110 protein-coding genes and 1 tRNA gene (2 of these 111 running past the window's edge) are annotated in these 114,099 nt (G+C 59.2%); 57 read left to right on the forward strand and 54 right to left on the reverse strand.

The annotated features are described in order from the left end of the window. The 4 genes from ISN74_RS18895 to thrC all read left to right on the forward strand — a co-directional run. Positions 1–918, forward strand: the 3' end of a protein-coding gene (locus tag ISN74_RS18895; protein WP_188795352.1) for a bifunctional 2',3'-cyclic-nucleotide 2'-phosphodiesterase/3'-nucleotidase. 1,110 nt of this gene lie to the left of the window's left edge; 918 of the gene's 2,028 nt are visible here — the last part of the coding sequence; its start codon lies off the left edge, out of view; its stop codon occupies positions 916–918. A gap of 453 nt (positions 919–1,371) precedes the next feature. Next, on the forward strand, positions 1,372–2,514 hold the full coding sequence (locus tag ISN74_RS18900; RefSeq protein WP_188795354.1) for a homoserine dehydrogenase family protein: 1,143 nt from the start codon (positions 1,372–1,374) through the stop codon (positions 2,512–2,514). Beyond that, the gene (locus tag ISN74_RS18905) at positions 2,511–3,500 is read left to right on the forward strand and encodes a homoserine kinase (protein ID WP_188795356.1); all 990 of its coding nucleotides are present in this window, start codon (positions 2,511–2,513) and stop codon (positions 3,498–3,500) included. Before ISN74_RS18900 ends, ISN74_RS18905 begins: the two co-directional genes overlap by 4 nt. Next, on the forward strand, positions 3,497–4,840 hold the full coding sequence (thrC, locus tag ISN74_RS18910) for a threonine synthase (protein WP_188795358.1): 1,344 nt from the start codon (positions 3,497–3,499) through the stop codon (positions 4,838–4,840). The genes ISN74_RS18905 and thrC overlap by 4 nt, the downstream gene beginning before the upstream one ends. Before the next feature lie 192 nt (positions 4,841–5,032). Here the strand turns inward: thrC and ISN74_RS18915 are convergent, their stop codons facing one another. Then, positions 5,033–5,602 (reverse strand): hydrolase, encoded by a 570-nt coding sequence (locus ISN74_RS18915; RefSeq protein WP_188795360.1) that lies wholly within the window; start codon positions 5,600–5,602, stop codon positions 5,033–5,035. Positions 5,603–5,655: 53 nt separating this feature from the next. Between ISN74_RS18915 and ISN74_RS18920 the strand changes: the two genes are divergently transcribed. Beyond that, positions 5,656–6,270 (forward strand): TetR/AcrR family transcriptional regulator, encoded by a 615-nt coding sequence (locus ISN74_RS18920; RefSeq protein ID WP_203546652.1) that lies wholly within the window; start codon positions 5,656–5,658, stop codon positions 6,268–6,270. A 7-nt stretch (positions 6,271–6,277) separates the two neighbouring features. Here the strand turns inward: ISN74_RS18920 and ISN74_RS18925 are convergent, their stop codons facing one another. Further along, positions 6,278–6,724 carry a DUF4156 domain-containing protein gene (locus ISN74_RS18925; RefSeq protein ID WP_188795364.1) on the reverse strand — a complete coding sequence of 149 codons (447 nt, stop codon included), beginning with the start codon at positions 6,722–6,724 and terminating at the stop codon, positions 6,278–6,280. Positions 6,725–7,037: 313 nt separating this feature from the next. On the opposite strand from ISN74_RS18925, the gene ISN74_RS18930 reads away from it, so the two are divergent. The 9 genes from ISN74_RS18930 (at position 7,038) to ISN74_RS18970 (ending at position 12,858) form a co-directional block, all read left to right on the forward strand. Continuing rightward, positions 7,038–7,259, forward strand: a complete 222-nt coding sequence (locus ISN74_RS18930) for a hypothetical protein (protein WP_188795367.1) — start codon at positions 7,038–7,040, stop codon at positions 7,257–7,259. Between the two features lie 47 nt (positions 7,260–7,306). Beyond that, on the forward strand, positions 7,307–7,453 hold the full coding sequence (locus ISN74_RS18935) for a hypothetical protein (RefSeq protein WP_188795369.1): 147 nt from the start codon (positions 7,307–7,309) through the stop codon (positions 7,451–7,453). A 40-nt stretch (positions 7,454–7,493) separates the two neighbouring features. Then, positions 7,494–7,964 carry a tRNA (uridine(34)/cytosine(34)/5-carboxymethylaminomethyluridine(34)-2'-O)-methyltransferase TrmL gene (trmL, locus tag ISN74_RS18940; RefSeq protein WP_188795371.1) on the forward strand — a complete coding sequence of 157 codons (471 nt, stop codon included), beginning with the start codon at positions 7,494–7,496 and terminating at the stop codon, positions 7,962–7,964. A gap of 49 nt (positions 7,965–8,013) precedes the next feature. After that, positions 8,014–8,661, forward strand: coding sequence for a ubiquinone biosynthesis accessory factor UbiJ (locus tag ISN74_RS18945; RefSeq protein WP_188795373.1), 648 nt, complete (start codon positions 8,014–8,016; stop codon positions 8,659–8,661). A 5-nt stretch (positions 8,662–8,666) separates the two neighbouring features. Then, entirely contained in the window at positions 8,667–10,304 is a 1,638-nt protein-coding gene (ubiB, locus tag ISN74_RS18950) for a ubiquinone biosynthesis regulatory protein kinase UbiB (protein WP_425488841.1), read from the forward strand. 143 nt (positions 10,305–10,447) lie between these two features. Beyond that, entirely contained in the window at positions 10,448–11,176 is a 729-nt protein-coding gene (locus ISN74_RS18955; protein WP_188795377.1) for a pseudouridine synthase, read from the forward strand. A 10-nt stretch (positions 11,177–11,186) separates the two neighbouring features. After that, positions 11,187–11,609 (forward strand): alternative ribosome rescue aminoacyl-tRNA hydrolase ArfB, encoded by a 423-nt coding sequence (arfB, locus tag ISN74_RS18960; RefSeq protein WP_188795379.1) that lies wholly within the window; start codon positions 11,187–11,189, stop codon positions 11,607–11,609. Next, on the forward strand, positions 11,606–12,199 hold the full coding sequence (locus ISN74_RS18965) for a 1-acyl-sn-glycerol-3-phosphate acyltransferase (RefSeq protein ID WP_188795381.1): 594 nt from the start codon (positions 11,606–11,608) through the stop codon (positions 12,197–12,199). Before arfB ends, ISN74_RS18965 begins: the two co-directional genes overlap by 4 nt. 23 nt (positions 12,200–12,222) lie before the next feature. After that, complete coding sequence (locus ISN74_RS18970; protein WP_188795383.1) at positions 12,223–12,858, forward strand: LysE family translocator; 636 nt, start codon at positions 12,223–12,225, stop codon at positions 12,856–12,858. A 92-nt stretch (positions 12,859–12,950) separates the two neighbouring features. On the opposite strand, the gene ISN74_RS18975 is transcribed toward ISN74_RS18970, so the two are convergent. Then, positions 12,951–13,394, reverse strand: a complete 444-nt coding sequence (locus ISN74_RS18975; RefSeq protein ID WP_188795385.1) for a nuclear transport factor 2 family protein — start codon at positions 13,392–13,394, stop codon at positions 12,951–12,953. 111 nt (positions 13,395–13,505) lie between these two features. Then, the gene (locus ISN74_RS18980; protein WP_425488821.1) at positions 13,506–14,516 is read right to left on the reverse strand and encodes a LysR family transcriptional regulator; all 1,011 of its coding nucleotides are present in this window, start codon (positions 14,514–14,516) and stop codon (positions 13,506–13,508) included. 150 nt (positions 14,517–14,666) lie between these two features. On the opposite strand from ISN74_RS18980, the gene aceB reads away from it, so the two are divergent. Beyond that, a complete protein-coding gene (aceB, locus tag ISN74_RS18985) occupies positions 14,667–16,262 on the forward strand; it encodes a malate synthase A (protein WP_188795389.1) in 1,596 nt (531 codons plus the stop codon). Between the two features lie 32 nt (positions 16,263–16,294). After that, positions 16,295–17,596, forward strand: a complete 1,302-nt coding sequence (gene aceA, locus ISN74_RS18990) for an isocitrate lyase (protein WP_188795391.1) — start codon at positions 16,295–16,297, stop codon at positions 17,594–17,596. A 126-nt stretch (positions 17,597–17,722) separates the two neighbouring features. On the opposite strand, the gene ISN74_RS18995 is transcribed toward aceA, so the two are convergent. From ISN74_RS18995 to ISN74_RS19005, 3 genes are all read right to left on the reverse strand, one after another. Beyond that, a complete protein-coding gene (locus tag ISN74_RS18995; RefSeq protein WP_188795392.1) occupies positions 17,723–19,519 on the reverse strand; it encodes a cation:proton antiporter in 1,797 nt (598 codons plus the stop codon). Between the two features lie 66 nt (positions 19,520–19,585). After that, positions 19,586–21,100: a YifB family Mg chelatase-like AAA ATPase gene (locus ISN74_RS19000; RefSeq protein WP_188799383.1), complete on the reverse strand. Its 1,515-nt coding sequence runs from the start codon at positions 21,098–21,100 to the stop codon at positions 19,586–19,588. Between the two features lie 143 nt (positions 21,101–21,243). Continuing rightward, entirely contained in the window at positions 21,244–21,501 is a 258-nt protein-coding gene (locus tag ISN74_RS19005; protein ID WP_188795394.1) for an accessory factor UbiK family protein, read from the reverse strand. A 181-nt stretch (positions 21,502–21,682) separates the two neighbouring features. On the opposite strand from ISN74_RS19005, the gene glnK reads away from it, so the two are divergent. Beyond that, positions 21,683–22,021: a P-II family nitrogen regulator gene (gene glnK / locus ISN74_RS19010; RefSeq protein ID WP_188795397.1), complete on the forward strand. Its 339-nt coding sequence runs from the start codon at positions 21,683–21,685 to the stop codon at positions 22,019–22,021. 4 nt (positions 22,022–22,025) lie between these two features. Here the strand turns inward: glnK and ISN74_RS19015 are convergent, their stop codons facing one another. Next, positions 22,026–22,565, reverse strand: a complete 540-nt coding sequence (locus ISN74_RS19015) for a CcdC protein domain-containing protein (RefSeq protein WP_188795399.1) — start codon at positions 22,563–22,565, stop codon at positions 22,026–22,028. Between the two features lie 165 nt (positions 22,566–22,730). After that, positions 22,731–23,474: a 2,3-diphosphoglycerate-dependent phosphoglycerate mutase gene (gene gpmA, locus ISN74_RS19020; RefSeq protein ID WP_188795401.1), complete on the reverse strand. Its 744-nt coding sequence runs from the start codon at positions 23,472–23,474 to the stop codon at positions 22,731–22,733. A gap of 147 nt (positions 23,475–23,621) precedes the next feature. Here gpmA and ISN74_RS19025 point away from each other — a divergent pair, with 147 nt between their 5' ends. Beyond that, positions 23,622–24,272, forward strand: a complete 651-nt coding sequence (locus ISN74_RS19025) for a DUF4097 family beta strand repeat-containing protein (RefSeq protein WP_188795403.1) — start codon at positions 23,622–23,624, stop codon at positions 24,270–24,272. 21 nt (positions 24,273–24,293) lie between these two features. On the opposite strand, the gene hemF is transcribed toward ISN74_RS19025, so the two are convergent. Further along, positions 24,294–25,199: an oxygen-dependent coproporphyrinogen oxidase gene (gene hemF, locus ISN74_RS19030; protein ID WP_188795404.1), complete on the reverse strand. Its 906-nt coding sequence runs from the start codon at positions 25,197–25,199 to the stop codon at positions 24,294–24,296. A 157-nt stretch (positions 25,200–25,356) separates the two neighbouring features. On the opposite strand from hemF, the gene ISN74_RS19035 reads away from it, so the two are divergent. From ISN74_RS19035 to ISN74_RS19045, 3 genes are read left to right on the forward strand one after another with little or no spacing between them, the layout of a single operon-like run. Next, positions 25,357–26,568 (forward strand): beta-ketoacyl-[acyl-carrier-protein] synthase family protein, encoded by a 1,212-nt coding sequence (locus ISN74_RS19035; protein ID WP_188795406.1) that lies wholly within the window; start codon positions 25,357–25,359, stop codon positions 26,566–26,568. Beyond that, a complete protein-coding gene (locus tag ISN74_RS19040) occupies positions 26,565–27,356 on the forward strand; it encodes a beta-ketoacyl synthase chain length factor (protein ID WP_188795408.1) in 792 nt (263 codons plus the stop codon). The genes ISN74_RS19035 and ISN74_RS19040 overlap by 4 nt, the downstream gene beginning before the upstream one ends. Next, a complete protein-coding gene (locus tag ISN74_RS19045; protein WP_188795410.1) occupies positions 27,353–28,117 on the forward strand; it encodes a glycosyltransferase family 2 protein in 765 nt (254 codons plus the stop codon). Before ISN74_RS19040 ends, ISN74_RS19045 begins: the two co-directional genes overlap by 4 nt. A gap of 5 nt (positions 28,118–28,122) precedes the next feature. Here ISN74_RS19045 and ISN74_RS19050 read toward each other — a convergent pair whose 3' ends face one another. The 4 genes from ISN74_RS19050 to ISN74_RS19065 form a co-directional block, all read right to left on the reverse strand. Then, complete coding sequence (locus tag ISN74_RS19050) at positions 28,123–28,557, reverse strand: hotdog family protein (RefSeq protein ID WP_188795412.1); 435 nt, start codon at positions 28,555–28,557, stop codon at positions 28,123–28,125. A 2-nt stretch (positions 28,558–28,559) separates the two neighbouring features. Continuing rightward, positions 28,560–29,507 carry a lysophospholipid acyltransferase family protein gene (locus tag ISN74_RS19055; protein WP_188795414.1) on the reverse strand — a complete coding sequence of 316 codons (948 nt, stop codon included), beginning with the start codon at positions 29,505–29,507 and terminating at the stop codon, positions 28,560–28,562. After that, positions 29,504–29,818, reverse strand: coding sequence for an ApeI family dehydratase (locus ISN74_RS19060; RefSeq protein ID WP_188795416.1), 315 nt, complete (start codon positions 29,816–29,818; stop codon positions 29,504–29,506). The genes ISN74_RS19055 and ISN74_RS19060 overlap by 4 nt, the downstream gene beginning before the upstream one ends. A gap of 104 nt (positions 29,819–29,922) precedes the next feature. Further along, the gene (locus tag ISN74_RS19065; RefSeq protein WP_188795418.1) at positions 29,923–30,192 is read right to left on the reverse strand and encodes a phosphopantetheine-binding protein; all 270 of its coding nucleotides are present in this window, start codon (positions 30,190–30,192) and stop codon (positions 29,923–29,925) included. A gap of 94 nt (positions 30,193–30,286) precedes the next feature. Between ISN74_RS19065 and ISN74_RS19070 the strand changes: the two genes are divergently transcribed. Then, the gene (locus ISN74_RS19070; RefSeq protein WP_188795420.1) at positions 30,287–31,279 is read left to right on the forward strand and encodes a chorismate transformation FkbO/Hyg5 family protein; all 993 of its coding nucleotides are present in this window, start codon (positions 30,287–30,289) and stop codon (positions 31,277–31,279) included. 38 nt (positions 31,280–31,317) lie between these two features. Here ISN74_RS19070 and glmU read toward each other — a convergent pair whose 3' ends face one another. The 18 genes from glmU to ISN74_RS19160 all read right to left on the reverse strand — a co-directional run bounded on the left by glmU (position 31,318) and on the right by ISN74_RS19160 (position 48,237). Beyond that, positions 31,318–32,691 carry a bifunctional UDP-N-acetylglucosamine diphosphorylase/glucosamine-1-phosphate N-acetyltransferase GlmU gene (gene glmU, locus ISN74_RS19075; protein WP_188795422.1) on the reverse strand — a complete coding sequence of 458 codons (1,374 nt, stop codon included), beginning with the start codon at positions 32,689–32,691 and terminating at the stop codon, positions 31,318–31,320. Between the two features lie 69 nt (positions 32,692–32,760). Then, complete coding sequence (locus ISN74_RS19080; RefSeq protein ID WP_188795423.1) at positions 32,761–33,219, reverse strand: hypothetical protein; 459 nt, start codon at positions 33,217–33,219, stop codon at positions 32,761–32,763. A gap of 135 nt (positions 33,220–33,354) precedes the next feature. Then, positions 33,355–33,777: a F0F1 ATP synthase subunit epsilon gene (locus ISN74_RS19085; protein ID WP_188795425.1), complete on the reverse strand. Its 423-nt coding sequence runs from the start codon at positions 33,775–33,777 to the stop codon at positions 33,355–33,357. Positions 33,778–33,886: 109 nt separating this feature from the next. Then, the gene (atpD, locus tag ISN74_RS19090) at positions 33,887–35,320 is read right to left on the reverse strand and encodes a F0F1 ATP synthase subunit beta (RefSeq protein WP_188795426.1); all 1,434 of its coding nucleotides are present in this window, start codon (positions 35,318–35,320) and stop codon (positions 33,887–33,889) included. 71 nt (positions 35,321–35,391) lie between these two features. Then, on the reverse strand, positions 35,392–36,291 hold the full coding sequence (gene atpG, locus ISN74_RS19095; RefSeq protein WP_188795428.1) for a F0F1 ATP synthase subunit gamma: 900 nt from the start codon (positions 36,289–36,291) through the stop codon (positions 35,392–35,394). Positions 36,292–36,408: 117 nt separating this feature from the next. Then, on the reverse strand, positions 36,409–37,959 hold the full coding sequence (atpA, locus tag ISN74_RS19100) for a F0F1 ATP synthase subunit alpha (RefSeq protein ID WP_188795430.1): 1,551 nt from the start codon (positions 37,957–37,959) through the stop codon (positions 36,409–36,411). A 90-nt stretch (positions 37,960–38,049) separates the two neighbouring features. Further along, a complete protein-coding gene (locus ISN74_RS19105; RefSeq protein WP_188795432.1) occupies positions 38,050–38,586 on the reverse strand; it encodes a F0F1 ATP synthase subunit delta in 537 nt (178 codons plus the stop codon). A 3-nt stretch (positions 38,587–38,589) separates the two neighbouring features. After that, the gene (locus ISN74_RS19110) at positions 38,590–39,060 is read right to left on the reverse strand and encodes a F0F1 ATP synthase subunit B (protein ID WP_188795434.1); all 471 of its coding nucleotides are present in this window, start codon (positions 39,058–39,060) and stop codon (positions 38,590–38,592) included. 98 nt (positions 39,061–39,158) lie between these two features. Further along, positions 39,159–39,449 (reverse strand): F0F1 ATP synthase subunit C, encoded by a 291-nt coding sequence (gene atpE, locus ISN74_RS19115; protein WP_188795436.1) that lies wholly within the window; start codon positions 39,447–39,449, stop codon positions 39,159–39,161. A 52-nt stretch (positions 39,450–39,501) separates the two neighbouring features. Beyond that, the gene (atpB, locus tag ISN74_RS19120) at positions 39,502–40,311 is read right to left on the reverse strand and encodes a F0F1 ATP synthase subunit A (protein ID WP_188795438.1); all 810 of its coding nucleotides are present in this window, start codon (positions 40,309–40,311) and stop codon (positions 39,502–39,504) included. Positions 40,312–40,314: 3 nt separating this feature from the next. Then, complete coding sequence (locus ISN74_RS19125) at positions 40,315–40,680, reverse strand: hypothetical protein (RefSeq protein ID WP_188795440.1); 366 nt, start codon at positions 40,678–40,680, stop codon at positions 40,315–40,317. A gap of 213 nt (positions 40,681–40,893) precedes the next feature. Further along, a complete protein-coding gene (locus tag ISN74_RS19130; protein ID WP_188795442.1) occupies positions 40,894–41,292 on the reverse strand; it encodes a phasin family protein in 399 nt (132 codons plus the stop codon). A gap of 152 nt (positions 41,293–41,444) precedes the next feature. Then, complete coding sequence (gene queD / locus ISN74_RS19135) at positions 41,445–41,807, reverse strand: 6-carboxytetrahydropterin synthase QueD (protein ID WP_188795444.1); 363 nt, start codon at positions 41,805–41,807, stop codon at positions 41,445–41,447. Between the two features lie 66 nt (positions 41,808–41,873). Next, positions 41,874–43,313 carry a glucose-6-phosphate dehydrogenase gene (zwf, locus tag ISN74_RS19140; protein WP_188795446.1) on the reverse strand — a complete coding sequence of 480 codons (1,440 nt, stop codon included), beginning with the start codon at positions 43,311–43,313 and terminating at the stop codon, positions 41,874–41,876. 3 nt (positions 43,314–43,316) lie between these two features. Next, on the reverse strand, positions 43,317–44,366 hold the full coding sequence (gene gnd / locus ISN74_RS19145; protein ID WP_229678858.1) for a phosphogluconate dehydrogenase (NAD(+)-dependent, decarboxylating): 1,050 nt from the start codon (positions 44,364–44,366) through the stop codon (positions 43,317–43,319). Continuing rightward, a complete protein-coding gene (gene pgi, locus ISN74_RS19150; protein WP_188795448.1) occupies positions 44,363–46,684 on the reverse strand; it encodes a glucose-6-phosphate isomerase in 2,322 nt (773 codons plus the stop codon). Before pgi ends, gnd begins: the two co-directional genes overlap by 4 nt. Next, complete coding sequence (gene tal / locus ISN74_RS19155; RefSeq protein WP_188795450.1) at positions 46,681–47,754, reverse strand: transaldolase; 1,074 nt, start codon at positions 47,752–47,754, stop codon at positions 46,681–46,683. The genes pgi and tal overlap by 4 nt, the downstream gene beginning before the upstream one ends. Before the next feature lie 321 nt (positions 47,755–48,075). Beyond that, positions 48,076–48,237, reverse strand: a complete 162-nt coding sequence (locus ISN74_RS19160) for a hypothetical protein (RefSeq protein WP_188795451.1) — start codon at positions 48,235–48,237, stop codon at positions 48,076–48,078. A gap of 287 nt (positions 48,238–48,524) precedes the next feature. Here ISN74_RS19160 and rhtA point away from each other — a divergent pair, with 287 nt between their 5' ends. After that, positions 48,525–49,406, forward strand: coding sequence for a threonine/homoserine exporter RhtA (gene rhtA / locus ISN74_RS19165; RefSeq protein ID WP_188795453.1), 882 nt, complete (start codon positions 48,525–48,527; stop codon positions 49,404–49,406). Between the two features lie 116 nt (positions 49,407–49,522). Here the strand turns inward: rhtA and ISN74_RS19170 are convergent. Continuing rightward, a tRNA-Met gene (locus ISN74_RS19170) sits at positions 49,523–49,599 on the reverse strand. Between the two features lie 190 nt (positions 49,600–49,789). Between ISN74_RS19170 and ISN74_RS19175 the strand changes: the two genes are divergently transcribed. The 8 genes from ISN74_RS19175 (at position 49,790) to ampE (ending at position 54,958) form a co-directional block, all read left to right on the forward strand. Next, complete coding sequence (locus ISN74_RS19175; RefSeq protein ID WP_188795455.1) at positions 49,790–50,326, forward strand: RNA pyrophosphohydrolase; 537 nt, start codon at positions 49,790–49,792, stop codon at positions 50,324–50,326. Between the two features lie 68 nt (positions 50,327–50,394). Next, positions 50,395–50,595 carry a (2Fe-2S)-binding protein gene (locus ISN74_RS19180; protein WP_188795457.1) on the forward strand — a complete coding sequence of 67 codons (201 nt, stop codon included), beginning with the start codon at positions 50,395–50,397 and terminating at the stop codon, positions 50,593–50,595. A 138-nt stretch (positions 50,596–50,733) separates the two neighbouring features. Next, positions 50,734–51,204 (forward strand): bacterioferritin, encoded by a 471-nt coding sequence (gene bfr / locus ISN74_RS19185; protein ID WP_188795459.1) that lies wholly within the window; start codon positions 50,734–50,736, stop codon positions 51,202–51,204. Between the two features lie 126 nt (positions 51,205–51,330). After that, entirely contained in the window at positions 51,331–52,092 is a 762-nt protein-coding gene (locus ISN74_RS19190; protein ID WP_188795461.1) for a DUF6776 family protein, read from the forward strand. Continuing rightward, positions 52,079–52,501 (forward strand): bactofilin family protein, encoded by a 423-nt coding sequence (locus tag ISN74_RS19195; RefSeq protein WP_188795463.1) that lies wholly within the window; start codon positions 52,079–52,081, stop codon positions 52,499–52,501. Before ISN74_RS19190 ends, ISN74_RS19195 begins: the two co-directional genes overlap by 14 nt. A gap of 82 nt (positions 52,502–52,583) precedes the next feature. Continuing rightward, positions 52,584–52,952, forward strand: coding sequence for an iron-sulfur cluster insertion protein ErpA (gene erpA, locus ISN74_RS19200; RefSeq protein ID WP_188799385.1), 369 nt, complete (start codon positions 52,584–52,586; stop codon positions 52,950–52,952). Between the two features lie 16 nt (positions 52,953–52,968). Further along, positions 52,969–53,928 carry an NAD(+) diphosphatase gene (gene nudC / locus ISN74_RS19205; protein WP_188795466.1) on the forward strand — a complete coding sequence of 320 codons (960 nt, stop codon included), beginning with the start codon at positions 52,969–52,971 and terminating at the stop codon, positions 53,926–53,928. A 160-nt stretch (positions 53,929–54,088) separates the two neighbouring features. Then, complete coding sequence (gene ampE / locus ISN74_RS19210) at positions 54,089–54,958, forward strand: regulatory signaling modulator protein AmpE (RefSeq protein ID WP_188795468.1); 870 nt, start codon at positions 54,089–54,091, stop codon at positions 54,956–54,958. Between the two features lie 33 nt (positions 54,959–54,991). Here the strand turns inward: ampE and ISN74_RS19215 are convergent, their stop codons facing one another. Beyond that, positions 54,992–56,869 (reverse strand): MFS transporter, encoded by a 1,878-nt coding sequence (locus tag ISN74_RS19215; protein WP_188795470.1) that lies wholly within the window; start codon positions 56,867–56,869, stop codon positions 54,992–54,994. A 178-nt stretch (positions 56,870–57,047) separates the two neighbouring features. Here ISN74_RS19215 and ISN74_RS19220 point away from each other — a divergent pair, with 178 nt between their 5' ends. The 4 genes from ISN74_RS19220 (at position 57,048) to ISN74_RS21375 (ending at position 59,574) form a co-directional block, all read left to right on the forward strand. Further along, a complete protein-coding gene (locus tag ISN74_RS19220) occupies positions 57,048–57,494 on the forward strand; it encodes a PaaI family thioesterase (RefSeq protein WP_203546653.1) in 447 nt (148 codons plus the stop codon). Positions 57,495–57,732: 238 nt separating this feature from the next. Then, on the forward strand, positions 57,733–58,548 hold the full coding sequence (locus tag ISN74_RS19225) for a hypothetical protein (RefSeq protein WP_188795472.1): 816 nt from the start codon (positions 57,733–57,735) through the stop codon (positions 58,546–58,548). 143 nt (positions 58,549–58,691) lie between these two features. Beyond that, positions 58,692–59,075: a DUF2784 domain-containing protein gene (locus ISN74_RS19230; RefSeq protein WP_188795473.1), complete on the forward strand. Its 384-nt coding sequence runs from the start codon at positions 58,692–58,694 to the stop codon at positions 59,073–59,075. A 67-nt stretch (positions 59,076–59,142) separates the two neighbouring features. Further along, positions 59,143–59,574, forward strand: coding sequence for a GFA family protein (locus ISN74_RS21375; RefSeq protein ID WP_188795475.1), 432 nt, complete (start codon positions 59,143–59,145; stop codon positions 59,572–59,574). A gap of 63 nt (positions 59,575–59,637) precedes the next feature. On the opposite strand, the gene purD is transcribed toward ISN74_RS21375, so the two are convergent. The 6 genes from purD to ISN74_RS19265 all read right to left on the reverse strand — a co-directional run bounded on the left by purD (position 59,638) and on the right by ISN74_RS19265 (position 68,404). Next, positions 59,638–60,921: a phosphoribosylamine--glycine ligase gene (gene purD / locus ISN74_RS19240; RefSeq protein ID WP_188795476.1), complete on the reverse strand. Its 1,284-nt coding sequence runs from the start codon at positions 60,919–60,921 to the stop codon at positions 59,638–59,640. A 166-nt stretch (positions 60,922–61,087) separates the two neighbouring features. Next, positions 61,088–62,470, reverse strand: coding sequence for an AMP-binding protein (locus tag ISN74_RS19245; protein WP_188795478.1), 1,383 nt, complete (start codon positions 62,468–62,470; stop codon positions 61,088–61,090). A gap of 318 nt (positions 62,471–62,788) precedes the next feature. Beyond that, entirely contained in the window at positions 62,789–63,361 is a 573-nt protein-coding gene (tsaC, locus tag ISN74_RS19250; RefSeq protein WP_188795480.1) for an L-threonylcarbamoyladenylate synthase type 1 TsaC, read from the reverse strand. A 52-nt stretch (positions 63,362–63,413) separates the two neighbouring features. Further along, a complete protein-coding gene (locus tag ISN74_RS19255) occupies positions 63,414–65,900 on the reverse strand; it encodes a DNA topoisomerase I (RefSeq protein ID WP_188795482.1) in 2,487 nt (828 codons plus the stop codon). Positions 65,901–66,035: 135 nt separating this feature from the next. Next, entirely contained in the window at positions 66,036–67,178 is a 1,143-nt protein-coding gene (dprA, locus tag ISN74_RS19260) for a DNA-processing protein DprA (RefSeq protein ID WP_188795484.1), read from the reverse strand. A 77-nt stretch (positions 67,179–67,255) separates the two neighbouring features. Then, the gene (locus ISN74_RS19265) at positions 67,256–68,404 is read right to left on the reverse strand and encodes a LysM peptidoglycan-binding domain-containing protein (RefSeq protein ID WP_188795486.1); all 1,149 of its coding nucleotides are present in this window, start codon (positions 68,402–68,404) and stop codon (positions 67,256–67,258) included. Positions 68,405–68,596: 192 nt separating this feature from the next. On the opposite strand from ISN74_RS19265, the gene def reads away from it, so the two are divergent. The 6 genes from def (at position 68,597) to ISN74_RS19295 (ending at position 75,441) form a co-directional block, all read left to right on the forward strand. Then, entirely contained in the window at positions 68,597–69,106 is a 510-nt protein-coding gene (gene def, locus ISN74_RS19270) for a peptide deformylase (protein ID WP_188795487.1), read from the forward strand. A 143-nt stretch (positions 69,107–69,249) separates the two neighbouring features. Then, positions 69,250–70,185, forward strand: a complete 936-nt coding sequence (gene fmt, locus ISN74_RS19275; RefSeq protein ID WP_188795489.1) for a methionyl-tRNA formyltransferase — start codon at positions 69,250–69,252, stop codon at positions 70,183–70,185. After that, the gene (gene rsmB, locus ISN74_RS19280; RefSeq protein WP_188795491.1) at positions 70,182–71,477 is read left to right on the forward strand and encodes a 16S rRNA (cytosine(967)-C(5))-methyltransferase RsmB; all 1,296 of its coding nucleotides are present in this window, start codon (positions 70,182–70,184) and stop codon (positions 71,475–71,477) included. The genes fmt and rsmB overlap by 4 nt, the downstream gene beginning before the upstream one ends. A gap of 143 nt (positions 71,478–71,620) precedes the next feature. Next, a complete protein-coding gene (locus ISN74_RS19285; protein WP_188795493.1) occupies positions 71,621–73,360 on the forward strand; it encodes an ArnT family glycosyltransferase in 1,740 nt (579 codons plus the stop codon). Between the two features lie 36 nt (positions 73,361–73,396). Further along, a complete protein-coding gene (locus ISN74_RS19290; protein ID WP_188795495.1) occupies positions 73,397–74,413 on the forward strand; it encodes a glycosyltransferase in 1,017 nt (338 codons plus the stop codon). After that, positions 74,410–75,441: a glycosyl transferase family 1 gene (locus tag ISN74_RS19295; protein ID WP_188795497.1), complete on the forward strand. Its 1,032-nt coding sequence runs from the start codon at positions 74,410–74,412 to the stop codon at positions 75,439–75,441. Before ISN74_RS19290 ends, ISN74_RS19295 begins: the two co-directional genes overlap by 4 nt. On the opposite strand, the gene ISN74_RS19300 is transcribed toward ISN74_RS19295, so the two are convergent. Next, positions 75,431–76,273, reverse strand: a complete 843-nt coding sequence (locus ISN74_RS19300; RefSeq protein ID WP_188795499.1) for a glycosyltransferase family 2 protein — start codon at positions 76,271–76,273, stop codon at positions 75,431–75,433. The two genes, ISN74_RS19295 and ISN74_RS19300, sit on opposite strands and share 11 nt — an antisense overlap. Further along, a complete protein-coding gene (locus tag ISN74_RS19305) occupies positions 76,270–77,526 on the reverse strand; it encodes an O-antigen ligase family protein (RefSeq protein ID WP_188795501.1) in 1,257 nt (418 codons plus the stop codon). The genes ISN74_RS19300 and ISN74_RS19305 overlap by 4 nt, the downstream gene beginning before the upstream one ends. A gap of 246 nt (positions 77,527–77,772) precedes the next feature. On the opposite strand from ISN74_RS19305, the gene ISN74_RS19310 reads away from it, so the two are divergent. The 4 genes from ISN74_RS19310 to ISN74_RS19325 all read left to right on the forward strand — a co-directional run bounded on the left by ISN74_RS19310 (position 77,773) and on the right by ISN74_RS19325 (position 81,796). Further along, complete coding sequence (locus ISN74_RS19310) at positions 77,773–78,591, forward strand: glycosyltransferase family 2 protein (protein WP_188795503.1); 819 nt, start codon at positions 77,773–77,775, stop codon at positions 78,589–78,591. Then, positions 78,591–79,646, forward strand: coding sequence for a CDP-glycerol glycerophosphotransferase family protein (locus ISN74_RS19315; protein ID WP_188795505.1), 1,056 nt, complete (start codon positions 78,591–78,593; stop codon positions 79,644–79,646). The genes ISN74_RS19310 and ISN74_RS19315 overlap by 1 nt, the downstream gene beginning before the upstream one ends. A gap of 96 nt (positions 79,647–79,742) precedes the next feature. After that, complete coding sequence (locus ISN74_RS19320; RefSeq protein ID WP_188799387.1) at positions 79,743–81,473, forward strand: ArnT family glycosyltransferase; 1,731 nt, start codon at positions 79,743–79,745, stop codon at positions 81,471–81,473. Next, the gene (locus ISN74_RS19325) at positions 81,470–81,796 is read left to right on the forward strand and encodes a tetratricopeptide repeat protein (protein WP_188795507.1); all 327 of its coding nucleotides are present in this window, start codon (positions 81,470–81,472) and stop codon (positions 81,794–81,796) included. The genes ISN74_RS19320 and ISN74_RS19325 overlap by 4 nt, the downstream gene beginning before the upstream one ends. A 41-nt stretch (positions 81,797–81,837) precedes the next feature. Here ISN74_RS19325 and ISN74_RS19330 read toward each other — a convergent pair whose 3' ends face one another. Beyond that, entirely contained in the window at positions 81,838–82,722 is an 885-nt protein-coding gene (locus ISN74_RS19330) for an LpxL/LpxP family acyltransferase (protein ID WP_188795509.1), read from the reverse strand. A 356-nt stretch (positions 82,723–83,078) separates the two neighbouring features. Between ISN74_RS19330 and dtd the strand changes: the two genes are divergently transcribed. After that, on the forward strand, positions 83,079–83,519 hold the full coding sequence (dtd, locus tag ISN74_RS19335; protein ID WP_188795511.1) for a D-aminoacyl-tRNA deacylase: 441 nt from the start codon (positions 83,079–83,081) through the stop codon (positions 83,517–83,519). Between the two features lie 165 nt (positions 83,520–83,684). After that, positions 83,685–85,544 (forward strand): RNA polymerase sigma factor RpoD, encoded by a 1,860-nt coding sequence (gene rpoD / locus ISN74_RS19340; protein ID WP_188795513.1) that lies wholly within the window; start codon positions 83,685–83,687, stop codon positions 85,542–85,544. Positions 85,545–85,933: 389 nt separating this feature from the next. Here rpoD and ISN74_RS19345 read toward each other — a convergent pair whose 3' ends face one another. Beyond that, positions 85,934–86,305, reverse strand: coding sequence for a nuclear transport factor 2 family protein (locus ISN74_RS19345; RefSeq protein ID WP_188795515.1), 372 nt, complete (start codon positions 86,303–86,305; stop codon positions 85,934–85,936). A gap of 650 nt (positions 86,306–86,955) precedes the next feature. On the opposite strand from ISN74_RS19345, the gene ISN74_RS19350 reads away from it, so the two are divergent. From ISN74_RS19350 to ISN74_RS19365, 4 genes are all read left to right on the forward strand, one after another. Further along, positions 86,956–88,170, forward strand: a complete 1,215-nt coding sequence (locus tag ISN74_RS19350; RefSeq protein WP_188795517.1) for a tyrosine-type recombinase/integrase — start codon at positions 86,956–86,958, stop codon at positions 88,168–88,170. Positions 88,171–88,213: 43 nt separating this feature from the next. After that, positions 88,214–90,406, forward strand: coding sequence for a GNAT family N-acetyltransferase (locus ISN74_RS19355; protein WP_188795519.1), 2,193 nt, complete (start codon positions 88,214–88,216; stop codon positions 90,404–90,406). Next, on the forward strand, positions 90,399–90,833 hold the full coding sequence (locus tag ISN74_RS19360) for an ASCH domain-containing protein (RefSeq protein WP_188795521.1): 435 nt from the start codon (positions 90,399–90,401) through the stop codon (positions 90,831–90,833). Before ISN74_RS19355 ends, ISN74_RS19360 begins: the two co-directional genes overlap by 8 nt. Positions 90,834–91,626: 793 nt before the next feature. Next, positions 91,627–92,619 carry a DUF932 domain-containing protein gene (locus ISN74_RS19365; RefSeq protein ID WP_188795523.1) on the forward strand — a complete coding sequence of 331 codons (993 nt, stop codon included), beginning with the start codon at positions 91,627–91,629 and terminating at the stop codon, positions 92,617–92,619. 51 nt (positions 92,620–92,670) lie between these two features. On the opposite strand, the gene ISN74_RS19370 is transcribed toward ISN74_RS19365, so the two are convergent. From ISN74_RS19370 to ISN74_RS19380, 3 genes are all read right to left on the reverse strand, one after another. Further along, a complete protein-coding gene (locus tag ISN74_RS19370; protein WP_188795525.1) occupies positions 92,671–95,286 on the reverse strand; it encodes a DEAD/DEAH box helicase in 2,616 nt (871 codons plus the stop codon). Between the two features lie 2 nt (positions 95,287–95,288). After that, positions 95,289–97,442, reverse strand: a complete 2,154-nt coding sequence (locus tag ISN74_RS19375; RefSeq protein ID WP_188795527.1) for a site-specific DNA-methyltransferase — start codon at positions 97,440–97,442, stop codon at positions 95,289–95,291. Positions 97,443–97,671: 229 nt separating this feature from the next. Then, positions 97,672–98,004: a helix-turn-helix domain-containing protein gene (locus ISN74_RS19380; protein WP_188795529.1), complete on the reverse strand. Its 333-nt coding sequence runs from the start codon at positions 98,002–98,004 to the stop codon at positions 97,672–97,674. 176 nt (positions 98,005–98,180) lie between these two features. Here ISN74_RS19380 and ISN74_RS19385 point away from each other — a divergent pair, with 176 nt between their 5' ends. Beyond that, positions 98,181–98,966 (forward strand): hypothetical protein, encoded by a 786-nt coding sequence (locus ISN74_RS19385; protein ID WP_188795531.1) that lies wholly within the window; start codon positions 98,181–98,183, stop codon positions 98,964–98,966. Between the two features lie 1,273 nt (positions 98,967–100,239). Further along, entirely contained in the window at positions 100,240–101,580 is a 1,341-nt protein-coding gene (locus tag ISN74_RS19390) for a YagK/YfjJ domain-containing protein (protein WP_188795533.1), read from the forward strand. Positions 101,581–101,589: 9 nt separating this feature from the next. Here the strand turns inward: ISN74_RS19390 and ISN74_RS19395 are convergent, their stop codons facing one another. From ISN74_RS19395 to ISN74_RS19405, 3 genes are all read right to left on the reverse strand, one after another. After that, positions 101,590–102,543 carry a transposase gene (locus tag ISN74_RS19395; RefSeq protein WP_188795535.1) on the reverse strand — a complete coding sequence of 318 codons (954 nt, stop codon included), beginning with the start codon at positions 102,541–102,543 and terminating at the stop codon, positions 101,590–101,592. Positions 102,544–103,117: 574 nt separating this feature from the next. After that, on the reverse strand, positions 103,118–104,356 hold the full coding sequence (locus ISN74_RS19400) for an ABC transporter permease (RefSeq protein ID WP_188795538.1): 1,239 nt from the start codon (positions 104,354–104,356) through the stop codon (positions 103,118–103,120). A 10-nt stretch (positions 104,357–104,366) separates the two neighbouring features. Further along, positions 104,367–105,677, reverse strand: a complete 1,311-nt coding sequence (locus ISN74_RS19405; RefSeq protein ID WP_188795540.1) for an ABC transporter permease — start codon at positions 105,675–105,677, stop codon at positions 104,367–104,369. Between the two features lie 1,335 nt (positions 105,678–107,012). Between ISN74_RS19405 and ISN74_RS19410 the strand changes: the two genes are divergently transcribed. From ISN74_RS19410 to ISN74_RS19425, 4 genes are all read left to right on the forward strand, one after another. Continuing rightward, a complete protein-coding gene (locus tag ISN74_RS19410; RefSeq protein WP_188795542.1) occupies positions 107,013–107,720 on the forward strand; it encodes an alpha/beta fold hydrolase in 708 nt (235 codons plus the stop codon). Between the two features lie 536 nt (positions 107,721–108,256). Then, entirely contained in the window at positions 108,257–108,619 is a 363-nt protein-coding gene (locus ISN74_RS19415; protein WP_188795543.1) for an ArsR/SmtB family transcription factor, read from the forward strand. Further along, positions 108,597–109,097: an SRPBCC family protein gene (locus tag ISN74_RS19420; RefSeq protein WP_188795545.1), complete on the forward strand. Its 501-nt coding sequence runs from the start codon at positions 108,597–108,599 to the stop codon at positions 109,095–109,097. The genes ISN74_RS19415 and ISN74_RS19420 overlap by 23 nt, the downstream gene beginning before the upstream one ends. 178 nt (positions 109,098–109,275) lie before the next feature. Beyond that, entirely contained in the window at positions 109,276–110,073 is a 798-nt protein-coding gene (locus ISN74_RS19425; protein WP_188795547.1) for an alpha/beta fold hydrolase, read from the forward strand. A 107-nt stretch (positions 110,074–110,180) separates the two neighbouring features. Here the strand turns inward: ISN74_RS19425 and ISN74_RS19430 are convergent, their stop codons facing one another. The 4 genes from ISN74_RS19430 to ISN74_RS19445 form a co-directional block, all read right to left on the reverse strand. Next, complete coding sequence (locus ISN74_RS19430; protein WP_188795549.1) at positions 110,181–110,765, reverse strand: hypothetical protein; 585 nt, start codon at positions 110,763–110,765, stop codon at positions 110,181–110,183. Between the two features lie 105 nt (positions 110,766–110,870). Next, positions 110,871–111,041, reverse strand: a complete 171-nt coding sequence (locus ISN74_RS19435; protein ID WP_188795550.1) for a hypothetical protein — start codon at positions 111,039–111,041, stop codon at positions 110,871–110,873. 171 nt (positions 111,042–111,212) lie between these two features. Continuing rightward, positions 111,213–112,316, reverse strand: coding sequence for an ATP-grasp domain-containing protein (locus ISN74_RS19440; protein ID WP_188795552.1), 1,104 nt, complete (start codon positions 112,314–112,316; stop codon positions 111,213–111,215). Positions 112,317–112,349: 33 nt separating this feature from the next. Continuing rightward, positions 112,350–114,099, reverse strand: the 3' portion of a protein-coding gene (locus ISN74_RS19445; RefSeq protein ID WP_188795555.1) for a peptidase domain-containing ABC transporter. The gene runs 386 nt beyond the window's last position; 1,750 of the gene's 2,136 nt are visible here — the last part of the coding sequence; its start codon lies beyond the right edge, outside the window — the gene reads right to left on this strand; the stop codon is at positions 112,350–112,352.

Consider the following 114,099-nt stretch of genomic DNA (forward strand, 5'->3'; position numbering starts at 1 on the left):
GTATCGCCATCCAACTGCGTGCCGGCTGATCCGCAGATCCCGCTGGTGGTCGGCAAAGTGCAGCAGGCGGCGATCGATTACGTGAACACCCCGATCGGGCAAAGCAATGTGCGCATGAGCAGCTACTTTGCCGACGAAGGCGACATGAGCGCACTGGCGCCGGTGAATGCCGCGCAGATTGATTACGCGCAGCAGGCGCTGCCTTCCGCGCATCCAGAACTGGCCAATACGCCGGTGCTGGGTTCGGCCGCTGCATTTCGCACTGGCTTCGGTGGTCCCGACGACTACACCGATGTCATGCCCGGCCCGCTCACGCTGCGCAGTGCGGCAGATCTGTACTTCTATCCGAACACGCTCAGCGCAGTGAAGATCGATGGCAAAGGTTTGAAAGCATGGCTGGAGCAATCCGCTCAGCGTTTCAACCGCATCAATCCGAATGCGACCGGCGAGCAACAGCTGATCAATGACAAGTACGTCGGCTACAACTTCGACCAGATCCAAGGCGGTATTGCGTACATCATCGATGTGTCCAAACCGGCCGGCGAACGCATCGTGAAGCTGACCTATCGCGGCAAACCCATTACAACGGCGCAGACTTTTGTGGTCGTGACCAACAACTACCGTGCCAGCGGCGGTGGTCATTTCCCTGGACTGGACGGCAACAATATCGTGCTGGCCGCACCGGATGGCACACGCGAGATTCTGGCGCGCTGGCTGCAGAAACATCCGTCGCTCGTTGCCAAGGATCTGCCGCGTGCTTCATGGCACTTCGCCAAGCTAAAGACGCATGGTCCCGTGGTATTCACCTCAGCCAGCGACAAGCAGGCCGTGGCCGAAACCGATGGACTTCACAACATCAAGCAAGTGCGCGACAACGGCGACGGCACCGCGGTATACGCGATCGACCTCTCACACTGAGCGATAGGCATGACGGCCAGCTTCCGGCATGAGCCGGAAGCGCGGTGTCATCGGATGACGGCACCGCCAGCCTTGATGACCGCTGCTGTTGCAACAGCGTTACATTCACCACGCGCATTCAGCCATCCAAATTCGCCGGCGGCACCTCATGCAATAGTTTCATTAGGCAACTGTTGACAGCCGCTGCAGTGCACAACTAATGTCGGGACCATGTCGACCGAATACGCACCAGCACGCATTGATTTCAGCCCGGCCATCGCCGGGTGCGTGCGTGTCTCGGCGACAACGATTATCGCCACAAGTATTACCACTACCACCGGAACCGGAACGACTGGTTACGGGGTGGTGTCTGTGCGCGAAGAGTAACTTCTCATACGCAACGGCCCCGCCCTCGAAGAGGCGGGCCGGCACTCCCGAACCGCCAGCGAGCAGGGGCCTCAACCGGAGGCCATCATGGATAGCTGTGCATCACTCATCGCCGAACATCCGCACCGACTTCCCCCTTTGCAGGCAGCCGGTTCGCGCCGTCGAACCCTGGCGATCGGTCTGATTGGCCCTGGACGGGTGGGCAGCGTGCTGCTGGCGCAGTTGCGCGCCGCCCAGGAGCGGCTGGCACGCGAAGCAGGCCTGGAGCTGATGCTCTGCGGTGTCGCCGCCAGCCGCCGCATGTGGCTGGATTGCGACGATCCCGAACTCAACGCGCAGCACGATGCACAAACCTGGCGGCCGACCGATCTGGATCAATTCGCCGCGCACATCCGTGGCGAGAGTCAGCGTCACGCGATGCTGATCGATTGCAGCGCCAGTGACGCGGTGGCTTCGCAATACCCCTACTGGCTTGCCTCCGGCCTGCACGTGGTGACGCCAAGCAAGCTGGCCAGCAGCGGCCCGCTGTCGCGCTGGCAGTCGATCCGCGCGGCGAGCCAGCATGGGGGGCGGTTTCGCTACGAAGCCACGGTCTGCGCCGGCTTACCGGTAGTACAGACGCTGCGTGACCTGCTCGATACCGGCGACCAGCTGCTTTCGGTGGAAGGCATGTTTTCTGGCACGTTGGCCTGGCTGTGTTGCCAATACGACGGCAAACGCCCCTTCTCCGCCCTGGTGCGCGAGGCGCATGCGCTGGGCTACACCGAGCCCGATCCGCGCGACGATCTTTCCGGCATGGACGTCGCGCGCAAGCTGGTGATCCTGGCGCGCGAAGCCGGCTGGCCGCTATCCCTGCACGATGTCGCGGTGGAAAGCCTGGTGCCCGCCGAGCTGTCCGACTTGCCGCTGGATGATTTCATGGCCCGGCTGGACGAACTGGACGCGCCGATGGCGCAGCGTCTGGCCGCCGCACAAGCCCATCACGGGGTATTGCGCCACGTCGCCAGCCTTGATCGCGACGGCCGCGCCCAGGTCGGCTTGCAGCCGCTGGCCGCGTCACATGCCTTCGCGCATACGCGGCTGACGGATAACATCGTGCAGTTCCGCACCCAACGCTACTGCGATAATCCATTGCTGGTGCAGGGTCCCGGCGCCGGTCCGGAAGTGACGGCCGCAGGGATCTTTGCCGATCTACTACGCATCGCCGAATCACTGGAGGTGCGCGCATGAATGCCTCTCTTGCCGTGAAGCCGCCCATGTCTCCGCAACGCCTGCAATCTGCATCCGCAACCGCTTTTGCCAGCGTGGGCAATGTGGGCGTGGGATTCGACATACTCGGCCACTGCATCGCCGGTGCGTCCGATAGCGTCGACGTGCGCCGCATCGACACGCCGACGGTGCGCATCGCAAGCATCGACGGCTGCGTGGACATGCTTCCCACCGACGCGGCGCAGAACACGGCCGGCGCGGCCTTGCTCGCCTTGCGCAAGGCACTGGGCCTGCAACATGGCTTCGAGCTTTCGCTGCACAAAGGCATCGCGCTGGGCTCAGGCATGGGCGGTTCGGCCGCCTCGTGTGTCGCAGCGCTGGTGGCGGCCAATGCCTTGCTGGAACGGCCGCTGTCGCGCGAGTCGCTGTATGGCTTCGCGATAGAAGGCGAAGCCGTTGCCAGTGGCGGACGCCACGGCGATAACGTCGGACCGATGCTGCTAGGTGGCCTGGCGCTTACCACTCGCGATCGCCTGATCCGCGTCCCCGTGCCGCCGGGCTGGCATTGCGCGCTGGTGCATCCGCATGTGGTGCTGGAAACACGCAAAGCACGCGCCGCGCTCGCGGGCGATTACGCGCTCAGCGAATTCGTTGCGCAATCGGCCAACCTCGCGCTGGTGCTGGCAGGTTGCTGGCGTGGCGAAGCGGAACTGGTGCGTGAAGGCTTGAAAGACGTGCTGATCGAACCGCGCCGGGCGCCACTCGTACCGAACTTTGCCCGCGTGAAACAGGCGGCACTGGATCATCACGCCATGGGCGCAAGCATTTCCGGCGGTGGTCCCAGTGTGTTTGGCTGGTTTGAGCATCGCGTCGAAGCGGAAGCCGCGGCAGCTGCAATGCGCAACGCGTTCGCCGAAGCAGGACTGGATAGCGACAGTTTCGTCGCCCCGGTGGAAGGACCTGCCGCCACGCTGCTGCCGGCTGTCGATGCAGGTGAACACGCATGACCCCAGCCTTGCGATATCCAAGCACCCGCGGCACCAGCCCTGCCGCCACGCTCAGCGAGGCGATTGCCGCCGGGCTCGCACCGGATGGCGGCCTGTATGTACCGGAACGTTTGCCAACACGCGATGTGAAGGACTTCAATCCTGATGGCACGCTGGCCGACACGGCCGCGACCTTGCTGGCGCCCTTCTTTGCGGGCGACTCGTTGGCGTCAGCGCTACCCGCCATCTGCGCAGAAGCCTTGACGTTTCCATCCCCTTTGCGTGCCTTGCCGCAGCATCCGAAGACCTCGGTGCTGGAGCTGTTTCACGGTCCCACTGCCGCGTTCAAGGATGTCGGCGCGCGCTTTCTCGCTGCCTGCCTGCGACGCTTGCGCGGAGACAGTGCCCAACACCTGACGATTCTGGTGGCAACGTCCGGCGATACCGGTGCGGCGGTGGGCGCAGCATTTCATCAACAGCCCGGCATCGAAGTCGTCATCCTGTATCCCGATGGCCGCGTGTCGCCACGCCAAGCCCATCAACTCGGCTGCTTTGGCGGCAACGTGCAGGCGCTGCGCGTGCAGGGCCGCTTCGACGATTGCCAACGCATGGTGAAAGCCGCGTTGAACGATACCGCCCTGCAGGCACAATCACCGCTCTCCTCCGCCAACAGCATCAGCCTCGGGCGCCTGCTGCCGCAAATGAGCTACTACGCGCATGCTGCTGTGGCATGGTGGCGCGGACATCGCGAAGCACTGAACCTGATCATTCCCACCGGCAATCTCGGCAATGCATTGGCCGCGGTGTGGGTACGCGAAATGGGCTTGCCGATCGGGCAAATCCGTCTGGCCTGCAATGCCAACGCCACCCTGCCCGACTTCTTCGGTGGCAGCGAATACACGCCGCGCCAAGCCGTCGCCACGCTGGCCAACGCCATGGACGTGGGTGCTCCCAGCAATTTCGAGCGCCTGCGCTGGACGTTTCCGCAAGCCGACGCGCTGCGTGCGCAACTGCAGGCACAGAGCGTAGACGACCGCACCATCAGCGCCACCATCGCCCTGCACGCACGTGAGCATGGCGAAGTATTTTGTCCCCACACCGCTACGGCGATGCATGTGCTGGACACGCTGCGCGCCGGCGGCGACACATTGCCGTGGGCGGTCGTTGCGACAGCGCATCCGGCGAAATTCGAAAGCGTGGTGGAGCCGTTGATCGGTCGTGCCGTGGAGGTTCCAGCGTCGCTGGCAGCGATGCTGCAGCGGTCTGCCTCGGCCGAACCGCTGGATGCGGAAGATGGCGCATTGCGCGGTTGGTTGCTGGCGCACGCGGATGAGAGTACTGCGGTGTTGCCTGCGGTCTAAATCAACTTCTGGTGTGTGGATGGCACCGTAAGCTGTGTCGCTCCCATATCACTCATCCCCGCCCCACCGTCATTCCGGCGAAGGCCGGAATCCATGGCCAGTACGAAGCATGGATTCCGGCCTTCGCCGGAATGACGGTGAGGTAGAGATGTAGTTACAGGTGACTTACGTGGCGTCAGGCCATGGATGCCATCACCCCAACATCTCCAAAACCTGCGCCGTCGAACGCACCCGACCAATCCGCGGGAAAATATGCTCCAGTGCAAACTTGTGCTGTTCACCGCTGGCCGCGCTCATCGCGTCCTCGGCAAAGATCAGGCTGAAACCGAGTTCCCAGGCATTGCGCGCTGTGGATTCCACGCCGATGTTGGTGGAGATACCGCCCAGCACGATGTTTTCGATGCCGCGCCGACGCAGCTGCAATTCCAGCTCGGTGCCATAGAACGCGCCCCACTGGCGCTTGGTGATGCGGATGTCGCTGTCGATGGCGCCGAGCTCTGCGGGAATCTCCCACCACTCCGGCGGGAACGTCATGGCCGGAAGGGGCTGATCCACCAGCTGGCGCGGCGCATCGCCGAAATCGGCCGACCAGCCCACGCGCACCAGTACCACCGGCACCTGCAGATCATGAAAGCGCTTGATCAACGCGCTCGCCTTGTGGAGCACGTCCGAAGCATTATGCGGACCGCCTGCAAACGGTAGGATACCCTTCTGCAGATCGATAAGAACCAGCGCCGTACGGCGCGGATCGAGTGTTTCCATAGGATTCTCCGGTTCATATAAGTGAGGGTATCCTCACTTGGGAGTTTATGAGGATGTCCTCACAAAAATCAAGTGAAGCCCGTCGTGTTCCGCAGCGCCAGCGCGGCCACGAGCGCGTCGCCGCCCTGGTGGAGGCGGCGTCCGAGTGCTTTGTCGAGAAGGGCTACGAGGCGACCACCATGACCGAAGTGGCGGCGCGGGCGGGTGCGTCTATCGGTTCGCTGTATCAGTTCTTCCCGACCAAGGAAGTGCTGGCGCAAGCACTGGTCGAGCAATACTCACAGGCGGTGTATGCCGAACTGGGAAAGCTCGCCGAGCAATCCGCAAAGTGGAGCACGGAAGAACTGGCGCAACGGCTTTGCGCTTTCCTGGTCACGTTCCGCAAGCGTCACCCGGCATTCGTGATCTTGACGGAATCGGCACACGCGCCATCGGTGGATGGCTTGACCATCCGGCGGCGCGTGCGCGCGGAACTGCAAGCGCTGCTGGCACGCCGCGCACCGCATCGCTCAAACGACGAGATGCATGCGGCAGCGGTCGTCGTTCAACAAATAATGAAAGCAGCGATTGCCATTCACACCGAACCCGGCATGCCCGGACGTCAGGCTGCAGTGACGCAACTGCAACACGCCATGCAGCTTTATCTGCATGACGTGTTCGGCGGGTAGCTAAAAATCAGCCACCCTTGGTCGGATAGGTCTGGAACCCGCCACCCTGCTGCGCCGGCGGCTGAGGTGGCTGGGATGACGGCGGCTGCGCTTGCGGGCTGCCCTGGATCGGCGGCGGCGGTGGCGGCCCCGGCATGTGATTACCGCAGTAATAAGCCTCCCACGGCTGCGAGCCGTCGACCGGATCGGCCAGCGGCTTGATGGTGTCCGCATGCATGCTGGCGGCGCTGTTGCGTGCCTGCACCTGCAGCTCATCGCGCACCTTGATGTCGTTACGGTCGAACGGCCCCACGTGATCCATCACCGAAACAGTGATCTTGCCCAGATCGCGGCACCCGGAAACATCGCCCGACCATACCGTGCGTACGTTGTTCGATCCCGGATCAGGATTGATGCCCCAGGTACAGCCGCCGAGCAGCACCGCGGGTACGAGCAACAGCAGGGTCTTGCGCATGAGTAGCTCCATGTTGACGTGTAGTGCGGAAGATATTCAGGGCAACACGCAGACGTGTTGCCGCAACCGCATTGCATCCTAACGCGTCATCGCCGTCTGTCACCGAACGCCGGCTTAGCGTGCCTGCGCCCGCTGTCCGTCCGGACACTGTCCGCTGCGCAGTGTCCGGTGTCCGCGGACATCGCAGCAATCCTCAAGACGCTTAAATAAAACATTATTTATCAATATGTTATACAGAATATCCGGGCTGGCACGGGGATTGCTCTGTAACAGGCAAGGACCATCCCGGTCCCTCTACTGGAGAGTCAAGGATATGAAACTCACCGAAACGAAATTCGAAGCCTTCGTTCTGCAAGGACTGTTCGCCGCGTGCCTGATGGTCAGCGGACTGATCCTCGCCGCCATGTTCACGACCAAGACGATGCCGGTGCAATTGGCTTTGGCTGGTCCGGTTCACGCCTTGTTCGCCACCGCCCCCTCCACCTGCGCCTTGGCGGACATCAGCAACATCGTCTGCATTCGCGCTGAAGGTTGATCAGCGCCACTCGCCAACTATTCGCTAACTATTAAAGGAGATACGACATGAACTTCGAAACGATGATGCTGCGCGGCCTGTTTGGAGCATGCGTGCTGGTTTGCGGACTGGCTTTGGCCTCGATCGTGAGCGCCAAGCCTGTTCCGACCCAGCTGGCCACCACCACCGTTGCTACGGCGACCACGGCAGGCTGATCACGAGACGTGATCGGCCTCGCCATCCGATAATGGCGGCATGCTACATGTCATCCTATTCCGCCCCGAAATCCCGCCCAATACCGGCAACGTGATCCGCCTGTGCGCCAATACCGGCGCCAGCCTGCATCTGATCCGCCCGCTGGGCTTTGAACTCGACGATACACGCCTGCGCCGCGCCGGCCTCGATTACCACGAATATGCGCGCGTCAGCGTCCATGACGACCTCGATACCTGCCTGGCCACGCTGAAACATCCGCGCGTGTTCGCCCTTTCCACCCGCGGGCGCACCATGCACGTGGACGCACGCTTTGCCGAAGGCGATGCGCTGCTATTCGGCTGCGAAACAGCCGGACTACCTGACGCGGTACTGTCGGCGTTGCCACCCGAACAGCGGCTGCGCTTGCCGATGTGCCCGGATAGCCGCAGCCTGAATCTGTCTAACAGCGTGGCGGTGGCGGTCTACGAAGCGTGGCGGCAACTTGGCTTTCCGGGCGCCAAAGCGCCCTGATCAGCAATCATCACGGCCAGCACGGCGCGCAGGCGGCTACAATTCCGGCATGACTGCTGCCTCTCCCCAAAACCTGCTCCCGCAGCCGCTGCGCAAGCTCGCGGGCCGCGCGCTGGAAACTGCGCTCAATCACGCGCTGTCGCTCGATCCCGATACGAAAGCCAAGCTGGCCACACTCGACGGCCGCAGCGTGCAGTTGCAGCTGCGCGGTGTCGAACTGGCGCTGGCCATCACCGTGGAACAAGGCCGTTTGAAAGTCGGCCCTGCCCCGGAGTCGAGCGACCTGCGTGTCGCCGCCACACCAGGCAGCCTGCTGTCGATGCTGTTTCGCCGCGGCGACGACGGCATGGCGCCAGGCAAGGTGGAGATCGCAGGCGACGCGGAACTGGCACGCCGGCTGGAAAAACTCGCCAGCGGCTTTGCCCCCGATTTCGAGGAAGCCTTCGCGCGCACGTTCGGCGACGTGATCGGCGTACCGATGGCCAAGGCGGTGCGCGAAGGTCTGGTGCATGCGCGTGAAACCGCATCCCATCTGAGTCAGGATGGCGCCGACTGGCTGCGCGACGAAGCACAGATGGCGCTGGCGCCCGGCGAAGTCGAGAGCTTTCTCGATGATGTCGACGCGCTTCGCGAACGCACCGAACGACTGGAAGCGCGGCTCGCGCGCCTGGAGCGTCGACGGGGATCGAATCCGTGACGCCGCTGAAGGTAGTCCCAGGTCTATTGCGCGTCACCTTGGTGCTATTGCGCTATCGGCTGGATGAGCTGATCGATGCCACGCACCTGTTCCGTCCGCTGAAACTGGTGCGCCCGTTTCTCGGTAAGCCGATGGTCGATGTGCGCCCACTCTCGCGCGGCGCACGCATTCGGCTTGCGCTGAACGAGCTGGGTCCGATCTTCGTCAAGGCCGGGCAGGTGCTCTCCACCCGCCGCGACCTGGTTCCCGCCGATATCGCCGACGAACTGTCCATGCTGCAGGATCAGGTGCCGCCGTTCCCGGGGGAGGAAGCGCGCGCCATTGTCGAGCGTGAATTCAGGCAGCCGATCAACGAGCTGTATGCGAGCTTCGATCCGGTGCCGTTGGCTTCCGCATCGATTTCGCAAGTGCATGGGGCAACGCTGGAAGACGGGCGCGAGGTCGTGGTGAAAGTGCTGCGTCCCCGCATCGAGCAGCGCATTGCGCGCGATGTGCGCCTGATCCGGTCGTTGGGGGAACTGGCCCAACGCTGGCATCCGAATGCGGACAAGATCCGACCGCTCGACGTCGTCAGCGAAGTCGAGAAGATGCTCGAGAACGAGCTGGATCTGCAGCGCGAAGGCGCGAGCGCCAGTCTGTTGCGCCGCAACTTTGCCAGCGGCGTCGACATGTACGTGCCGGAAGTCTATTGGGAACTCACCACGGCGCGCGTGCTGACACTGGAACGCGTATCAGGTGTGAGCTGCGATGACATCGCCGCGATCGACGCGGCTGGCATCGATCGCAAGCAGCTCGCCGCCAAGGGCGTGCGGTTGTTCTACGAGCAGGTGTTTCGCGACAACTTCTTCCATGCGGATGCGCACCCGGGAAATATCTGGGTGGATCCGACGCGCGCGAAGGAACCACGTTTCATTGCACTGGATTTCGGCATCATGGGCTCGCTGCCGGAAGCCGATCAGTATTGGCTGGCGCAGAATTTCATCGCGTTGTTCGAACGCGATTACGCGCGCATCGCCAAGCTGCATATCGATGCAGGCTGGATGCCGGCCAGTATTCGCATGGATGAACTGGAAGCGGCTGTACGCACGGTTTGCGAACCGTACTTCACACGCCCGCTGTCGCAGATCTCGTTGGCAGAACTGGTCGTGAAATTGTTCCAGACCGCACGCCGCTTCGAACTGACCTTGCAGCCGCAGCTGATTCTGCTGCAGAAAACGCTGCTGAACATCGAAGGCGTCGGGCGCATGCTCGATCCGGATATCGACATCTGGGCGGTGGCGCATCCGGTGCTCAAGCGCATTCTGCGCGAACGTTACAGCCCCATGCGCACCTTTCGCGAAATTCGCAAGCGCGTGCCGGAATGGTTTCACAATGCGCCGCAACTGCCGGAACTGGTGCGCAACGCGATGCGCCAGATCGCCATCGGCGAGCAGCGTTTTGTCCACGATATCGAAACGCTGAGCCATCAGCGCGATCTGGTACGGCGTGTATTGCGCATGATTGGAAGCGGACTGTTAGGCGGAACGCTGATTATCAGCGCGACCTTGTTGTGGACGCTTTCGCCGCATCACGGTGCAGTGCTACCGCTGTGTCTGGCCGGAGGTGGTTTGCTGGCGTTTGTTTACGGCTGGATGCGTCACTGACTTATGTATTGAAACGTCGTTCGTCTACGTATCGACGCTGTCTTCCCGTCTTTAGCCTCGTCGTCATTCCAGCGAAGGCCGGAATGACGCTGAGGCAATCAAAAACTTCGCCTGTGCATACGCCACCTAGGCTCATTTTCCCGATGCTCGACATTCTCTACCAAGACGACGCCCTGATCGCGGTCAACAAGCCCGCTGGCATGGCCGTGCATCGTTCGAAAATGGTCGGCAATGCGGACACGTTCCTGATCGATGTCCTGCGCGAGCAGGTCGGTGGCACCGTCTACCTTGCGCACCGTCTCGATCGCGCCACCAGCGGCGTATTGCTGATTGCCCGCTCCTCCGAAGTGGCGGCAGCACTTGGCGAGCAGTTCATGAGTCGCGACGTGCACAAGCAATACCTCGCAATCGTGCGCGGCTGGCCGGAGCCTCTGGAAGGCGTCATCGATTACGCACTGCCGGGCGCACGCGAAACCGGGCCGCGACGCGATGCACGCACCGACTACCGGCGGCTTGCGACGGTGGAGGTACCCATAGCGCTGGGCCGTTATCCGCAGCAGCGCTATGCACTGGTGATGGCCGAACCCGAAACCGGTCGGTTTCGCCAGATCCGCAAGCACATGGCACATATCCATCACCCGGTGATCGGTGACTGCCAGCATGGACGCAGTGACCACAATCGGCTTTATAAGCAATATTTCAGTTGCCATCGCATGCTGCTGCATGCCTGGCGGCTGCACCTGCGACATCCTGTGCACAACAGCCCGATGACGCTGGAAGCGCCGCTGGACGACGCTTTTCAGGGTGTCCTGGCCCGATTCGAGTGGACCCTGTCCGAGGAAAAAACGATAGGTCTGGCGCCAACCAGCTAAACTGCGCGCCATGTTATCCGTGAGCCGATCCATCGTCCTGCCGGAATCGGAGCTGGTCGAGCGCTTTTTACGCGCCGACGGCCCTGGTGGCCAGCACGTAAACCGTACCGAGAGCGCGGTCGAACTGCGCTTCGACGTGATGCATTCGCCTTCGCTGCCCGACGATGTGCGCACCCGCCTGCTGGCCCGTAGCGACCGCCGCCTGACCGACGATGGCGTCTTGGTGATCCAGGCCCGCCGCTTCCGCGACCAGAGTCGCAATCGCGAGGATGCGCGCGAGCGGCTGGTGGAAATTCTGCGCGGCGCGCTGGTCGCGCCCAAGAAACGCATTGCCACCAAACCCACCCGCGCGTCGAAAATGCGTCGTCTGGACGGCAAGCAACAACGCTCCAAAATCAAGCAAAACCGTTCGCGATCCTGGAGCCACGAGTGAGCGAGCCCATCCTGCCGGCCGTCCCCGCGCAAGCCCCGCCACTCAATAGCCGCTTCTGGCCGTGGTTGATGCGCAGCCTGCTGCGGCTCTCCGGCTGGCGCCTGCTGGGTCAATTGCCGGATGTGCCCAAGCTGATCCTTATCGGCGCGCCGCACTCGTCGTACTGGGATGGCGTGTGGGGTTTGATAATGAAGATCGGGCTGGGCATCAACATCAACATCATGATCAAGCGCGAAGTGCTGGATGGACCGCTGGGCATCATTCTGCGTCCCATCGGCATGATTCCGATCAACCGCAGCGCCGCACTGAACGTCGTCGGCCAGATGGTGAAGCGCTTCGAGGAACACGAGCGCATGTGGCTAGGCATTACGCCCGAAGGCACGCGCAAGCACGTCAAGCATTGGAAGTCGGGCTTTTTGCGCATCGCTCACGAGGCGAACGTGCCGATCCAGACCCTGTTTATCGATTATCCGAGCAAGACCTTTACGCTCGGCCCCGTGGTACACGCGAGCGACGATCCTGATGCGGATATGAGCACGATTCGCGCGCTGTTTCGGCCTTACCGCGGCAGGCATCGCAATACGGAATAACCATCTGGAAGCAGGGAAAATTGATGGATTCGTTCGGCATACAGCATTACGAAGCGTTCCTGCTTGCGAGCATCGCGCTCAATCTGACGCCTGGGCTCGATACGTTCTACATCCTCACACGCAGTGGTCGTGAAGGGCATGCGGTCGGTTTAGCGGCGGCGCTCGGTATCAATGCCGGCTGCATCGTGCATACGCTGGCGGCGGTGCTGGGGATTTCAGCGATTCTGATGACATCGGCACTCGCCTTCAGCGTGCTGAAATATTTGGGCGCGGCGTATCTGGTGTGGATCGGTTTGCGCATGCTGTTATCGCGCGCCATCACGCGGCAGCCGACGCAAACACGCGGGAGCGGATTCAATGCCGCATTCCGACAGGGCATGCTGACTAACGTGCTCAATCCCAAAGTCGCATTGTTCTTCCTGGCCTTTTTACCGCAGTTCGTGTCCATGCATGCCACGCACCCACAAATCGGGCTGATGCTGCTGGGTTTGAGCTTTATCGGCACCGGCCTGACGTGGTCGACCGTGCTGGCACTGGCCGGCGGTCGCATTCATCGCTTGCTGACGACCAAGCCCAAGCTTGGCCAATGGATGGATCGCCTGTGTGGCACGGTGTTACTGGCCTTTGGCGTCAAGCTCGCATTGCAGCAGCGAAGCTGAGGCCATTCCCTCACTGAACCAAAGCTGTTTCCCGCAAAAGCCGAATGGCGATCATGCGGACCATGTGTAGCGCCCGCCTGTGTCCGCGACGATCATTGGCAACCGTCTTTTCGTTCGTTGTCGGACAGGCCAATGATGACCCAGCGATCCTGGAGCTTGCCGAGCGTAATCACGTCCGTGCCACAGTGATCCACGCGGCCATTGATCGTGAACGTGTAAGGCGCCCACACGACCGCTAGATCCTGATCAACATGCACCTGTGGTTGATGGATGTGTTCCGCGATGGGGCCACCATGATGCGCAGCGATCGCATCTGCCAGCTTTTCGATCGTCAGCCGGTGCAACGCATTCTGCTGCACGCTCGTGATTTCGATATTCGGGGCTACCACGGCCAGCAACCCGCTTTTGTCCTGCCGACCAAGGGCATCGAAAAAGTGTTGAACCGGATCCATCACTTGCGCATTTTGATCGGCGGCCTCGCAGCGCCATGAACACCCCAGTGCGATAGCAGCGAAGACGAATACACGAAAATTCATGTCGGATGCCCTTTTATAGAGATAGCCCAGCACGTGCAAAGGAAGTGTAGCGTCTCGTGAATTCGTCAAGCTGCGGGCTTCACTCGTCATATTGCACCGCATCCCTTCCGATCAACGCTCGGAATGACCTGACTCATCGTAATCGCGATGCGTCAGCAAGCCTGGACGGATCAAGTCAATAAACGCCCGCGCTTCCTTGCTCAGAAACTTGCCCTTGCGCATCACCACACCGTAGCTGCGCTGCGGAAAATACTGGCGCATGTTGCGCACGGCCAGACGCGCGCGATCGGCTTCGGTAATGCAGATACCGGTGACGATGGAAATCCCCAACCCCATCGCGACGTATTCCTTGATCACCTCCCAGCCGCCAACTTCGATGGCAACCTGATAAGGCACCTGGCGTTGCTGGAAAACGAGATCCACCAACCGATACGTGGACAGGCGTTGCGGCGGCAGAATCAGGCCATGCGGCGAAAGATCTTCCAGCGTCACCGTCTCCTTTTGCGCCAGCGGATGATCCAGCGGCGTGATCAACATCGGGTCGTAGTGATAGACCGGTGCCCAGGCAATGTCGTTGGGTACATCGAGCATCGAGCCGATGGCGAAGTCGGCTTCGTCGGCGCGCAGCAGCGCCATGCCGTCCTTGCCGGTGACGTTGGCCAGCTGCAGTTGCACAGCGGGATAGCGCTCACGATAGCGGCGCACCAGTTCCGGCAGCAGGTACTGAATGGTTGAACTGCCCGCGGCTACGGTGAGCCGTCCGGCCTGCATTCCCTTGACCTTGTTTTGGAAGTCGCGGTCCAGGCTCTCCCAGCCCTCGACCAGGGGACGCGCCAGCTCGTAGAGCGCTTCGCCAGCATCGGTGAGATTGATGCGGCGCCGGCTGCGCTGCAGCAGCTCCATCCCCAACTCTCGCTCCAGTGCCTGTAGTTGGAGGCTGATGGAAGGCTGGGACAGGTACAGCGCTTCGGCGGCACGGCTCAGGGTGCCCAGTTTTACCGTGGCCACGAAGGCGCGCATCTGCTTTAGCCGGTTGCCTTTGTAGTAATAGCGGCCGGCGTCACCGGCGGAGGCATCCTTTCGTGGACGCCTTTTGCTCCCGGCGGCGGCTTTTTTTGTCATGTTTGGGCTTCGGTCAGGCGTTTTCATGACAGATCCTTCAACACCTTAGCGTATGTATTGACAATACCAATATCTAAAATTGAAACATTTGTTTTGTCAAATCTATGATCGATAACTAGCTTCAACCACGGACACACCGTGGAGAAGCTCATGGCAGTACCCAGTGAAAAGTTCGTCAGCCAGCCGGCCCGCATCCTTGCAAGCACCACCGACTACCAGGACATCCTGACCCCGGAGGCGCTGGCCTTCCTGGCTCGCCTGCATCGTTTCGCCGAGCCTCGCCGCCAGGCCCTGCTGCAGGCCAGGCGCCAACGTCAGGCCCGCTACGACGCTGGCGCATTGCCGGATTTCCGGCCGGATACCAAGGCCATCCGCGAATCCGACTGGACGGTGGCGCCGATTCCCCGCGCCTTGCAGGACCGCCGTGTAGAGATCACCGGCCCGGTTGAGCGAAAGATGATCATCAACGCCCTCAACGCCGGGGCGAAGGTGTTCATGGCCGACCTCGAGGATTCCTCGGCCCCCAGCTTTGCCAACCAGCTCGACGGCCAGATCAATCTGCGCGACGCGGTCAACGGCACGCTCGAATACCGCTCACCTGAGGGCAAGGAATACCGCGTCGGAGCGAATCCCGCCGTCCTGGTGGTGCGTCCGCGCGGCTGGCATCTGCCGGAGCGCCATGTGACGGTCGACGGTGAAACGATGGCCGGCGCCCTGGTCGACTTCGGCCTGTACGCCTTCCACAACGCCCGCACGTTGCATGCGAACGATCTCGGCCCGTATTTCTACCTGCCCAAGCTTGAGGCGATGGAAGAAGCCGCACTGTGGGACGACGTAATGACGCTGGCCGAGGACGAACTCGACCTGCCGGTTGGCACGATGAAAGCCACCGTGCTGATCGAAACGCTGCCGGCGGTGTTCCAGATGCACGAAATCCTGCATGCACTGCGCGGTCGAGTCGTGGGTCTCAATTGCGGCCGCTGGGATTACATCTTCTCCTACCTGAAAACCTTCCGCCGTCATCGTGACCGCTTGCTGCCTGAGCGCGGCCAGGTCGTGATGACGGTGCCGTTCCTGAAGGCGTACTCCGAACTGCTGATCCAGACCTGCCACCGCCGCGGTGCTTTCGCGATGGGCGGCATGGCGGCGCAGATTCCGATCAAGGGCGATGAAGACGCCAACGACAAGGCGATGGCCAAAGTACGCGCCGACAAGCTGCGCGAAGTGCAGGCTGGTCATGACGGCACCTGGGTTGCGCATCCGGCGCTGGTGTCGATTGCGATGGACATCTTCGATCGCCACATGTCGACGCCGAATCAGCTGCACGTGAAGCGCGAAGACGTGAAAACCGATCGCGACACGTTGATCTCACCCTGCGGCGGCACCATCAGCTGCGCCGGTTTCGACAACAACGTCGAAGTGGCGCTGCGTTACACCGCTGCGTGGCTGGAAGGACTGGGCTGCGTGCCGATCCACAACCTGATGGAAGACGCTGCCACCGCAGAAATCGCGCGTTCACAACTGTGGCAATGGTTGCATCACGGCAGCCTGGAATTTCCGGATCACGCACCGATCGATTTTGCGTTGTTCGATCACGCCCTCGCCGCACACACGCACCGCCTTCAGAAAAGCAATGCACCCGGCGCGCGCCGCGCCACCGATGCCGCGCGATTGCTGACCGTGCTCACGCATGCCGATCAACTCGGCGACTTCCTCACTCTCCCCGCCTACGAGCAGCTCGCCTGATCGCGCGCATTCGCACTTACGGAGCTCATGATATGAAGACCACACTCCCCACCGCCGAACAGATCGCGCTGGACTGGAAGAACAACCCACGCTGGACAGGTGTCCAGCGCAACTACAGCGCTGACGATGTGGCGCGCCTGCGCGGCACGGTGCAAGTCGAACACTCGCTGGCTCGCCGTGGCGCCGAGCGCCTGTGGAAATCACTGCACAAGGAAGACTTCGTCAACGCACTCGGTGCGCTCACCGGCAACCAGGCCATGCAGCAAGTTAAGGCTGGATTGCAAGCGATCTATCTCAGCGGCTGGCAAGTCGCTGCCGACGCAAACGTAGCGGGCGAGATGTATCCGGACCAATCACTCTATCCGGCGAACTCGGTGCCGCAGGTGGTCAAGCGCATCAACAACACCTTGCTGCGCGCCGACCAACTGCACCATGCCGAAGGCAAGGACGACACCGATTGGATGGTGCCCATCGTGGCTGACGCGGAAGCCGGTTTCGGTGGCGTACTCAATGCGTTCGAGCTGATGAAAGCGATGATCGAAGCCGGCGCTTCCGGCGTGCACTTCGAAGATCAGCTCGCCTCCGTGAAGAAGTGCGGCCATATGGGCGGCAAGGTGCTGGTGCCGACGCGCGAAGCGGTGGACAAACTCAACGCCGCACGTCTTGCTGCCGACGTGCTTGGTGTACCGACCCTGCTGGTCGCGCGTACCGATGCCGATGCTGCCGATCTCATCACGTCCGACATCGACGACAATGACAAACCGTTCACCACCGGCGAACGCACCGTGGAAGGATTCTTCCGTGTGCGTGCTGGACTGGAGCAGGCAATCAGCCGCGGCCTTGCTTACGCGCCCTATGCCGACCTGGTGTGGTGCGAAACCAGCAAGCCAAACCTGGAAGAAGCACGCCAGTTTGCCGAGGCGATTCATGCGAAATTCCCGGGCAAGCTGCTCGCCTATAACTGCTCACCGAGCTTCAACTGGAAGAAGAACCTGGACGACGCAACCATCGCGAAATTCCAGAAAGAACTCGGCGCAATGGGCTACAAGTTCCAGTTCATCACCCTGGCCGGCTTCCACAGCCTCAACTACGGCATGTTTGAACTGGCGCATGGCTATGCGCGTCGTCAGATGAGTGCTTTTGTGGAATTGCAGGAAAAGGAATTTGCCGCAGCGGAACGCGGCTTCACCGCTGTGAAGCATCAACGCGAAGTCGGCACTGGATACTTCGATGCGGTGACGCAGGCGATTCAGCAAGGGCAGTCGTCAACGACAGCGTTGAAGGGCTCGACGGAAGAGGCGCAGTTTCGTCCTCAGCGGGCATCGGCGGCGTGATGTGATGCTTTAACGCTCTTTTCCGTTATGTGAGCACAGAACTCGGAGATGACCAATTCCCCTCAGCGTCATTCCGGCGAAGGCCGGAATGACGCTGAGGCGCGACTGATCATCGCGCAGTCAGGATTACGATACCGCCGACTCCTCCGGCGGCACCAGCACAATCACCGTCCATCCGGGCCGCGGCTCCAATTCCCGCCGCTCCGCCGCCACACGCAGCGCGCCTTTCTCATCCACGCCAAACATCAGCAACGATGTGGAACCATATTGCTCGATGAAGTGTGGCCAGTCGAACGTTGCACTCAGCCCGGTGGATTTGATGCGCCAGCCACGTATCAGCAATTCCGCGAAGCGCGCATGCGTCATGGTGTCCTCGAACAAAGCAGGTACCAGGAGGCGTTCGTTGAATGCCTTTCGATGCGTGACTTCCTGGGGCGCCAGATTGCGCAACCGATAGACTTTTTCACGACCCAGCTCTTGCTGGTAATGCAGGCAAGCGAGCGAATTGCGCTCGCGATGGGTCGAAAGGCCCAGCATCTGGCCAATACCCACCAGATCGAGATTGCGATCAGCATGCGCTGAGGCAGGGTTTCCAAAGAAGGTGTTCAGGCCTTCCATGCGGCCACGACGAATACCATCCCAGTCATCGTCCGCCAACAGAATGTGGAAGCCCACCTCTTTCAGCGCCTTGCCAATCGCCCGTGCAACGGCGTCGGAACCATAGATCAACACACCATGCGGTTCCGGCTCAGCCACCTTCAGCCAGCGCGCCAGCGGCCGGGCCGTCGCGCTCTGAAAAACCACGGTGCCGATGATCAGGATGAATACCAAAGGCACCAAGACTTCGCTGCCACTTACGCCAAGATTGGACAGCCTTAGTGCGAACAATGCAGTAACCGAAGCTGCCACAATGCCGCGCGGCGCCACCCATGAAATCAAAGCGCGCTCGCGCCAGCTCAAGCTGCTGCCAAAACTGGAAACGATCACAGTCATCGGGCGCACGATGAATTGCGCGGCCAGGAAAATGGCAATACCTGCCCACAAAACACCTGGCGGCAATGGCCAGCTCAAGCGTGCCGCCAGCAGAATGAACAGCATCGACACCAGCAGGACAGTCAAATGTTCCTTGAAATCGAGGATGTCATCGATATGCACGTCACGCATATTGCACAGGGCGATACCCATGATCGTGACGGCCAGCAGACCCGAATCGTGCGCCATCTCGTTGGAGAGCGTGAAGGACAGCAGCACAATCGCCAGCGTACCGAAATTCTGCAGATATTCTGGAATGAACTGTCGCCGCAATAGAAAGGCCAGCACCAGCGCAGCAACGCCGCCGTAGACGACACCGATCACGACCGTGTGCAAAAACACACCGATCGCATGCCCCTCATGATGCGAGACGATGGCTTCATAGATCAGCACGGCGAACAAAGCACCGAGCGGATCGATCACAATGCCTTCCCAACGCAATGCGTTGGCAATGCGTTCGTTCGGTCGCAAGGTGCGCAGCATCGGCACAATGACCGTGGGACCGGTGACGCAGGTCAACGCACCAAACAACAAGGCGATATCCCAGCCGAGTCCCGCGAAGTAATGCGCCGCTGCCGCCAACATCAACAGCGCAATGATCGCGCCGTAGCTGACCAGACCTCGCACCACATGACTGATGCCAGAGAGCTCATGGAATCGCAGAGTCAGGCTGCCTTCGAACAGGATCAGCGCGACCGACAGCGAAACGATGGGCATCAGCAGCGGACCGAGCAGTTGGTCCGGATCGAGCGCATGCACCACCGGACCGAGCAGAATGCCCGCCAGCAACAGAAACAGAATCGCGGGGAGCTTCACCCGCCATGCCAGCCATTGCGCGAAGAAGCCGATGGCCAGCATGCCGGTCAACATCAAGCCAAGATCGATTTTCATGCGCACACCCCTCGCGGCATCGTCCAATGGCCGTATCGCAACATAAGCATGAGGGAAAGTCCGGGTCTAGTCTGAGAGCAGAGACAGGCGCCGGTATTGCAGGGCTTCCGCCAAGTGATGGCGATCGAGTGCGGCGGCGCCGTTGTCGAGATCGGCAATCGTACGGGCGACTCGCAGCGTCCGGTGGTAGGCGCGCGCCGATAAACCGAGTCGTTCCAGTGCCCCATCGAACCAGCGCCGCTCGGCCGGCCCCAAGGCGCAATCACGCTCGAGTTCGCGCGTGCTGATTTCGGCGTTCGGCCGGCCGGCACGTGCCAGTGCATGCTGCCGCGCGCGCATGACGCGCTTGCGCACCGTGGCAGAGTCCTCGCCTTGTGTGACACGTGGTGCGATCAGTTCATTCAGCGGCACGCTGGGCACTTCCACACACAAATCGATGCGATCGAGCAGCGGGCCGGAGATACGCGAGCGGTAACGCTGGACTTGGTCCGGCGTGCAGCGGCAGCGCTGGCGCGCATCGCCCGAGTATCCGCATGGACACGGGTTCATCGCTGCCACCAGCTGGAATTGGGCGGGAAAACTCAATTGCCGTGCCGCACGCGAGATAAGGATATGCCCCGATTCCATCGGCTCGCGCAGCACTTCCAGCACGTGACGGCTGAATTCAGGCAGTTCGTCCAGGAACAGCACGCCGTTGTGCGCCAGCGAAATCTCGCCCGGCCGCGGCTGCGAACCGCCCCCCACCAACGCCACGGCCGACGCCGTGTGATGCGGGGCCCGAAAGGGACGGCGGCGCCAGTGCGCCGGATCGACCGCTTGCCCGGTCACCGACATGACCGCGCAGGTTTCCAGCGCCTCGGATTCGCTCATCGGCGGCAAGATTCCGGGAAGCCGCTCTGCCAGCATGGTCTTGCCAGTGCCCGGCGATCCGATCAGCAACAGGTGATGGCCGCCAACCGCGGTAATCTCCAGCGCGCGACGGGCCTGCAACTGGCCGCGCACATCGATCAGATCGGGGCCGGAGTCATCGCCGGTCAGGGTCAAGGTGGAGGTGGGCGGTTGCAGTTCCTGGACACCACGCAACCAGCCGCAGACATCGGTAAGCGAGTCGGCGACACGCACATCTACTTCGGAAATCAGCGCCGCCTCACTCGCGTTGGCACGCGGCACCACCACCCGGCGCCCGCGTGCGCGTGCACGCAGCAGCGCTGGCAGCACGCCCGAGACGGGTCGCAGTTGGCCGGAGAGCGCCAGTTCGCCGAGGAACTCGCAATCGTCCAGTTTTTCGCGTGGAACCTGATGGCCCGCCGCCAGGATGCCTAGGGCGATGGCCAGGTCGAAACGGCCGCCGTCCTTGGGTAGCTCGGCCGGCGCAAGGTTCACCGTGACCTTGCGGTTGGGATATTCGAAGGCGGCACTTTGAATGGCCACGCGCACACGATCACGCGCCTCGCGGACGGCCGCTTCGGGCAAACCAACGATATTAGTGCTGGGCAGCCCGCCGGAAAGGTGCACCTCCACCATGACCTGGGGCGCAGCAACGCCCTCCTGGGCACGGCTTAGCGTGACAGCCAAGCTCATTGGGCGTGAGGCGGGTGTACGGCCATGGAGTCGCTGATTGATCGGTCCATCGAGCGACTCCATGGCAATCGGTGCGGAAGAAAACGGCCGCCCCCGACTCCTTGGGGTGATGGTGACGAATCGGGGGCGGCTACCGGAACTGGCTATGCCCCTTGAGGCGGCACGCCGGATTCCAGCTCCGCCACGCGCCTCTCGAGTTCCTCGACCCGGGCGCGAGTCCGCGCCAACACCTGGGTCTGAACATCGAACTCCTCTCGGGTAACTAGCTCGAGATGGCGCAATCCCTGCGCCAGGATATCGCGAAAATTGGCGCGCAAATCCTTATGCGCGTCTGCCAGCCCTGGCGGTACCAACGAAACAAGTCGAAGGGCAATTTGATCGATATCCTGCCTCCCCATCATGGTCGGCACCTCGAACTCGTCGGATGACAGTCTAAGGAGAAGTTAAAAAGCGGCGCCATCGGTAAGCTCCATCAGAATCTGTAGGCATTTTCCTACAAGGCGAGGCAGACTGCTTTCGGCCGGCAGCATGTATGCTCTGCACCGTTTAGCCAGGCCTGCGCTCGCCTGTCGAGGAATTTTCATGAAATTGGTTGTGGCCGTAATCAAGCCGTTCAAGCTGGACGATGTCCGCGAAGCCCTCGCCGAGGTTGGCGTGCAGGGCATCACGGTCACTGAGGTTAAAGGTTTTGGCCGTCAGAAAGGCCATACCGAACTCTACCGGGGCGCGGAGTACGTGGTCGACTTCCTGCCCAAGATCAAGGTGGAAGTTGCGGTGGCGGAAGATCAGCTGGAACGGGTGGTGGAAGCCATCACGCAGTCAGCCCGGACCGGCAAGATCGGCGACGGCAAGATCTTTGTCAGCAGCCTGGAGCAGGTGGTACGCATCCGCACCGGCGAGCTGGATCACGACGCCCTTTGATCTATCACACCGGCTGCCCCGGCCGACTGCGCAGCAGGCGCTGGTGATGGATCAGCAAGCCGGCGAAATAGCAGATGTAGTACCCCACAAAAACGCCGAACAGCGCCAGGGTGAGTGGACTCTGGCCGATGTCGGGGCCGTGGATCGGGGCGGCAGTACCGGTGGGATCCTGCAACTGCGGCGAGACCATCGCCAGGCGCCAAAGCAGGCGTCCCAGGAACAACACCGTCACCAGCGCGCCGATGTACGGATTGGGTAGGTAGCAATCGCCTTTGACCGGATCGATGCGGAACTGGCTGAGCCGCAGACCGAGCAGACCCAGCGCGGCACCCGCCACCAGTCCACCACCGAGGCCGCCCAGCAGGTGCATGTCGCGCATGGCAAATGCCGTCATGAGACAGCCCAGCACCGCGAAAATGACGACACGCATGATCATCTTTTTGCGCCGGATCGGCTGAAGGCCAAACTGAGTGCGCACTCGCCGCCAGACGGCGAACGCCATCAGCGGAATCATGACGAGCGGCATCGTGACGTGAGGTGCCATGCTGCGGCCTGCGAGGTCTGGGAAATGCCGGCAGCTTAGCAATGGAAAGGCATGACGACGACTGACGTCTGTCATGCCTTTTGCGCAAAGGGGCTTAGCGTTGCCAACAAAACGTAGCGAGCGGCCCGGAGGCAGGCGCGCAGTCGTTTTTTTGCTGGCGGGCTCTTACTTGGCCTTGCCCTGGTTGGCCACAGCGGCCATCTTGGCAGCAATCGCATCGGCATCGCCCAGGTAGTAATGGCGCTGCGGCTTGAGGTTATCGTCGAATTCGTAGACCAGCGGCACGCCGTTGGGGATGTTCAATTCCACGATATCGTCGTCGGAAATGCCGTCCAGGTACTTCACCAGCGCGCGGATCGAATTGCCGTGCGCCACCAGCAGCACACGCTGACCCGAGCGGATGGCCGGCGCCAGCACCTCATCCCAATACGGCATCACGCGCGCCACGGTGTCCTTCAGGCACTCGGTATCCGGGATCAACGTCGGATCGAGCGCGGCATAGCGCGGATCGCGCAAGGACGGGTTGGCGCTACGCTCCAGCGCCGGCGGCGGAATGTCGTAGCTGCGACGCCAGACTTTGACCTGATCCTCACCGTACTTGGCCGCCGTTTCCGCCTTGTTGAGACCTGTGAGGGCGCCGTAGTGGCGCTCGTTGAGGCGCCAGTCGGTCCGCACCGGAATCCACATCAGGTCCATCGCGTCCTGTACGTGCCACAGGGTACGCACAGCGCGCTTGAGCACGGAGGTATGCGCCACATCGAAGTGATAGCCGGCCTGGGTCAGCAGCTCGCCTGCTTCGCGGGCCTCGGCGGCACCCTGCTCGGTGATATCGACATCAGCCCAGCCGCTGAAGCGGTTTTCGAGGTTCCACTGGGATTGGCCGTGGCGGATCAATACGAGCTTGTGCATGGGATCGGTTCAATCAGAGTCGAGGCGAGTGGGGAATGGTGAAGCCCCATCCTGACCTCGTCAATTCCCGCCCCTGTCGGAAGTCACGCTAAACCTTCGGGCCCATCGACGCATCCTATGCATGTCCGTCATAAGGAGTATCCCTTCATGCGTTTTGCCACGTTAGCTTTCGCCATCGCCACAGTGCTGCCCTTGGCAGCGGGCGCCCAGGACATCGACAAGGTCAACGGCACCGCCGAGGTTGCCGCGGGTCAACACGCGGGCGACATTCACAGTGTCAACGGCGCAGTGCGCATTGGCGACGGCGCCGTGGTGCAGAGCGCCGGTACGGTCAATGGATCGGTGGAGCTGGGCAGCAACGCCCAAGCCAGCAGCTTGCACACGGTCAACGGACGCCTCGCGCTGGGCGAAGGCAGTCGCGTCAGCGGCAAGATCGCGACGACCAACGGCAGCATCACACTGGATCCGCGTGCCGATGTGGCTGGCAGCGCAACGACCACCAACGGCTCGATCACGCTGGATCACGCGCACGTCGGCGGCGGTATTGAAACCGCCACCGGCGACATCACGATTGGTGAAAATTCGCGTGTGGAAGGCGGCATCGTGGTGGACGAAACGCACAGCTGGGGCTGGTCCAACAACCGCAATCCACACATCGTGATCGGTCCGCACGCCGTGGTGACCGGCACGCTGGATTTCCGCCGCGAAGTGGTGCTCGATGTCAGTGACAGTGCGCAGATTGGCCCGGTGAAAGGCGCCAAGGCCAACATCTTCCACGGCGCCGCGCCGAGCATGTAGGACGATTTTCGCGCTACGGATTCACACCCATTCGCGCGGCTTGAGGTAGTCCGCAAGCCGCGCCTCAGCGGAACCTTCGTCCGGCTGATAGGCATATTCGAAACGCACGCGTGGCGGCAGGCTCATCAGGATCGATTCGGTACGGCCGCCTGATTGCAAACCGAACAGCGTGCCGCGGTCGTACACGAGATTGAATTCCACGTAGCGGCCGCGCCGGTACAGCTGAAATTCGCGCTCGCGTTCGCCGCATGGTGTGTCCTTGCGGCGTTCGACAATCGGCAGATACGCATCGAGGAATCCCTGCCCCACCGCTTGCGTAAAGGCGAAGCAACGCTCGAAACCGCCTTCGTTGAGGTCGTCGTAGAACAAGCCGCCGACACCTCGCGTTTCACCGCGGTGCTTGAGATAGAAGTACTCATCGCACCATTTTTTATAGCGCGAATAGACGTCCGAACCGTACGGTTCGCAAATATCCCGTGCCACAGTGTGCCAATGTCGCACGTCTTCATCGAACGGATAGAACGGCGTGAGATCGAAGCCGCCACCGAACCACCACACCGATTCGACACCCGGTTTACTTGCCTCGAAATAACGGACGTTGGCATGCGTGGTGGGGATATACGGATTGCGCGGATGCAGCACCAGCGACACGCCCGTCGCCACGAAACTGCCTCCCGCGAGTTCCGGCCGATGCGCCGTCGCGCTTGGCGGCAGCTTGTCGCCATGCACCAGTGAGAAATTCACGCCGGCTTGTTCGAACACCGCGCCCTCGCGCAGTACGCGGGTACGACCGCCACCGCCGGCGGGACGCGTCCAGGCATCCTCGGTAAACCGCGCTTGTCCATCGACACGTTCGACGGCGTCGCAGATGCGATCCTGCAAGGTCCGCAAAAACTGCTCGGCGCGTTCGATCTGCTCGCTGCTCATCCGTCCCGTCCATCCATCGATACGTGGTGCACTGCGAAGCTTAGCAAGACCGCATCCGCATGAAGATGCGGTAGGGCGCCGCGGACTGTGAACGGTGCCCGGCAGGTGCATCGGGCAAGCTCTAGGCAAGCCCCAGACCCGTGGCTAGGCTCATGACATGTCTGTTACGTCACCTCCTCTCGCGGTCACGGCCTACACCGCCACATCCGCGGTCGGCGCCGGTCTGTGCGCCCATCTCCAGGCACTCGACCAACAACGCAGCGGGCTGCGGCCCAATGATTTCAATACCACGCCGCTGGCTTGCTGGATCGGTCGTGTCGATGGCGTGGAAAGCCGGCCGCTACCGGACGACTATGCCCAGTGGGACTGCCGCAACAATCGCCTGGCGTGGCTGGGTCTGAATCAGGACGGCTTCCTGGGGCAGGTGCATGCGGCTAGGCAACGCTACGGCGCCACGCGGATCGCGCTGTTGCTGGGCACGTCCACGGCCAGCATCGGCGCCACCGAGGAAGGCTACCGGCGACTTGCCGATAATCGGCTGCCTGACGACCTGCATCGTTCTGCCATCCACAACCCGCATTCGCTGACGGGATTCATCGCCGAGGCACTGGATCTACACGGCCCTTGCCTGACCATCTCCACTGCGTGCTCTTCAAGCGCGAAGGTGTTTGCGGGGGCGGAACGGTTGATCCGGCTGGGCATCGTGGATGCCGCCGTCGTCGGCGGCGTCGACTCGCTCTGCGACAGTGTGCTGTTCGGCTTCAACGCGCTCGAATTGGTATCGTCGGAACCTTGCCGCCCGTTCGATGCCGCGCGGCGCGGTATTTCGATTGGCGAAGCCGCCGGTTTCGCGCTGCTGGAACGCGCCGATGCCAACCCCGAGGCAACCCTGCATCTGCTCGGTTGCGGCGAATCCAGCGATGCGCACCACATGTCCACACCCGATCCGAGCGGCGCTGGCGCAGAACTCGCATTGCATGATCTGTTCGGACGCGCCGGTATCGACGCATCCCATGTCGACTACATCAACCTGCATGGCACAGCGAGCCAAAAGAACGACGCGATGGAAGCGGCGCTGGTCGCTCGTCTGTTTCCGCCCCACACGCGTGTCAGTTCGACAAAAGGGCTCACCGGCCACACCCTCGGCGCTGCCGGTATCGTCGAAGCCGCGATCACACTGCTCGCCTTGCGCGAAGGATTTGTTCCCGGCAATGCCGGAGTCAACACGCCCGATCCGGCATGCACGCCGCACTTCGCTTGGCGCAATGAATCACGCCCGATAAGGATTGCGCTCAGCCACTCGTTCGGATTCGGCGGCAGCAATGCCTGCCTGGCGTTTGCACGCACGACAGCGGGGGACAACGCATGACTGCGCTGCGCGTACAAATCGAAGGCATAGGTCTTTGGACGCCGCAAGCCACCGATTTTGATGCCTTGCGCCGTGTGCTGGGCGGCGATGTGCCGCTGGAATCTGTCACACGCCCGACTGCGTCGGCTTTGTCGATCAACGAACGCCGCCGCGCGCCGGAAAGCGTTTTGGTGGCGATGGAAGTCGCGTTGCAAGCCGTGAACATGAGCCGTCGCTCTGCCGACAGCCTCGCCTGCGTGTTCGCCTCGGCCTACGGCGATCAGGCCACGACCGACTACATGTGTCGCGTCCTTGCAAAAACGCCGACCGAACTTTCCCCGACACGCTTCCACAATTCGGTACACAACGCATCGGCCGGTTATTGGACTATCGCTACCGATTGCCATGCACCTTCGAGCGCCATCTGCGCCGGACCGGCAAGTTTTGGCGCCGGCTTGCTGGAGGCAGCAGTGCAGGCATGCGCCCAGCAATGCCCCGTGCTGCTGGTCTGCAGCGACACTGCCGGCGTCGGACCGCTGGGTGAGCTGATCGGCTGTCAGCTTGCGTTCGGCGCGGCACTGGTACTTTCTCCAGCCGCTGATGGACGCATGCCACAACTGAATCTTGCGCTGGTTGAGGAGACGTCCAGACACGCGCTGCTGCCGGCGACCTGCACGGCATGGATGCGCGACAATCCGTCTGCAGCCTGCCTGCCGCTGATGGCCATGCTGGCCAACAACGGTGGTGAGTGCGTGGTGGCCGCGTCTGCACAGCGTGGATTGCTGGTAAAGATGGAGGTATCCGCGTGAACGATGCATTGCGCTGGTGTGTGCTGATCCCGTGCCTGAACGAAGAGAAGGCGATCGGCAATGTTGTGAAATCCGCTTTGCGCCTCGGCGTTCCAGTCATCGTGATCGACGATGGCTCGGACGATCGTACACGTGAGATCGTCAGCGCCCTGCCCATCACCCTGCTTCGCCATTCGCATCGGCAAGGCAAGGGTGAAGCCTTGCGTACCGGTTTTCGCGAAGCCCTGAGCCGCGGTTTTGATGCGGTTGTCACCATGGATGGCGACGGTCAGCATCTGGCGGAAGACATCCCGCGACTGGTCGAAGTCGGTAAACGTTTTCCCGACCACCTTGTCATCGGCGCGCGCCTGCTGCACCGCGAACAACAACCCAAGGTACGCCGCCGCGCCAATGCCCTGGCCGACTGGGCCATTTCATGGGCTTGCGCGCAACCAGTGGCCGATACGCAAAGCGGACAGCGCTGGTATCCGCGCAGTGCGCTGGATCTGGTGGAGTTGGACGCACAGAACTTTGTGTTCGAGGCCGCCGTCCTGATCGCCGCCTCGCGTGAGAAAGGGCTCGGCATTATCTCGGTGCCGATTGCTTCGCGTTACGAAGGTTCGTTCCGCCTGAGCCATTTCAGTCCGGTACGCGACGTGATGCGCATCGCCATGTACACGGCCGCAAGCGTCTTCCATTACGGCAGCCTGCTCGCCAGCTACAACCGTTCGCGCGCGCAGCCGCTGGTGATCGACGACAGCTATTCCACGCGAGCAGCCTAGCAAGGCTATTGCGCGGTATAGATCACTGCCACGCGACCCGACGCCAGTGCCAGCCCGCGTTGCTCAACCTTGAAGAGATACTGTGCGCCACGCTCGTCGGCCAGCAGGCATTCGGCATGAACATCCAGATGACCACCTGCGAGGTCGACATATTCGATCGCCAACTGCACATCACGCAGGCTGACCAGCCGACCCGCACGCACGCACGCTTCGCCACGCGCCGACGCCAGCAACGCGCCATGCACGGCGGACGCCTGCGCACCGTATTCGGTCAGATGCACGGCATGCAGATGCATGCCGTTTTGCAGCGGATGGTGACCCGGACGATGACGTTCAGCTATCACGTGGATATGCCGGTCATCCCAATCCATCACATGATCCAGCAGGCGCATCGCGCCAGCATGAGGGATCAGTTCGGACCAATGCATCTGCACGGACATGCTCAGGCTTCGGGCATGGCGCGGGTACGCGTCAGTGCTACCGGGGCCGCATCATCCTGCTGCCAGAAGTCGTAGAAGTTGAACCAGTTGTAGGGTTCGAGGCGTGCGTAGTGCTCCAGCCGCAGCGCATAGCGGCGCAGGATGCTGTCGAGTGCCTGTTGGCGGCTTTCGCGTGCGATCTCCACACGCTCGGCAAACAGCTCAAAGCTGAGCGCGTAACGACGCCCGCCGCGATACATTCCAAAGCAAAGCACCACCGGCACTTGCAAGGTGTTAGCCAGCAGCCACGGGCCGACTGGAAACGGCGCGGGCTGCCCGAGGAAATCGACTCGGCGCAACGCTTCGTGCGCGCGGCCGCGATCGGCCAGCAACGCCACCATGCCACCCGCGCGACACGCTTCGGAGGCCGCCAGCGTGATCACTGCGCCACCTTGCGACACATCGATCACCGCGTCGCCCACTTCGGGCGCCAGGGATTCCAGAAGCTCAGTAATCGCCGGCGTTTTCTGCTTGTCCAGCAGCACGCGCAATGGCACTTCCGGGCAACGCGTGCTGAGCGCGCGCAATACTTCGAAGCTGCCCTGATGCGAGCCCACCAGAAGCACACCGCGACCCTGTGCAATGCACTGCTGCAACACGTCCAGACCATTGACTTCGATATCGAAGCCGCGCTCGCCGTGCGCGAGCAGATAGATGCGGTCGGCCATCGTCACGGCAAAGCAGTGCAGATGCTTCAACACTTGCCACATCGACGCGGGACGTCCAAACAGGCGCGTCAGATAATCGCGCGAGGCACGCCGCTCCAGACCGCGGCGCAGGAAGTAGTACAGCGTGATCGGATAAAGACAGAACAGGATGAAACCGCGGCCGCAACGCAAGGCCACATTCACCATGAAGCCAATCGAAGCGCGGCTGCCACCTTCACGCTGTTCCTGCCAGTGCGCGGTCATACCGAGCCCTCGATCACACCGCGCGCCAGCACCGTGCTATCGCGAAAAATTTCGAAACGGATACGCCCCGCATTCTCGCCAAGCACCAGATCGGCTTGCTCGCCGGGATAAAGCGGAGCCATGAACTTCGCCTCCACCACCTGCGCCATGCGTTGATGACGCCACGCACGCAGCGCCTCGGCGACCTGTTCCAGCAGCACCACGCCCGGCACCAGCGGCTGCCCGGGGAAGTGCCCGGGCAGGCAGGGATGCTCCGCGGGTACGCGGAATACCGTTCGATAGCCGTTGTCGCTCGCGTTGGCTGGATCCACGTCGTGCTGCCGGTGGGAGGGAGTACGGTCTGAATGATGCTGACCCCACCTGTCAGGGGCCTTAACGCCGAAAAACGACCCGCGCGCCACTGGCCGCGGCAGGATCAGACCGTCCGTTCGCGCTCGATATGCTCGGATAGTGCATGCAAGCTGCTGAAAATCCGCTGGTTGTCCGGATGATCCGAGCGCAGTTGCATGCCATAGCGTTTTGACACGGCCAAGGCGATTTCGAGCGCGTCGATGGAGTCCAATCCCAGGTCGCCACCAAACAGGGGCGCGTGCGGATCGATCTGTGCAGGATCGATCGTCTCCAGATTAAGAGCGTCCACGATCAGGAGGGCCAGTTCGTGTTCGGCGGCGGTCTGCGTGGGCATGCTGTGTTTCATTGCTCCGGCTTGCGCTGCCAACCCCCGGGCTGGAGCGGTCGACCAGTGTAACATAGGGGCCTTGTCGTTCTCGGTTGCAAGCATGGTTCAGGCAGGCGAAAACCTACAGGTCCGATTGGGCCTGTCGCGTACTCCTCATGTCACCTACCGGATGGCAGACCCAGGCACGGTTCTGACCGAGCCCGGCACCCTGGCCGCCTTTGGCTTTGGCACCGGATCACCGGACAGCGACGATCCGCGCTGGCTCCGTGTTGCCCTGGAAAGCTTTGATGCGCCTGCGCCGATCGAGCTATGGCAAGTCGACGCCACGGTCGTCTGTGGCCAGCAAGAGGCGGTGCGCTGGTCCAGCGGCGGCGGCTGGCTGTTTGCCGCCGTCGAAGTGAACGAGCACGAGGCCGGCGGCATCGAGTCCGCGGCGCGCCAGGCTTATGCGGCGCTGTGCCAATTCATGGGCACACGTGACGAACGCTGTGTGCTTCGCATCTGGAACTACATCGCCAATATCAACGATGGCGATGACGACGCGGAACGCTACAAGCAATTCTGCGATGGCCGTGCCGCCGGGCTCGGCGACTTCTTTGCCAACGGCTTTCCCGCCGCCACCGCGATCGGTCATCACGACCGCCAGCACGTGCTGCAGATCTACCTGCTGGCCAGCGCCGATGCCGGCCAAGCGGTGGAAAACCCGCGTCAGGTCAGCGCTTGGCGCTATCCACGGCAATACGGCCGCACCTCACCCGGCTTTGCTCGCGCCATGTTGATGCCCGCACGCGACGCGCTGGCGATTTCCGGTACCGCGGCAGTCGTTGGCCATGCGTCCGCGCACGAAGGCGATCTTGAGGCGCAACTCAACGAGACTTTGACCAATCTCGAAGCACTGCTCGCGACCGCAGATATGCCCGCCGGTTTCGACACCCATTCGCCGCTCAAGGCTTACGTGCGTCACCCCACCGACGCGTACCGTGTGCGCGAGATCCTGCAGCAGCGTCTGCCCGGCGTACCGGTATTGCTGATGCACGGCGATGTTTGCCGTCGAGAGTTGCTGGTGGAGATCGACGGTTGGCGTTACAGCTGAACGCAGCGATCAACGCCTCAGACCACAACAAAATGCGGTTATTTCGGCTGCTTTACCGGTCGTTTCCAGCCTGGAAGTGTGGACTGCCGTGCACGCGCAACGGTCAGTTCACCGGCCGGTGCGTTCTTGGTGATGACTGAACCTGCACCAATGGTGGCGCCCTCGCCAATCGTGACAGGCGCAACCAGCGCACTGTTCGAACCGATAAAGACGTGGTCTTCGATGGTCGTGACAAACTTGTTCACACCATCGTAATTGCAGGTGATGGTGCCGGCGCCGACATTAACGCCGCGGCCGATGACCGTATCGCCCAGATAGCTAAGGTGATTGGCCTTGCTGCCTTCGCCGATGTACGTCTTCTTGGTTTCCACAAAGTTGCCGACATGCACACCGGTAGCCAGTTCCGTGCCCGGACGCAGCCGCGCAAACGGGCCGATGATGCAGGGGCCATGTGTGACGACGCCCTCCAGATCGCAATGCGCATGCACGATCGTGCCGGCGGCGAGCTGCACGTTCTTCAGTCGCACATAGGGACCGATATGTACGTCCTCGCCGAGTTGCACATCGCCCTCGAGGATCACGTCGATATCGATTTGCACATCGCGCGCTGCCTTCACCTCGCCACGCACATCGAGACGACGCGGATCAGCCATGCGCACGCCTTCCACCGCGAGCGTCTGCGCGGCACGCAAGCGATAAGCATCTTCCAGCTCAGTCAGTTGCCAGGGCGTGTTGGCGCCTGCGGCCTCCAGCGGATCATCGCATTCGATGCACTGTGCTGAATGATTTTCCGCCGCCGCCTGCTTGAAGATGTCGGTGAGGTAATACTCGCCTTGCGCGTTGTTGCGATCCAGGCGCGCGATCCAACGCTTAAGCGAAGCCGCGTCGCCAGCCAGGATGCCGGTGTTGATCAGGTTGATCGCGCGCTGCGTATCATCGGCATCTTTTTCTTCGACCACGGAACGCACGAGGCCGTTGCCGTCGCGCAGCACGCGACCATAGCCCTGCGGATTGGCAACACGCGTCGCCAGCATGGCCAGGCTACCCTCGGCTTCTATCAGACGCTGCAACGTTTCAGCGCGGGTAAGCGGGACATCACCATAGAGGACCAGTACCTGAACCTCATCGGGCACGTTACGCAATGCCTGGCCTACCGCATGTCCTGTTCCGAGCTGTTCGGCCTGCAAGGTCCAACGCAAATCCGACTGACCGTCGAACGCTGCCAGCACCTGATCGCCGTGGAAACCGTACACCACATGAACGGCCTCCGGCTGCAATGCTCGCGCCGTCGCCAGCACATGCGCCAGCAAGGGTCTGCCTGCCAATGGCATCAGGACCTTGGCTTTTTTCGATTTCATGCGCTTGCCTTCGCCGGCGGCGAGGACAATGACGTGCAGAGGTAGCTGGCTCATGGCGGCTCACACTAGCTGGATGGGAGTAAGGATACCGGTTCAGGCGCTCCCGCTTGAGGCACAACGCGGCTAGGTTGCTGGCGCGTTAACGATAGTCGTGCTGCGCTTGCCGTCGTCGCATTCGAAATGGAATACGTAAATTTGGCTGAAGGGTTGCTCTTCTCTATCCAGATGCTGCTTGCCGCCGGGATCTTTGACCCAGTGATCGACTTCCAGCGGTTGGAATTTCCAGTACGAGGCCGCCATCCTGACAGCGTCGATGTAGCGGCGCCGTTGCTCGCCGGCCTGCAGCTCATCGCTCACACGGACCTCGCTGACGCGCCCCTTTTTATCGACGATCAGCTGTGCCTGAACGTCGACAGGCGCTGGACACATGCCCAGCTCCACAGGCGGATAGACCGGTGCGACGCGCCTGATCGGCAGTAAGCCATGGGTAACTTGGTCTTGGCCAGGCTGATAGCCCTGCGTGCCGGCCGCCGGTTCGGCTTCAGGCGGCGGCGACGGCGTTGCGCAAGCCGCGAGCGCCATACAGGCAACGGCCAGACATCCGCACCCCCGGATCATTCTTTCGCTCCCCGCACCCTGATGGGAGCGATGGTGGCGCATATGAAAACGCCGGCACAAGGCCGGCGCTTTCCTTTTGCTTCAAGAGAACTGCTGCGTTCAGTGCTTCAGGTTCTTGCGCATACGCTCCAGCGCCTGCAGCTGAGCCAGTGCCTGGGCCAGCTTGTTCTGCGCCTCGGCCACTTCGACGGCATCGGTACGATTGGCCAGGGCGTCTTCGGCTTCCTTCTTGGCGCGCTGCGCGGCGGCCTCGTCGAGATCCGCAGCACGTGCAGCCGTATCGGCCAGCACGGTCACCACTTGGGGCTGCACTTCCAGAATGCCGCCGGAAACGTAGAACTGCTGACGCTCACCGCCCTGCAGGACGACGTCGATATGGCCAGGCTTGAGGCGGGTGATCAACGGCGCATGACGCGGCGTGATGCCCAGTTCACCCAGCTCGCCGGTGGCGACGACCATCACCGCTTCACCGTGAAAGATCTCGGCCTCGGCACTGACGATATCGCAACGAATGGTACTCATAGGATTTCTCGCTTAGCTCAATGGGAATCGGTAAAGGCGAATCGGGAATCGCAAAAGCCGCTATGGCGTGCCTAACGATTCCCACTCCCGATGGACGACTCCCGGCTTATCAGGCCGCCTTCTTGGCGTTCATGTCTTCGGCCTTCTTGATGGCCTCGTCGATGCCGCCGACCATGTAGAACGCCTGCTCAGGGATGTGGTCCACTTCGCCGTCGACGATCATCTTGAAGCCGCGGATGGTTTCCTTCAGCGTCACGTACTTGCCCGGGGCGCCGGTGAACACTTCGGCCACGTGGAACGGCTGCGAGAAGAAGCGCTCGCACTTACGTGCGCGGTACACCACCTGCTTGTCTTCTTCGGACAGTTCGTCCATACCGAGAATGGCGATGATGTCCTTCAGTTCCTTGTAGCGCTGCAGCATGCCCTGCACGCGGCGCGCAACGTCGTAGTGCTCCTGGCCAACCACCTGCGGATCGAGCTGACGGCTGGTGGAATCCAGCGGATCCACAGCCGGGTAGATACCCAGTGCCGCAATGTTACGCGACAGCGTCACGGTGGAGTCCAAGTGCGCGAAGGTGGTGGCCGGCGACGGGTCGGTCAAATCGTCGGCGGGCACGTACACGGCCTGGATCGAGGTGATCGAACCGGTCTTGGTAGAAGTGATGCGCTCCTGAAGCACACCCATTTCTTCGGCGAGCGTCGGCTGGTAACCCACTGCCGACGGCATACGGCCGAGCAGCGCCGACACTTCGGTACCGGCGAGCGTATAGCGGTAGATGTTGTCGACGAAGAACAGCACGTCACGGCCCTTGCCGTGCTCGTCCTTCTCGTCGCGGAAGTATTCGGCCATGGTCAGGCCCGTCAGCGCCACGCGCAGACGGTTGCCCGGCGGCTCGTTCATCTGGCCGTACACCATCGCCACTTTCGACTCCGGCAGGTTGTCCAGCTTCACGACGCCGGCGTCCTGCATTTCGTGATAGAAGTCGTTGCCTTCACGGGTACGCTCACCCACGCCGGCGAACACCGACAGACCCGAGTGCTGGGTCGCGATGTTGTTGATCAGCTCGAGCATGTTCACGGTCTTGCCTACACCGGCGCCACCGAACAGGCCGACCTTGCCGCCCTTGGCGAACGGGCACACCAGGTCGATCACCTTGATGCCGGTTTCCAGCAGCTCATTGGCCAGAGCCTGCTCGTCATAAGCCGGCGCTTCGCGATGGATGACCCAATGATCCTTCGCTTCGATCGGACCGACTTCGTCGATCGGGTTGCCGAGCACATCCATGATGCGGCCGAGGGTTGCCTTACCGACCGGCACTTTGATGCCTTCGCCAGTATTGCGCGCGAGGAGGCCGCGCTTCAGACCGTCGGTGGAGCCGAGGGCGATGGTACGCACGACGCCGTCACCGAGCACCTGCTGGACTTCCAGCGTGATGGCGGTACCGTCGATCTTCAGCGCGTCATACACCTGCGGCACCTGATCGCGTGCGAACTCGACGTCGATAACCGCGCCGATGATCTGTACAACTTTGCCCTGGCTCATGGATGTGCTCCGAATAGATCTTTAAGTGTTTTGTCTCGGCGCCGCTAACGCGTCGCCATGAATACGTTGTATTAAACCGCCGCAGCGCCGCCGACGATTTCCGAGATTTCCTGGGTAATCGCAGCCTGACGCGCCTTGTTGTAGCTGAGCGTCAGTTCGCCGATCACCTTGGTGGCGTTGTCCGACGCGGACTTCATCGCGACCATGCGCGCGGCGTGTTCGCTGGCGAGGTTTTCCAACACGGCCTGGTACACCACCGATTCGATGTAGCGCCCAAGCACGTGCTCCAGCACGGTGGCGGCATCGGGTTCGTAGATGTAGTCCCAGTCGTGCGACTGTTCCAGCGCGGCACCGGACACATGCTGCGCTTCCAGTTCCGCGGCCACTGCCGGCAACGGCAGCAGCGCATCGACGGTCGGCTTCTGCGTCATGGTGTTGACGAAGTCGTTGTAGGCGAGGAACACACGGTCCAGCTTGCCTTCCGAGTACGCGTCCAGCACGACCTTGATCACGCCGATCAGCTGTTCGAGCTTCGGACGTTCGCCCAGATGGGTCACGCTGCCGGTGAGATTCACGCCCTTGATGCGGCGGAAGAACTGCGTGGCTTTCTGGCCGATGGCCAGCACGTCGACCTGCACACCCTTGTCCTGCCACTCGCGGATCGCGGGCAGCAGACGGCGGAACAGGTTGGAGTTGAGGCCGCCGCAGAGACCGCGGTCGGTGCTGACCACGACGAAGGCCACACGCGCAATGTCCGCGCGCTCGGTCAGGAACGGATGATTGAAATCCGTGCTGGCCTGGGCGACGTGCGCGATCACCTTGCGCATGGCTCGCGCATAGGGACGCGACGCCTTCATCAGATCCTGCGCCTTGCGGATCTTGGAGGCCGAGACCATTTCGAGCGCGCGCGTCACTTTGCGCATGTTCTGCGTGCTCTTGATCTTGGATTTGATTTCGCGTCCGCCTGCCATTTGCTCTGCTCGCTGTGCTCGCTCAAGGGAATCGGGAAGGATGAATCGGGAATCGCCAAAGCGAGTGGAACGTGCTGCAACGATTCCCTATTCCCGATTGAAAACTCCCAGCTTTACTTACCAGCTACCGGTCTTCTTGAACTCATCCAGGCCGGACTTGAAGGTCGCCTCGATGTCGTTGTTCCAGTCGCCCGTGGCCACGATCTTCTTCATCAGTTCACCGTGGTTCTGATGGAAGAAGTCATGCAGGCCCTTCTCAAACGGCAACACCTTGTTCACCGGCAGATCATCCAGGTAGCCCTTATCGGAGGCGTACACGGACAGCGCCAGCTCGGCGATCGAGAGCGGTGCGTACTGCTTCTGCTTCATCAGCTCGGTGACGCGCTGACCGCGGTCGAGCTGGGCACGAGTGGCCGGATCGAGGTCCGAAGCGAACTGCGCAAACGCAGCCAGCTCGCGGTACTGAGCCAGCGACAGCTTCACGCCGCCCGAGAGCTTCTTCACGATCTTGGTCTGGGCCGAACCACCCACGCGCGACACCGAGATACCGGCGTTCACGGCCGGACGGATGCCGGCGTTGAAGAGGTCGGTTTCCAGGAAGATCTGGCCGTCGGTGATCGAGATCACGTTGGTCGGCACGAACGCGGACACGTCGCCAGCCTGCGTTTCGATGATCGGCAGCGCGGTGAGCGAGCCGGTCTTGCCCTTCACTTCACCGTTGGTGAACTTCTCCACGTACTCCTCGGACACGCGTGCGGCGCGCTCAAGCAGACGCGAGTGGAGATAGAACACGTCACCCGGATACGCTTCGCGGCCCGGCGGGCGCTTCAGCAGCAGGGAGATCTGACGGTAGGCCACGGCCTGCTTGGACAGATCGTCATAGATGATCAGCGCGTCTTCGCCGCGGTCACGGAAGTATTCGCCCATGGCGCAGCCGGAGTACGGCGCGATGTACTGCAGCGCGGCCGACTCGGAAGCCGAAGCGACGACCACGATGGTGTTGGCCAATGCGCCGTTCTCTTCCAACTTGCGCACCACGTTGGCGATCGACGAACGCTTCTGGCCGATGGCGACGTAAATGCACTTAATGCCTGAATCTTTCTGGTTGATGATCGCGTCGATGGCCAGCGCGGTCTTGCCGGTCTGACGGTCGCCGATGATCAATTCGCGCTGGCCGCGGCCGATCGGAATCATCGAGTCGACGGACTTGTAACCGGTCTGCACCGGTTGGTCGACCGACTTACGCCACACCACACCCGGTGCAACCTTTTCGATCGCCGAGCTGAGCTTGGCGTTGATCGGACCCTTGCCGTCGATCGGGTTGCCCAGCGAGTCGACCACGCGGCCGAGCAGCTCTGGGCCAACCGGCACTTCGAGAATGCGGCCGGTGGTCTTGGCGGTGTCGCCTTCGCGCAGGTGCTGGTATTCACCAAGCACCACGGCGCCGACGGAGTCGCGCTCCAGGTTCAGCGCCAATGCAAAGGCATTGCCCGGCAGTTCGATCATTTCGCCCTGCATCACGTCGGCTAGGCCGTGGATGCGCACGATACCGTCGGACACGCTGATGATCGTGCCCTCATTGCGGGCTTCCGCGCCGAGTTTGAACTGCTCGATGCGGTTCTTGATCAGTTCGCTGATCTCGGACGGGTTCAGAGTGGAGCTGGACATGGTCGTGATCCTAAATGTGTATAGCTTTTCTCAAGAGTCCGGCCACGGATGGCCGGTTTTTGCTCTTCGCGAAAAGGACTTCGCGTGAAACTAATTTGTGAGGACGCTGGCAAGGCGTTCCAGGCGGCCACGGGCAGAGCCGTCGATCACCTCACTGCCGGTATCGATCACCACACCGCCGAGCAGCGAAGGATCGACCTGGGTTTCCAGTTCGATCTCGCGCTTGAAGCGGCGCTTGAGCGATGCCTTGAGCTGTTCGGTCTGCGCAGCATCCAGAGCCATGGCACTGGTGACTTTCACCAGCAACTGTGACTCCGCTTCGCGCTTATAGGTTTCATAGAGCGCACCCACTTCCGGCAGCAGCGTCATGCGACGCTTTTCAGCCAGTTCCCCAAGGAACTTGCCGAACGCACCGTCAGCCTTGTCGCCATTGGGCAGGTGCAGAGCAACCAGTTGGGTCGGCTGCACGCGAGGATCGGTGCTGAACGCAGCCACGCGCGGGTCTTTCGCTACTTCCGCAGCGAAAGCCAGCGCCTGCGACCAGGCGGAGAGTGTGCCATCCGCCTGCGCCAACTCGAAAGCGGCGCGGGCGTAGGGGCGGGCGAGCGTGATTGCCTGGGCTGCCATCGATCAAATCTCGGTGGCGAGCTGGTCAAGCAGCGCTTTGTGCGTTGCCGGGTCGATCTCACGCTGCACGATCTTCGACGCACCCTGAACAGCCAGTGCACCGACGCGTTCACGCAGATCTTCACGGGCACGCTGCGCCATTGAGGCGATATCGTCCTGTGCAGCCGCCTTCAGACGGTTGATCTCGACGACGGCGTCAGCACGGGCCTTGTCCAGAATCTGGTTGGCCTGCTGCTGGGCGCGATCGATGATCTCAGTAGCCTGTTGGCGAGCCTGCTTGATCTCGGCCGCCACTTTCGTGTCGGCGTCCTTCAATTCGGCATGCGCGCGCTCGGCGGCATTGAGGCCTTCAGCAATCTTGAGCTGACGCTCTTCGATGGCCTTGCTGAGATGCGGCCACACGAAGTGCACGCAGAACCAGATCAAGATGGCGAATGAGATCATTTCGCCGATCAGAGTGGCATTGAATTCCATCGCTGCGTTACCTGTACTTGCAAAATGTTACGGGCATGAACGCCTGAGCGCTCGAACAGAACAATGGCGCCGCACGAAACGGCGCCACAGACCGCAACTTAATGACCCGCCGCGGCGCTGATCACGTTGCCCAGCAGCGGGTTCGCCACGGCGAAGTACATCGCCAGCGCCACGCCGATCAGGAACGCCGCGTCGATCAGACCGGCCAGCAGGAACATGCGGCCCTGCAGCAGCGGAACCAGCTCAGGCTGACGGGCAGCAGCTTCGAGGAACTTCGAGCCCATGATGCCAATACCGATACAGGCGCCCAGCGCACCGAAACCGATGATCAGGCCGAGCGCGATGGCGGTGAAGCCCTGGACTTGGGCAATGTGAGCAACTAGTTCCACGGTGTTCTCCTCAAGAAATAAAAAGCAGTTTGTTCTGACAAAAGTGAATGAATCAATGGTGATCGTGAGCCATCGAGATGTACACGATGGTGAGCACCATGAAGATGAAGGCCTGGATGCTGATGATCAGGATGTGGAAGATGCCCCACACCGTATAGCCAATGATGCCCAAGCCATACAGCAGCACGCTGCCAGCGCTGAACAACCCCGCGATCAGCATGAACACCAGCTCGCCGGCATACATGTTGCCGAACAGTCGCATCGCCAAGCTGACCGGCTTGGACAGCAACTCGACCAGGTTCAACAGGAAGTTGGGAATCCACAGCAAGGGATGCGCACCGAACGGCGCCGTGAAGAGTTCATGCATGTAACCGCCGAACCCCTTTGCCTTGAAGCTGTAGAAGATCACCAGGAAGAAGACCGTGAGCGACATCGCGAATGTCAGGTTCAGGTCCGCGGTCGGCACGGCACGGAAATGGCCGACGCCAAATTGGTGCGTGATCATCGGCAACAGATCGACCGGCAACAGGTCCATCGCGTTCATCAGGAATACCCAGACGAACACGGTCAGCGCCAGCGGGCCGAGGAAGCGACGATCACCGTGGAAAACGTCCTTGACCTGACCGTCGACAAATTCGAGCACGATTTCGACGAACGCCTGGCCCTTGCTGGGCACGCCGGACGTCGCCTTGCGCGCTTTGGCCCAGAACCACAGGCAGAACAGCACGCCCAGCACCAGCGAGACCGTCAGCGAATCGATATGCACCGACCAGAAGCCGCCTTCGCTGATCTGCACCGGCTTGAAATGCTTCAGGTGGTGCTGAATGTATTCGGTAAGACCGCCCTGCGGCTCGCTTGCCATCTCTTAACCCTTGAACCTAAATGCCAGCAGATTAACCGCGTAAGCCACCACCAGCCCCGTGATGGCGGCTAGCGGCGGCAATTTGTATTGAAACATGATCGCGATCATCCCCCCGATGATCACTATCCATTTCAGGATCATGCCCGTAAGGAAGCGCCCCAGCGCAAAGCCGCCGTCGCCTACCTGACCGAACAGCCTCACTGAAAGCAGCGCGGTACCCAACGCCACAATCACCGCTCCTGCTGCTGCCGCTATCGCTTCGCGAAGTCCCACCATCGCAAAAACGAGGCCCACAACAAGCGCCACGAATAGCTGCCATAGCAGCAATCGCAGGGCGAGACGTCGGCCGGAAGCAAGACTGTTGAGCACGTGAGGTTCCCGCGGTTTCGCACCAGGCATAACCACGCCACGGGTCACGATCCAATCCGGAAAAGTATATCAGCGTGACTTTTGGGCCAGCAAGCCGAGCAAGCTGCGGCACGCCGCCTCACGGGGGGCGGTGCGGACAGAAAAAGGCCGGACGCGAAGGTCCGGCCTAAGGCATATCGCAAGGGGAGTCGCGATATACGGGAAGACGATGGATTACTTGGCAGCGGCAGCCGCAGCCTTCTTGATGGCGGCGACTGGGGCAGCCACGGCTTCGTTGGCAGCCTTCTGCTGCTCTTGCAGGAGCGCATTGAGGGATTCGGCAGTCTTCTGGGCCACGGCGACCACTTCCTTGGTCACAGCGACGGCATTCTCAGCCTGCTCACGGCTCACGCTCGTACCCTTTTCCCACAGGCCACGCAGCGCGTCGATGTCACGCACTTCGGCCGCCTGAGCGATGAAGTCCGCAGTGACCTGAGCCTGCTTTTCCAGGGCAGCCAACTGCAGTTCGGCAACCTGCTCCAGACCTTTGATGGTCAGGGCGTGCGCCTTGAACGCGTTGTCCGACAGCTGCTTGGCATAAGCAAAAATCTGGGTGTTCAGTTGCTGAGTCATGGCTTTGTCCCTCGAGGGGAATGGGAGAGTGGGACAAAGCCTAACAAAGGATTTTGTGCAGTGCAATATCTTTTTTGTTAAAAATCCGATATGTCACAAAATCTTCAACAAACACAAACTATTAGTGACAATTCGGTTAATTTTGCACCGCGTCAAAAGCTATCCCTGCTGCAGCTGGCGCCGGACGTGCAGGTTTCGTGCACCACCACCTTGTCCAGCCCCGGGAGGGTTGGCTCCAGCCGCTTCCAGATCCAGCGCGCCAGCATCTCGCTGGTGGGGTTTTCCAATCCCTCGATATCGTTGAGGTAGTGATGATCGAGCTGATCGTAAAGCGGCGCGAAAGCAGTTTTCACATCGGCGAAGTCCATCACCCATCCCAGCTTGGGATCGGGCTCGCCGCGCAGGTGGATTTCGATGCGAAAAGAATGGCCATGCAGGCGCGCGCACTTATGCCCGGCAGGCACGTTGGGCAGCCGATGCGCCGCTTCGATCTGGAATATTTTGAAGATATGCATGCGGCTATTGTACCGCCGCATCTTGCAACGCCGCAGCGATCGCTACGGCGCTGCCTATGGCTTAACTCATCCGTCGCCGTCCAGCGCAATCGAGCGCCAGTGATGCTCGGGATCGAGCAAGCGCGCCTGCGTTTCCGGCCCTTCTGAACCGGATGGATAAAAGTCCGGCGTGCCTTTCTCCCACGCTTTCAGCACGGGCGTCAGTACCTTCCACGCCCACTCCACTTCGTCGAAACGCAGGAAGTTCGAGCGATCGCCACCGAGCGCATCCATCAATAACTGCTCATAAGCGGAAAACTCGCGGTCGTCCGGTGTCGCGTATGCCGCCGTCAACGTGACGGGGCGACCGGCAAGCTTCACGCCCGGTTGCTTGGCGGTCACCAGCAGATCCATTTGTTCGACCGGCCGAATGCGGAAAATCATCCAGTTATTGCCCGCATGAACGGCATGCGGAATCGGCCCCGGCACTTCACGAAACTGCACCGCGATCTCGGAGTAATTGCTGGCCAGGCGTTTACCGCTACGCAAGTAGAACGGCACACCACGCCAGCGCCAGTTGTCCACTTCCAGCCGCAGCGCGGCAAAGGTTTCCGTATCGGACCCGCGCTTCACGCCGGGCTCGCTGCGGTAACCAATGAGTTTCTTGCGTCCCAATTTGCCCGCGCGGTATTGCCCACGCACAGCATGCTGATCCACCGTCTTGGCAGTGATAGGAACGACCGACCGCAACACCTCGACCTTGTGGTCGCGCAGCACTTCAGCATCCCAGCTGGACGGCGGCTCCATCGCGGCAAGACTGAACAGCTGCATTAGATGATTTTGCAGCATGTCGCGCAACGCGCCCGCTTTGTCGTAGTACGCAGCGCGCTGTTCAACACCCAGTGTTTCCGCATAGGTGATCTGCACTTGCGAGACGTGTTGCGCATTCCAGATCGGCTCGAGGAAGCGATTGGCGAAACGGAACACCATCAGGTTCTGCGTGGTTTCCTTACCGAGGAAATGATCGATGCGCAGGATCTGCTCTTCTTCCCAGTACGTGTGCATCTGCTCACGCAGCGCCATGGCCGATGCCAGATCGGTACCAAACGGCTTTTCCACCACCAGACGACGCCAACCGCCGCGCGGATTTTTTGAAAAGCCTGCTTCACCCAGCGCGTTCGCCGCCACACCGAACAACGGCGGCGGCAATGCAAGATAGAACATGGTGGCCGGGCTCAATTTGCTCTTGAGCGCTGCGACCTGATCGGCCTGCAGTTCGCCGCCGACATAGTCGAGTTGGCGGCGGAAGCGGTTCCAGTGCGCCGGTTTGAAATCCGGTGCGAACGCCTGCAGTGCCTTATGAATGTGCCGCTCGAAATACTCGCGACTCCACTGTTCCTTGGCATAACCGACGATGCGCAGATCCGGCGTCAGGCCGAGCGTGTGCAGCCGATACAGCGCAGGCATCAGCAAGCGCTGTGTGAGATCGCCGCTGGCCCCCAGGATCACAAGCGTGGTGGCAGTCATGACTCAATCCTTGTTGTCGGTCTTGATCTCATGATGGCCACCGAACGCATGACGCATGGCGGACATGACCTTGTTCGCGTAAAGCTCATTGCCCTGCGAGGTGAAGCGCCCGAACAATGCCGCGGTGAGCACCGGCACCGGCACGCCTTCGTCGATCGCAGCTTGCGCTGTCCAGCGTCCCTCGCCGGAATCGGATACGCGGCCGGTGTAATCCTTCAGCGAAGGATCGCGACCGAGTTCGATGGCCGTAAGATCCAGCAACCACGAACCCACCACACTGCCGCGGCGCCACAGCTCGACGACATCACCCACAGGGAAGTCGTATTGATAGCGCTCCGGATGTTCCAGTGGCGATGTCTCCGCATCAGCAGTGCGTTTCTGCTTGCCTGCATTGGCACTCTTGAGCACGTTGAGGCCTTCGGCGTACGCAGCCATCAGACCGTACTCAATGCCATTGTGAACCATCTTCACAAAATGGCCGGCGCCGCTCGGGCCGCAATACAGATAACCCTTTTCCGCGGGCGACGGTTCGCCACTACGGCCTTCCGTACGTGGCGCTGCCTCGAAGCCCGGCGCCAGCGCGGCAAACGCCGGCTCCAACCGCTTATAGGCTTCTTCAGGGCCGCCGATCATCTGGCAATAACCACGCTCGCGACCCCAAACACCGCCGCTAACACCGACATCCACATACATGATCTGATGCTTGCTCAGCTCGCCAGCTCGTCGCAGATCTTCGACATAGTGCGAATTGCCGCCGTCGATGACGGTATCGCCTGCCGACAAAAGCGGAACGAGCTGATCGAGCACCGCATCGACCACCGCCGTCGGTAGCATCAACCACACCGCGCGCGGCCCTTCGAGCTTATCTGCCAGATCCTGGATGGATTGCGCTGCGGTCGCGCCGTAGCTGGCGGCTTCTTTACGTGCATCGAGGTTCGTGTCGAACACCACGCAATCGATGCCGGCCTGCTGCATGCGGCGAACCATATTCAGCCCCATGCGTCCGAGACCGACAAAGCCCAACTGCAGTTTTTGTGCCTTTCCTGCACTCATGTTTTGTTCTCCCACAAACGGAATCCGCCAGCGAAGGCATTATGGTTGTCACCGCGGCGCACGCCCTCGGGCAGCGTCTCAAGGTGCCGCACGTTGCCGCCGCCCAGCACGACGTAATCTGGCTCCAGTGCTGCCTGGAGCTGTCCGACCACATCGAACACATGGGCGTGCCATTTCTTCTTGCCGAGCTGCTTGAGACCGCGCGAACCCACGTAGTCTTCAAACGTGCCCTTCTTGTAGGGCAGATGCGCCAGCTCCATCGGCTCGATGATGCCGTCGACGATAAAGGCCGTACCGAGTCCGGTACCCAGACCGAGGAACAGCATGCGGCCGCCTTCGTAACTACCCAGCGCCTGCATCGCCGCATCGTTGATGATCTTCACCGGGCGACCGAACGCTTTGGCGAAATCGAAACCCACCCAGCCTTTGCCGAGGTTGTACGGATCACGCGCAATGCGATCGTGCAGCAGCGGGCCGGGATAGCCGATGCTCACTGCATCGTACTTCCAGCCGCGAATGGCGGGACGCAATTGCTTGATCATGGTTTCCGGCGTGAGTGTGCGATCCGATTTGATCTCCACCTCGCGCGCATTACCGCTGATCATTGCCTTGACGTGGCTGCCGCCGATATCGATCACCAGCACGCGCTGCGGTGATGTAGCAGCCGGCGTCGATACTGCACCCTCCGCAGTCGTCTTGCGGCGCGCCTTGCGATACCAAGCAATCGTGGCGTTGGTTGCGCTGTCATGATTGAGCGGCTTGCGTGGCGACTCGATTTCATCCACTACGCGCAGAGCAAGCTGCTTGCCCAGCTCCACGCCCCATTGGTCGAAAGGATTGATGTTCCAGATCGCGGCTTGCGTGAACACGCTGTGTTCGTAGAGTGCGATCAGGCTACCCAGCGCGGCCGGCGTCAGGCGGTCAGCCAGCAGGAGAGTGGAAGGACGGTTGCCTTCGAACACGCGATGCGGCGCCAGCTCGTCACTGATACCTTCATCTTTCACCTGTTGCAGTGTCTTGCCGAAAGCGAGCGCTTCGGCCTGCGCGATCACATTCGCGATCAGCAGATCGTGATGGCGGCCCGACGGATTCAGCGACTGCGCAAAACCGACGAAATCACACGGAATCAGTCGTGTGCCCTGATGGATGAGCTGGTAGAACGAATGCTGTCCGTTGGTACCCGGCTCGCCCCAGTAAACCGGGCCAGTCTGGTAATCGACCGTGCGACCCTCCAGGGTGACGTGCTTGCCGTTCGATTCCATCGTGAGCTGTTGCAAGTACGCCGGAAAGCGCTTGAGGTATTGCTCGTACGGCAGCACCGCCTGCGTTTCTGCGTTGAAGAAATCGGTGTACCACACACCGAGCAAGCCCATGATCACCGGCAGATTGCGTTCCAGCGGTGCGGTGCGGAAATGCTCGTCCATCGCATGGAAGCCAGCAAGCATCTCAGCGAATGCATCGGGACCGATCGCTATCATGGTGGACAGGCCGATCGACGAATCCATCGAGTAACGTCCGCCGACCCAGTCCCAGAAGCCGTACATCTGGTCGGTGGAAATGCCGAAGTCTTCCACCGCTTTCTCGTTGGTGGAGAGCGCAACGAAATGCTTGGCGACGGCCTTCTTGTCGCCACCTGCCGCAGCCATCAGCCAGTCACGCGCACTGTGCGCGTTGGTCATCGTCTCCAGCGTAGTGAACGTTTTGGAAGCGATGATAAACAGCGTTTCATCAGGACGAAGGTCGTGCACCGCTTCGGCAAAATCGGTGTAATCGACATTGGAAACAAAACGCAACTGCAGCTTGCGATCGCTGTAATGGCGCAGCGCCTCATACGCCATCACAGGACCCAGATCGGAGCCACCGATGCCAACATTGACGATGTTGCGGATCGGCCTGCCGCTGAAGCCAAGCCAGCGCCCTTCGCGAATGGCATTCGCAAGCGTAGCCATGCGCTTGAGCACGCCGTGCACTTCCGGCACAACGTTGACGCCATCTACCTTGATGACCTTGCGCGCTGGCGCACGCAAGGCGATATGCAGCGCTGCACGTTGCTCGGTGACATTGACTTTTTCACCGGCGAACATGGCATCGCGCCGAGCTTCTACACCGCATTCGCGTGCGAGCGCGAACAAATGCTCCAGCGTCTGATCGTTGACGCGGTGACGCGAGTAATCGAACTTCCAGCCCGCGGCATCCGCGCGATAGCGTTCCGCACGACCGGGATCGGCTGCGAAGAGATCACGCAGATGTTGTTTATCCAGTTCAGGTTGATGGGCTTCCAGCGCGCGCCACGCTGCTTTCTCGCGCAATGCACTCATGCAGTCGCCCCCATGCGCTCGCTGATGGTATCCAGCAACTCACGCCAGGATTTCACGAAGGCTTCGGCACCTTCCTCCTGCAAGGTCTTGGCCAGCGCTTCTACTTGGATGCCAGCGGCCTCGAAACGTGCCAACGTGCTGGCGATGCTCGGATCATTGAGCGCCATCAGGTGCTCGGCCTTGCCGTGATCGGCGAACGCGAGCAGCGTCTTCTCCGGCATGGTGTTGACGGTGAGCGGCGCGATCAGGTTTTCGATGTAGAGCACGTCGCTCGCCTTCGGATCCTTGGTGCCTGTGCTCGCCCACAACAGGCGCTGTACGCGCGCGCCGGCGTTCTGCAGGCGCTGCAGGCGAGGCGAATCGAGCAACTGGCGATACTTGGCGTAGATCTGGCCGCACACCGCGAAACCGAGCTTGTTATGCAATTCGGCCGGCACCTTGTCGACCACCTTCACATCCCAGCGGCTGATGAATACCGAGGCCACCGAGGCCACATCCAAATCCAGACCCGCGGCGTGGCGACGCTCCAGGCCTCGCAGCCACGCATCGGCTGCCGCCTGGTATTGCTCCGGCGAGAACAGCAGGGTGACGTTGATCGGCACGCCGCGGAAGATCAGTTCCTCGATTGCACCAATGCCAGCCGGCGTGCCCGGCACCTTGATGAACAGGTTGTGCACGGCCGCTTGCTTATGCAGCGCCACGGCCTGCTCGATGGTGCGCGAGGTGTCATCGGCCAGCAGCGGCGAGACTTCCAGCGAGACCCAGCCGTCCACACCGTGCGTGTGTTGATAGACCGGCTCGAAGATAGCCGCGGCACGGCGCAGGTCATCGATGGCAAGGCCGAAGAACACCGTTTCCGACGCCACCTGACCCGCCGCGCGGATCGACGCGTCATAGTCCTTACCACCCTTGATGGCCTGGGCAAAGATGGTCGGGTTGGAAGTCAGGCCGGTAACGTTCTTCTGCTCGCGATAACCGAGCAAGGTGCCGTCCCCCAGCATGCTTCGAGTGATGTTATCCAGCCAAAGGCTCTGGCCGAGCCCATTGAGCGTGCGGGTTGGGTGCTCCATTGCAGTACTCCTAAAGTCAAATGAGACGAGTTATCCAGCTGGGTCGCACGACCCAAGGAGTCGCTCGCAGCAACGTCAAAATTCGGCAAGTGATCAGCATCCGGAAGACCATGCTCATGACCGTGCCCGCACCTGAGGCCGGCACGCGGTCGCCCTGTCGTAAAGCGCGGCGCGCGGGGTCCAAGTGACAGGTCAATCAGCATAATCCTTTTGGCGCGGGGTGCCACCTCGCAGATTAACAAGGTGGATGTCATGGCCTGATGACTGTTGGGACTATCTGCCCGAGTCGCCGCAGCGACGATATTTGATGACAAAGGCGTGTCATGCACAGGCCCGCCAATCCCTTTCCTGCCAGCGGCAGAGTTTCTTGCTGGCCATGCCGAGCATGTCCAGATCTTCGTGGGTGTCGCCATAGGCATACACCCCCGGAAAGTGCTTGAGTTCGCATGCTTCGCGCACGTGTCTGGATTTTTCCGCACTCACGCACTGCAATCCGTTATAGCGGCCGGTCAACATACGGTCGCTACTTCGAGGCGAGAGCAAAGTAAATCAAGTCCTTGCTCGCTGCACCGGTGTTCGAGATAAACATCCAGCGCGCCCGAAACGATCACGATATGAAAGGCTAGACTGGAACATCCTTCGCTCTATGCCGCGTGACGAAAGTCTGTTGTCGTCCCATGTCAGCAGCATTGCGAAAGAAAGCGGCTTTTTCTGCGAGGTGTCGGCATCATGACCACCTCTGGTTGCCTTCACCGGTTCACGGACGTCCTATGCCGCCACGCCCCTCTTTCGCTCCCTTGCTACTCGCCGTCTGTGCGTTGCTGGTGAGCATGGCGTCCTATCAATGCGGTGCAGCCATAGCCAAACAACTGTTTCCGCTTGTCGGCGCGCAGGGCGCCACCGCGTTCCGGCTTGGCCTCGGCGCATTGATCATGCTGCTGGTACGGCGACCCTGGCGTACCGCGCGCAGCAGTGGCGACTGGCGCGCACTGTGGGGTTACGGACTATCCATTGGCGCGATGAACCTGGTGTTCTACATGTCGTTGCGAACCATTCCGCTCGGCATTGCGGTGGCACTGGAATTTACCGGACCGTTGGCGATTGCCCTGTTCAGTTCGAGACGGGCACTGGACTTCGCATGGATCGCGCTGGCGGTGATCGGGCTGCTTCTACTGCTGCCGCTACGTGGCGAAGCCCACGCACTTGATCCGACAGGCGTAATGTACGCACTCGCCGCCGGCGTGGGTTGGGCGTTGTACATCCTGTTTGGTCAGAAAGCCGGCACAGCTTATGGCTCGGATGCGGTGACGCTTGGTATCGCCATCGGCGCACTGGTCGCCGTGCCGGCAGGCGTCGCACACGCTGGCACCGCGCTGTTTTCACCCGCACTGCTGCCACTGGGACTCGGTGTCGCGTTTCTTAGCTCGGTGTTGCCGTATTCACTTGAGATGGTCGCATTGACCCGCCTGCCGGCACGCAGCTTCAGCGTGCTGCTAAGCCTGGAACCGGCGATTGCGGCGCTGGCCGGCGCGACATTCCTGGGCGAACGATTGAGCGCGCTGCAGTGGCTGGCCGTCGCGGCCATCATTGCCGCCTCAGCTGGCGCCGCACTCAGCGCACGTCGCCCCATGGCCGAGCCGCTGCCGGGTTGAGTCAAGAGGGAAAAATTTCGACGCACGCGAGCGAATCGCGTTGTCCGAACACCGAAACCCCTGGAATTACCGAGTTTCGTGTGCTGCGCGGAATGGCGCTTGAGGAAGGATATATATGGTGGCTATGGGTGGACTCGAACCACCGACCCCAGCATTATGAGTGCTGTGCTCTAACCGGCTGAGCTACATAGCCATGGGGTGCGTCCGCCGCCTGGAGAGAACCGGTTCGGTTGGATTCAGGCGGGGCGCGGCAGTTTAATCGCGTCGCCCTTGCGGTTCAAGTGGTTGGCTTGCTCCGCCTTTGTAGGCTGTGGTTGAATCGATCCCGGGTCACACGCGTCGTACGCCAAGCGAACAGCGCCGACATGGCCCGAGGAGGCTGGATGATCGACGTTGATGGCTACCGTCCGAATGTTGGCATTGTTCTGCTGAATGCAGACGGCCGGCTGTTCTGGGCGCGCCGCATTCATCGCGACGGCTGGCAGTTCCCCCAAGGTGGCATGCGCAGTGACGAGACGCCGCTGGAAGCCATGTACCGGGAGCTGGAGGAAGAGACCGGCCTCTCCCCCGAGCATGTCGAGGTGCTGGCCAGCACCCGTGGCTGGCTGCGCTACAAGCTGCCCAGTCGCTATATCCGCCATCACCAGCAACCTACTTGCATCGGCCAGAAGCAGGTCTGGTTCCTGCTGAAGCTGGTTGGCGGCGAGGATGCCCTGCGGCTGGACGCCTGCGAGAAGCCGGAATTCGACCTGTGGCGCTGGGTAGATTTCTGGTATCCAGCAGCCCATGTGGTCAATTTCAAGCGGGACGTGTATCACCGGGCCCTGCGCCATTTTGCGCCGCTAGTGGAAACCATGCTCAGCATCGAGCTGGGTCCGAAGCCCCAGCCCCGTAGCCGGGGCAAGCAGCAGGCTGCCTGAACGGGCGCGCGGACGCCCAATCGAATACTTGTTGACAATCATTCGCATTCGCGTTGAAAATACGCGGCATGTACATTTGCCTGTGCAACGCCATTACCGATCACGATATCCGCCGCGCCGCGGCGGACGGTGTTCGTCACTTCGCCGAATTGCAATCGCGCACCGGCTGTTCGGACTGCTGCGGCTGCTGTGAAGCCGAAGCCCGCTCGACGCTGGATGCAGCCGTTGCACAGGTCGCGCTGGATCTCCCTATCCTGGTCGCAGCCTGATCGCTGATCATCCGTTTTAGCTGAAACGCCGCCGGCGCAAACCGGTGGCGTTTTCATATGTGCGAACGGTTCGTATTGCCGCCATGTCCGGCAAAGAATCCGTATAGTTCTCCCTCAGCCAACGTACGGAGAGCAGCCATGAAGGGCGACGCCAAGGTCATCGAGTTCCTCAACAAGGTGCTCTACAACGAACTGACCGCCATCAATCAGTATTTCTTGCATTACCGCATGTTCAAGAACTGGGGTTATCAGGAACTGGCCGAGCACGAGTACAAGGAATCCATCGACGAGATGAAGCACGCCGATCATCTGATCGAGCGCATCCTGTTCTTGGAAGGCCTGCCCAATCTGCAGCACCTTGGCAAGCTGCGCATCGGCGAGAACGTGCTCGAATGCGTTCAGGGCGATCTCGACCTTGAATTGGCTGCCACCAAGGATCTGCGTCAGGCCATCGCGCATTGCGAAGGCGTTGCCGATTACGTTTCGCGCGATCTGTTCAAGAACATTCTTCACGACGAAGAAGAACACATCGACTGGCTGGAGACCCAGCTCAGCCTCGTCAAAGACATTGGCGCAGAGCGTTACCTGCAGTCGAAGATGGAAAGCTAAAGTTAAAGTTAAGAAATCGACGCATCGCAACGCAGCAAAGCGATCACCGGCACAAAGCGCGTGACGATTCCTTGACGGTTTCGTCACCCCCGGGCTATACCCTCCGTTTTCCCGGAAAGGCCGCCCATGGCTTCCCGCCCACCGCCACGCTACGTCGTACGTCCGCACGACGCTGCCAGTCAGCGTCGGCGCATGTTATGGCTTGGCCTGGCGTGGTTGGGCAGCATCGTTCTGGTCGGACTCATCGTTGCGCTAGCGGTGGGTGCGTGGAAAGGTGTCGTGCCGCGCATTTCGGATCGACGCGAACTGCGCACACTGACTGCGGAGAACGAAGATCTCAAGCAGCAAGTCGCCAACCTGCAACGTTCGCAACAGGTGACGGATGTCGCCACCAAAGCCCTGCGCGAAACCATTTCGCAACGCGATGAAGAAATCAGCGGATTGCGCGCTGATCTGAGCTTCTATTCGCGGTTGGTCGGCGGCGATGCGCAACGCGAGGGCCTGAAGGTGCAGGAAGTATCGCTGCAACCAGTCTCGCATTCGGCGGCCTGGACGCTCACCATCAGCCTGACGCAGAACATCAAGCGTGACGATGACACGAGCGGCACCACCTCGGTCAGCGTGGAAGGTCTGCGCAACAACAAAGTGGTGCAGCTCGACTGGACCGCACTCGGCGATGCCGCGGAAAAAGACGGCATTCCTTTCAAGTTCCGCTACTTCCAGCAACTCCACACCACGATTGCGCTGCCGTCCGATTTCCGACCCACGCGACTACATGTCACAGTTCAACCGGAAAATGGCGATGCCGTCAGCCGTGTCGTGGCCTGGAGCGACGCGCTATCCAGCCCAGTCATCACTAGCCAGGGGGACACCGATGCTCAACCGTAAACGCAACGAACAAGCAACCCGCAATGCCGAAACCAGCCTGATTGCCCACGGCACCATTATCCGTGGCGATGTCCGCTTCACCGGCACGCTGCACCTGGATGGCCGCATCGAGGGCGCGGTGCTCGGTGAAGGCCCTAACGCGGTGTTTACGCTGAGCGAGCATGGCCATGTGCAGGGCGAGGTTCGCGTGCCGCACGCCATGATCAACGGCCAGGTGAACGGTGACATCTACGCCAGCGAACGGCTGGAGTTGGCCACGCAGGCGCGGGTGATCGGCGACGTTCGCTATAACTCGCTGGAAATGGCCGCCGGTGCGCAAGTGAACGGCCGCATGGCGCACCAGGGCGAGGATCACGTCCAGCGCGAGTTGCCCGCGCCGGAAGTGCGCCAGGAACCTGCGACGGCCTGAATCCTGTGCGGCGGGTTGCGGCGGACCGGGGTGTGCAGCTGATATGCTTGAGTCCGCCCCGCATTGGCCCCATTTCCGCGCCATGGAAACCATTGTCGCTATCCCCGATTACCGCCAGGCCGGCGCTCCGCTGGTCTTCACCGAAGCTGCCGCACGCAAGGTGCACGAGCTGATCCAGGAAGAAGGCAATCCTGGATTGAAGCTGCGCGTGTATATCTCAGGTGGCGGCTGCTCGGGCTTCCAGTACGGGTTCACCTTCGATGAAGAGCGTGCGGAAGATGATTTCGCGCTGGATCGCGAAGGCGTCACCTTGCTGGTGGATCCGCTCTCGCTGCAGTATCTCACCGGCGCAGAGATCGATTACACCGAGAACCTCAGCGGTTCGCAGTTCGTGATCCGCAATCCCAACGCCAAGACCACCTGCGGCTGCGGCTCGTCGTTCTCCACTTGAGCGGTCACCAACACGGATGACGTCGACGAACCTCAACACCTTCGCCGGACTCAGCCTGATCCTCGATCGCGTTTCCGAACAGCGCGATGTCGGCGACTGGGTGAGCGCGAAAGCCGGTTCGGCGGATGCCCGCTATCTTTTGCTCGATGCTGCCGGCGACGCCTACCTGCATCGGCACGACGAAGCGCTGCGCTGGCTCAATGCCGCGGAGCGCGAGCGCTTGTTGCCTGACGCCTCCTGGAGCCTGCTTGGCATCGCCGACGGACAGCCGCATTTCATGCTGCTGCTGGACGAACGCCATGATCATGCCACCCTGGAATCCGCCCTCGGTGCGCGTCGCATGGGGCTGCGCGAAGCTGGTTTACAGCTGGCCGCCGATGAAGCGGGCCTGTTTGCTTACGCGAAAGGGCTGGCACATTGGCAGCGCGAGACGCGGTTCTGCGCACGCTGCGGCTCGCCGCTGCAGCTGGTGTCGTCGGGCCATCGCGCGCAATGCACCAATCCGGCGTGTGGACGCCTGCATTTTCCGCGCACCGATGCCGCCATCATCGTCATCGTCGAATACGAGGGCGCCTGTCTGCTCGGCCGCCAAGCCGGCTGGCCTCCAGGACGCTATTCCACGCTGGCCGGGTTTATCGAACCGGGTGAAGCGCTGGAAGATGCCGTTCGCCGCGAGGTCGCCGAAGAATCCGGCGTGATCGTCGGTGATGTGCATTACCACTCCTCGCAACCCTGGCCGATGCCGGCGTCGCTGATGGTCGGCTTTACTGCCAGCGCGATCTCCCCCGCCATCCGCCTGCGCGATGGCGAACTGGAAGATGCTCGCTGGTTCACGCCACAACAGATTGTCGACGGCCTGGCCGACGGCAGCCTGAGCGCGCCGACCCGTTTATCGGTGTCTTATCAGTTGCTTTCACATTGGCTGAGGGAACGCGCGGGGCTGGATCTGGAATCGCTGATCGAGCAAGCGCACTAGTCGAGCAGACTCCCATCAGTCGCATACAATGCGCCTGAACGCTGGGATGTCTAGACAGACGGCCAGTCTGCCTTCGCCGATGGTCCTATGGCCTGCGAACGGACAGAACCGGTGACGCCTACGTAGAATTGATCAGAGCATCCCTTGGGAGTCCGTTTTCATGGCTATTCGCCTGCTCGCCGCGCTTATCGCTCTCGGACTGCTGCATGTGCAGCCACAGCTGGCGCATTGGCGCGGCGACGCGGGCTATCGGCGCTGGGTGAACCAGCTGGCGGATACCAGCGGCACCGCACGCGTGCTATTGACCGTATTGGCTCCCGTAGCAGCATGCGCCCTGATCATCTGGATCCTGCACAGCCTGCCACTGGCGGCGTTGCTGCAACTCGTGTTTGGCTTCGTGGTGTTGGTATTTTCATTCGGTCCGCATGCGTTCGAAGCTGACATCGAAGCGATTCTCAAGGCACCGGATCAGCACAGCCGTGAAACCGCTGCCCAGGCTCTGTGCGACGACTGCGAAACCGTGCCCTGGACCACCGCCGATCTTGGCGAAGCCACCGCCTACGCCGCGCTGCGGCGCCGCTTCGGCGTACTGTTCTGGTTCTTCCTGCTCGGACCGGTGGGCGCGTTGCTCTATCGGCTTGCACGGCAGCTGGGACACGACAGCTCGTTGGCCCTCGATTCCGGCGCACGCACGTCTGCTCGCTATCTCGCCAACGCCCTCGACTGGCTGCCGGCGCAGCTGATGGTGTTTACGCTCGCCCTGGTCGGTCACTGGGATGCAGTGATCGGCGCCTGGCGCCGGTGGCACCAACAAGCCGTGCCGAACAGTTGGTACCTCTCCAACCCGGGCTTTCTCGGTGCCGCCGCTCGCGCCGACGTGCTTACGGATATTGAAGGCGGCGACGGCTACACCGAAGAACGCACCGACCCACTACACGAACTGCGCCGCCTTCGCGACGCCCTGCTGCGTGCATTGCTTGCGTGGTTGAGCGTGGTGGCATTAATCGTGGTGGGTGGCTGGTTGCACTGAACGCGAGGCCCTGCCTATGCGCAGAGCCCCATATCAGGCCCTATCCCCACGCAACGCCTGCACATGATCCTGTAGCACAGCAGCGTCGACGTCCGCCGCGGGCCTTGGCGCATCCACCACCAGCTCTACGCGCGCACGAAACCGGCGTGGCAGGCGTGCACGATGCAGCATCGAATCGCGGCGACTCCAAACGCTACCCCATAGACCGCGCAAGGCCATCGGCACCACCGGTACCGGACGGCGTTCCAAAATCTTATCTACGCCCGGACGAAATGGCGCAATATCGCCGTCCTTGGTCAAGCCACCCTCGGGGAAGATGCACACCAGCTCGCCCTTCGCCAGCGCGGCATCCACGTCCTCGAAGGCTTTGTGCAAGATGGCCGGATCTTCCTTCTGCCCCGCGATGGGAATCGCTTTCGCTGTCTTGAACACGAAGTGCAGCAGCGGAATGTTGAAGATCTTGTAATACATCACGAACCGCGCCGGCCGGCGCAGGTTCGCCATCAGGATCAGCGGATCCATAAAGCTGACATGGTTGCAGACCAGCAACGCCGCGCCTTCTTCCGGCAGGTTCTTCATGCCCTCCACGCGAATGCGATAAAGCGTATTCACCAGCGCCCAGGTGATGAAGCGCATCAGGAATTCCGGCACCAGCGTGAAGATGTAGACCGCAACCACGACATTGAGCAACGCCGCCGCGAGAAACACTTGCGGCACGCTGAAGCCCATTCGATCCAACATCAGACCAAACAGCGATGCGATCACAATCAGCAAGGCGTTGAGGATGTTGTTACCTGCAATCACACGCGACAACCGATCGCTTGGTGTACGTGCCTGCACAAAGGCAAATAGCGGCACCACATAAAAGCCTGAGAACACGCCGATCAGCGTAAGATCAAGCACAATGCGCCAGCTACTGCTTGCCTGCAGAAATGCCATCCAGTTGCGCGAGGCATGCCCATCGAGCACGGCCGGTCCGCGCAGATAGAGATCCAGGGCAAAAACAGTCAGGCCAAAGGCCCCCAGCGGTACCAGGCCGATTTCTACGCGACGGCCAGACATCTTCTCGCACATCAATGCGCCGATTGCCGTGCCCACTGAAAACAACACCAGCACGAGCGTATAAACGGACGCATCGCCATCCAGATCGACGCGCGCATACATCGGCAAATGCGCCAGCACCAGCGTGCCGAAGAACCAATACCAGGAAATACCCAACACCGCATTGAAGACCGCGCGATCCTCACGCGTAATGCCCAACACACGAAGTGTTTCCGACACTGGATTCCAGTTGAGCTTCAGATCCGGCGCCGTGGCAGGCGCAAGTGGAATCAGGCGACTGGCAACATACCCGATGATGGCAATGCCAATCGTCAAGGCCGCCGAGTAATGCGACCCCATGCCCGCAATCTGCATCACCTGCACACCGGCAATCAGGCCAATCAAGATGGCCATCTGCGTACCCATTTCCACCAAGCCATTGCCGCCCACCAATTCAGAAGGCTTCAGTGCCTGAGGAAGAATGGCGTACTTGATCGGCCCGAACACCGTCGAATGCATGCCCATCATGAACAAGACCGTCAACAGCAGCGGCAACTGGTGCGCGACAAAACCGTAGGCCGCCAGCATCATTGCCAGAATTTCAAACAGCTTGACGTAACGAATGATGCGCGTCTTTTCGAACCGCTCCGCCAACTGCCCCGCCGATGCCGAAAACAGAAAATAGGGCAGGATGAAAAGCGCCGGCGCCAGATTGTTATACAGACTGATGTCGCCCTCGGGCAGCGCCATCTTGTACGACACCATCGCCACCATGGCACTGCGAAACGCATTGTCGTTGAACGCCCCGAGCGCCTGGGTCCAGAAAAACGGCGCAAAGCGACGGCGGCCTAACAGGGCAAACTGGCTCATGCGGGTCCTTGGCAAAGAGACTGGCGCGTAGCCTAGCGCGAAACACCACCTTTCATCGAAACGTCCAGATCGCGCTATCGTTGGCCAGAACGGCTCCCATGATCGTCATGCAATCGCAACAGCGGGCCCGGTGTTCTACCCGACGCACTACGCACAAAACCTATCTCATTGATCTGAAATGGGGAACGCCATGAAGGAATCATTAGCCTTTGGAACAAGCGTGTTGCAATCGCAGCCTTTCAGCGTTCTGCTCGGGGCAAAACTGGTCGTCTTCGCCGAAGGTCACGCGGAGATCCAGATTCCGATCAACGACCAACTGAAACAACAACACGGATTCGTTCACGGCGGAGTGATCAGCTACGCAGCAGACAACGCACTGACCTTCGCAGGCGGTAGCGTGCTCGGCGCAGGCGTGGTGACCTCCGAATTCAAGATCAACTATCTGCGCCCGGCCCTGGGCGATTGCCTGATCGCCAGAGCGCAGGTGATCCATGCAGGGAAGAACCAGGCAGTCTGCCGCTGTGATCTGTTTTGCACGGACAGCGAAGGAGAGCGGTTATGTGCAACGTCACAGGGAACCATCACCAGGCTTGGCTCGCCTTCAGCAGAAAATACACAGGTGTAATGCATCGCCAAATCTGCACAGCAGTGTGCCGATCATCAAGGCCGTTGCGAACAGGTCATTGATTCAATCTAGCGCTTTCAGTCAAGCCTTCACTTTTCCTTCGCGAAAACCCACAGCGCCACCTACACATCTATCAGAAAACACCTACGAACAACCTCTCATTCCGTGAGATGAGCGAGGTCTATAAATCGTTCTCGCACCACCAGCAGTACCACCATCACTCACGGAGGAAAGCAATATGTTCAAGGCATGCATGAAGCACAACATGGTAGCCGCCGGTCTTTTCCTGGCCATCTCGGCGCAACTACCAGCCTTAGCTGCAGCACAGACGACCGCACCGGATAGCGGCCTCTATACGACCTATTCATTTGATGCTGGATATACGAATGCCTATTTGTCTATCTGCGGTTCCACCGAGGAATCCGAAGGATGCTATGGCGGCGCGACGCTTGGGCCGTTTGGCCAAGCTGGCGCTCTTATTGAGGGGCACCCTTCGATTGATACCACGACTGGCACGGTGACGCGCCATATCTATGTCATTGATGAGGCCGCGAATGGCGGCACGGGTGTCGCACTCTACGACTACATAAAAACCGACACCGTAAGCGCCTCATTCGACTCCGTCAAAGTTAGCCTCAATAGCACTGTCGCCCTTCCACTGACAGGCGGGAGCGGCGCCCAGACCTATCTTGCTGCCGATAATGACTATCTCTTCATCGGCACCAATCAAAGTTCCTTCGCCCTGAAGGTACAAAAATCGGATCTCTCTTTTACGCAGGTCGGCGGCTTCTATCCACCCGTTAACGTCTCATCCATCACGTCGGACGCTTATGGTTATGTGACCGTGACGTTTGGAGGTATTACGGGCTCTAACGGCTTTTACGTATTTGCTCCGAATGGCTCCTCTGACGAAGACGGCGGTGGCGCAGATTTCATGGTGAGCAATTCAAACGGTCTTACGACAGCAAATCTGGCAACAACCGGCGCCTCGCCGGCCTCCCGTATGCAAGTCCATTTCAAGAAATTGGTATCTGTGGACAACACAGGAAAGTAATAGGCTTTTGGCAATCAAAAGAGGGCCTGCCGTTCGCAGGTCCTTCTTTGCATGAATGGCCTCTTACGCGACCTGCGATTTAGAGCTCAAAATAAGGGATGGCACGATCGACAGAAATCACCCTGACCCTGCGAATTGATCCCATGTTTTCGCTGATTACCGCCGACGCCGTACTGATACTGCACCTGACGTTTATCCTGTTCTGCACCCTAGGTGCGGTGCTTGCGCTGAAATGGCGATGGATTCCATGGCTCCAACTTCCAGCCGCAGCTTGGGGCTTTTACGTAGAACTCAGCGGCCGAATCTGTCCGCTGACGAGCATTGAAAATCATTTTCGCGAACAAGCTGGTCAGGCGGTCTATCAAGGCGATTTTATTGGGCATTACCTGCTGGCGACCATTTACCCCTCAGGATTGACGCGAGAAATCCAGTTTCTTCTTGCAGCGGTTGTCTTGATCATTAACGCATCGGTCTACGCGCTTCTGCTTCACCGATGGCTGAAACGCAGAAAGCAACCGGCACCATGACTTGGATTTCTGCTAGCGCAATCACTTATGCTCTGGCACTTGATGCACCACCAGGCCGAGGATTTTCATGCTGATTTCAGGACGCTGTCATTGCGGCAACATCGCTTTCACACTGGACTGGAAGCCGGAGCCATCGGAGATACCCGCCCGCGCCTGCACGTGCACGTTCTGTACGAGGCACGGCAATGTGTGGACATCTTGTCCCACGGGCTCTCTGGAGGTAACGGTGCAGAATCCATCACTGGTTTCCCGTTACACCTTCGGCACCAAGACCGCCGATTTTCACGTCTGCACACAGTGCGGCGTGGTGCCGGTCGTGACGAGTCGGATCGATGGCGATCTTTATGCCGTGGTCAACGTCAATACGTTTGAGAACGTGGACGCTGCGTTGCTTCGACGCTCATCAGCGACCCTTGACGATGAAACAGGCGCCGAACGGCTGGGGCGGCGCAAGCGCAATTGGATCGGGCATGTGGTGCTGAAGCACCATGGATCCTGAAACACACTCGGCAAGATGACGCGCTGGATCCCGGCCATTGCCAGGATCCAGATCAAGCAAAAATCAAAGACGCCGCAAGGCGCGATGCGCGATATCACGACGGCAAAATGCACCGTCGAAATGAATCTTGCTCACTGCCTGATAGGCGTTTTCACGCGCCGCGGCAATGTCCTTGCCAAGGGCACACACCGTCAGCACACGTCCGCCTGCGGTAATGGCACGACCGTGCGCGTCGAGCTTGGTGCCGGCTTGGAATACTTTGACGTCTGGACCGAGATCGTCCTCCAAGCCTTCGATCAGATCGCCGCTCTTTACCTTGCCTGGATAGCCGCCCGCTGCCATCACCACACCGATAGACGGCCGCGCATCCCATTGCACGTGCGTGTGATGCAGCTCACCATCGAGCGCGGCTTCGATCAGGTCAACGAAGTCGGACTTCAGGCGCAACATGATCGGCTGGGTTTCCGGATCGCCGAAACGCACGTTGAATTCGATCACCTTGGGTGCACCATGCTTGTCGATCATCAGGCCCGCGTAGAGAAAACCGATGAAAGGCGCGCCCTCGGCGGCCATGCCGTGCAGGGTCGGCTCGATCACTTCCTTGAGAATGCGCTTTTCCACTTCCGGTGTGACGACTGGCGCGGGGGAATACGCACCCATGCCTCCGGTGTTGGGACCGAGGTCGTTATCGTCGCGGCGCTTATGATCCTGGCTGCTGGCCATCGGCAGCGCGTGCGTACCGTCGCTCATCACGATGTAGCTGGCTTCCTCGCCATCGAGGAATTCCTCGATCACCACACGCGCCGAGGCTTCACCAAAGGCATGAGCACCCAGCATGTCGTGCAAGGCAAGTTCCGCATCACCCAAAGTGAGTGCAACCACCACACCTTTGCCGGCAGCCAAGCCATCGGCCTTGATCACGATCGGTGCGCCATGTTCGCGCACGTAGGCCAGGGCTGGATTGAGTTCGGTGAACACTGCGTAGCGTGCGGTGGGAATGTTGTGGCGAAGCAGGAAATCCTTGGCGAAGGCTTTGGAGCCTTCCAACTGCGCAGCGATAGCACGCGGCCCGAAGATGCGCAGGCCTGCGGCGCGGAATTTATCGACTACGCCAGCCACCAACGGCACTTCGGGGCCAACCACGGTGAGCTCGACTTTTTCAGCCTTGGCCAGCGCCAGCAGACCATCGACATCGTTGACCGCCACATCGGCATTGCGCAGGCCATGCTCGTGCGCAGTACCCGCGTTACCGGGCGCCACGATCACCTCACTGACGCGCCGCGATTGCTTGAGCTTCCACGCCAGCGCGTGCTCGCGACCGCCGTTGCCGATAACCAGAACTTTCATGCCGAGGACTCCGAGATTGCGGGCGCCGTGAGGGCGCAACTTGCTAATTGTAACGGGTGCGCCGGGTCAGCCTTCTTCCCTGGGAAGCTGCCGTTTCAACGGCGGCCCCTTTCGCTCCCTCCCCTACTTTGCAGAGCCTGCCCCGGATTTGATCCGGGGGAGCAAGTCACGCGGGAACGTGACGGGCGAGCAAATCCAGTAAGGCGGCGCGTGGGAGCTTGCCGGTTTCATTGCGGGGCAAGCTTTCGACCAGGCGCAGCGGGCGCGGCAGGAAGACCGGGTCGATGGATGCGCGCAGTGCGTCCAGGATGATGTGCTCGTCCAGCGCAGGCGCCACCACCAACGCGGCAATCCGGCGGACGCCGATGGCATCAGGCTCATCCAGCTGAAATACCGCACCGTCCTTCACGCCAGGAATGGCGAGCAAGCGACGTGTGAGATCACCCAGGGATGCACGTTTCCCGGCAATTTCGAGCAGGTCGGCGTGCCGTCCGCACAGTTCGAAGCGGCGTCCATCGTCATGCAAGGTCACGATGTCGGCCAGGGTTGCGGGCACATCCAGTTGCGGCGCCTCGATCTGCGTACCATCCGGCTGCGGGTGCAGGTGTACGCCGTGGTAAAGCGACCAGCGGCTGTCTGCGGTGACGCGCCGCGAGGCGAAGGCGCAGGTTTCGGTGGAGCCGAAGACTTCCATCACCGGCGCGTCGAAACAGCGCTCGGCTTGCGCGGCCAGTTCGGGTGGCATGGGCGCCGTGGCGGAAAGCATCGCGGCCAATGCCGGCAACGTCACACCCGACTCGACCAACGCGCGCAGATGCACCGGGGTGGTAACGAGCACACGCGGCCCGGGCACCTGCGCCAGTGCCATGGCGATATCGGCCGGAAAGAACGGCCGCCCTGAATGCACCTGCACATCGCCCAGCAACGGCAGTAGCACGGACATCTCGATGCCATAGATATGCTGCGGCGGCACGGTGGCTACCACGGCGAAACGTTCGCCAACGACCTGATGCAGCATGCGCAGATTGCCGGCAGTGCTTGCATGCAAGCTGCGCCAGGTCTTGGTGTTCGGACGCGGTGCGCCGGTGGAGCCGGAGGTATAGCCGACGGCCACCGTCTGCATGGCAGCAATCGACGGCCATTCTGCGCACAACGCAGTCGCGGCATCGACAGCCAGTTCCGGCAACGGGTGATAGCGATGCGGCGACGGATCCATCGGCCGGTCGCCCACCGCATGGCACCCTGGATGAGCCGCCATCACTTCCTCGACCGCATGCGGTGCTCGCGAAGGCGGCAGCAGATTCGCCTGGCCACGCAGTGCAATCGCGCAGAATGCGACCATAAATGCGTAACGGTCTTCGCACAGATTGACGGCCGCAGAAGCTTCCGGCAGCTGCGCGGCAACCCGCTCAACATGCGCGACGAACTGCGCCGCGGTGATCGCATCGCCTTCATGCATCGCCAGCACACGCTGCGGATCGCCAACCTTCAACAGAGGCAGCAGGCGCTCTGCTTCATCACGTTGATAGGTGTCGTAGACGATCGCCACGCCGTGCGCTCCTGGTTGCTTTCCCGATGCAATAAACCCCAAACCGGCCTGGGCGGTCGGTTGCTGCCGGTTTCAGGGATTATGTCCTGCGTCCCCCATCCTCATGGTTTCGGCTGAATCGGCACCTACCGCGTCAGCGACCATGTATTGGGATGCTTTGATTCATTCAGGATAGGTCTCACCAGCTCTGTCTGTTCGTAGGCCGCAGGACCATTGGCGAAGGCAGACTGGCTGACTGTCGAGACAATGGGCCAAAGGGATGCGGACAGACAGGGCTGGTGAGGCCTGTGCTGAATGAATCAGAGTATCCCCTAGCATTCAGGTTCGAATGATAGCGCCGGTCAAAGCGTCGCGGATGGTGGTTGGCTGAGCTGCTCCGCCGAGCGGCGCATCAACTATGCCATCCAGCCCTTCGCCAAAATAGCCGATGACCGTCTCCAGATCCCGCGCGGGCGGCTTGCCGTGGATATTGGCGCTCGTCGAGACCAGCGCTCCGCCGAACGCCCGGCAAAGCGCAGCGGCCGGGGCATGCCCGCTGACGCGTAAGGCGATGCCGGGATGGGTGCCGGCGACCCAATCCGGCACCTCGGCACTGCGTGGAAATACCCAGGTGAAGGGTCCCGGCCAGCTTGCGCGGACTTGCGCCAGCACCCCGGCGGGGACTTCCGCCATGTCGACGTAGCGTTCGATCTGCGCAAAGTCGGCGGCGATCAACAAAACACCCTGCGTGGCTGGCCGTTGCTTCAGGGTGAAGATGCGCTCGAAGGCAGCACGGTTATGCGGATCGCAGCCGAGGCCGAAGACGGCTTCGGTGGGATACGCAAGGACACCGCCTTCGTGAAGCGCTTCGGCGGCGTCCTGGAGTTGGGTGAGGGTATATAGCGCAGGCATTTCGCTTTCTTCCTCTCCCCTCCGAGGAGAGGGAGCAGACTATGCGTGAAGATCAGACCTTTGCTTTTTTCGTTGCGGCTTTTTTCGCAGCGGTCTTTTTCGTTGCTGTTTTCTTGGCCGCGGTTTTCTTGGCCGCCGTTTTTTTGGTTGCGGTCTTCGTCGTCGCCGTCTTTTTGGCTGCCGCTTTCTTCGTCGCCGACTCAGCCTTCTTAGTCGCGGTCTTCTTGGCAAAACGACCCTTCTTGACCGGCGCCGCCGCCAGCAATTCCACGCACTGCGCTTCGGTCAGGTCTTTGGGCTCCTGATCCTTGGGAATGCGCGCATTCTTTTCACCATCGGTGATGTACGGACCAAAGCGGCCATTGAGGATCTGCACGCCGTTGCCGAAGTCCTTGATGATGCGGTTGGCGATCAGCTCAAGCTTTTCCTGCACGATCTGCAGCGCACGCGGCAACTCGATGGTGTACGGATCATCTTCCGCCTTCAACGAGGCATAGGTGCTGCCCTGCTTCACGAAGGGGCCGAAACGACCGACACCGACCGAGACTTCATCGCCATTCTCGGCTTGGCCGAGCTTGCGCGGCAGCTTGAACAGTTCGATCGCCTCTTCCAGCGTGATCGTGTGCATGCTCTGGCCCGGACGCAGCGAAGCGAACTGCAGCTTCTCGTCCACGTCTTTGTCGCCGATCTGCGCGTACGGTCCATAACGGCCCAGACGCACCGACACCGGCTTGCCGGATTTCGGATCGCTACCCAGCTCGCGTGCGCCCGTAGCCTCGCTGCGGTCGACCGACTCCGTCTTTTCTTCAACCTGCTGCTTGAATGGTTGCCAGAAGCGCTGCATCAGCGGCACCCAGGCTTCTTCGCCGCGGCTCACCGCATCGAGCTCGTCTTCGAGCTTGGCGGTGAAGTCGTAATCGACGTACTGGGTGAAATGCTGGGTCAGGAACTTGCTGACTGCGCGGCCCACATCGGTGGGACGGAAGCGGCGGTTGTCCAGCAGCACGTATTCGCGGTTCTGCAACACCTGGATGATGCTGGCGTAAGTGGACGGACGGCCGATGCCGTATTCCTCCAGCGCCTTCACCAGGCTGGCTTCGGAGAAGCGCGGCGGCGGTTCGGTGAAATGCTGATCGGTGACGATGTCCTGCAGTGGCACCTGCTCGCCCTTTTCCATGCGCGGCAGGCGGCGGCCTTCGTCATCGTCCTCGGCAGTCTTCTGATCACGGCCTTCTTCGTAGACGGCAAGAAAGCCAGGATCGACGACGGTGGTGCCGGTGGCGCGAAACGCCGCGTCACCGCCCTTTACATGCTTGACGTCGAAATCCACCGACACCGTGTTCATGGTCGCGTGGATCATCTGGCAGGCAACGGTGCGCTTCCAGATCAACTCGTAGAGCTTGCGCTGTTCGTCGTTGAGGAACTGCGTCACTTCACGCGGCGTGCGCATGGCCGAGGTAGGACGAATCGCTTCGTGCGCTTCCTGTGCGTTCTTGGATTTGGTGCGATAGACCTGCGGACCATCCGGCAGCGCTTTGTTGCCGTAGTCGCGTGCAATCAGTTGGCGCAGCTCGCCCACGGCATCGTCCGACAACGCGGTGGAGTCGGTACGCATGTAGGTAATCAGGCCGACATTGCCTTCGGTGCCCAAACCCACGCCTTCATACAGACCCTGCGCGATTTTCATGGTACGGCTGGTGGTAAAGCCCAGCTTGCGCGCAGCCTCCTGCTGCAAGGTGGAGGTGGTGAACGGCGGCGCAGGACGACGCTTGCGCTCCTTGCTGCCGACTTCGCTGACGGTGAGCTGCCCGCGAGCAGCTTCCTTCAGCGCAGCGCGTGCCGCCGTCGCATCCGTTTCGTTGGTGAGGTCGAACTGCTCGAATTTCTTGCCGTTGAGCTTGGTCAGGCGCGCGCTGAAATCGCCGTCGGCGTGCTTGAGCTGCGCCTCCACCGTCCAGTATTCGCGGGCAACGAAGGCTTCGATCTCTTCCTCGCGCTCCACGATCATGCGCAGCGCGGGACTCTGCACGCGGCCGGCGGACAGGCCGCGCTGCACTTTGCGCCACAGCACCGGCGAGAGGTTGAAGCCCACCAGGTAATCCAGCGCGCGGCGTGCCTGCTGCGCATCGACCAGATCGTGCGACAGCGCACGTGGCGCGGCGACGGCAGCCTTGATCGCCTTGGGCGTGATTTCCGAGAACACCACGCGATGCATCTGCTTGCCCTTACTGATGCCGCGCTCTTTCAGGATTTCGCTGATGTGCCAGCTGATCGCCTCGCCTTCGCGATCCAAGTCGGTCGCGAGGTAGATGTCGTCGGCCACCTTGGCCGCCTTGGCGATGGCGTCAACGTGTTTCTCGTTGCGTTCGATCACCTCGTACTTCATGGCGAAGTCATGCTCGGTGTCGACCGCCCCCTCTTTCGGCTTCAGGTCGCGCACGTGCCCGTAGGAAGCCAGGACCTGAAAGTCCTTGCCGAGGTATTTGTTGATCGTCTTGGCCTTAGCCGGTGACTCGACGATGAGCAGGTTCTTTGCCATGTGGCGTGGGGTTCCAGATATTCCGTTCGCGGCCGTATGGGTAAGCCGTTCTATATATAGTTGGAAGCATGCCGGCTTAACGACTGTCAAGCTGGGCCTTGTCAAAACGCTATCCGGCGCCGTTTGAAGGCAGGTTCACACTCCTGGCAATCGTTGGTAACGACCCCCAGGCAGGCCTTCGATACAACCTTCCAGCTCCAGCATGAGCAGCATGGATGACAGTGCGGAGGCATTTTGCCCGGTACGCTCCGCCAGCTCGTCCAACGCCGCTGGATCGTGCCCGAGCACCTCCAGCAGCCGTTGGTACTCCGGATCGTCGCGCCAGCCACCAGCCGCCGCCTGACCGCGTTCCGCCTTGATTGCCGGTGCTCGCTCCAGGCGCAAGGCCAGCTCGGTCCCCAGCGCTCGCGCGGCGGGAACCAAGGTTTCGACGATCTCCGGGGCACTTTCGACCAGCCGCGCACCGTCCCGGATCAGGCGGTGACAACCGCGCGCGAGCGGATTATGGATGGAACCGGGCACGGCGAATACCTCCCGTCCCTGTTCTCCAGCCAGCCGGGCGGTAATCAGGGAGCCCGATTGCAGCCCGGCCTCCACCACCAGTGTGCCCAGCGAGAGTCCGGCAATGATGCGATTGCGTCGCGGGAAATGATCGGCACGGGCGGCCGTGCCTGGTGGGAACTCGCTGACCAGCGCACCTTGCGCCTCCATCCGTGCCGACAGCCCGCTATGCCTGCGTGGATACACCCGATCCGGCCCCGTGCCGATCACCGCCACGGTAGCCAAGCCGGCATCCAATGCCGCTTCATGTGCAACGCCATCGATGCCATCAGCGAGGCCGCTGGTGATGACGAAACCCGCCTGCGCCAGATAGTTGGCAAAGGTGCGCGCCGTGGATTGGCCGGCAGCAGTCGCGTTGCGCGCGCCCACAATCGCCACCTGCGGCCGTAGCAGCAAGCTGGCATCGCCGCTGACAAACAGCGCCACCGGCGGCTGCGGAACGCTTTCCAACTGGGGAGGAAAATCCGCTTCCGTGCAACGCAGCAGCTGATGGCCTGGTTCGGCCAGCCACGCCAGATCGGCGGCGATCCGTGCTTCATCCGGCTGTTTGAGCCATGCCTGGGCCTTGGCATCGAGCGACGATGCCTGACGCTGGAGTTGCGCCAGTACCTGACTAATGCTTCCTGCCGAAGACAACAGCTCCCGCAGCCCAACCGGCCCCAATCGGGGCGTGCGCAGGACGATCAGCCAATCCCGCAGTTCCGCTTGTTTGTTCATGCCGCGAGTCTACGCGACGTCCAGAAACAACAACGGCGCGGGATGACCGCGCCGTGCTGTGGGTGTGTTGTCCGAATTTACTCCGGCATCTTCACCTTGGCGCCAAGGTGAACCGGCTTGAGGCCATCCATCACCAAGCCATAGCTCACGCGGTTGAAGGTGCGGAAGATCATCACGTGGCCCACGTACTCATCCGGCAAGGTGACCGGCTTGTAGGCATAGCGATTCCACACGTCGTGAGCCACGTCGTCCTGCACCTGTTCACCCGGCTGCCACAGCGAGAACGTCGTGCCATTGTCGACACCATCCTTCGAACCGATCGACAGCACCACCACGTCGTTCGGGCCGACCTGGGTCATGCGCTCGTGAGAGAAGGCAATCACGCGTCCATCGGCTGGCAGGGTCTTGGGCGGATGCGGGTAGTAGTACGGGTCATACGGATTGTCGTCGACCGGCATCAGGCGGTCGCCGGCGCGGATTTCCATGATCGAGCTGAGCAGCAGCAAGGTCGATGGATCACCGCCACGCAGCACTTCGGCCTGGCCGATCACTTCCACTTCCATCGCCAGGGTCTTGCCCCGGAACGTGTGGTTGGGCGTGGCGCGGCCAAGATCGGTGGCCCAATCTTCCACCCACGGCGTGCGTGAGGTTGCCACGTCGCTGTCGACCAGATTGGCCGCCATGTCGTCGCTGTCCTCAGCTTCCGAGTTGCCGTAGGTGCGGAATACATGGGTGGGACGCACGATCGCCCAACGCTGGCCCGGCACGGCATTGAGGTTGCGCACGTAGAGATTGCGGCCCGAGGTGCCGGTGATATCACCTTCCTCGAAGCCCATCACGTACGGCGCGCTCTTGACCGCATCCGGATCCACCACGCGTGAGTCGCGCAGGAACGGCTTGAGCTGATCGACCGGAATCGCCGGAATCGCTTCGCCTTCGTGATGAATGGCCGGTTCCAGCCGCAGCGACGGACCACCATTGATAAAGGACAGATCGAGCACGTCGCCTGGATAAATCAGATGCGGATTGCGCACCTGAGGATTGGCCTGCCAGATTTCCGGCCATAGCCAAGGCTTGGAAAGGAAACGTGCGGAAATGCTCCACAGGGTGTCGCCCCGATGCACGGTATAGCTGTCAGGGTGATCGGCACGAAGCTGGGTACCGGCCGCAAAAACGGCCACTGTGACCAGCATGCCGGCCAGCAGCCCAATGGACTTTCTGATCATAAACGGGATTCCCCCTTACCCCCGATGCTCGGGCGAGTGTAACCGAACCGTTAACCCAAGCAACACGTGCCCAGTTGGCAAAATCGTGCGCCGACAACATGTTGAACCAAGTAGAATATCCACATTCTAGACCGCGCCGGGGTTGGCTTTTTACCAATTCGCCCGCAAATCCGGCGCCCGAGGTAAAAGCTCATGTCCGTACTGACCATTCTTGAATTCCCTGATCCGCGACTGCGCACCAAGGCCGAACCGGTCTCGGTTTTCGATGCTCCATTGAAACAGTTCGTCGATGACATGTTCGAGACGATGTACGCCGCCAATGGTGTCGGCCTGGCCGCCACCCAGGTCAACGTGCACAAGCGCGTACTGGTGGCCGACATGAGCGAAGAGCGCAATCAGCCCCTGGCGCTGATCAACGCCGAGATCATCGAGAAAGAAGGCTCGCAAGTCTATGAGGAAGGCTGCCTCTCCTTCCCCGGCATCTATGCGGACGTGACCCGCGCGCTGAAAGTGAAGGTTCGCGCGCAGGATGTGGAAGGCAAGACCTTTGAATTGGAAGTGGAAGGCCCGCTGGCGGTATGCATCCAGCATGAAATGGATCATCTGGCCGGCAAAGTCTTTGTGGACTACCTGTCGCCGCTGAAGCGCTCGATCCTGCTCAAGCGCATGGAAAAGCAGCGCAAGCAGGCCGCAAACGGCTGACCGCATAGAATCCGGCGCGGTCCTGTGCAGGCGTAGGTAACGCAGTACTGTGCGCCCCACGAAGGCATCGGGCCGGCAAGCGGGTCGCCCGCGCTCACCCCGTTGCGAACCCATCGTCCCGCGCCACCTACCGGAACAGATTCGTGCATCCCTTTCGCGTTGTTTTCGCCGGCACGCCGGAATTCTCCGTCCCCTGTCTTGAGGCCTGCCGCACCAGCGGCGCTGAAGTGGTGGCGGTCTATACGCAACCCGACAGACCGGCTGGCCGTGGACGCAAACTCACGCCAAGCCCGGTCAAGGAAGCCGCGCTGGCAGCCGGCATTCCCGTCGAACAACCCGAAACATTGAAGAGTGCCGAAGCACGCGAAAAACTGGCGGCTTACCGTCCCGACCTGATGGTGGTGGTGGCGTACGGGCTGATCCTGTCGCGCAAGGTACTGGCCATTCCCCGCCTTGGCTGCTGGAACGTCCATGCCAGCTTGCTACCGCGCTGGCGTGGTGCGGCGCCGATCCAGCGCGCCATTCTCGCGGGCGATGCGGAAACCGGCGTGGACCTGATGCACATGGAAGCAGGTCTCGACACCGGACCGGTGCTGCTCGAACGCCGCACCCCGATCAGCCGCGAGGATACGGGCGGCACGCTGCATGACCGGCTCTCCCTGCTCGGCGCAGATGTCCTCACCGAAGGTCTTGGCCGCATCCTTGCCCATGAAACACTGCAAGCACGCCCCCAGTCCGAAGAAGGCGTGATGTACGCGCACAAACTGGAGAAGGCAGAAGCGCGACTGGATTTCACCCAGCCCGCGCTTGCGCTGGAACATCAGGTCCGCGCCTTCGATCCCTGGCCGGTGGCCGAAGGCGAGATAGCCGGTGAAAACCTGCGCATCTGGGCCGCGCACGCCATCGAGCATGACACGCAGACCGCGCCAGGCAGTGTGATCATGGCGCGCCGCGAGGGCATCGATATCGCCTGTGGCGATGGCGTGCTGCGCGTCACCGCCTTACAACGCGCGGGCAGCAAGCGCATCAGTGCTGCCGACTATCTCAATGCACGCCCTGAGCTGCGCGGCAACCGATGACCGATACCCGCGCACTGGCCGCGCAGGCGCTGGCGGATGTCGCACTCCGCGGCATATCGCTGCGCCAAGCGATGGAACAAAAGGCGCCGCAACTGCGCGATCCGCGTGATCGCGCCTTGCTGATGGCCTTGCTCAGCGACGGCGCACGCTGGTGGCTGCGCTTCGATGCAGCCCTCGATCATCTGCTGGACAAACCGCTGCGCCGCAAAGAGCCGGAGGTGCACGCGCTGTTGGTGCTCGGACTGGTGCAGTTGGAAGTACTCCAACTGCAGGACTACGCCGCCGTCGCCGCCACCGTGGAAGCCACGCGTGCACTCAAGCGTCCACGCCTGGCCGGCCTCGCCAATGCCGTGCTGCGCCGCTGGCAGCGCGAACGCGTGGAACTGCTGGCCAAGCTCGATGCCCAACCGCAGACGCGTTACGCCATGCCGCCGTGGCTGGTCAAAGCCATTGCCGCCGACTGGCCGACGCAACAGGATGGCGTGCTCGCCGACGGTAATCGCGAGCCGCCACTGATGTTGCGCGCAAACCGTCGCCGCGTGACGCGCGACGCGCTGGCCGAACAATTGCGCGCCGCAGGCTACACGGCCGATCCGCATCCCTGGCTGGCCGACGGCATCGTGCTGCCGCACAGCAGCGATGTCACCCGCATGCCGGGTTTTGCCGAAGGCTTGTTTGCGGTGCAGGACGGCGCCGCACAAGTCGCTGCAGATGTTGCGGATGTGCGCAACGGTCAACGCATACTCGACGCCTGCGCCGCACCGGGCGGCAAGGCCTGCCATCTGCTGGAACGCGCGGATATCGCGCTCACCGCGCTGGAATTCGACGCCGCGCGCGCCACACGCATCCAACAGAATCTGGATCGTCTGGGCTTGCAGGCGGACGTGCGCGTGGGCGATGCCGGCGAGCCGTCAAAGTGGTGGGATGGCCAGCCTTTTGACCGCATCCTGATCGACGCTCCCTGCTCGGCGACCGGCGTCCTGCGGCGGCGTCCCGATGTGCGATTGCATCGCCGAGCCAGCGATATCGACGCACTGGTGGCGCAACAGCGACGCATTCTTGCCGCGCTATGGCCGCTGCTCGCGCCGGGCGGGCGTCTGGTCTACATCACCTGTTCGCTGCTCCGCGCGGAAAACGAGGCCGTCGTCGAGAGCTTCTTTACGGGTCGTGATGACGTGCGAGCCGTGCCCGTGCACTTGCCGGTCGGGCAAGCCGCCACGTGCGGCTGGCAGATCCTGCCGGGCGAAGGCGATCTCGACGGCATGTACTATGCCGTGTTCGAGCGGTGCTGAGCCTTTGCGCCCCCTCCCTTTCGGGTAACCCGAACGCGGTCCCGGTGGGAGAGAGGGTTGGGGTGAGAGCCCAATCTTGCGGTAAGACTCATTTGCTCCAATGAGCCCCACTCAATAAGCCACACCGAAAAATAATGGGATCTATGGCAAGCGCAGCCCCTCACCCAAACCTTCTGAGGGCCTCAGTATCGGAACGCCGCCGATTCTGGCTGCTGGCGCTATTCGCCATCCTGATGCTTGGTCTCGGCATCGGCCTGCGCAATCCGTGGCCTTCTGACGAACCACGCTTCACCCTTGCCGCCAAGCAGATGGTGGAAAGCGGCGACTGGCTGTTCCCGCATCGCGGCGTGGAGCTCTACGCCGACAAACCGCCCATGCTGATGTGGCTGGAGGCCGCCAGCTTCGAGATCGTGCGAAACTGGCGCATCGCCTTCATGTTGCCCTCGTTCCTGTCGGCGCTGGGCACCTTGTTGCTTGTCTACGATCTTGGGCGGCGTTTGTGGAATCGCAAAGTAGGCATCTACGCCGCGATGGCCACATTGATGTGCATCCAGTTTGTGTTCCAGGCCAAACGTGCGCAGATCGATCCGCTGGTGGTGTTCTTCATCACCGCAGCGAACTGGGGTCTGCTGCGTCACCTGCTCTGCGGTCCGAACTGGCGAATGTACTGGTTTGGCTGTTTCTGCGCCGGCCTGGGCGTGATCACCAAGGGCGTGGGTTTCCTCGCCTTGCTGATGCTGCTGCCTTATCTAGGGGCCGCTGTGCGCCGCTGGGATGGCGCAACACAGATGGCTCCTGGCGCATGGTGGCGCTGGCTGCTTGGCCTGGTGGCGACATTGGCCGCCATCGGGCTGTGGCTAGTGCCGATGCTGCTGGCAGCGCGAGCACACACGGACAATCCCATCTACGCGGCCTACGTCAACAACATCCTGTTCCACCAGACCGCGGGACGTTACGCGCACGCCTGGCATCACGTGCAATCGAAATTCTATTACTTGCCGATCATGCTGTACGCGTGGTTGCCGCTGTCGCTGACCTATCCCGGCACTTTCCCGCGCTGGTGGCAGGCGCTGAAAGCGAAAGATGCGCGCATCCTGCTGCCGCTCGGCTGGATTGTGCTAGTGCTGTTGTTTTTTAGCGCATCGGCAGGCAAGCGCGACGTGTACATCCTGCCCATCGTGCCGATGCTGGCGCTGATCACCGCGCCGTATCTGGAAGCCATGCTTTCGACGCGTTGGCTGCGCGCGCTTTGTACCGCATTCCTTGTGGTGATGGGCGGCGGCATGTTGGCGCTCGGCGCCTATGCTCTGCTGGCTCACCCTGCGTTCGCCACCAAGCTCGCCTATGAACGCGGTTTCGATGGTCCAGCCGACAGCCTGTGGTGGATGTGCATCGTCATCGGCGCCGCGCAATGGTTGCTGCTGGCCATCTTCCGACTGCGGCGCGTTCACTTCGCCATCGCGGGCGGCATGCTCGCGCTGTGGTCCGTGGTTGGCCTGTGGGCCTACCCGCTGCTCAACGGCAGCAGCTCAGCCTCCGAACTGATGGCGAATGTACGCACACGCCTTGCTGCGCAGGACGAGATCGCCATGGTCGACTGGAAAGAGCAGAACATGCTGATGCTCGGCCGTCCTGCAATCGATTTCGGCTTCAATGCGCCCACTTCACAACAGTTTGCTCAGGCGGCGCAATGGCAAATCGCTGCGCCGGCGACACGCTGGCTGTTCGTGCAGGAACCGGCCATGGGTCATTGCGTTGACCGCAGCAAGGCCATCAACATGGGCCACGCCAATCGTCGTGACTGGTGGCTGTTCAAGGCCGATGCCGTGGTTCCGGGCTGCGTGCCTCCGCCAGCCAGCACCGATGAAGATACTGGTGAATAATCCGCAGCCGCCACTACACCCTGCAGCAAATCAGCCATGAGCAATATCAACCTCATCGCACGCGACAACGGTGCCGGTCTCACCCGGGACATGCACTTGCTTGCCGACCTGCTGCGCGAAGGTGGACATGATGTAACGATCACCGGCCTGGGCCATCGCAGCCGGCTCAGCAATCGCCTGCGTCGTCTGCATGCCCGCCTGCGGCGCTTGTTGCGCGGCTGGTTCAAGGGACAGCTCAACGCGCGCTACGACATCAACATCATGCTCGAACATGTGCGCCCCGAATCCTTCGACCAGGCGCATATCAACATCCTGATTCCGAATCCGGAATGGTTTCGCAGCGAATGGTTGCCGGAGCTGCCCCATTTCGACTTCATCTTTGCCAAGACGCGTCATGCCGAACGCATCTTCAGCGAGCGTGGCTGCCGCACTGTGTTTATCGGCTTCACCGGCGCCGATTATCTGGACACAAACGTCGCGCGGCTTCCCACCTTCCTTCATGGCCCGGGGCGCAGCGGCAATAAAGGCACGCTCCCCTTGCTTGCGCTCTGGGCGCAGCATCCGCAATGGCCGCCGCTCACGGTCGTGTGGCGACGCAAGCACGTCGAGCTGCAGGCGCTCCCGGCGAATGTGCAACTTATTCGCGAATACCTTCCTGAAGAAACCCTGCGGCAGCTGCACAACGCCAACCTGTTCCATTTGTGCCCTTCGCAAACCGAAGGCTATGGTCACTCCCTGGTGGAAAGCCTGAGCACCGGCTGCATCACCATCACCACCGATGCCGAACCCATGAACGAGCTGGTGACCGAAGATCGTGGTCTGTTGGTGTCGGCGCATACGGCCGGCACGCAAGAGCTAGCCACGCTGTACGACTTCGATCCGGATGCCATGCGTGGCGTCATCGAGCAATGCATCGCGATGCCGGAAGAAAAGCAAAAAGCATTGGGACGCGCGGCGCGCGAATGGTACGAAACCAACCAGCGGACCTTCCGCCAACGGTTTCTCCAAGCCATTGCCGACGTCGCGCCTCGTCAGACTGATACACCGCGATGACACGTCCAAAGCTCAGCGTGAATCTGGTGGTACGCGACAACGGCCTCGGCCTGTCCCGCGACGCCAACTTGCTCGCGAATGCGCTTAAAGCGCACGGTTGCGAGGTACACATGACCGGCCTGGGTGAAGAAGACGAGCGCCTGCGCTGGCGCCACGGCCGTCGCTGGCGCGCGCTTCATTGTCATTGGCGTCATGCCTGGTCGCGCTTGCGCGGCAAGGCGGTCTACGACATCAACATCATGTTCGAGCACCTTTGGCCTCTGCAGTTGCCATTGGCGCGGTACAACATCGCGCTACCCAACCCCGAGTGGTTCGATAAAAGGGATTTGCGCCATTTGTCGCGCATGGACCGCATCTGGGCAAAAACCAGGCATGCGGAAGTGCTGTTCCGTGAGCGTGGCTGCGCGACGACCTGGGTAGGTTTCGACAGTGTCGATAATTACGATCCATCGATAACCAAAAAGCGCCAATTCTTCCATCTCGCTGGCGGCAGCTGGATCAAGGGCACCGAAAGGCTGCTGGCATTGTGGCGCAAGCATCCGGATTGGCCGGCGTTGACGGTATTGCAGCATCCGTCGCGCGCCAAAGTGCAGCCATCCCCCGAAAATTTACGGCATCGGGCGGAGTACCTCTCGCCCACCGATCCAGCACAACTTCACGAACTCAATCGACTGCAGAACGAGCATTGGTTTCACCTCTGCACCTCCGAAACGGATGGATGGGGACACTATCTCGTCGAGGCCATGGGCGTGGCGGCCGTTGCCGTTACCGTTGACGCACCGCCCATGAACGAACTCGTGCAGCCCGATCGCGGCATGTTGATACGCCATGAAGGCACGTCGACCATGGGCATGTCGACGACGTATTTTTTCGACGAAACCGCCATGGAGGTCGCCGTGCAGCGCCTGCTATCGGCAAGCGACGAGGAGCTTACCGCTCTGGGCGCCAAGGCGCGCGAATGGTTCGAGCATAATCACGTCGATTTTGCGCGACGCATCGGCGCCGCGCTGGCTGAGATCACGATTTGAAATCGTGCTGATCGATGCCCTGATCGCAACGGGTGATGCGTTCGGTGATGGTGGCGCGATACAAGCGATTGTTGGGCAGACTCATATCGTTGACATCGACTTGAGCACGCGTCTTATGCTCGAGATGCGCTCCCAATGCACACCATTTCAACTGGCGGCGACGCAAGCCGGCGTTCTCAAGTCGGGCGGCCAGTTCGCGATCTTCCGCGCCATAACCTTCCATGCGCTCATCGAAGCCGTTGACGCGAATAAGATCATCGCGCCAGAAGCTCATGTTGCAGCTCATGACACGGCCGCCGTTCTTGCCCTTTGCCTTCCAGCGCGCCAGCTTCGGCGCGTGGAACGAATAAATGCGACGGATGCCATCGAACACGTGAAAGTCGACGTGGGCCCACGGCGCAAACACCGGACGACCGCCCGCCAGTAAGCGCGCGGTTTCGCGCGCCGTGGTCTTGAAGCGACCACCCTGCAGAAAATACCCGGGCTCGGCCAGCATCAGATGATCGGCGATGAAGGCCGGATGCAGCACCATGTCGCCATCGATCAGCACCACGTAATCACCCTGGCTGGCGGCAATGCCGAGATTGCGGCAGCGCGCTGCACGGAAGCCAAGATCCTCTTGCCAGATATGACGCAGCGGCACCGGGAAGTTCGCTGCCATCGACGCAATCAGTTCGCGGGTGTCGTCGGTCGAACCGTCATCGGCGACGATGACTTCATCGGGCAAACGCGTCTGCGTCGCAACGCTGAGCAGCACTTGCTTGAGCGCTTGCGGCCAGTTGTAGGTGATAACGATCAGCGACACCTTGTGCGGCTTGCCCGCGGCGATCATGCATCAACCTCGTTTTGGTGGTGCTGCTGGCTGTCCCGGACACGCCATGCCAGACCCATGCTGATCGCCAACGGCAACCAGCCCATCAGCCATTCCACGCTGGGCTTTTGCATCAACTCTGGCGCATCGAACTGGAAGGCCACCGTCGCAAACACCCACAGCGCCAGCAAGCAGCGGCCCGTGGCAACGTGGCGGAACAACCATCCGCGCCACCCCACGATCAGCCACATGACCACCCACAAAACGGCGGCCGGGATACCAAGCATGATCGCGTTATGGGTGAAGGCATTGTGGCTATGCGTCCAGATCTGATCGTCAACCCGGATCTCGTAATGGCTGCCCATGCCTAGTCCATGCCAGGGATGGGCCCTGATGAGTTCCCAAGCCCGCTCGAAGATTTGTGGCCGATACGACATGCCGCGCTGTTCGACGTAGTGCCAACCGCCCAGTCCGATGGCCAGTGCCGCCAGTCCAAGTATGGCCAGTGCACGCAGCTTAACGTGGCCATGCCGCGCCGTGATCAGCATGCACGCCTGCGCAGCCAAAATGGCCAGCCACGTGGCACGGCTGTACGTCATCACCACGAAAATCGACAGCATGACCAGTGCAAGCACCTGGATGACGTGCTGCCAGCGGCCACGTACCGTGGTCTGCGCCAGCCACACAATGGCGGCACCGTAGGCAAAGCCTGCAAGATTGGGATTATCGAGGGCACCGAATGCCACGACACGCCCCTGCTCCTGCCACATCATCGTATGCAGGGTTCGCCACGGGAACATCGCCACCGCACCCAGCGCACTCAGCGCCAGACCGACACCACCCCAGAACAGCAACTGCTGAAACCACTGCGAGTTGCCAGCCACGACGGCAGCCCACGTCACCACGAACAACAACACATAGACGGCGACAAACAGGTTGTCGCCAAAGTGTCCGTAGTTCGCCCACGCAGAAGACAGCGCCGACCATGCCAGAAAAAGCATCAGCAACCAGGCATCCGCACTGCCGACCACGCGTTCGCGGAATGCACCACGCCGCTTCCATACCCAGAACAGCGCCGGCGCGATGAACAACACCAGCAAGCTGTCGTGATACGGCTTGCCGGGATTCCATACCTTGTCCCCCACCGGAGCGGCCGCCAGGCCGACCAACAGCCACCACATGCCGAGCAGCAGCCAGGCGTACCCCCACTTGGGCAAGCCCGACTGCAAGCGAAACGGGTGTTCGCGCGTTGCCTCAACGTTTGGCTCTTTCATTTGCATGCAGGCACGATTTTTCCCAAAGTCCACATCACAACGCCTTACCTGGCTTTTGGTAACACCAGAGCGCTCCCCGCTTCGTGCAGCGTCCATCGAACCAGCCCGAATACCGCGCATGTTGCCTAAATATGACTGAAACGCAATGAACTGATCCGATGTGTATCCATTCTTGTGACCGCAGGCCTTGCTGCCCTTGGCCTGGCGGTGCATCGTCCTCAGCAGAGCTTCCGCTAGAATGCATGCATGGTGCCCCTTCTACCCTTCACGCTCGTTGTGATGACCCGCAATGAGGCGCAAAAAATTGCACGCTGCCTGGACAGCGTGCCTTTTGCCGCCGAAAAACTGGTCATCGACAGCGGCAGCACCGACGACACCATGGCTATCGCCCGCACACACGGTGCGCGCGTGGTGCAACAGGAATGGCTGGGTTTCGGTCCGCAGCGCAACTTTGCCGCCACGCAGTGCAGCCATCCGTGGATTCTTGCGCTGGATGCGGACGAGTACCTCACGCCCGCCCTGGCTGACGAACTGCAGCGAAGCCTTCCTGCACTGATGAAAAGCGGCACGGCGGCGGCCATCCTGCGCCGGCACCTCATCTATATGGGCAAGCCGATGCGCTGGTATCGGCCAGCCGTGGGCGAGAAGATGGCCCGCTTCTACCATCGCGACCGCGCGCGCTGGAACGACGTGCGCGTGCACGAGTCGCTGCAGCTCAACGGTCCATCGGTGACGTTCCATGCACCCTTTCTTCACGACAACAACCCCAGCCTGGTCGAGAAGCAGCTTAAGGTGCTTCTGTACTCGGAACTGAAGTGCCGCGACTGGCTCGACAAAGACAAGCCCGCGCGGATGTGGCAGACGCCGTTCGTGTTTGCCCTGGCCTTCATCAAGGATTACTTCCTGCGGCTGGGCTTTCTTGACGGCTGGCGCGGCTACGCCATTGCGCAGACGGCCGCCAACTACGCGGTTTACAAACGCATGCGTTACTACGAAATGCGCCAGAATCCGGCTTCCCGCGACACCGCCGCCGACGCCCTGACGCGCAGCGGACTGGATCATTGATGCCCAAGCCTGCTCAAAAGAAGCCCGCTCTTAAAAAGCATTACCTGCTTTACGGTTCCGAACGCTATGCGCTCGCCATCCTGCGCCCGGTGCAGGAAGCCATCCTTGCACGCGGCGATGAAGCTGCATGGTTCTTCGACGGCCCCGGCGCGGAAGATCTGGTCGAAGGCGAACGCTTGCTCAGCGTGTCCGAAGTACGCCGCTGGAATCCCGTGGCGGTGCTCACGCCCGGCAACCATCTGCCGCACTTCTTCCCCGGCGTGAAGGTGGAAGTGTTCCACGGCTTCAACGCCGGCAAGCCGCGCCACGTGTATATCCGCGGTTTCTTTGATCTGTACTGCACCACCGGTCCGCGCGACACCACCCAGTTCGGCGCGCTGGCGAACAAGCTCGGCCACTTCGCCGTGACCGAAACCGGCTGGCCCAAGCTCGACCCCTTCATGAAGGAAATCGCGGGCGAGGTGCCGCCGGTGCGCAAGCCACCGGTGATCCTTTACCACTCCACCTTTTCCCCTTCGTGGAGCGCGGCGGAAACCCTGTACGAGGAAGTGAAGCGCCTCTCGCGCGATGGCCGCTGGCGCTGGATCGTCACCTTCCATCCCAAGATGGATCCGGAGACGACCGCGAAGTACAAGGCGCTGCAGAACGAGTACCTCACCTTCGCCGAGAACGACAACATCCTCGACCTGTTCCCGCAGGTGGACATGATGTGTTCGGACACCTCCTCTGCACTCAGCGAATTCCTGCTCACCGGCAAGCCGGTGGTGACCTTCAAGAACCGCGCACCCGGTCCGCAGTTGATCGACATCGACGACGCCACCCAGTTCGAACCGGCGATCGAGCGCGCCCTGTCACGGCCACCCGAATTGATGCAGGCCATCAAAGCCTTCGGCGACGCCATCCACCCCTATCGCGACGGGCATTCCAGCGAGCGCGTGCTACAGGCGATTGATGCGTTTATCGCCGCGGGCGGACGCAATCGCAAATCCAAGCCCTTGAATTTCTGGCGCAAACTGAAGTTGCGCCGCCGCATCGGCTATTGGGGTCCGGCCTGACCGTCGGGCCGCTCACAGCCAGTTCACCCCCATAGCTCAGTAGAATCACGACCACCCGAGACGGATGGCCTTAGAAGACGGATGGCCTTAGAACCTGTGTCCATGAATAACTATCGCCGATCCGAAGACCTGCGCGCCCTGTGGCCGTGGCTGCCGCTGTGGACCCTGGTTGCCCTGATCGCGATCTTCTCGCATGGGCCGATGCCGCTGTATTCCACCCGCACGCTCGCCGTGGCCTGGGAGATGTGGAGCGAGCATCACTGGCTGGTGCCGCACATCAACGGCGAGCCTTACAGCGAGAAAGTGCCGCTGCTGTTCTGGCTGATCCATGCCGGCTGGTTCGTGTTTGGCGTCAGCGACGTATGGCCGCGCGTGCTGGAAGTGATCTTCGGCGGCGCGCAACTGGTGCTGGTGTCATTGCTGGCAAGCCGCCTGTTTCCGAGTCGTCCCTGGGTGGCGAAAGCGGCACCGTGGATGTTGATGGCGCTGTCGTATGCATTCCTGTTCGGCCTGCAGATCATGTACGAGGTACTGCTGGTCGACTGCGTGCTGGGCGCGCTGCTTTGCCTGACGCCCAAGGCGAACCGCGCCGAGCCACGCTGGCTGCTGTTCGGGCTATTGATCGGCGCCGGCCTGCTGACCAAAGGGCCGGTGATGTTGCTGCACATCGCGTTCCCCTGGCTGCTTGGCCCACTGTGGAATGACTGGGCGCGCGAACATCGCGGCCGCTGGTATACGCGCGGCGGTCTGGCCGTGCTGCTAGGCCTGGCGATGCTGCTGGCATGGGCCATTCCGGCAGGTTTCAGCGGCGGCGATGCTTATCGCCATCGCCTATTCTTCACGCAAACCGCCGGCCGCGTGGTGAAGGGTGTCCAGACCGACCAGAAATTGCAGAGTCATCCGCGCTGGTTCGGCTGGTATCTGATATCGCTGCCCATGCTGCTGTTCCCGTTCAGCGCATGGCCGCGTGTGTGGGTTGCGCTGGGCACGCTGCGCAAACCGCTGGATAACGGACTGCGCTTTGCGTTGTGCTGGCTGATTCCCTCGTTCGTGGTGTTCTCGGTGATCAGCGGCAAGCAGTGGTACTACTTGCTGCCGGAATTCGCAGGCTGGATGCTGCTGCTCGCGGGCGCCATCGCCGTATTGCGCGAACGCAACGACAAACTGGCCAACAACTATTGGCTGGGCAGCTGGCCGCTAGGCGTTGGCAGCATCCTGTTTGGCGGTTTTCTGTTTGCGCTGCCCTATCTGACCCAAGGTCATCAGTTGCACAGCGAATGGGTCGAGGGTGCTGCCCCCTACAGCCGCAGCTTCAGCGTGATGTTTCTGCTGCTCGGTGCGCTGCTGCTGGTGCGTGGACGCGGTGAGATGCGACGGGTCGCTTTGGCCGGCCTGGTCGGCGTACTCGCCCTCAACACCCTGTTCACGCTGACGCTTTGGCACAAGTACGACTTGAACCCCACATCCAGCCTTCTGTCCAGCGCGCAAACCGATGGCCATGCTGTCGCCATCGTGGGCAACTATGAAGGCCAGTTCCATTTCGCAGGACGCCTGACACAGCCTGTTACCGAACTGTGGAACGGTCAGGACATCCAGGATTTTGCCGCGTCACATCCGGACGGGCTGATCATCACCCATCCGGACAAACTCGAACCCACCGCGCTGCGCTACGCCGTGTTGGCACAGCCCTTCCGCTCATCATGGGTGGAAGTGTGGCCCGCTCGCACCTTGGCCGATCTGCACGCCGGCCGCACACCCACGGAACCGGCACAGCCGCCAACGGTGTTCCCCACCGCCATCACCACGCAATACGGCACGCAGCCATGAACGCGGCGCTAATCGCTGGCCTGCGAGCTCAATGCAACGGGCCGCGTGACGGCGCACTCCTGCGCTTCTCGCTGGGCAATGCCTTGCTGGAACAGGGTGATCACACGGCTGCTACCGAAGAATTTCGGCGCGCTGTGTCCTTCGATCCCAGCTACTCCGCAGCGTGGAAGCTGCTGGGCAAGGCGTGCGCTGCCGGCGGCGATACAACCAGCGCCGCGGATGCCTGGCGGCGAGGTATTGACGCCGCGCAAAAGCGCGGCGACAAACAGGCGGAAAAAGAGATGACGGTATTTCTGCGTCGACTGGAAAAAGAGCAGCCGTAGCTCGCACGGAACTGCTCCCCCATTCTGGCGGGGGAAGTATTTCAGCGATCGTACGGGCTCGGCCGGTTATCCGCCGAATACCGCTTGTAATGCCACTGGTACTGCGCGAACGCGATGTTCACGCAATCTTCCACGCCTCGATTGAGCGCAGCGCATGCACGCGGCAGATCGTTATCCGCCAAGCCCTCCGGTGCCGGCAGGAAGTGAATGCGATAACCCTCGCCACGTGGCAATCGCTCCGCGAAAGCAAACAACACCGTCGCGCCGGTGCGTGCAGCAAGCCGCGGCAGCAACACCATAGTCATCGCCTCTCGCCCGAAGAAAGGCGCGAATTCGCCTTCGCCCGCGCGCGGCTTCTGGTCCGGCAGAATGCCCACCGTGCCGCCCGACGCCAGCCGTTTGTACAAGGTACGCACACCTGCACCTTCAGCACGCACCTGTTCCGGCGCCAGCGCACCACGCACTTTGCGCAACAGCATCTCCACCGCGGCAATGCGCGGCGGCCGGTACAGAATGGCCATCGACGTCTTACGGCACAGCCAGTAATTGAGCAGTTCCCAGCAACCCAGATGCGGCGCGGCAATAATCACGCCCTTACCGGAAGCCAGTGCCGCGTCGAACAATGCCTCACCGCGCACGTCACGCACCAGGCCAAGGGCATGCTCCGCACCAGCGCCCCAGATCTTCACAATCTCTGTGATCGACTTGCCACCCTCGATCATCGCTTCGCGCACTACACCTGCGCGTGCCTTATCGTCGAGTTCGGGTCGGGTGATCGCGATATTCACCGCGGTATAGCGGGCCATCCTGCCGCCACGCTTCAACGCCATCCGCCCCAACCCCGCGCCGATCGCCTGCAACCAACGCAAGGGCAGCAGGCCGAACAAGCGCAGCAGCAAATAGACGAAGTAGATATCGGGGCGCATGGTTGGGCTGGCGGCGTCTTGGAGCGGACGCGTAAGGGTAAAGGGATGAGGGGTGAGTGGCGAGGGCGAGCTTTGCCCGCAATGTTGCCGTATTTCACTCGTCATCCCGGCGAAGGCCGGGACCCAGCGCCTTTGCCCGCCATAAAGTCACTAGGTCCCGGCCTTCGCCGGGACGACGGGCTGCACCACTCATTCCAGAATGAAGATTTCTTGAAACGAACAACCCGGCCTCAAGCCCCGAAACTTCCTGCCGCTTACAAGAAAGAACCCTCAGCCATCACCAGCCATCTCCTCTTTACGCCCCAGCCATTCCCCTGCACAGTTGCCGCACTTTTCCCCCCGCCAGCTCGCCATCCATGATCGCCCTGATCCAGCGCGTCCTCTCCGCACGTGTCGACGTCGAAAACGAAACCGTCGGTGCGATTGGCGCCGGCCTGCTGGCGCTGGTTGCCGTGCAACCGGAGGATGGCGAGGCTCAGACCAAACGCATGCTCGAACGCCTGCTTGGTTACCGCGTGTTCTCGGACGAGGCCGGCAAGATGAACCGTTCCCTCTCGGACACCGGCGGCGGCCTGCTGCTGGTCAGTCAGTTCACCCTGGCTGCCGACACCCGTTCCGGCATGCGCCCCAGCTTCACCACCGCCGCCTCGCCGGAAGAGGGGCGCCGCTGGTTCGAGCGATTGGTCGAATTAGCAAAAAAAACGCACCCAGCAGTGGAAATAGGACGGTTCGGCGCCCATATGCAGGTACATCTGGTCAACGATGGCCCGGTAACTTTCTGGCTCGATGTGCGTTGAAACCTTCACGTGCAAGCGAATGCCACATAAATCCCCGCATTTACGCTGAAATCCCCAATTTGGCGCGATTTTTGCGTGCGTGCGAATCCGAATTTTCCACTTGAAAACTGGTCAAAAAAGCAGCACATCGCTATACTGATTGGTTCCTATCCCGCGGCGGCCGGTATGAATAACAAAGCCCACGAGCAACAGTCGGAAATTAAAGCGCTCATCTCCAAGGGTTTGGAGCAGGGCTATCTGACTTACGCCGAGATCAACGATCACCTCCCCGACGACATCGTCGATCCGGAGCAGATCGAAGACATCATGGCGGTGCTCAAAGGCGTCGGCATTGACGTACACGATGCCGCGCCGGATGCCGACCCGCTAGCCGACACCGCCCCCGGCTCCGCCACCGACGACGAAACCGCCGCCGAAGAAGCCGTGGCGTTGCTGTCCGCCGTCGACGCCGAAGTGGGCCGCACCACCGACCCTGTACGCATGTACATGCGCGAAATGGGTACGGTCGAGCTGCTCACCCGCGAAGGCGAAATCGCCATCGCCAAGCGCATCGAAGAAGGCCTCACCCAGGTGCAGACCGCACTGGCCAGCTTCCCGCTGACCATCGAGCTGCTGCTGGAAGAGTACGACCAGCATCTGGACGGCAAGCGCCGCCTCAGCGAAATCCTGGCCGGCTTCGCCGACCTGGAACAAGCCGCCGATGCCGCCCTCGCCGAAGCCGAAGAGCTGGCCGCTGACAGCGACGAGGACGAGGACGAAGAAGACGACGTCGAAGGCGCCGCAGACGACGAAGAGGCAGGTCCCAGCGGTCCCGATCCGGAAGAAGTGAAGCGCCGCATGGAACTGCTGCGCGACTACTACGGCAAATTCCAGAAGGCCGCCCCCAAAGCGACCGACATCAACGACAAGAAAGTCACCAAGCTGCGCGACCAGATGGCTGAGGAATTCCTCAAGCTCAAGCTGCCGTCCGCACTGATCGACAGCTTCGTGCGCAAGCTGCGCGAAGTCGTAGGCGACATCCGTCATCACGAGCGCGTGCTGATGGAAATCTTCGTCAAGCACGTGAAGATGCCCAAGGCCGAATTCCTCAAAGCCTTCCCCAGCAACGAGGGCAACCTCGCCTGGGCCGAAGAGCTGGGCCGCAAGCGCCAGAAGTGGTCGCCGAACATCAAGACCCATCGCGAACACATCGACGCCGAGCAGGAAAAGCTCGCCTCGATCGAAAAGAAACTGTTCCTGCCGCTGACCGACATCAAGGAAATCAACCGCAGCATGTCGGTCGGTGAGGCGAAAGCACGCCGCGCCAAGAAAGAAATGGTGGAGGCCAACCTGCGTCTGGTGATCTCCATCGCCAAGAAGTACACCAACCGCGGCCTGCAATTCCTCGACCTGATCCAGGAAGGCAACATCGGCCTGATGAAGGCCGTGGACAAGTTCGAATACCGTCGCGGCTACAAGTTCTCCACGTACGCCACGTGGTGGATCCGTCAGGCCATCACGCGTTCGATCGCCGACCAGGCACGCACCATCCGTATTCCGGTGCACATGATCGAAACGATCAACAAGCTCAACCGCATCTCCCGTCAGATGCTGCAGCAGTTTGGTCGTGAGCCGACGCCGGAAGAACTGTCCAAAGAAATGGACATGCCGGAAGACAAGATCCGCAAGGTGCTGAAGATCGCCAAAGAACCGATCTCGATGGAAACCCCGATCGGCGACGACGAAGATTCGCATTTGGGCGATTTCATCGAAGACACCAACGCCAGCTCGCCGATCGATTCGGCGACGGAAACGGGCCTCGTGGAAACCGTGCGCGACGTCCTCGCCGGCCTCACGCCGCGCGAAGCGAAAGTGCTGCGCATGCGCTTCGGCATCGACATGAACACCGATCACACGCTGGAAGAAGTCGGCAAGCAGTTCGACGTCACCCGCGAGCGCATCCGCCAGATTGAAGCCAAGGCCCTGCGCAAACTGCGTCACCCGAGCCGCTCCGAACAACTGCGCAGCTTTCTCGATATCGACTAAGCAAAACGCACCACGCACCAACAAAAAGCCCCGCAAACGCGGGGCTTTTTTTATGCTTTCCTCCCCCTCCCCTCCGGAGCATACGGGGAGAGCACATGGACGTGCTCGGCTTTGAGGAACAAGGAGAGGGTCGGAGTGAGTGGCCAATCCAGCCAAGAAATTCATCCCTGATGCGCAGTGGATCTATCAAGCAGTGGATCTATCCATCTGCCAGGGCATTCCATTTCCCCACGTCCCCACGCCGTCATTCCCGCGAAAGCGGGAATCCACGTCGTGTTTAAGCGCAAGGTACATGGATTCCCGCTTTCGCGAAAATGACGGCTCATCAAAACATCCACCAGCTCAAATCGATCCTTTACCACGAGCGCATCGAGCCACAGCCCTACAGCTCAATGCACATCGTAGAAAAACTGCTCCTGCACAATCCGGTCATTCTTCACGTGATACACGCAGATCTCACGCATATCCGTCCGCCCACGCCCCTTCATCGTGGCATCGATGTGCATCGCAACACTGAACCAGCCATCCGCCACCACCGGATCGCTCACTTCGTTCTTGTGGATCTGCTCCACACTCTCCATAAACTGATGGCCCTTCTCGAGAATCGCCTTCAATCCCTTTACGTTTCCCAGCGGCCCATCCGCCATCTCCTGCGGCTCGAGGCTAATCGCATCCTTGGCATACAGCTCCTGCTGCGCCTCCTCATACTTGCCCTCGCGACACAGCGTCACCAACCGCTTCGCCACCATCTCGGTACTCATGGCTCCACCTCCGCGTAGAAAGGGGCACTTAATCTAAGCCCAGCTGCGTTAAAGAAACGGATCGCGTAGCAGCACCCGCCGACTTTTTTGCACCGCAGAACGACACCGCGTCCGCCGCCATGCTGGTATCATCCCAAGCGAGATAGGGCCTATAGCTCAACGGTTAGAGCAGGGGACTCATCGAAAGGTGCCGCCACGCAGTAATGCATGGACGGGATCGGGATGAATTCAGGGAAACCTTAACGACGCCTCGCGCGGATCGATGGCAACCCTGAGCCAAGCCGGCGGTACACCGCCGGAAGGTGCAGAGACTACCTGAGGGCTTCAGCGCCCTTCATAACAGGCTCGAGCGTCCCGCACCCCACCCGACACGTCGGAGGGTGAAGAGATAGTCCGCGCTGAAGGGAAACCTTCGGATAACGTGAATCCCTTGGTTCCAGGTTCGAATCCTGGTGGGCCCACCACATTTCTGTCCAGCAACATCCATCCAAGTCCAGATGACCCTCTAAACGTAGCAAAAAGTGGGGGGTTTTTTGCCCACCTGTCCGTAGTTGTCCACCAAGGCCCAGTTGCGTCCAGCGGAAAAGTGAGTAAGGTGGTGAGTAAAACCAGCCATCCAGCATTCCCTTACTCACAATTTCGTTACTCACATGCTCACAGACGCCAAACTGCGCGCACTGAAACCTCGTGACAAGGTGTATCGCATCGCTGATACCAACGGACTATGCATCGAAGTGCGCCCAACGGGAGCAAAGCTATGGCGTTATCGATATCGCCATGCAGGTAAAGCGAGCATGGCAGCCTTGGGTGAGTACCCCGGCATGCCACTCGCCAAAGCACGCGCAGAACGCGACAAGGCGCGATCCCTAGTGAAGAGAGGAACAAGTCCCGCGCATGTCGCCAAGGCTGAACGTGCGACCAAGTTGGACCAAGCAAATAACACCTTCGCGGCAGTAGCATTGGAATTTCTCGCCAAGCGCGAAAAGGAAGGCATGGGCGCAAACAGCGTGGAACGTGGCCGACGCTTGGTTGAAAAGGACCTCGCAAGCATCGGCAACTTGCCTATCGTTGAAGTATCAGCTCCAATTTTGCTCGCAGCTCTTCGCAAGATGGAACAGCGGGGAATCGTTGAATCAGCGCATCGTGCGCGCGGGCTAGCTGGCCAAATTTTCAGATATGCGATCGCTACCGGGCGTGCCGAACGCAATCCAGCAGCTGACTTAATTGGCGCGCTTGAGCGCCCAAAAACAAAGCATTTTGCCAGTATTGTTCTTCCATCAAAGATAGGAGAACTCTTGCGCGCGATACACAGCTATCAAGGCTCGCCTGCCACAGTCGCTGCACTCAAACTGGCGCCCCTGGTGTTCGTACGCCCAAATGAACTACGTCACGCAGAATGGTCTGAAATCGACCTAAATAAGGCCACATGGGACATCGCTGCAGTAAAGATGAAGATGAAGCAACCACATCTTGTTCCACTGTCCGACCAGGCTGTAGTGCTTCTGCGCGAGCTTCATCCATTGACTGGCAGCGGCAAATACGTGTTCCCCGGAACACGCAGCATGCGCCGTCCCATGAGCGAGAACACTATTAATGCCGCTTTGCGATATATGGGCTTTGACAGCAACACCATGACAGGCCACGGCTTTCGAGCAATGGCTCGGACAGTTCTAGATGAGGAGCTTGGCTTTCCCGTAGATCATATTGAGCACCAGCTGGCTCATGCCGTTAAGGATGCCAACGGACGTGCTTACAACCGCACTACCCATTTGCCAGCCCGTCGCAAGATGATGCAAGCATGGGCTGACTATTTGGACCTACTGAAAGCTCGCGATAACGTGTTGCCGATCAGGCGTAAGGCCTGACGAGTGCCAGGATCAGGTGGGGACAAAAATGGTACGAGGAACCATGGACCGAGAAAATGCACCCCTGTCGACCGAAACGCGATTCGACGTATTGGAGGGGTTTGACGTCACGGCGCCATGGCTTGACGATGTGTGCAAGGCTTCGGATGCACATCGGAACGAACTCGGGTTTCTGGCACAAAGCATTTTTGAGCAATTCGCCCATCGTGATGGACTCTACGTACTCTTAGCACAGACGCAAACCGGCCCACAGTACGCAGGTCATCTGTTATTTGATCGGCACTTTCCACGCGCACATGTACGCCAGATGTTTATCCTTGCACCTTTTCGGCGACTCGGTGCAGCGTCGCAGTTACTTGATTATCTCCGTCAGTCGTTGACCCAAAGTTGCTTTATCTCAATCTATGCAAGGGTGGCGGAGGATCTGATCAGCGCCAATGCTTTCTGGCATAAGCAACGCTTCTATGTCCAGCGGTCAGAAAAAGGCGGAGCCTCACGAAATCGTCAGATTCTTGTCCGCTGCCATGAATTGGATTCACCGCAGCTTTTCCCCACCAGCGGACTGAATGACCACAACCCATTGGGCTTAGTGGAACCGACTGCTAGTGAGCTGCCGATGTATTTGCTGGACATGAATGTACTATTTGATGTGCAACCTCGCCGTCTACGACGCGCAGAAGTTATAGGCTTATTCCAAGCCGAGCGAATGAATTTTTGCCGCTTGGCCATCAGCAGCGAAGTTCGCGATGAGTTGCAACGCAACTTACAGGCGAGACATACGGATCCGATGGAGGCCTACATCGAGACTTTTCCGTGCCTTCCCATAGATCAGATTAACGAAGCGGATGGCATTTTTCCAAAACTTACTGCGCTCGTTTTTCCTCAAACAGTCGGCCAACGCTCACTGACCTCAAACGAGCGATCCGACATCCGCCATGTTATCACTGCAATTCAGCACGATTTGGCGGGCATCATCACTAACGACACAGCCATGCTGGCCGCGGCGCCTGCAATTGAGCAAACCTACGGGATTCAAGTGCTGTCTTCTGGTGCTTTTGAGCTCGAAGAATCCGAGACGCGTAGCGATGAAGCTTTTGAAACCGCCGAGAAAGACACACTGCGCTTGCTTTCGGTTTCCACCGATGCAGAGCCCGCTGTACGAGCTTTGCTAAGCCAAAAAATACGTTTATCTGGCTCTACGATCGCCACCAATTGGCTACCGATCGAAACTCAAGGCAGCCGCATAGCCTTTCGGTGCGCAGTTTGGAGTGGATCCAACTGCGTCGGATATGTTACTTGGCCAGCAATCGTCACTACTGATAGCATGACTATCGCTCGTGCCGCCGTGGACGAATCGCATCCGCAAGCTATCGATGCTGCACGCATCTTGCTACTGCATTTAGTCGATCGACTTAGCAGAAGCGGGCCCTGCCAAGTGAAACTTGAGTTACCCCCACAACAATCGCATTTGCGTGAAGTAGGTTCCATGCTCGGCTTTGTGGGGTCACCGCAGGGCCATTACTTCGTCAAGTCGGCCCTTGGCCAAGTTCTGACGCAAACGACATGGAGCGCTGGCCGGGCGGCCCTAGCCGCGAAGGGTGGTCCGCGACTGCCTGCTCAAGCGCCGACGTTTAGCGGGCCTGACCAGCAGTTGGTTGCACACACCCCTGATGGAAATCGCGTCCACGTTTCACTAGACCGCCTCGAATCATTGCTAGCACCAACGTTATTTTTTCTGCCCGGGCGACCCGCAATAATTACCCCTGTCCGTCGGGTCTACGCGGAACCACTGCTCGGACACTCGCGCCAAGGCTCACTACTTCCACAGACATCGGTATCGCTTTATGCCGATCGTATCTATTTAAGCCAGCCGAGTACTCTTAAGCACTTTAAGCGCGGAACACTCATGCTCTTCTACGAGTCCGGCAAGGATGGCGGCCGGAGCCAAATTGTCGCTGTAGCTCGCGTGCGCGAAGCCTATCTCAGAGCGTGCGACGCGTTCGCTGTATCTGATCTTCAACAGTCTGTGCTAACAACGACAAATCTTACTGACATTGGCAAATCAGCAATGAAAACCGTCACGATCTTTGACAATATTTTCCCTCTTCCTAACCCAGTCGATATCAAAGTCCTCAAACGCCTGGGCTGCGGTCGCCCTAATGATTTGATTACCACCCATGCAATATCTGACGAACAACTTCAAGCGATTCTGCAAGAGGGATTCGGCCGTGGCTAATAACGAACACATCCTGATCTCTCTTGAACCACGTCACGCGGACAACATTTTCGCCGGACACAAACGAGTCGAATTGAGGCGGCGCCCCATGAATGTCTCTCCGGGAGACACGCTTTGGATCTATGTCAAGCTGCCGATCGGATCAATTGTTGGTCACGCAAAAATTGGCAAGGTCCACACATCTTCTCCTACCGCATTGTGGCGGCGCTACGGCCCCGTGTCTGGATTGTCGAAGCTTGAATTCTTCGAGTATTTTAGAGAGGCGGAGCAAGGAATTGCGTTGGTTCTTGAGCAATCTACACGTCTACGCATTTCCCTATCACTTGAGGCATTGAGAAAGGTAGATGGGGGGTTCCAGCCACCGCAGTTCTTCGCTCGCTTGACATCTGAGCATCCATTGCATGAAGCCGTTACTGCTTCGAACTAGCCATTAACAAGAGCGAGCATCTAAACAATGCCCGGGGAAAGCGAGACAGCTCGGTGGGATTTCATTAATGCGCTTGACGAGGAATACCTCACGGGAGGAGTAATACTCTCCGAATGGTGTGTTTTCATCGTTCGCTCAGCCGACGAAGCGTTCGTATCGGGAGCGTTCTTGGCGTCGATATTGACAGCAGTTGCTGGCATAGAGACCTATCTGCGCTCTGAAAGTAGCCAGATGTCCCGACAGACGCTCGCCAAACTAATCGACGAAAGTGAGCTACGTCAGAAGCACATCTCCGAATTGCACATTTTGCGTCAATATCGGAATCGATGGGCACACGTTAACGATACAGGCCACGATACATCGTTGATAGCCGATCCCGGGAAGCATGAAAAGGAATTGGAAACGATGGCTGCCTTTTCTGCGCGGCTATTGCGCAAGACGATCTACGCCAATCGGTGCGTATAGGGCGTTTTTCAATAATTTCGTGTGCAAAAATATTTAAATACATATCACGACAATGAGAGCTAACAGTAGCTCTTGCGCTCATGCTGACGCTATCAGTCTCATCCGAAACCGGAGCTTTCGTGACTTCTTCCAACTCTCCACTAGAACACTTGGCCGCTTTTCTCATCACCCTACTGATCGGCCTTCTCGCTGGGTTTTGCAAAAGCATGGGTACTGACATGGCCTAGCCATCCATCTCTTTTAGCGAATAAATTTCTCCAAGCACACATGCATAAAGCCCGGCATCCGCCGGGCTTTATGCGTTTCTACTCCCTAAAAGGATTTCGTCATGCATCTCGTTCAATCCATGGCTTACGTCAATGCAAAGCCTTGGCACGGACTCGGTCATCGCCTTGCTCCAAATCAACCGCTAGATATCTGGGCCAAGCAAGCCGGCATGGATTGGTCAATTGAAACTGCCGATGTACAGTTCGTTGACGGTCAACCCTCTGCCGGATCACGCCACGTCTTTCCAGGGCAGAAGGTGCTCTATCGCTCTGACACCAAGACGCCGCTGTCCGTTGTATCCAGTCGCTACAAAGTCGTGCAGCCCGCAGAGATCCTGGAGTTCTATCGAGATCTTACAGACGTCGGAGGTTACGAGCTGGAGACAGCGGGAGTCCTAAAAGATGGTAAAAAGCTTTGGGCACTCGCTCGCACAAACCAAACGATGACCCTGAAAGGAAACGACACGGTCAATGGCTATCTGCTTTTGGCAACTGCATGTGATGGCACCCTAGCTACTACAGCTCAGTTCACATCCATTCGAGTGGTTTGCAACAACACGCTTTCCATAGCCCTTGGGGAGGGTTTAGGAGCCATAAAGGTGTCGCACCGAAGTGATTTCGACGCGCAAGCCGTGAAGCAACAAATGGGGATTGCCACTGCGCCGTGGCAAGATTTCTCCGATTACGTTAAGGAGCTGGCCAACTGCCGAATCGCTGAGAAGACCGTTAACTCGTTCCTGGCCAAAGTCTTTGTGCTTCCCGAGAAGATTTTGTCCTATCTTGCTACGGATCCCTCTCTAGGCAACGCCGCTGCACCGACGACCAATGAGCGGGCTATTAATAGAACGAAAGAGCTGTATCTGGGTCAGGGTGTGGGAAGCGATCTACCGACATCTAAAGGTACAGCATGGGGCCTTCTCAATAGTGTCACAGAGTACGTTGATCATCATCGACGCTCACGTAGTAACGATCATCGGCAAGATGCCGCCTGGTTCGGTCACGGAGCTATGCTAAAGCAACGCGCGTGGGACGAAGCCTTGAAGCTCGTGATGTGATGGAAAAGGGGCTGCCGTAACAAAGCAGCCCCTTGTGAGATATGCCATAACTTATTTTTGTTTGCTTTTGTAGTCGCTGCCCAGTGAACCGGCATACAGAGCTTCCAGATTCGCCGAGTCTTTGAAGTTTGCAATGGCATTTCGGACATCAGCACGAGTCAAGTCCAACATCCTCAATGTTTCGTCTACCTTGATAATCGACTCGATACGCCTAAAGGCGCTTAAATGCGCCTCTGCGTAGATTGCGAGACCTTGGAGCTTAGCTAGCGCATCAGACAAATGAGTTCCATGTGGGTCAACAATATCGACAGCAATTTTTCCATTTGCCTGCTCGGCAAAAAAAAGGAAGTCAGGGCGAAGAATTTCATATCGGTCACCGACTTTATAAGCGATGCCGAGTGAAGACTGCCCAGGCTGCTGGGGGTTTCGATACCAAAAGCGAAACCCGTTGCGTTTGGACTCGATTTTAATGACATCCTCTTCCCAGTCATTGAGCTTTGCTGGGTAATCACCGTTCACGTCACAAAGCAGATGGTTCTTCCATTTGGGAAGATCCATTTCTACGTTGCCCTTACGTTCCTTGGTGTGTTCGAACCTCGCCTCCGGCTTGAATAGGCCGGCATCCTGTGGCTCTTTGCTCATCTCAACGATTTGCCGGTAGGCTTCCTTTCTGTCATCGGTGAGCATCTTGATCTGGGAGCTGTATTGGCTAAGCCAAGTCCTCGCAAGAGCATCCGCCATGCCATCGAAATAAGATTGAACCTCCATGAGCAAGCTCAGAGCAGCCACCGAGACACGCGACTCAATAAGCGCTTCCTCGAAGTCGGGATCATCAGGCTCAGAGATCTTGTAAGCAAGATGGTCCACATACGTACGAGAAACATCTGGGCTGAAGATACGAGCGGCGCGACGATACACATCATCGATTACCGCCATATCGGCATCTTCCCAGAAGTCATTGAAACTCTTCTTCTTACCCTTCAAATCCACCGTAATCGTTTCGCCTTCTACGGTCAGCACAGCTCGTCGCTTAGCATCAACCTTTTCGCTCTCATTTATTTGAAATTGATCTAGCGCATCGTGCATGGCCGCGTGAGCTATCTTTCCTGCATTGGGAAGAATGTCATCCGAAGCAAGCTCGTGTGCAAGAGCCGTCAGACGCTTTATGGGCTTTGCACCATGCTGAGGTCGAGTTTGCGAAGGCAGTGATTCAAATGCGTCCCAAATCGCTCTAGGGACAGATGAATCGGGCTTTACCTCTACAGGATTGATGAGGATTCGCCCACTCGATGGAGGTAGCGTGTCATTACCTGTTATAAGTGCCTCTACAACAGCCTCAACGGTCTTCTTGTCGAACTTCGGCAACAGGCAGTCCACCGAATTCAAACGATCATTGCTTGGGACACGACGAGCTAAGGGGGCACGAACCATTCGACCAAGTAACTGGGTAATGTGGGTGTGGTCGCTGGCAGCACGAAACGAAACCATCACCTCAGCACGCGGGCAGTCCCAACCTGTGCTGATGGCGTCCTTAGCGATCAGTACACGAATCCACTTTTGATCCTGCACGAGCTCTGGCGAAATGTGCGGTACATTTCGAGCACCGAACTGCTGAGTGCTATGTTCAGCCAGCACATGTGCCACGCTGCCGCTGGGAAGTTCAGGCCACTCTTGGTAAATGATGTCAAGCGCACGACCGACGTCGCTTGGATCGGGAGTATTCGGTACCTGGAGAACCATCAATGGGATGACAGGCCTGGATTCATTTTGTTGCCGAGCATATTCGGCCCAAGCCTCGGTGGAGGCTTTCAGCTTATCAGTCGCCCGACGTACGAGGACGGTATCGAAGTCACCGACGCCATCCGGTATTTCGAGCACGATGTTGTCCTTGATGAGGCCAGATTCCTGCACCTTCTTCGGATCAACCACTACATTTGGTAATGTAGTACGTCTCTGCGCCCCTTCCATGGCCTTGTTGAAGCGGTCGACGGTAGCTGAGATACCCCAAACTACGGGTGTACCTGGCACTCCACCTGATCCGTTGATGATCCGCTGAACGATGGTGCTCTTTGCGTTTTGGCTGGCGGCACTGGGATTACCCATCCCCCGATGAGCTTCATCAAGCACAAAGTACAAAGTTAGATCTGGGTCTTCAATGGTATTTCGAATTGTGTCCCAAATCGTGAATGACCGAAGATCGGGACGGGTTTCGGGCAACAAATCTCCGGCATTGGCTTCCAACTCTTCTTGGTCGAAACCACGTACAAGAAGACTCTTTTTGCCCAGCTTTTGAGTATTGAGAAAGTAGACTTTCTTGGCTTCGAACTTGGCTCGATTGAAGGTGTTCTCAACCACCACCAGATCCGTGTGATTGATGCGGTCACTAGCTTCCATCAAGCGAAAGCGGGTCTGCTCATTCAAGTCTGGGCTATCGCTAAACCAAATCACTACAGCGCCGGGGTCGCCATCAAAGTCAAACTCGTCATCGCCATGGAACAGCGCTTCAAACGTCGCGGCGGCCATCACCGTCTTACCTGCGCCGGTAACAGCCGTCAACGAGAATGCGGTGCTGTCCGCATCGGCGTGCCAGTATTTGCGCGCTCTTTTTAGGTTCTTCAGAGCGTCTCGAACGGCGTCAGTCTGATATTCCTTCAGCGTAAACTTCATTTTCAGTCCCCGCTCGCAAAGCTGAAGTTAGTCAAGTAGGACTCATACAGTCGTACTGGATCCACACTTATGGGTAAGCGTCGCGCTATGGCCTGAAAACGACGATCGTCATCAGTGACGATATAGGCAACGCGTAATCCTTCGGTCTTGTTTGCGGCTTTTATAAAGGGAGTGACTGCATCAACATCCACCAATAATCCATAAGCCTCCACCACTGCCCACCCTTCAGCGGGCAGCTTGTCGATACGTTTGCCACGACTTCCAGCGCGCATCCAGAGGAGAGGGGCAATTCGTGAAAAGGCCATGTTGTGGCTAACGGATATGGATGTTTCGTACGTCAGAGTGAAAAACTCCGCACTTTCATTGAAGCCCTCGGCCATCGGGAATTCGTCCGTGAATTTATAGTCACCCTTTATCGGCACCCCATCTGGGGTTTTCCCGGTGATAGCCGCGGCAACGCGCGGCTTGGTAATGTGATCACATATACCCCATTGCTCCCACTCGACATCACCCGGACGCAACCCTTCAGCGCGCAATTCGTCTTGCTGAGCCGCGGAAACCTCATTGTTCGTAACTGAAATGCATTGGCGATGCCCTCCATCTTGTCGATTGAGGCGCATTACCGCGTGTGCCGTTGTCCCCGATCCGCTGAAGAAGTCCAAAATGACAGCCTCACGCTTATCGGCAACTACGAATCTCAAGGCGTCCTCAACGGCATATAGCGATTTGGGGAAGGGAAATCGACGCCCGGGAATTAGCGCGGAAATCAAGTTCGTCCCACCAGTTTCGGCATTGTGAGATTTCATATTCCACACACGCTTAGGAGAAGTTCCCGCGCTTGTTCCAACTGACACATGACCAACAACTGAGCCATCCTCCAACCGACCAGTTATGGTGATGTCACCAGATCTAATCTTGGCGATTACGCCCGTCTGTAAATATTGAATCGACCCAGTCTTTTTTGCGGGCTTCCAGTTGTTGACACGGACGAACCCGTCCGCCCAATTTCTGCGAAGAACCTCTGGGGTTAATCCCCAGAGCATTTCCGTACCATCCGGTTTCAAGGGCCACAATGCGACAGTCCCGCTTGGAGCTTTCACGGATTGGCGGGGAATATCTGGCGTGATGGCGTCACCAATAGAATGGATTTGGCCTGAGCCAGCACTCACGAAAATTGGATAGAACTGATTGGGACGCGCGGACCTGACACTTGTTGGCTCTCGTCGCCTGAGCAGTAACCACTCAATAGGCGCCATTTCCTGCGCAGCATTTCTTGTATCATCGTCGCTGCCACTAGGTAGCATATTGCTTTTCCACCACTTAACTGTGGCGGAGCCAAAGAAGACAAAGAAAATATTTTCTTCCACGCGTGAAAATCGACCAGGCCGGACCGCACCTTTTGCACTGATGACACTCGTGACCATTGAGACGTCACCATCAGGAAAGATTTGTTCCAGCAAAAGGCCAAGCCGGAGATATTCTTTTTCGTCTATGGTCACGATGAGGACGGAGTTGTCTGGATTCAGCAACTCTTTTGCCAACAGCAAACGGCGCTCCATGAACGCAAGCCATTTGCTATGCCGATACAGATCATCCCCTTCGACATAATCGTTGTTGTATTTCCAGTCCTTCGCACCCGTGTTATACGGTGGGTCGATGTAGATCGCATCGACCTTGCCTCGGTGTGTATAGGTCAATGCCTTCAAAACATGAAAATTTTCACCATTAATTACTGTGTGAAATGGTTTGCCGCTGCCACGCTTGACCTTTCCAGTACTGACCAAGCCCGGATAAATCCTGTCGCGAAACTCAGCCACCACTACTAGGTCATCTACCAGCGCGGACTTGGCTTCTACATCCCCTATGCCCAGCGACTCCAGATCGGCGACCTTGCCGTCGCCGATCTTACGAATGGCTTTCACTTGCCAGAGTTGTTGCTTGCCTTTATTTGTTGAACCTCGTTTCGGTAACTCTCTTACCTTGTCGCCCTTGCGAACAGGACGCTGTGGCAATTCAACAGCTTCGGGACGATGCCGCTCAAAGTTCAAACCGAAGGATAGTCGCCCTGACAGCACCTTGAACTCACGGTCCAAGTCCGCTCCCAACTGAGGATCTTTCGCTTTGGCTTGGCCAATCAGGTCTGTTAGTCGTGACACAGAGGTTCCTTCAAATTCTTACGAATACTTCATTTACGGTCGCCCCTCTTTCAGGCTGAAACGGGGGATACGACTAATGGCGACTTTCTGAGGGCATTCATTAAGTCTCCAGTTCCGATGTATCACGCTCCCGCGCGAGTACAGAGAAATGGGGGGACCGCATGAACCGGTGCGCGCAAAACACTTAGGCCAGAGGGCCATGAAATGCCTGGCTGAGGGGTCTTGCACATCATTCTTTTGCTTTGTCGTCCACCATGTGCTTCGCCAGGTTCAGCAGTTCGGCTCGTTCGCTCTTCGATAACTTGTCAAAAGCTAGCAAGAGATCTGCTTGGTCTTCCTCTTCGGCAAATAGGTAGGCCAAGGGCACATGTAGCGCCTGCGCAAGAGCAGCTGCCGTATCCATGTCTGCCCTATTGACCGTCTGTTCATATCGATTGATGCGAGCACTGCCGCTGGCTTTGTCACCGGACACCATGCCTCCTAGCGAGCGCTGAGAAAGGCCGCGCAAGGCACGGGCGGCCTTCAGGCGCTTGGCAAAGGTGGCGGCTATCGAGTCGGTCAAACAATCGCAACGGAAGTTGTGCTTGAAGGAGCATGGCCTATCTACCGTGTCCGTAGTAGTCTCTACTGTAGCAGTAGATGCCCCCTAGGAATGTGCGCTGAGAGCACTGCTGAAAGTCTCACGGCAAGCCTAAAGGGGCACCTAGCGGCTAATTACTCGGACTAAAGGGGAAGCGCATGAATTTGATGAAGTGGGGGGTGCAACCGCGCCGTCGGGCATCGACGGCGGCTCTTACCACGGCATATGTAGTGGGCCTTTCGGCTTGCGGTCACGGCGACATTTCAAAACTGAAGGCCCAAACGCTAGACGCGAATTCGTCGTACACCATAGGTCAGGCCTTCGACCATCGGAACGTTTGTAACGCGGTATCTTGGAAAGAGAGCACGGACAACCGTGGACGCAAAGTGATCGAATACCGCTGCGTCTTCAATATAGATAGGGCCGATTCTGAGAACGCGCAGCGCCAGCAGATCGATAAGCTCCGCCAAGGCATGCAGGCCGAACAGAAAGGCATCCAGTTACAGATAGAGCAAATGGGGCATTCTCTGGATATCCAAGGCAAGAGCTTGGAGGAGTCGGTGGCAAGTCCACCGGTGGAACCGGCACTTCTAATGAGTCTTGAGCAACAGCAGAAGGATCATGATGCCGCTGTAGCGAAGTATCAGCAGATGAAAGCGAATGGCCCCCAAACGATGGCTGATATCCAGAAGAAGTACGAAGACCTGATCGCCCGTGCCAAATCAGAAGGCATTGTCGCCGGGGCTACTGAGACTTTTCAGTGGACGGTCAACGATGACGGATTCACTCCTATATACGCCGGGCGGGATATTGAGATGAGCAATGGAAACGTCGTTCATCAAAACTATTCTGAAATGAATGCGGAACATGCTGTTGCCGCCATGATCCGGAACGATGCCGCCAATCTGCAGGCCTACATCCTGCAGGTGCCCTGGCCATATTGAAACCTTCAGACCATCCAATTCCCTAGCTCTTAGGCGTCACCTGTTGCCCTCCCTCCCCATGCGCTAACGCGCATGGGGAGGGAGGGCTGTGCACTCTCTTTTTTTCTTAAAACGTCGGCAACCCTGACTCGGTTCACACTAAATTTCCATGACTGCGAGGCTTAATTTGCTCGCTCGACAAATGCTTTGAAGGCATACACGGACAGGGGCGCCGCAAAAGGCATCTAGCAAAGGCTGGAGAATTTCCTTAGCCCGAATTTCCGTGATTGAAGCTGTCTGGCACTGGCTTTGGAGGAACTTTCCGGACCTAAGTAGCTCCGCCACTAGCAAGAATCAGAACCTATCTTGCCGCCAAAGTTACAGTCTCTTGTTAGCTGCCAGAAATTCCCAGGCGGGATCGCAAGCCATCCTCCTAAAAGTGCCAATGTCCTGTGTTATGCGAAGCGCGCCGATAGATGCGAAACAATGGTTTGGCAGTTAGGACCTTCCGGCTCTAATGCCCATTGGCCGCCGCGATGATACCGATCGCCTTCCTTCTGCCGTTGAAATCGTGGCGCTACAACGGCCTTCGCCGCCCACAATAAAAAAGGCCATCTTCCATCTTAATTAATTGTTTATAAAAGTAAATATTCATTTAGATTTGGATATAAAAGTTTACGTCGGAAGCTCGCATTTTTCCTCCGGTAGCGACTAGTTACGATCCGATTTCGTCCCAAATTGGCGTCATCGAAATGAGGAAAATAGATAAAGAAGACCTACCGTTACGCTTGGACATCCACCAGTTCGCGTGGCTGGCCAACTGCTCCACTTCGCAGCTCTGGAACGTCACCAATCCGAAATCGAAAAAGTTCGATTCGACGGCGCCGCCGCGGATGAAGTTTGGTCGCAGCACCCGTTTTGACACGGATCTCTGTTGGGCATGGACCAAAGCAGCGGAGGGAAATCGGTAAACGAAAGACGCCCTGAAACCGACGTATTCGGAATATAACTTGCCGATCTCAAACTACCCGATCGCCCACTGTTTCACGATGTGCCGATCGAAAAACACCCCGAGCCAGGGGCAATGCCTGAATCCGCCAATTTCGGTCTTAATGTTATCTACCACTAATTAAATGGTTGTAATGATCATGAGTAGGCAGATGCATTGAGCAACGAAGCTATCTGTACTGGAAGGCTTCTCAACTCGCGGCTAGCTTGCGTTAACTGTATTTCCTTGGCTCCTTTAACAACACACATAGGCCCTGCGCTTCCCATAGCCAAGAAAGTTATTGACATGAAATCCAACAAACCGTCGCTCTACAAAGGTGCAGAGGAAGCACTTGTTTACACGACTCAAACCCGCTTCCACGAGGACGGGGATATGACACCGCGTCGCATTCGCACGCATGACGAAGAGATGGCGCGCGAACTGATGGCTATCGAAAAGACGATGCACCGGTTGACCAGCACGCAAAGACCACTCTTTCATTGGCCAATCAAGATAGATCACCATTCACAGAGACTCTGCCGCGGGCGCCTAGCGAATCATTTCCTGCACATCCTTCGCCCCAATCTGGCGAGCATTCGCCAGACATTCCCGTACCACCAGTTCCATCCGCTTGTCGCGTTGTTTGAAGATCACATGGAGGCGAACGCGTTCTCAGCCCAGTTTTCGCCCACCTGCAAGGAAGATGTTGATCGCCTTAACGCTTGCGTTAGTGCCATCCGTCAGGCGGCTCGTTCGCAGAGATTTCGCTTTAGCCGCGACAAGCATCATAAGCTGATACGCAGCAACACCGTTGGCCTTCTAGAGTTGATCGACAGACTCTTTGCAGCGCACAGCCAACTGCTCGTTGTGCGCATGGATATCTCGTATCTCCGCCACCCGGTGGAGGCCTGGCGCTCTTTTCCAGTGATGATGGAGGAGGCCCTCGCTCACCGCAGAGAGATAATTCATTACTTGCGCCGCAAGTGTCCCTTCAAACCAGTAGGTTACGCCTGGAAGTTGGAATTCACCGAGCACACGGGCTGGCACACGCATCTTCTGCTCTTCTACGACGCGAACCATCACCAACAGGACTTTGTGATTGCTGACCATATTGGCAAACATTGGAACCGCGTCATTACAGGCGGGAACGGCCGCTACTACATCTGCAATTACGAATCGTATCTGCACCGCGGAGTTGGAAAGATTCACTACAGCGACACAGCGAAGCTTTGGGCTCTCCGTACTTTGGTCGCACCGTATCTCACAAAAGCGGACTACTATGCCCGAATGGTTTTGTCTGTGGCTGGGTCCGCTGAAGCTGAGGATCGCGCGCTCGTACGTAAATCCCGTACGTTTGGGCGAAGCGAACTGCCCGATGCGCCGGTAAAGAAGCTCGGTCGTCCTCGCGCGCTTCCTTCTGCGAGGGTGGCCGACTACTTACCTTCCAAGCCACGCATGATTGCAAAACTCAGGAAGAAGGTGCCCACGAAGAGATGTCCGATCTCACACGAAGGAACCTACTTCGGGCCGCTTAATACACGCAGGCTTCCGGCATCCCTCGCTGGCTCGTCCTTGCTTGTCACTCCGCTGCAAAACAGTCTGTTTGGCAGTCTGATCACGTCGGACGACGACAGCTGGACTAGGTGACACGGCCTTTCAATTTGATCGTTTTGCCTCGGCCGAGCCTTTGGGTGCTCTTCCCCTGAATGCGTTGTAGAGGAGACCTCTTTGCTTAATAAGCTGAAGCTTGATGAACGTTTCAGAATCATCCGTCCATAACTGTCCATGCAGCGGTTCGTAAGTCGCTCGCATTTCATCGAGCTTCTTGTAGCAGCGAGTCGCAGCTTGCTGATGACTTCGCCAACCATTGGGTGGTCGTTGTTGGAGAAGGTATTCTGCAAACTTCACTTCGCATTCCTTGCGCGCTGACTTCAATTGCTCACTTTCTCGCTCTTTTCGTGCTTTCGCTCGGACTTCCTCCACTATTCGAGGACTGGCAAGATCACTGGCCTCGTTTAGGAGCGCATAGGCTCTGTTGCGATGCTTCAGGGCGGCTTCCATCTGCCGACCTTCGGCAGCGTGTTCAGCGAACGCGTATGAAATCCAACCCTTGGCAAAAGCCAGGCAGGCTTTGTCGCTAAGGGGCTCATCAAGCGCTACCGCCTGATAGCAGCGCATCAGCTCCGCCTCGGCATGGGGGCGCTGCTCGGAGTCAAGCGCCGTACGCGCTAAATCGACGCAATAAGCACGCCCTTCCTCTCCAAAATACCCGTCACTAAGTCGAAACGGTAATTCATCGATCAGAACTGTTAGATACCTAGGACGGACAGGAATTTTATTGTCTGCAGTAAAACCGAGCACCTGGCCGCCGGCTAGTTCGGCTCTCTCGTCTTGAGCTAGTGACGGTTTCCCTACCATAGGGGGCTTTTCAGCGGAGCCCATCCGCGCGGACACTTCCTTTAGAAATGCAGTCCGCCACGCACTGATAAGACTGCGGTCAACATTAAACGCGTTGGCTAACTCGGCTAATGTTTTCTTGCCATCAAGAGTAGCAAGTGCAACCTTTACCTTGAACTCAGGGGGATGCTTACGACGTTGGCGCTTCGCCATGAACCAACTTCCCTTGCTGCTACCTCGATGCTAAGTGACGCTATGCGCCATCTGCGCAAGTCTTCGATAGAATTTTAAGGGAAACTGCGGCTCACTCCCAACTCTTTCACTCCACGAGAAAGGGCGAGGTTCAAAAGTGAGTAAGATAGCGAGTAAAGTTCCGAGTGCGTTCACGAAAATATATTTAATATCATAAACTTAAATAGACTATTCGGATGATGGTGGGCCACCAAATATCTGTCCAACGTCTGCTATATGGATTCCGGCATAAATTGGCCGATTTGGCCAGATTATGATAGATGGTCAACCATATAGCGTCCGCGTTACAAGGGCTCCAAAGAGACAGTCCTTTTTCGATGGTTGCGTACGCGCATCGGTAGCAACATCCGACCGCAGAAAAAGTTACCTACTGGTCTCTTTTCTGGAACGGGCAAAGAACTAATTGTCCGTTCTTTATTCTCACGTCAACCCATCTTAGGTATCGATTCGTTCGCATGCCTCAGCAAGATCGGGGTCGGTTTCATTTTCGATACTATCGCTGCGGTCTGAGAAGTGAAGCTGACCCTGAGCTTCCTCATACCGAGCGTGTCGCCTCCACCGGCGGCACACGCGAAGCACGCAACGCCGGCGCCAACGTCGCCGCCTGTCCCAGCAGCAGTAGAACGACGGCGCCCAACAGTACATAAAGCGGCGAGACGCGCTCCATTTCGAACCGCATCACCAGCCACTGGCTGAGACCGACGGCCAACACCGTCCCCACCATCAGCCCGCCCATGCAGATCAGCAGGTTCTCGGTAAGAAAGTACGAAAGAATATCGTTGCGCGTAGCTCCCAGGGCGCGCCGTACGCCGATCTGCTTGCGGCGCTGTGCCACCCAGAAGCTGGTGAGTCCGACGATGCCGGCAGCAGTGATCATCAGCAGTACCAGGCATATGGCACCCATCATCAGCGCCAGTCCGCGGTCGTCCTTATAGGCATGTGCGCGCACCTCGGCAAAGGTGCGCACACCGCCATTTTCCGCATCGGGGATGATGCGCAGGCGATTGATCTTGAAAAGCGCGTTGGGCGCCACCTTTGTCAGCGTATCTAGTTGCCCAGGTAGGGTGCGTATAAGGTAGGCGTTGGCCCTATCGATAAGCACAGTCGGTTCGAGCAGGACGTAATCGTAGGTCGTATCCGTCCAGGTACCTGCAGAGAACCCTGCCATATCGCCGATGATGCCAATAATGGTGCTGGGGGTGGCGGAACTGCCCACATAAACGGGCTTGCCCAGTGCCGATCCGTCCGGATAAAGGCGCTTGGCCAGTGCCTTGGTAATGATTACCACCGAAGGCGAGGAAAGGTTATTCGAATCCAGCATGCGCACTTCGTCGGCACGGAAATTACGACCGGTGATCAGTCTGGCTCCCAGCACCGGCAGCACGTGTTCGTCACCGAAGAAACGCGCCCCGGCAATTGCCTGGCTGGGATCTTCCGGCTTGATGCTCAGGTTGGATTCCCAGCCACCGCCACGTAGCGGATAGCCGTAGCTCACCGCCACGTCCTGCACGCCCGGCAACTGCCGCAGGGTCTCCATGTCTGTGTGGATCAGTGCGCCGAGGTCCGCTGCCCTGGCGTTGGTCCATTCATTGCGAACCGTCAGCAGGTTTTCTTCGGCGACGCCGCTAGGCCGGGCCAGATGCGTAACGCGCTGGTGAATGATGAACAACGCATTGCAGACGATCGCCAGGGTCAGCGCGATCTGCAAACCGATCAGCAACGTGCCGACCTTGTGTCGCTTCAGTGCGGCAAGAACAGGAGTGATCTGCAACATGCACGGACTCTCAATTGATTTTAAGCTGCCAGGCGGGCTGCACTTTCGCCGCTCGCCAGGTGGGATAAAGCGCCGCCAGCACCGCGGCCAGAACGGCCACGCACAGGGTCAACGCCATTAACTTCAGATCGACGGTCGCCAGGCGTGCGATCTGCGCGTCGAAGATCAGGCTGATACTCCATACACCCAACCCAGTCAGCACAAGGCCCAGCACGCCGCCGGCTAGGCCGATCGCCGCACCTTCGAGCAGGAATTGCGCATAGATGGTGCGGCGCGACGCCCCCAGGGCACGACGCACGCCGATCTCGGGCGCGCGCCGCAGGAATTTCGCCAGTAGCAAACCCACTGTGTTGACCAGGCAGATCAGCAGGAAACCCAGCGATATGTAGAGCGAAAGCGAGGTTTCCGGCGGCACGACGTGTTCGTAATCCAGCCATTGCGTGACGTTGCGCAGCCGAATATTGGGCGGCCACTCGAAGCGGCCCGCGCGCCGTTGTTCCGAAGCGTAATCCTGCAGGTACTGACGATAGGCCCGGGCATCAGCCGCGCTCGGCAATTCAACCCAATGCAATAACCAAACGCAGTCCGAATGCAGCAAGGCATCCCAGCCGCCGCCGTAATTTTCGACGGGGCAGTCCGTATGGCCAGCAGTGATGAGCTGCTGGTCAATTGCACGGCTCATTGGGATAAACAACTGGATCGGATCGCCAAACGGCCCCACGCTGATCGGATCGAAGAATCGCGGTTGCGGGTCCCATCTGTCGATCACGCCGGTAATGCGGTATTCGTACCCATTGAGGTTGATCTCCTGTCCGACGCTGTTGGCACCATGGAACAGGCGTTCGTTGAGCGCGCGCCCGATCACTACCACCGGAGTTCGATTCTGATCGTCGGAGGCGGACCAGCCGCGGCCATAGAGAAAAGGAATGTCGAACATCTGAAACGCATCGGCAGACATCGCGTAAGTGTCCGAGCGAATCGGCCGAAGATCCGGATTTGAAGGGATCACCGACAACAACACCGGATACAGGGAAGTCTCCCTGATCGCCTTGTGTGTCCGCTGCAGAGCCAGCGCATCGGTGTAGTCCATCTCATCCGGCGGCTCGCCTTTCTCATTATGTTGCGGACCATAGTTGTCGATCTGCACCGCATAAAGCTGAGAAGCTTTTTCCGGTATCGGATTACCCGACACGATGCGAAACACCGAATACGCCGTCATGGAAGCAGCAACGCCAACCCCGATCGCAATGACCATAAGTGCGGTGAGGACGGGATTGTGGCGCAGGCTGCGCATACCTAACTGAAAGTAATAAACGAACATCCGTTGTCACCCAATGGCGCGTCTTCAAATCTTGGAAGCAATCAATATGCCACCGAGTGCACACGGCTCGGCCTGTTCGAATTCAATCAGTTAGAACGTACCCATCGACACGACTGCCTGTCCGCGGACACTGCCCAGCGGACAGGCGGACAAAGACGTGGCTTCCACCGGCGCCGCTTGAATGAGGCTGACGCATGGATATTCCCCCCGCGTAGCCACAATCCGCAGGAAAGTGTCGACTCTCCGTAATTCAGCGCCAAATTGAATCAGAGGCCGCCGGTATATAACGAACCACGCTTGTGCGCCAAAGACTGGGTATCCAGCGGCAAAATGTTTTTACATCAAAAAGTTATGATCGTGCGGCCACATTATGGTTTTCGCCACAATGAAGTGGAGGTGTACTTCTGCGAGAAGCGAGCCATCGGTGTACGGCAGACAATAATATGCTTCGCGCAAATCGTTGAAATGTATCAACACGCCTGACAGCTTATGCTTTGCCGTCCAGCATAACTTGGCGATTTCCGCCAGGTTATGCTTAAGCCACAACCATGTGCGACCCGACAAAGTTTAACCGTTGCCGCCAAACTTGCATGGACGTCTCACAAATTTGGCCGCGCACATTCAAACAAATTGCTGGCTACTCGGACAGAAACTGCATGGTGCGTCCTTGAAGCCAATCCAACTGCAGCTTTGTTTGCAAATGCATCGCTTCACTTGTCAGCGTCCTTGAACTTTACTGATCTCGGTATTTGCGGATAGGTAATTGAACCCACTCAACGATCTATACCCGCCTTTCGATCGGGATGGATAGGCATGCTGAGCTTCGCATTATTACCTTAGAGGTAATTGAAAAGAGGGAGCCATCGGCGCATTTTTATACCCACACGGACGTGTGTGGACTCGAGATAGGCAACCGCCCCATCCATTCCTTTCCCTTGAGAGAAAGGGCCATGCTGTTGTATCTCCTCTGCTCGGCAGCATCATCGCCGAAGAGATTCAGCTCTACATGGCCTATGAACCTAAGACGCATTTACTGCCGGATCTCCTGATACCGCACCAGCTCGCGTGCTCAATACAGTAACCGAACGCGGGCGAACGATTGCCGAAGAGCGTCTGGAATCTGCGCGTCGATATCGAGTCTCGCGAGATCGCGCGGCAGGCGCGAGCTGAGAAGACCGCCCTTATCTGAACCAGTTGGCACGAGGGTGTGTTCACGCAAGTACACATCCGAGTGAGTGTTTGCTTCGCAGAAGTCTCGACTCTCCATAGTCAACCACCTTCAACGCATCTGGCATCGATCAATTCCCAGGTGAACTACTTTTCAGGAAATGCTTTATGCCCAAACAACCTACGATCGTACTTGTCCACGGTGCCTTGACGGATGCTTCCGTGTGGAACGAAGTGGCCAAGCATTTACAGAGTCTTGGCTACACCACCGTAGCACCCGCAATTCCTTTGCGTGGGTTGCACTCCGACGCCGAATACCTGTCAGCGTTCTTAAAGACGATAGAGGAGCCCTTCATTTTGGTCGGCCACTCCTACGGCGGCTCGATCATTTCCCATCCGGCACTCGGCGGCTATCAAATCAAGGCGCTGGTATTCGTTGCCGCGTTCGCACCAGATGCTGGCGAAAGCACAGGTGAACTCAACGGACGTTTCCCGGGCAGCAAGCTGGGTGAAGCGACGATTGTCTTGCGAGAGTGCCCGGGCGGCACTGATCTTTACCTCCAGCCGAATCACTTCAGTGACGTATATGCGGGAGATCTCCCTCCCAATGCCGTTGCATTGATGGCCGCAGCGCAGCGCCCTTTGAATGTTTCCGCATTGAGCGAAACATTTGATAGCGCCCCAACGTGGAGCAGTGTCCGCTCCTGGACCGTGGTCGCATCGGCAGACAGCTCGCTGCCCGCCGATGCTCAACGATTCATGGCCAAACGCGCAGGATCGATCGTTACCGAAGTCGAGGCCTCACACGCCTTGCCAGTATCGAAGCCGTCAGCTGTAGCTGCTGTTATTGCTGAGGCGGCACGCACAGCGAACTAATCAACAGACATTCCTGCAAGCACATTTGAGGCATCTTCTGAATTCAGCGATGCCTCAAATGCGAGAAATGCCGGGGCAATCACCTCATAGGTCTTTGAGAACGTCGATGGCAACTCTATAAGTTGCGCATCAAGTTGTAGCTAGAACAAACGTAAAAAGCATAAACCTAAATTACCCTGCCAATTTAAGCTGCAAATCCCACGACTGCTTATGCTTTACGCCACAGCGTATTGCGCGATCCAGCATAGTTTGTCCGTCTTGGACAAACTTCGATGGACGTCCAGCAAGTTTGTCCACCTAAGCTTCCGTTACCGATGCGTGAGAGATCCGGACGTCCACTTCCGACCCTGAATGTCATCCGACATCTTGACCTAGCTGCCACAAAGTTGACCTGGCTGCCACAAAGCCGCCGGTCGGCACTTTGCCCACGCTCGACATGCGCCGTCTGGGTTCGGAGCGGCAGAGGAGCCACGTGCGATTTGCGCTCGTAGGGTCTCCGCTTGCAAATCACCTAAGTGCGCCTTACAGTGAACCATATGGTTCACTATCAAACCCGACTCGACGCAACGTTCGCCGCACTCTCCGATGTCACCCGACGCGGCGTGCTGGAGCAGCTCTGGGGTTCAGATGCCTCAGTCACGGATCTTGCTCAAAGGTTTCACATGACCCTCACGGGCATGAAGAAGCACGTCAGCGTCTTGGAGCAAGCGGGGCTTGTGATCACGGAGAAGATCGGGCGCGTACGAACCTGCAAGCTAGGACCGCGCCGGCTGGAAGAAGAGGCCGCCTGGATCGAGCAACACCGCCAGCTCTGGAGCGCGCGTTTCGACGCGCTGGACAAGATTGTCGAAGACTTGAACCGCAAGGAGAAGGCAAATGCCAGAAGCAAAAGAAAGTAGTTCCGCCGCCATAAACCGCACCGTTGTGGCGCGCAAGTCCGACCGCGAACTCGTCGTGACGCGAACGTTCAATGCCCCCGCACACATCGTCTTCGAAGCGTGGAGCAAACCCGAATTGTTCAAGCAGTGGTGGGTTCCGAAATCGATAGGCATGTCGCTGGTCTCGTGCGACATGGATATTCGCACCGGGGGTACGTATCGCCTTGTGTTCAGCCATCCGGACTTCGATCAACCGATGACGTTCTTCGGTACCTATGGAGAAGTAACGCCGCACAAACGCATCGTATGGACGAACGAAGAAAGCGATCAGGGCGCCGTGACTACGGTGACGTTCGAAGAAAATGCCGGCAAAACGCTGGTCACCTTTCACGAACTCTACCCAACGACGGAAGCCCTTGAGGAAGCCCTCGCCGGTTCGGCGGAAGGCCTGCCCGAACAGTTCGCGCAGCTGGATGAGTTGCTCGCAGGCGGATCGTGACCACAGCGCGGCCACCGGCGCATGGAAAGGATGGTGATGAAAGACATGATCACTGACCGCGCTGACCCATTCGGCGCCGCGTGAGGACGATATGCTCAGACGCGATTTCCTGAAGACTGCCATGGCGACCGCAGTGCTGACTGCGGTCCTTCCCGTTCAAGCCAAGGAGACTCTCACCATGTCGAACGAGCATTTTGCCAACGTCAATGGTCAGCACCTCTTTTACAGCGTGCATGGCACCGGCAAGCCGCTCATTCTTCTCCACGGCGGCATTGACCCAAACAGCTTCGGCAACAATCTGGCCGAGCTGGCCAAGAGCCGACAGGTGATCGCTCCTCATCTCCAGGCACATGGGCGCACGCCAGACACGGACAGGCCACTGCGTAGTGAAACGATGGGCGATGACATTACCGCGCTGATCGGCCATCTGAACCTCGGCAAGGCCGACGTCATGGGCTACTCGCTGGGCGCCAGCGTCGCACTGCAAACCGCTATCCGGCATCCGGACGTGGTCGACCGGCTCGTGCTCGTGTCCGCGGCAATGAGACAGGACGGCTTTTATCCGGAGGTGGTAGCGGCCTTCAAACAGTTGGAGGCCAACGCTGCCACGCTGGGCCCTGGCGTCAAAGCATCGCCGCTAGGGAAGACCTATCCCAATGTCGATTGGACCAACCTCTTCAGGAAGGTCGGCGACCTGACCAAACGCCCCTTCGACTGGAGCGCCGACGTCGCCAAACTTCACACACGCACACTGCTGGTCTTTGCCGACGCTGACGCTATTCGGCCCGAACACATGGTCGAGTTCTGGAAGGCGTTGGGAGGCGGCCAGCGCGATGCCGGAATCGATGGCTCCCTGCGGCCCGCAAACGAGTTCGCCATCTTGCCGAACACCACCCACTACACGCTTCCCGTCGACCCGATGCTGCCGGAGATCGTCGAACGCTTCCTCGGCGCTGCATCGAAGGCAGTTGGTTAAGGGTCCGCGAAGCGCTCACTGAGCTAGGCGACAAACATGCTTGATGAAGTCGCAGACCCGGCATAAAGCCGCCCGGAGGGCTGCCGAGCGCTCGCCAGCGCTATGAATCAGTGTTTAGCAGCAACCTTGTTGATTTCGTCAAGATGAGCCTGATTCTCGCTCATGGTTGGGAGCCCCATTGCCTGTCGCTCTGCATCAGAAATCACGCTCGAGTCTGCTTGATACATCACATACTTACCCGTGGATTTATCTCGAATAAACTGCGTTCCGTACCACTGCGGGCGATTTCGCTTTAGCATGATTCGGTCCCAAGCGTCTGCTTCCAACTGTTTGGCTTGTTGATTCTTATCATCCATGCTCACAGCAGTGACGGCGAACGCATAGGCCTGTTCAATATCCTTTAGATCTTCGCCATGCTGAAAAATGACGGATGCATTGAAATAGTCTTGTGCCGTCCGAATGCCGCCATCAGCAAGGATTTTCTCAACTTCTCGTTTGCGTTCAGCATCTTTCCTGGCAACAACGTCCCAATTGATTTTTCCGGTCCCTGGCATTCGATCAGCCTGGTCTTGTTGCTCAAGCTTTGCCAACACCTGATTGTCTGTGGTGGCTGCCGGGATAGATTGCGACCATAGAGCAAGCAAAATGAATGAAGAGAAGATTGAGATTTTGGAACTCGTCGAACTGATCATTAAGGTAATTCCCTTTTGCTTGTCCGCTAATCCTGGCGGCCTCTAGAGACCGCCAGGACGATGCTTGAGTCTACTTGTCACGAAAAGACTCAAGACATCCTCTGCTTACCAATCACATTGCATAGCAGTGTCGGTTGCGACAGTGCCCGACTGCTTCGGAACGGATCCGCCATACACCATGTCGAACTCTTCGATCGACATGTCTTCGGCGACAACACGGCCGAAGATGCGGACCTGGGCGACATCCTTTACCTGGTTCTGATCTTTGATGTTCATGAATTGCTCCTTTTAAGTAGGATGGCTGAATCACGAAAGGCTCGCAATCAGCATTTATATGGACAATGACTATCCGTGGTCATCGTTCAAGGAAGCGCTTGATTCACAAGCTACTGGATGACTCGTTCTGCGCGCTAGAACGAGCCGAGGGCATCCGAGCCCCTCACAGATTCAATATTGGTTATCTAATATGTAAGGCTTGCTATCCACATGCGACGGGTATTCCCTGTCGACGATTTCCCGATAGCTTTCAGTCGATAGAACATGCTGAAAGGACTCATCATGCGTACTAAGACCCAAGACCGACGCATTCTCTGAGGCGACGAAATCGCAGAACATTTGAAGCATGGGAAGATCTGGCAAATCGAGTTCTTTCCAAAGGAACTGCCCCATCTGGTTTACTTCTAGGAAAACGTAATCCCCTGTAGCGTCGATGATGATGTCGAAGCAACCAAAGACGATTCCCAGTAAATGCATCATTTTCCGGCAGCGCTCGATGACAACAGGGGGAAGATCGCACGACGAAATCTTCCAGTGTTCTTGCCGAATCGATCGCCAATCACATACGCCCCCATCGTTATCCTTAGGTTCAATTTCAACCGAAATACAGGCCTCCCCCATAAAGGTGGCGCGGATCTCTTTCCTTTTAAAAATCCGTTCCTGGAAGATCCCAGGACATAGCCTGAGGGAGTCTGCCTGCTCAAGGTGAGCGGATGTCACTTGAGTCGTCCTTGCCCGCGCATAGCGCTCACTTCCTTTCCATGAAGTCGGTGCAAACATTTTATGGACAACTGCGGGCACTGAATTTATAAATTCGCTTATCTCGACGATGTCATTGGATACCAGGGTTTTAGGCACCTTAAATCCGAGTCTCTTCGCCAGGACAAGTTGGCGCACTTTATCGTTAGCCAATCGTTGGCCTGCAACAGGATTGATCCATAAAACGTCACTTCTGAATGCATTTTCCAGTGCATCAAAGCAAACCTCCCACTCTCTTTCCGCCACCACTTTGTCACCCGGATGAATCGAGGAAGGGAGCAGGGCTGGGGTCAATCTACGCCACCACACAACATCAAATTCATCGGTGGAATGCATTTGCCCTTCTGAGCGAAAGACCGCACGCAGATGAGGATCGAACTTAAAACTAAGGCTCTCCCTGGTGGGAATGTCAGCACCAATCCATCTCACTACTTTATGGCCGCGACCCTTCAGCGCAACCTCTGCCGCCATGGCATGGGTGTCGTTTATATGTGTGCAAATGAATACCTTTTTCATTCTTTACTTCCATGCAAACCAGCAACGTGTGGATTATGCGCAAATGACGACTTTCTTCGCGGCAGGTGATTCTGACTCTTCTGCAAAGCTTTGGAGGCTTGAGATATCAACAGAACGATCGGCGCTCGCTATCGTTTCTTGACGATGGGCAACGATGACACGGGTCACTTTGATTCCCGCCACAGCCTCGTTAATAGCCCTTTCACGTTGAGCGTCTAGATGACTAGTCGCTTCATCAAGGACAAGAATGCTGGGCTTTCTATAAAGTGCCCGCGCGAGAATCAATCGTTGCTTTTGTCCTCCTGACAAGGAAGATCCCATATCTCCAACCAGCGTTTCATACCCCATGGGCATGGAAAGTATTTCTTCATGTATGCCGGCCATCTGGCAGGCCGCCACGATCGAAGTAAGCTCGGACGAAACGTCATAAAGGGATACGTTGTCAGCAATGTTCCCCGCGAAGAGATGATCATCTTGCATCACTGCACCAACTATTTGTCGATACCTCTCTAACCCATAGCGACGAATATCGATGCCACCTATCGTTATGGCCCCCTCAGTCGGCTCAAGCAGCCCCACCAATAGCTTCACTAGTGTTGATTTCCCATGGCCACTTGGGCCGGTTATGGCAACACTTTCTCCGTAGTCGATGGAAAAGTTAAGCCTTCTCAATACCCAAGGCTCGCCTTCGGCATATCTGAAGCTGACATTTTCGAATCGAATGGAAGGATTCAATGCCGGGCCAACATAAGAGCCGAGTGCATTGGATTCCGGTGGCGTGAGCGCGATATCTGCAATTCTCTTTAAATGAAGACCAAGAACTTTGAAGTCCACCACTTTATCGACGAATGAACCGAGTTTTGTTGAAAATTGGTCGGCTAACGCTAAATACGCAACGAGCATGCCGGCCGACAGAGCTCCATTTATGACCAAATAGGCTCCTAAAGTTATAAGAAAAACCCGCTGAATATTAATGATGGATTGACTTATTACGCTGAACGAAAGAGTTATGCGCTGAGAAAGCATCGTACGCTTGGCAGACTCATCGTTAGCCCTTCCTAGACGATCTTTCCGTGAGGCATAGCCATTGCCGAGCTTTATGGCCTGCATGCCGCGAATGGATTCCATCAGTTCGGATTGCTGCCTTGATGTGTAAACGAGTTGCTCTTCGCTTACCTGCCATAGCTTCTTGTACATCACCACGCGAATGACCATGTAAAGTAACAAGCAAAAAACAACAACAAGAGTCATGACTTTGCTGTAGAGAAGCAGCAAGGCCAAAGCACAGCCGCCCATCAAACCATCTAACAGCGCCTCAACAAAGCTGCTTGTCAACGTCGTTTGAATGACCTGAACCGAGTTAAATCGCGACATGACATCACCCATGTGACGCTTCTCGAAGAAGTCCATGGGAAGTCGAACAAGATGACTAAATAAATTAGTTATCCATTGACTGCTGACCGTCGCTCCCATCCAACTTAATAACCACGCTCGCACAATACCGAGCCCGCTCATAAGCATGGTAACGATCAGATAGCCCACAGCGATGGCCGTAAGCAAGCCCAGGTCGTTGGAAACTAGAACTTGATCCATGACCCATTGGAGCTGCAAGGGAAGAGCCAAACCCAATATTTCGATGGCGAATGCAATGCCAATGATTTGGGCAGCAACCCCTCTCAATCCTCTTATTCGTCCTGTTAGTGCTGAAATGGGGACTTTCTTTTCAGGGGACTTTTCAATGAAGTCAACCCCTTTTGAGAACTCCACCAACACGCCCGTGAAG

Origin of the sequence: Dyella caseinilytica, from assembly GCF_016865235.1 — a bacterium.
Lineage (GTDB): Bacteria > Pseudomonadota > Gammaproteobacteria > Xanthomonadales > Rhodanobacteraceae > Dyella_B > Dyella_B caseinilytica.

Excerpts from the sequence above, each read along its gene's own strand:
- ISN74_RS18900 (WP_188795354.1), top strand. The coding sequence starts at position 1,372 with ATGGATAGCTGTGCATCACTCATCGCCGAACATCCGCACCGACTTCCC.
- ISN74_RS18905 (WP_188795356.1), top strand. The coding sequence starts at position 2,511 with ATGAATGCCTCTCTTGCCGTGAAGCCGCCCATGTCTCCGCAACGCCTG.
- thrC (WP_188795358.1), top strand. The coding sequence starts at position 3,497 with ATGACCCCAGCCTTGCGATATCCAAGCACCCGCGGCACCAGCCCTGCC.
- ISN74_RS18915 (WP_188795360.1), bottom strand. The coding sequence starts at position 5,602 with ATGGAAACACTCGATCCGCGCCGTACGGCGCTGGTTCTTATCGATCTG.
- ISN74_RS18920 (WP_203546652.1), top strand. The coding sequence starts at position 5,656 with ATGTCCTCACAAAAATCAAGTGAAGCCCGTCGTGTTCCGCAGCGCCAG.
- ISN74_RS18925 (WP_188795364.1), bottom strand. The coding sequence starts at position 6,724 with ATGCGCAAGACCCTGCTGTTGCTCGTACCCGCGGTGCTGCTCGGCGGC.
- ISN74_RS18930 (WP_188795367.1), top strand. The coding sequence starts at position 7,038 with ATGAAACTCACCGAAACGAAATTCGAAGCCTTCGTTCTGCAAGGACTG.
- ISN74_RS18935 (WP_188795369.1), top strand. The coding sequence starts at position 7,307 with ATGAACTTCGAAACGATGATGCTGCGCGGCCTGTTTGGAGCATGCGTG.
- trmL (WP_188795371.1), top strand. The coding sequence starts at position 7,494 with ATGCTACATGTCATCCTATTCCGCCCCGAAATCCCGCCCAATACCGGC.
- ISN74_RS18945 (WP_188795373.1), top strand. The coding sequence starts at position 8,014 with ATGACTGCTGCCTCTCCCCAAAACCTGCTCCCGCAGCCGCTGCGCAAG.
- ISN74_RS18955 (WP_188795377.1), top strand. The coding sequence starts at position 10,448 with ATGCTCGACATTCTCTACCAAGACGACGCCCTGATCGCGGTCAACAAG.
- arfB (WP_188795379.1), top strand. The coding sequence starts at position 11,187 with ATGTTATCCGTGAGCCGATCCATCGTCCTGCCGGAATCGGAGCTGGTC.
- ISN74_RS18970 (WP_188795383.1), top strand. The coding sequence starts at position 12,223 with ATGGATTCGTTCGGCATACAGCATTACGAAGCGTTCCTGCTTGCGAGC.
- ISN74_RS18975 (WP_188795385.1), bottom strand. The coding sequence starts at position 13,394 with ATGAATTTTCGTGTATTCGTCTTCGCTGCTATCGCACTGGGGTGTTCA.
- ISN74_RS18980 (WP_425488821.1), bottom strand. The coding sequence starts at position 14,516 with ATGACAAAAAAAGCCGCCGCCGGGAGCAAAAGGCGTCCACGAAAGGAT.
- aceB (WP_188795389.1), top strand. The coding sequence starts at position 14,667 with ATGGCAGTACCCAGTGAAAAGTTCGTCAGCCAGCCGGCCCGCATCCTT.
- aceA (WP_188795391.1), top strand. The coding sequence starts at position 16,295 with ATGAAGACCACACTCCCCACCGCCGAACAGATCGCGCTGGACTGGAAG.
- ISN74_RS18995 (WP_188795392.1), bottom strand. The coding sequence starts at position 19,519 with ATGAAAATCGATCTTGGCTTGATGTTGACCGGCATGCTGGCCATCGGC.
- ISN74_RS19000 (WP_188799383.1), bottom strand. The coding sequence starts at position 21,100 with ATGAGCTTGGCTGTCACGCTAAGCCGTGCCCAGGAGGGCGTTGCTGCG.
- ISN74_RS19005 (WP_188795394.1), bottom strand. The coding sequence starts at position 21,501 with ATGATGGGGAGGCAGGATATCGATCAAATTGCCCTTCGACTTGTTTCG.
- glnK (WP_188795397.1), top strand. The coding sequence starts at position 21,683 with ATGAAATTGGTTGTGGCCGTAATCAAGCCGTTCAAGCTGGACGATGTC.
- ISN74_RS19015 (WP_188795399.1), bottom strand. The coding sequence starts at position 22,565 with ATGGCACCTCACGTCACGATGCCGCTCGTCATGATTCCGCTGATGGCG.
- gpmA (WP_188795401.1), bottom strand. The coding sequence starts at position 23,474 with ATGCACAAGCTCGTATTGATCCGCCACGGCCAATCCCAGTGGAACCTC.
- ISN74_RS19025 (WP_188795403.1), top strand. The coding sequence starts at position 23,622 with ATGCGTTTTGCCACGTTAGCTTTCGCCATCGCCACAGTGCTGCCCTTG.
- hemF (WP_188795404.1), bottom strand. The coding sequence starts at position 25,199 with ATGAGCAGCGAGCAGATCGAACGCGCCGAGCAGTTTTTGCGGACCTTG.
- ISN74_RS19035 (WP_188795406.1), top strand. The coding sequence starts at position 25,357 with ATGTCTGTTACGTCACCTCCTCTCGCGGTCACGGCCTACACCGCCACA.
- ISN74_RS19040 (WP_188795408.1), top strand. The coding sequence starts at position 26,565 with ATGACTGCGCTGCGCGTACAAATCGAAGGCATAGGTCTTTGGACGCCG.
- ISN74_RS19050 (WP_188795412.1), bottom strand. The coding sequence starts at position 28,557 with ATGTCCGTGCAGATGCATTGGTCCGAACTGATCCCTCATGCTGGCGCG.
- ISN74_RS19055 (WP_188795414.1), bottom strand. The coding sequence starts at position 29,507 with ATGACCGCGCACTGGCAGGAACAGCGTGAAGGTGGCAGCCGCGCTTCG.
- ISN74_RS19065 (WP_188795418.1), bottom strand. The coding sequence starts at position 30,192 with ATGCCCACGCAGACCGCCGCCGAACACGAACTGGCCCTCCTGATCGTG.
- ISN74_RS19070 (WP_188795420.1), top strand. The coding sequence starts at position 30,287 with ATGGTTCAGGCAGGCGAAAACCTACAGGTCCGATTGGGCCTGTCGCGT.
- glmU (WP_188795422.1), bottom strand. The coding sequence starts at position 32,691 with ATGAGCCAGCTACCTCTGCACGTCATTGTCCTCGCCGCCGGCGAAGGC.
- ISN74_RS19080 (WP_188795423.1), bottom strand. The coding sequence starts at position 33,219 with ATGGCGCTCGCGGCTTGCGCAACGCCGTCGCCGCCGCCTGAAGCCGAA.
- ISN74_RS19085 (WP_188795425.1), bottom strand. The coding sequence starts at position 33,777 with ATGAGTACCATTCGTTGCGATATCGTCAGTGCCGAGGCCGAGATCTTT.
- atpD (WP_188795426.1), bottom strand. The coding sequence starts at position 35,320 with ATGAGCCAGGGCAAAGTTGTACAGATCATCGGCGCGGTTATCGACGTC.
- atpG (WP_188795428.1), bottom strand. The coding sequence starts at position 36,291 with ATGGCAGGCGGACGCGAAATCAAATCCAAGATCAAGAGCACGCAGAAC.
- atpA (WP_188795430.1), bottom strand. The coding sequence starts at position 37,959 with ATGTCCAGCTCCACTCTGAACCCGTCCGAGATCAGCGAACTGATCAAG.
- ISN74_RS19105 (WP_188795432.1), bottom strand. The coding sequence starts at position 38,586 with ATGGCAGCCCAGGCAATCACGCTCGCCCGCCCCTACGCCCGCGCCGCT.
- ISN74_RS19110 (WP_188795434.1), bottom strand. The coding sequence starts at position 39,060 with ATGGAATTCAATGCCACTCTGATCGGCGAAATGATCTCATTCGCCATC.
- atpB (WP_188795438.1), bottom strand. The coding sequence starts at position 40,311 with ATGGCAAGCGAGCCGCAGGGCGGTCTTACCGAATACATTCAGCACCAC.
- ISN74_RS19130 (WP_188795442.1), bottom strand. The coding sequence starts at position 41,292 with ATGACTCAGCAACTGAACACCCAGATTTTTGCTTATGCCAAGCAGCTG.
- queD (WP_188795444.1), bottom strand. The coding sequence starts at position 41,807 with ATGCATATCTTCAAAATATTCCAGATCGAAGCGGCGCATCGGCTGCCC.
- zwf (WP_188795446.1), bottom strand. The coding sequence starts at position 43,313 with ATGACTGCCACCACGCTTGTGATCCTGGGGGCCAGCGGCGATCTCACA.
- gnd (WP_229678858.1), bottom strand. The coding sequence starts at position 44,366 with ATGAGTGCAGGAAAGGCACAAAAACTGCAGTTGGGCTTTGTCGGTCTC.
- pgi (WP_188795448.1), bottom strand. The coding sequence starts at position 46,684 with ATGAGTGCATTGCGCGAGAAAGCAGCGTGGCGCGCGCTGGAAGCCCAT.
- tal (WP_188795450.1), bottom strand. The coding sequence starts at position 47,754 with ATGGAGCACCCAACCCGCACGCTCAATGGGCTCGGCCAGAGCCTTTGG.
- rhtA (WP_188795453.1), top strand. The coding sequence starts at position 48,525 with ATGCCGCCACGCCCCTCTTTCGCTCCCTTGCTACTCGCCGTCTGTGCG.
- ISN74_RS19175 (WP_188795455.1), top strand. The coding sequence starts at position 49,790 with ATGATCGACGTTGATGGCTACCGTCCGAATGTTGGCATTGTTCTGCTG.
- ISN74_RS19180 (WP_188795457.1), top strand. The coding sequence starts at position 50,395 with ATGTACATTTGCCTGTGCAACGCCATTACCGATCACGATATCCGCCGC.
- bfr (WP_188795459.1), top strand. The coding sequence starts at position 50,734 with ATGAAGGGCGACGCCAAGGTCATCGAGTTCCTCAACAAGGTGCTCTAC.
- ISN74_RS19190 (WP_188795461.1), top strand. The coding sequence starts at position 51,331 with ATGGCTTCCCGCCCACCGCCACGCTACGTCGTACGTCCGCACGACGCT.
- ISN74_RS19195 (WP_188795463.1), top strand. The coding sequence starts at position 52,079 with ATGCTCAACCGTAAACGCAACGAACAAGCAACCCGCAATGCCGAAACC.
- erpA (WP_188799385.1), top strand. The coding sequence starts at position 52,584 with ATGGAAACCATTGTCGCTATCCCCGATTACCGCCAGGCCGGCGCTCCG.
- nudC (WP_188795466.1), top strand. The coding sequence starts at position 52,969 with ATGACGTCGACGAACCTCAACACCTTCGCCGGACTCAGCCTGATCCTC.
- ampE (WP_188795468.1), top strand. The coding sequence starts at position 54,089 with ATGGCTATTCGCCTGCTCGCCGCGCTTATCGCTCTCGGACTGCTGCAT.
- ISN74_RS19215 (WP_188795470.1), bottom strand. The coding sequence starts at position 56,869 with ATGAGCCAGTTTGCCCTGTTAGGCCGCCGTCGCTTTGCGCCGTTTTTC.
- ISN74_RS19220 (WP_203546653.1), top strand. The coding sequence starts at position 57,048 with ATGGGGAACGCCATGAAGGAATCATTAGCCTTTGGAACAAGCGTGTTG.
- ISN74_RS19225 (WP_188795472.1), top strand. The coding sequence starts at position 57,733 with ATGTTCAAGGCATGCATGAAGCACAACATGGTAGCCGCCGGTCTTTTC.
- ISN74_RS19230 (WP_188795473.1), top strand. The coding sequence starts at position 58,692 with ATGTTTTCGCTGATTACCGCCGACGCCGTACTGATACTGCACCTGACG.
- ISN74_RS21375 (WP_188795475.1), top strand. The coding sequence starts at position 59,143 with ATGCTGATTTCAGGACGCTGTCATTGCGGCAACATCGCTTTCACACTG.
- purD (WP_188795476.1), bottom strand. The coding sequence starts at position 60,921 with ATGAAAGTTCTGGTTATCGGCAACGGCGGTCGCGAGCACGCGCTGGCG.
- tsaC (WP_188795480.1), bottom strand. The coding sequence starts at position 63,361 with ATGCCTGCGCTATATACCCTCACCCAACTCCAGGACGCCGCCGAAGCG.
- ISN74_RS19255 (WP_188795482.1), bottom strand. The coding sequence starts at position 65,900 with ATGGCAAAGAACCTGCTCATCGTCGAGTCACCGGCTAAGGCCAAGACG.
- dprA (WP_188795484.1), bottom strand. The coding sequence starts at position 67,178 with ATGAACAAACAAGCGGAACTGCGGGATTGGCTGATCGTCCTGCGCACG.
- ISN74_RS19265 (WP_188795486.1), bottom strand. The coding sequence starts at position 68,404 with ATGATCAGAAAGTCCATTGGGCTGCTGGCCGGCATGCTGGTCACAGTG.
- def (WP_188795487.1), top strand. The coding sequence starts at position 68,597 with ATGTCCGTACTGACCATTCTTGAATTCCCTGATCCGCGACTGCGCACC.
- rsmB (WP_188795491.1), top strand. The coding sequence starts at position 70,182 with ATGACCGATACCCGCGCACTGGCCGCGCAGGCGCTGGCGGATGTCGCA.
- ISN74_RS19285 (WP_188795493.1), top strand. The coding sequence starts at position 71,621 with ATGGCAAGCGCAGCCCCTCACCCAAACCTTCTGAGGGCCTCAGTATCG.
- ISN74_RS19290 (WP_188795495.1), top strand. The coding sequence starts at position 73,397 with ATGAGCAATATCAACCTCATCGCACGCGACAACGGTGCCGGTCTCACC.
- ISN74_RS19295 (WP_188795497.1), top strand. The coding sequence starts at position 74,410 with ATGACACGTCCAAAGCTCAGCGTGAATCTGGTGGTACGCGACAACGGC.
- ISN74_RS19300 (WP_188795499.1), bottom strand. The coding sequence starts at position 76,273 with ATGATCGCCGCGGGCAAGCCGCACAAGGTGTCGCTGATCGTTATCACC.
- ISN74_RS19305 (WP_188795501.1), bottom strand. The coding sequence starts at position 77,526 with ATGAAAGAGCCAAACGTTGAGGCAACGCGCGAACACCCGTTTCGCTTG.
- ISN74_RS19310 (WP_188795503.1), top strand. The coding sequence starts at position 77,773 with ATGGTGCCCCTTCTACCCTTCACGCTCGTTGTGATGACCCGCAATGAG.
- ISN74_RS19315 (WP_188795505.1), top strand. The coding sequence starts at position 78,591 with ATGCCCAAGCCTGCTCAAAAGAAGCCCGCTCTTAAAAAGCATTACCTG.
- ISN74_RS19325 (WP_188795507.1), top strand. The coding sequence starts at position 81,470 with ATGAACGCGGCGCTAATCGCTGGCCTGCGAGCTCAATGCAACGGGCCG.
- ISN74_RS19330 (WP_188795509.1), bottom strand. The coding sequence starts at position 82,722 with ATGCGCCCCGATATCTACTTCGTCTATTTGCTGCTGCGCTTGTTCGGC.
- dtd (WP_188795511.1), top strand. The coding sequence starts at position 83,079 with ATGATCGCCCTGATCCAGCGCGTCCTCTCCGCACGTGTCGACGTCGAA.
- rpoD (WP_188795513.1), top strand. The coding sequence starts at position 83,685 with ATGAATAACAAAGCCCACGAGCAACAGTCGGAAATTAAAGCGCTCATC.
- ISN74_RS19345 (WP_188795515.1), bottom strand. The coding sequence starts at position 86,305 with ATGAGTACCGAGATGGTGGCGAAGCGGTTGGTGACGCTGTGTCGCGAG.
- ISN74_RS19350 (WP_188795517.1), top strand. The coding sequence starts at position 86,956 with ATGCTCACAGACGCCAAACTGCGCGCACTGAAACCTCGTGACAAGGTG.
- ISN74_RS19355 (WP_188795519.1), top strand. The coding sequence starts at position 88,214 with ATGGACCGAGAAAATGCACCCCTGTCGACCGAAACGCGATTCGACGTA.
- ISN74_RS19365 (WP_188795523.1), top strand. The coding sequence starts at position 91,627 with ATGCATCTCGTTCAATCCATGGCTTACGTCAATGCAAAGCCTTGGCAC.
- ISN74_RS19370 (WP_188795525.1), bottom strand. The coding sequence starts at position 95,286 with ATGAAGTTTACGCTGAAGGAATATCAGACTGACGCCGTTCGAGACGCT.
- ISN74_RS19385 (WP_188795531.1), top strand. The coding sequence starts at position 98,181 with ATGAATTTGATGAAGTGGGGGGTGCAACCGCGCCGTCGGGCATCGACG.
- ISN74_RS19390 (WP_188795533.1), top strand. The coding sequence starts at position 100,240 with ATGAAATCCAACAAACCGTCGCTCTACAAAGGTGCAGAGGAAGCACTT.
- ISN74_RS19395 (WP_188795535.1), bottom strand. The coding sequence starts at position 102,543 with ATGGCGAAGCGCCAACGTCGTAAGCATCCCCCTGAGTTCAAGGTAAAG.
- ISN74_RS19400 (WP_188795538.1), bottom strand. The coding sequence starts at position 104,356 with ATGTTGCAGATCACTCCTGTTCTTGCCGCACTGAAGCGACACAAGGTC.
- ISN74_RS19405 (WP_188795540.1), bottom strand. The coding sequence starts at position 105,677 with ATGTTCGTTTATTACTTTCAGTTAGGTATGCGCAGCCTGCGCCACAAT.
- ISN74_RS19410 (WP_188795542.1), top strand. The coding sequence starts at position 107,013 with ATGCCCAAACAACCTACGATCGTACTTGTCCACGGTGCCTTGACGGAT.
- ISN74_RS19415 (WP_188795543.1), top strand. The coding sequence starts at position 108,257 with ATGGTTCACTATCAAACCCGACTCGACGCAACGTTCGCCGCACTCTCC.
- ISN74_RS19420 (WP_188795545.1), top strand. The coding sequence starts at position 108,597 with ATGCCAGAAGCAAAAGAAAGTAGTTCCGCCGCCATAAACCGCACCGTT.
- ISN74_RS19425 (WP_188795547.1), top strand. The coding sequence starts at position 109,276 with ATGTCGAACGAGCATTTTGCCAACGTCAATGGTCAGCACCTCTTTTAC.
- ISN74_RS19430 (WP_188795549.1), bottom strand. The coding sequence starts at position 110,765 with ATGATCAGTTCGACGAGTTCCAAAATCTCAATCTTCTCTTCATTCATT.
- ISN74_RS19435 (WP_188795550.1), bottom strand. The coding sequence starts at position 111,041 with ATGAACATCAAAGATCAGAACCAGGTAAAGGATGTCGCCCAGGTCCGC.
- ISN74_RS19440 (WP_188795552.1), bottom strand. The coding sequence starts at position 112,316 with ATGAAAAAGGTATTCATTTGCACACATATAAACGACACCCATGCCATG.